Genomic DNA, 115,343 nt, shown 5'->3' with positions numbered 1-115,343 from the left:
TACCTTACGCATATATCTGGTATCTACTTTATGACGCTCCAGTTTGCGGATCACATCATCCCCCATAGCGTCGTCATCTACCAGACTGACAAAGGTTGGTTTCAATTCTATATTGGCAATATCTTCCACTACATTTCTTCCTACGCCGCCGTGGATCTGCTGGATCACACCGGCATTTCTTCCTCCAGAAATAAATGGTGCTGTGGAATACCCTTTCACATCGATAAAAACATCACCGATTACAACAATTCCCATATTATTACTTTTCTCCTTTGTTACGTGATACCTTTTGGTTTGCGCTGCCTCTTATGGAACCCGCACTTCCTCGCGGCTACATACCGGCTATGATTTCTGTCACCAGCTTCTTAAAGGATTTCGCCACTCTGTCTGCTGTCTCCTGAACCTCTTTGTGGTTCAGCTCCTGTTTCGAAATACCAGCTGCCATGTTGGTGATACAGGAAATTCCGCACACTTCAATTCCCATATGACGGGCTGCCATTGCCTCACATGCAGTGCTCATTCCAACTGCGTCACCGCCCCATATAGCCGCCATTCTCACTTCAGCCGGAGTTTCATAGGCAGGGCCTGTAAACTGCACGTATACGCCCTCCTGGAGACCTATACCACATTTTTCCGCACTGGCGCGGATCACCTCTCTCAGACGTCTGCTGTATACCTCACTCATATCCGGAAATCTGCATCCCAGCTCCTCAATGTTCGGTCCGATCAGCGGACTTGGAATTCCTGTGGTAATGTGATCGGTGATCATCATAAAATCGCCTGGTTTAAAATTCGGGTTCACTCCACCGGCTGCATTTGTAAGAAACAGCTTCTTCGCCCCCATCATGCCCATCAACCTTGTGGGAAGAACTACATCCGTCATTGGATAGCCTTCATAGTAATGCACTCTTCCCTGCATGATCACAACCGGCACATTTTTCACATATCCAAATACAAATCTGCCTTTGTGGCCTGCAACTGTGGATGTTGGAAAACCTTCAATCTCTGTATAGTCAATGGTGGTTTCGATCTGGATCTCATCTGCATAATCTCCAAGGCCGGATCCCAGGATCAGCGCCACTTCCGGTTTAAAATCTGTCCTTTTTCTGACACTTGCAAGGCAAGTCTCTAATTTCTGATATAAATCGCTCATGTACACCTTCTCCTTTATCTGCAGCTATCCGGCTTATTGCCAGGACAGCTTATAACATTATTTTCATATAAACAGAAAGCCTTCAATACCATGCGTTTTGCTATAGTCTTGTGTTCCGTTTATACGTTGCCGATTTTCTCATCCACAGTCTGCTTTAGCCTTTCGTACTGCTCCCTATCGATACAGATCTGATTGCCTTTTTTCACGATCAGCTGGTCTGCCTGAAACTTCTTGATGGCGCGGCTGATGCTTTTCAGGCAAAGGCCTGTCTCATCTGCCAGATTCTGCCGGCTTTCGCCGATGCATAAAATGTCATTTTTGTTATATTTTTCGAACCATTCCGAGAAGAGTACAGCTAATCTGTCAGCCCCTTCCAAAAACAGGTACAGACGGTTCCGCCGCTCTTCCTCCAACAGGGAAGCACAGGTAAGCTTTGCCTCCATGCGAAAAGCTTCCGTATCTGAATAAATCCATTTCTCATACTGCGCTCTTGGAAGCTTGGTAACAATACACTCTGTCTCTGTCTGCAGGGTGGTCTGGTAGGTATCCTGTCCCAGGATCACCTCCATACCACCAAGCGCAATGAGATTCATAGGCTTCATAAAATCATAGGCAATGCCGGAAATCCGGTAATCAGTGGCTTTTACCCTTCCTCTGGCAACAAAGAAAATCGTATCTGCCGGTTCATTTTCCCTGATAAAAGTAGTTCCGGCTTCCATTATCTCACTCTGAAACAGGTCCATAAGCCATAATGGCGCAGTACGGAAATACGCCTCAAATTGTTTCTGTTTCTCACGTTCCAGTTCACGAAGGAATGGAAGTACATCGTGTAAATAGGTGTGTTTCATATGATTTCCTCATCTTCTGCCATGTGCTGCAAATCATTTGTTTCTATCCGGCTTCTGCCGCAAAAGCAGACAATCCACCGGATGAACAACCGCTATCCAACAGCTACTTTTCTATTTTAGCATAATTTCTCAAGAATGGAATGTCCGATAGTTCCTTCCGGCATTTTCACGTCAAAATTATCTGCTACTGATGCGCCAATAACGGAAAAAGTATCCTCGTTTTCAAGGGGGCCACCCTCTTTCATAGTCTTGGAATAAGCCAGGAAGGGAACATACTCTCTGGTATGGTCAGTGCCGCTATAGGTGGGATCATTCCCGTGGTCCGCGGTAAGAATAAGAAGGTCATCCTCCCGAAGCTCTTCCAAAAGAATGCCCAGATTCCTGTCAAACTTCTCGATTTCCTTGCCATAGCCTTCCACGTTTCGTCTGTGTCCCCACAGGGCATCGAAATCAACCAGATTCACAAAGCAAAGTCCCCTGAAATCCTCTTTGCAGATCTGGATGGTCTGCTCCATGCCGTGTACGGAGCTGTCAGAATGATAGGTCTTTGTGATTCCTTCGCCGCAGAAAATATCGTTGATCTTCCCTACACCGATCACATCCAGCCCATTATCCTTTAACGCATTTAATGCAGTCAGACCTGTTGGCTTCAAAGCATAGTCATGCCGATTACTTGTTCGCCTGAACTCACCTTTCTTTTTGCCAACGTATGGTCTGGCGATGACACGGCCTACACGCCATTCATCCTTCCGTGTAATTTCTCTTGCGATCTCGCAGCAGCGATACAAATTCTGAAGATCAAAGGTTTCCTCATTTCCGCAGATCTGAAGAACAGAGTCGGCTGAAGTATACACGATCATGGCACCTGTATGGATTTCTTCCTCCCCAAGCTCTTCAATGATCTCCGTTCCGCTGGCGCTCTTGTTTCCAATCACGCGCTTGCCGCAGCGCTTCTCCAGCTCCGCGATCAGCTCCGGCGGAAAGCCGGTGGCTGTGAAAGTCTTAAACGGCTTCTCTGTCTTAATTCCCATCATTTCCCAATGACCAGTCATTGTATCCTTGCCATTGCTGGCTTCGCCTACGCGCATGTAACGTCCAATCGGCTTCTCCACACCTTGCATATTTCCTGCCGGATGAAGATTTAACATTCCAAGCTTCTTAAGGTTTGGTATTTCCAGGGAGCCCATTTTATCCAGAATATGTCCGAATGTATCCACTCCCACATCCCCGAATTTCTCTGAATCCGGCATGGCACCGATTCCCAGAGAATCCAGAACGATCACGAAAATCCTTTCATATTTTTTCAAAATAAAATCCCTCGTTTCCAATATTTTATCCTTTTATTCCCAGTTCAGAATACAATCTCGCTTTCACCTCATCAGTGGCAAATGCCGTATCCACTGCATTCTTCATCATCAGCCGTATCTCTTCCTCCTGAATGCCATACGTGTCCTGAATGAACTGAAGCTCTTTGGTAAGGCTTGTGTTGCTCACTGTACGGTTGTCCGTATTTACGGAAACCTTCAATCCTGTGTTCAGAAATTCCCGGATGGGATATTCTGACGGACTGTTTACTGCTTTTGTCTGAAGATTGCTGATGGGACACATTTCAATTCCAATGCCTCTGTCAGCCAGCTCTTTTTGAATATTATAATGGCCTCGCATGGCGATTCCATGTCCGATCCTGCCAGCTCCCGCTTTTACAGAATCCACAATGTTCTGTACGCTTCCACACTCTCCTGCATGAAGGGTAAAGGGCATCTCCAGCTTACGGGTATTCTGAAAAAGTTCCATAAACTGTGCCATGGGATATGCTGCTTCCGCACCTGCCAGATCCGCTGCACATACACCATATCCCAGATATTCACGGGCTGTTTTTATCATCCGGCTGTTGTCCTCCTGGCTGTGATGACGCATGGCACAGGTAATCACACCAAACTCCGTTCCAAAGTCTGCTCTGCCCCGCTCAAGACCTTTTAATACCGCCTCGATCACAGCACGGCAGTTCATTCCGGAGGTCTCTGAAAGAAGAGGTGCAAAACGGATTTCTGCGTAGCGTACATTTTCCTGGCTCATGGTGCGAAGTACATCGTATCCAGCTGCCTCAAGCCCCTTTTCATCCATAATGCACTGACCCGGAAGCGAAAATTTCTCCAGGTATTCTGCAAGGCTTGTGCAGTCATCGGACACGCTAAGCTCTTCCTGCTGTACCCTTCTTCCCAGCTGACGCTCCATAAACTCCCGGCTTAAAGACCCATCCAGATGACAGTGAAGTTCTGCCTTTGGTAGTGCTTTTAATTGTTCGATTGTCATAATTTTTTCTCCTGCAATTCTTTATGCTGCCTTATAACCACCGGATTCAATGCCAGATCACTCTGTTTTTGGCATTTTCCGGCATACTTCATAATACTATTCTCCAGTCAGCAGCTTTCATGCCAGATTAGAAGGTCCGAATCCTAACGGCAGGAGTTGTTTTAGTGTATACACATCATAATGCTCTTTGTCCACCGCCAGAATGACCTGGAAGGTTTCCGGGTTGCAAAACTCCATCATGACCTGTCGGCACACGCCGCAGGGAGCTGCATATTCTGTGAGCACGCCAGCCTTACCGCCAACGACACAGATTGCCTGAAATTCTTTCACGCCTTCGCTTACTGCCTTAAAAAAAGCGGTACGCTCCGCACAGTTTGTGGCTGTATACCCGGCGTTTTCAATGTTGCAGCCTGTGTAAACCTGCCCGTTTTTTGCAAGGAGGGCTGCGCCTACTTTAAAATTGGAATATGGTGTATAGGAATATTTCAGCTGGTGGATTGCTGTATCAATCAGCTGGTTAATCATCTCTTTTTCCATTTTCACACCTCTCTTATCATTCACATTTTCTGATTGTCTCTGACAACATAATGCTCTTCTCGATGAACGTCGTTATAATCTGATCAATTCCGGAGACAGCATCTGTTCGCCTTTACAATCAATGACCAGATCAATATCCTGTGGCTTTCTCATTTTTTACAATTTTTATAATTCGGCTGGTTCCCAGTCGGTCTGCACCAAGTGCAAGGAACTTCTCTGCATCCTCCAGGGAAGAAATTCCGCCTGCTGCTTTCATCTTTACATTTGGTCCGATATGTCTGGAGAAAAGCTCAATGTCTGCAAAGGTTGCACCTGCACCGCCAAAACCGGTAGAGGTCTTAATATAATCTGCGCCTGCTTCTGTTACAATCTGGCACATTTTAATTTTTTCCTCATCTGTGAGGAAGCAGGTTTCAATGATAACTTTCAGGATTTTGTCACCGCATGCAGCTTTTAAGGTGCGGATCTCGTTCTCAATCAGGTCATATTTCTGATCTTTCAGCCAGCCGATATTGATTACCATATCGATTTCGGAAGCACCATTTGCAAGAGCATCTTTTGTTTCAAATTCCTTGGCTGCTGTTGTCATGTAGCCATTTGGGAAACCGATAACCGTGCACACTGCCATTTTTCCATTCATGTATTCTGCTGCCTGTTTTACATAGCTTGGCGGAATGCATACGGATGCAGTTCCGTATTCCATCGCATCGTCACAAATCTGTTTGATTTCTTCCCAGGTAGATGGCTGGAGAAGAAGGGTATGATCCACATGTTTTAAAATCTCTTTTACGTCCATTTATTTTCCTCATTTCTGTTGTCTCTTTATATTGCCCGAAATTACTGTATCGCAATTTACTGGCAGGATTCATATCTGTTCTTTATTTGATTGTCTAGTACATCGAATATTAAGTAACTGCAAGATGTTCGTCACAATTTGTGGGAGATTTCGCCCGAATGAGGGCGCCGTAATGGGCTACGGCAACCGAATTCAGGCAAAATGTAACGCAAAGTGGGGCGTGCAGATTGCGATGTCACGGTCTTAATTCGACGAATCCTCCCGGATCAGCTTTCTCACAGCTTCAACAGCCACCTGGATTGCCATATCTGTATCATGCACAACCGGATTATCCAGTCCCAGCTTCTCTCTTTCCTGATTTGCAAGCACAAGGAAACAGGAGCCAGCTCTGGCACGAAGCTTGCCAGCTGCGATAAAAAGCGCTGCAGATTCCATTTCGGAAGCAAGACAGCCCATTTTCTTCCAGGCCTCCCATTTGTTGAGCAGCTCATAACCAACTGGCATTGCTTCAGGCTCATGCTGTCCGTAAAAAGCGTCTTTGCACTGGACAACACCTGTATGACAGGAAAGTCCTTTTTCTTTCGCAGCTGCCACAAGGGCGTTTGTCACGTCCAGATTAGCTACTGCCGGATACTCTATGGGGGCATATTCCCGGCTGGTTCCCTCCATACGGATGGCACCTGTGGCAATTACGATATCTCCGCTTTTTACCTCAGGCTGCATACCGCCGCAGGTTCCAATGCGGACAAAAGTATCTGCGCCGCACCGGGAAAGCTCTTCCATGGCAATGGAGGCAGACGGTCCGCCGATTCCGGTGGATGTCACGCTGACTTTCACGCCGTCCAGGGTTCCTGTATATGTGATATATTCTCTGTTGTCTGCAATGAGAACCGGGTTGTCAAAATACTGGGCAATTTTCACACACCTTTTCGGGTCTCCCGGCATGATCACATACCGGCCAACTTCCCCCTTTGCAACCTGGATATGATACTGCCTGCTAGCATCTTCAGAATAGTTTTTCATAGTGTCACCTCTGTCCTTTATCGTACGGAATACCTTCCGCCTTCGGCGCTCTGGAATTCTTGGATACAAACACCAGAACGATCAGGGAAATAATATATGGGAACATGTTGTATAATGTGCTGGGAAGCTTCAAGGCTACCAGCGCATCAAATCCTGTGTATACGTTTGACAGCGCACGGAAAAGGCCGAACAGAAGAGCTGCCAGTCCGATGTTTACCGGCTTCCACTGTCCGAAGATCATAACAGCAAGGGCAAGGAAACCAAAGCCGGCAACTCCGTTCTCAAATTTCCACTCACTTACACCGGCAGTGATATAAACCAGTCCCCCAAGACCGCCAAGTGCACCGGAGATCAAAACGCCAGCGTAACGCATTTTAAAAACATTGATACCTACTGAATCGGCTGCCTGTGGATGCTCACCACATGCCATCAGACGAAGTCCGAATCTGGTCTTATAAAGTACCACATAAGAAGCAATGAGGATCAGCAGTGCAAAAAGCATGAACCAGCTGAATTCAAATTTTCCAATTCTTATCAGGAACGCTTTCTTGGCCACCTTGTAAGCAACTGTGGAAGAAACGTTGTCCGGATTTTCTGCCATGTTGATGGCTCTTACGATAACAACGGCTGCTGCCGGTCCAAGAAGATTCAGGGCCGTACCAACCAGTGTCTGGTCTGCATTGAAATGAATGGCAGCCACACCAAGGAGCAGGGAAAATATCATTCCCACAAGCACACTGGCCAGAACCACCAGAAGGATCACAACTGGTGCCGGAGCGGAATCCGGAAGATATTTCATCATCAGGGCACCGCCAAGTGCACCCATAACCATAATTCCCTCAAGCCCGATGTTGATGACACCGCTGTGCTCAGAAAAACAGCCGCCAAGTGCTACGAGAATCAATACAGAAGCAAATATTAATGTATACTGAATCAATAATAACATTATTTTTCTCCTCCTTTTGCAGCTTTTTTCTCATCTCTCCTGTCGAGATAACGGTTTAACCAGAGTTTGAAGAAGAATACAAATCCACACAGATAAATGATAAACGCGGAGATCAGATCAGAGATCTGTGCACAATACATGGTCTTATCCACATAACTTCCACCACTTGTAATGTGCTGGATAAAATAAGAGGAAAAAATTGCTCCGATGGGATGAAGGCCGCCAAGGAAGGCTGCTGCGATTCCATTAAAGCCCATGCCCGGAACGGTTGTCTGCTGAACCATCCAGGTCTCAATTCCGCTGAGATAGAAAACAGCTGCGCCAAGTCCTGCAAGGCCGCCAGCGATCATCATGGTTACAATGGTATTTCTCTTCTCTTTCATGCCGCAGTATTTTGCAGCATTTTTGTTCATACCTGTTGCGCGAAGCTCAAAACCGAATTTTGTTTTTTCCAGAAGTACCCACACTACGATTGCCATTACCACAGAAATAATAAGACCGATGGATACGAATTTGTTTCCGGAAAAGATCTCGTCCAGTCCACAGTTGGGAAGAAGAGCACTCTTATTGCCGCTGGAAAGATCTACAGTGTATGGAGTAGACTCGGATTTCACCTGGGTAAGAAGCATATTCACCACATACAGGGAAATCCAGTTCAGCATGATACAGGAAATAACCTCGTTTACATTGAAGTAAGCCTTCAGTGCACCGGAGATGCCGCCTACCAGGGCTGCGATCACGATTGCTGCGATCATGCATGCATACCAGGGCATGCCAAGTTTCAACGCAAAATACAGAGAAGCTCCGGCTCCAACTACATACTGTCCTGCTGCTCCAATGTTAAAAAGTCCAACCTTGTAAGCAAACAGAACGGACAGGGAACACATCAGAAGTGCGGAAGCCTTTACCAGTGTGGTTCCCATATACTTCATCATAGCCTTCTGGCTTGGATAGTAAAAATAATTCTTGATAATTGCAGTAATCGCACCCGCAGCTCCTGCAGGATTGATAATAAGAAGTACCAGATAACCGATGAGAAGACCGATCACAATGCATAAAAGAGAGGCAATGATGGTCTGAACCGCATTGTTTCTCAGAATGCTTTCTTTCTTTTTGGATTCATTATTCATTGCTCTTCGTCTCCTTTCTCTTCGATCCTGCCATGTAAAGGCCAAGTTCCTCTATGGTTACTTTCTTCGGATCAAATTCTCCTACGATTTCTCCTTCGTACATTACAAGAATCCGGTCTGATACATTCATAACCTCATCCAGCTCCAGGCTGATCAGAAGAACGCCTTTGCCTGCATCTCTTGCCTGTACCAGCTGTTTGTGAACATGCTCGATTGCTCCAACATCCAGACCACGGGTAGGCTGAACTGCAATCAAAAGCTCCGGATTCTTGTCAATCTCACGGGCAATGATTGCTTTCTGCTGGTTTCCACCAGACATGGATCTCGCCTTGGTGATGGCACCCTGACCGGAACGGATATCGTACTGTTCGATCAGGCGGTTGGCATATCTGCGAATCTCTTTGCGTTTCAAAAAGCCAAATTTATTGGTGAACTGTGGTTCGAAATATCTCTGAAGGACGATGTTGTCTTCCAGGGAATAATCAAGTACCAGGCCGTGTTTGTGACGGTCTTCCGGGATATGGCTCATGCCGGAGGTAAGGCGCTCACGGATTGGCATGTGAGTAATGTCTTTTCCATTCATAGTAATGGTGCCGCTCTTCAGTGGCTCCAGACCGGAAAGTCCGTAAACAAATTCGGTCTGGCCATTTCCGTCGATTCCGGCGATACATACGATCTCACCTCTGTGGACCTGAAGAGAAACGCCGTTGACTGCGTTATTCTTATGATGCTTGGAAGCAACCACCATATCCTTGATATCCAGAACAACTTCACCGGGCTTTGCTTCTTCTTTCTCTACAACAAAGTTTACGTCTCGTCCAACCATCATGGCGGAAAGCTTCTCCTGGTTGGTATCCCTGATGTCTACGGTTCCGATGCATTTTCCCTTACGAAGAACGGTACAGCGGTCTGCAACCTGCATGATCTCACCAAGCTTGTGGGTAATGAATAGAATGCTTTTGCCCTCGGCTGCCAGATTTTTCATGATCTGCATAAGCTCCTGGATTTCCTGCGGAGTAAGTACTGCGGTAGGCTCATCAAAGATCAGGATCTCGTTGTCACGGTAAAGCATTTTCAGGATCTCGGTTCTCTGCTGCATACCTACTGTGGTATCCTCGATAATGGCATCCGGATCTACAGAAAGACCATATTTTTCGGAAAGGGCCATAACCTTTTTACGCGCGCCCTCTTTCTGAAGGAAACCGTTTTTTGTGGTCTCAACGCCAAGGATAATATTATCCAGAACGCTGAAGCATTCTACCAATTTGAAATGCTGATGTACCATTCCAATGCCCAGGTCATTTGCATCGTTTGGATCTTTGATCTCAACTTTCTTTCCATCTTTGTGGATCTCGCCCTCTTCCGGCTGATACAGGCCGAACAGAACACTCATCAGAGTGGATTTACCTGCTCCATTTTCGCCAAGCAGAGCGTGGATTTCACCTTTTTTCAACTGAAGTGTGATATTATCATTTGCGATGATTCCGGGAAAACGCTTGGTTATTCCCAGCATTTCAATTGCATATTCACTCATCTTCGCTTTCTCCTTTTTTCATGGCAGATTCACAAACAGAACGCACAAGTGATAAAACGGTTACTGATCACTTCATTCACAAACCCCTCTCGAGCGAACAGTAATATAAGTCTTGTTATGACGGCACTTACGCAAAAAAGGGAAGTGGCCACTGCTCACTCCCCTTTTTATCACTGCATGGCCATTCTTCATGTTAAGACCAGTCTGCTTTCCTGTCGGAACCCTACCCGTGATTTATAATTGCATTTACTATGCGGAGTAGTTGGTTGTCTTATTTGATGCTGCCGTAATCATTTACTGTTATCTCAGTCTCTGGCATTGCTGTGATGTCGCTGCTTACTTCAATCTCGCCATTGTATAATTTCTTTACAAGATCTTTGTAATCATCTACAGTGAAATTGTCATCCCACTGGGTTGTCTCCATTGGGAGCTGTACATAGTTGTCTTCCGGGTTCTCAGATACAAGACCAAGATTGTCGATCTTTCCAGCGTAATCAGATTCCCAATTGCCATCCTTGATCGCATCAAGTGCAGTCTTTACTGTCGGTGCAAGACCCTTCATAGCGGAGGTAACAGTGATGTCCTCACCGATGATTCCGGACTGGTCAGAGTCAACACCGATTACCTTGCCGTCAACCTTCGCTGCTGCTTCTGCTGCAGATGTGTAGATTCCACCGCCGCATGCGAATACAACTTCAACGCCCTTGCTTCCGTACCAGGTATCCATGTAAGCTGTGATGTCTGCATCGCCGTAGAACTGTCCGCCGCATACATACTCAAGCTCAACGTCACTTGTGATTCCAAGCTCTTTGGCTGCTTCGTCTACGCCCTGAACATATCCATATCCAAAACGGGTAACAGCCGGTACAGACATACCGCCGAGGAATCCAAGATGCTTGTATCCAAGCTTCACAGCTGCATATCCAGCCATGTATCCGGAGATCTCTTCCTGATAGGTACAGCAGTAAACATTGTCTGCATTGTAGTAATCGGTCACTTCATAATCATCCGGATTGTAGGTGTATCCTTCGCCAACACCCTTCTCACAGATATCGCCTGCACTTACGTCTGGTGCAATAAACTTCACGTCCGGATACATCTCAGACTGCTCTACGATAGTAGCTGCGAACATATATCCCGGAAGTACGATCACGTTAGCTCCATCTGCTACAGCCTGGTCAACACTTGCGTTACGTGCCTCGTCAGAGTCGCTCTCTGGTTTATAATAGTTGAACTCAGAACCATTCTCTTCGGACCACGCCTTACATGCCTCGTAAGTGGTCTGGTTAAAGCTCTGGTCTGTAATATCACCAGAGTCAGTTACCATGGCGATCTTCATATCTCCAGCCTCAGCCTTCACCTCTGTCACTCCGTAAGCTGGTGCAAGGGAAAGTGCCATTGCACCTGCAAGAACCATAGCTGCAATTCTTTTCTTCATATTATTTTTCCTCCTTTTTTGAAATTGGCTTTGTTATCTCTACAATGACATATGTCTCACTTTTAAAACAGGACACATGTCCCTTTTTCTATATTTATTTTCATTTTCGTACAAAAAGGAGATTTTTTCAAGTGTTTTTTAGTATATTTTTTTATATTTGATTTTTTGTTAAAAGACATATGTCTCTTTTTTTATTTTCCGTATCATATATTTTGCCTTAATGATATTTATGCATCCGCACATTATAGCTGACGCATAAGATCACAGTAGCTCCGCTCCATGCTGCAATCTCTGCAAAGAAAATACCGTCCTGCCCGATAAAATGGGGAAGAATCAGCGCAGCACTGATACGCATGACAAATTCAGCCATACCACTTACCATAGGCATTAACGTATCTCCCAGTCCCTGCAGCGCAGATCTGTACACATACAGGAAGTACAACACCCAGAGCATGGCAGCCATAATAGAAAGGTATTTAAAAGCAATTGCAAGTACCTCCTGTGTCTGCTGCGGTTCACCTGAGATGAAAAGTGAGAGGATATTTTTTCCAAATAAAAACATGGCAGCAGAAATGATCAGTGAGGTAAGCAGGGAAAGCAGCATACTGCTGCGGACACCTTTCCTGATCCTGTCGATCCTTCTGGCTCCCAGATTCTGGCCCACATAAGTAACGATGGCATATCCATAAGAAATCGCTGCCATTTCCAACAGACCATAAAGCTTGTTTGTAGCTGTAAATCCTGCCACAAAAAGAAAGCCATAGCCATTGATCACATACTGGACTACCAGACCGCCTACACCGATAATGATATTCTGAAATACAACAGGAATACCAAGCTTCATCAGACGGGCATTCATTCCTGTGGCAGTCATAAAATCTGCTCTGGACAGATGAACAATATCAATTCTGCGTAAAATCAGAAAACAGTACACGGCAGAAAAACTCTGCGCAATCACAGTAGCGATTGCTGCCCCTGCCACACCCCATCCGAAGCCTGCCACAAAAAGGATATCCAATGAAATATTTAGTACAGATGCGATGATCATTGCCGTTAATGGTGTTTTACTGTTTCCCATAGCCCTTAAAGCAGCGGCAAACATATTATAAGCTGCAGTAGCCGGAATTCCGCAGAAAATAATACGCAGATATAATAATGACATTCCGATAATATTGGAAGGTGTATGCAGCCCTGTTAATACCAGTGCAGCAAAGGACTGGCTGAGAATGAATACTCCCACTGCGATGAATGCGGTCAGCCGATAACTGTGTGCCAGAGATTTTCGCAGATTTTCGAAATCCTTTGCACCATAATACTGCGCAAGCTGAATGGAAAATCCCTGAGTGAGACCAGTGGATATTCCTGTGACAACCCACAGCAGAAAGTCAACCGCACCCAGTGCAGCAAGGGCCTCCACACCTGCAATCTGGCCAACGACCATAGTATCCACCATTGTATAAAGCTGTTGACAGATATTCCCCAGCATCAAGGGAATTGCAAAAAGAATGATCAATCTCCCCGGCGAACCGGAGGTCATATCCTGAATCTTGGTTTTCATTAGTATAAAATTTCCTTTCTGGAGTATATTCCTGAAACAAAAAACCTTGAAGAACCGTATTTCTACAATTCTCCAAGGTTATTCTTATGCTTGGACACATATCATACTGAAGTATGACTTAAATATATATTCAGAATGAATTATTTATTCTTCTGAGCGATAGCTGCCTGAGCTGCTGCCAGACGAGCAACCGGTACACGGAATGGTGAGCAGGATACATAGTCAAGACCGATCTTGTTGCAGAACTCTACAGAAGATGGATCTCCACCGTGCTCTCCACAGATTCCGATGTGAAGGTTCGGGTTAACTGGCTTACCAAGTTTGATAGCCATATCCATAAGCTTACCAACGCCAACCTGATCCAGTTTTGCAAATGGATCGTTCTCGAAGATCTTAGCGTCATAGTATGCGTTAAGGAATTTACCAGCGTCATCACGGGAGAAGCCGTATGTCATCTGAGTTAAGTCGTTGGTACCGAAGCAGAAGAAGTCAGCCTCAGAAGCGATCTGGTCAGCTGTAAGAGCTGCACGTGGGATCTCGATCATTGTACCTACTTCATATTTCAGATCTACGCCTGCTGCTGCGATCTCAGCGTCAGCTGTCTCAACAACAAACTTCTTAACATATTTAAGCTCTTTGATATCACCTACTAACGGGATCATGATCTCTGGGCAGATGTTCCAGTCAGCGTGAGCTTTCTTTACATTGATAGCTGCACGGATAACTGCTGTTGTCTGCATCTTAGCGATCTCTGGGTAAGTAACTGCCAGACGGCATCCACGATGTCCCATCATTGGGTTGAACTCATGAAGAGAATTGATGATAGTCTTAATCTCTTCTACAGTCTTGCCCTGAGCGTCAGCAAGCTTCTTGATGTCTTCCTCTTCTGAAGGAACGAACTCATGAAGCGGCGGATCCAGGAAACGGATTGTTACAGGGTTGCCCTCGAGAGCCTCGAACAGACCTTCGAAGTCTTCCTGCTGATATGGAAGAACTTTTGCAAGTGCTGCTTCTCTCTCCTCAACTGTTGTGGAGCAGATCATCTCACGGAATGCATCGATACGTCCCTCACCGAAGAACATATGCTCTGTACGGCAAAGACCGATACCTTCAGCACCAAGCTCAACTGCTTTCTTAGCGTCAGCAGGAGTATCAGCGTTTGTACGAACCTTCATTGTTCTGTACTTGTCAGCCCATGCCATGATACGTCCGAACTCACCAGCGATTGTAGCGTCTACTGTCGGGATGATTCCGTCGTAGATGTTACCTGTTGTACCATCGATGGAAAGGAAATCTCCCTCGTGGAACTCTTTGCCAGCAAGTGTAAATTTCTTATTAGCTTCGTCCATAGCGATATCACCGCATCCGGATACACAGCACTCACCCATACCACGGGCAACTACTGCTGCATGAGATGTCATACCACCACGAACTGTCAGGATACCTTCAGCAGATTTCATACCTGTGATATCCTCTGGGGATGTCTCAAGACGAACAAGGATAACCTTCTCGCCTCTCTCAGCCCACTCTACAGCGTCATCAGCTGTGAATACGATCTTACCACAAGCAGCTCCTGGAGAAGCTCCAAGACCTTTGCCCATTGGTGTAGCAGCTTTCAGAGCCTTAGCGTCGAACTGCGGATGAAGAAGAGTATCAAGGTTACGAGGATCGATCATAGCTACTGCTTCTTCCTCTGTTCTCATTCCCTCATCAACAAGGTCACAAGCGATCTTCAGAGCAGCCTGAGCGGTTCTCTTACCATTACGTGTCTGCAGCATGTATAACTGGCCATGCTCAACAGTGAACTCCATATCCTGCATATCTCTGTAGTGTGTCTCCAGAGTATGGCAAACTTCTGTAAATTTCTTGAATGCTTCCGGGAACTTCTGCTCCATCTCAGCGATGTGCATAGGTGTACGAACACCAGCAACAACGTCCTCGCCCTGTGCATTGGTAAGGAACTCACCGAACAGACCTTTGTTTCCTGTAGCTGGGTCTCTTGTAAATGCAACACCAGTACCACAGTCATCACCCATGTTACCGAATGCCATCATCTGTACGTTAACAGCTGTACCCCAGGAATATGGGATATCGTTGTCACGACGATATACGTTGGCACGTGGGTTGTCCCAGGAACGGAATACGGCTTTGATTGCACCAACTAACTGCTCTTTCGGGTCAGCCGGGAAATCGGAACCGATTTTTTCTTTATATTCAGCCTTGAACTGCATAGCAAGTTCTTTAAGGTCGTCAGCTGTAAGCTCAACGTCAAGTTTAACGCCTCTTTCAGCTTTCATTTTGTCGATAAGCTCTTCGAAATATTTCTTACCAACTTCCATAACTACGTCAGAGTACATCTGGATAAATCTTCTGTAGCAGTCCCAAGCCCAACGTGGGTTGCCGGATTTCTCAGATAATACAGCTACAACGTCTTCATTTAAACCAAGGTTCAGGATAGTATCCATCATACCTGGCATAGAAGCTCTTGCGCCTGAACGAACGGAAACAAGCAGAGGATTCTCGATGTCACCGAATTTCTTTCCGGTAACTCCTTCCATCTTGGTGATTGCTTCCATGATCTGACCCATGATCTCGTCGTTGATCTGTCTTCCATCCTCATAGTACTGAGTACAAGCTTCAGTAGTGATTGTAAATCCCTGAGGTACAGGAAGTCCAAGGTTTGTCATCTCAGCAAGGTTAGCACCTTTACCACCCAGAAGGTTTCTCATATCAGCGTTACCTTCTGTAAACATGTAAACCCATTTTGCCATTTTACATTTTCCTCCTAAAAATTTGTTCATTGGTAACTGTTCAGTATCTTCACAGTTACTTTCATAAACATAAACTATGTTTTATACGCACATAGTTATTTTATAGGCTTATTCGTCATTCGTCAAGGTAATTCTGGCAAAAAACAGTCAATTTTTTATCATTTTCTCAATTTTTCTTTTTTCTTCCAGTATTCAGCACCAGATGACGGGGAACACCATTTACCATGATTGGCTGATAATCGCCCTGGATCAGTGGTTTAATATAGTCGATAAAGTCTTTGGTCACATTATTTGCATCCTTGTTCATCCAGTTTCTCGGAACCAGCTTCTCTTCATTGGCGATTCGGTGTACATCGTAAATTCCGGTAGCTGCCATATAGGGATCGTCAGATACACGGTCGATGACTACCATCTTGCCGGTGTCTCCTTCATCTGCTGCCTTTACGGCTGCACCTCCAACCATCATAGCCTCATCAATATCCACGCGGGATGCCATATGGGAAGCACTTCTCTGAAGTGTGGAAAGCTCTACGGCACGAGTCTTGCAGCCGCACTCTGCTGCCAGGAAATTCGCCAGATAGGTAGCAGTTCCCTGCAGCTGCTTGTGTCCAAATGCGTCCACATAATCTCCTACGCTTCCCAACTCGCAGACATAGCGTCCGTCAGCCAGCTTGATTCCTTCGGATACAGCAATGACAACGGAGGATTTCTTTTTCAGAAGGTCTTTCACTTTTGCGAGGAATTTCTCAATGTCAAAGGGAACCTCCGGAAGGTAAATAAGGTCTGGGCCTTCGCAGTCTTCTGATTTGGAAAGTGCAGTGGCGCCTGTAAGCCAGCCCGCATTTCTTCCCATGATCTCCATAATGGTGATCATATTTTTCTTATAGGTGAGGCCTTCTGCGTCACGGATCACCTCCTTGGTGGAAGCTGCAATATACTTAGCTGCGCTTCCGAAGCCTGGTGTATGATCGGTAAGTGCAAGGTCATTGTCAATGGTCTTCGGAACACCAAGGAATTTCTGGGTCTGTCCGGTAATGATAGCATAATCAGACAGCTTCTTGATGGTATCCATGGAATCATTTCCGCCGATGTAGATAAATGCATAGATTTCCAGTTTGTTCAGAATATCAAAGATTTTCTCATAGATAGCTCTGTCTTCGTGGATTTCCGGAAGCTTATAACGGCAGGAACCAAGAAATGCAGACGGGGTCCTTTTCAGAAGCTCAATGTCAAGCTCGGAATGAATCTGGGTAGAAAGGTCGATATACTGCTCGTCAAGCAGACCCTGGATTCCGTGAAGCATTCCATATACCTTGTCAAAGCCACGCTCTACTGCATTCTTATATACACCTGCAAGACTAGAATTAATTACAGATGTTGGGCCTCCGGACTGTCCTACAATAATATTTCTTTTCTTTGCCATTATGGTGTTCCTCCTCTATTCTGGATAATTTGGGGCGGCGGATACTTTTTCGCCCTATAATTGTATAGTTTACCAAACGTCTATAGCAAAGTCAATGTGATATTGTGTATTGTGTATATTTTTTCGTTGTCTTTTTGTTCTTTTATATATACTTTTGCTTTCTTTTTTGTAGGTGCGAGTGCGTCTCGTTAGTCATTTTGTGCATATTGTATGGCATTTTCTCTTTTCCAATTATCAAAGCACCTTCTGGAGCGTGTTTATACTTTTCCAGGAAATCTCAGCCAAGCAGCTCTTCATAGGAATAACTGCCGCTTCCTTCTGTAACCTTTCGTCCTGATGGAAGTATGATTTCGCATCTGGTTCCGGCAGGAACTTCTATTTCCAGCTTAAAACGGTCGTTCTCTATGGTCCATGAAACCCGGATCCGGCCATATGGAGTATTTACATTTCCTTTTGCCCAGGAAAGGCCGCCGCCAGGCTGCGGTGCAATGCGAAATGTCTTATATCCTCCCTCTGTGGCTTCAATCCCCAGAATACGTCTGTAAAAGAAATCCCCCACTGCACCATTTGCATAATGGTTGAAGGATACCATTCCACCGCTTCCGTTGTCCTCCCCCAGATTGCAGCTGCCATCCTCCCGGAGGGCATCCCAGCGCTCCCACATGGTCGTCGCACCAGCTTTTACCTCATAGAGCCAGGAAGGGCAGGTATCTGCGAGAAGCATTTTGTACGCATCCTCCAGATAACCGTTATCTGCCAGGGCGAAAAGCACATATGGCGTTCCCGGAAATCCTGTTTTTATATTGTAATTGTTATCACGAATCAAATTTACCAGATTTGCAGCCGTTTTCTTTTTGTCATTTCCAGACAGCATATTGTAATACAGGGGCAAAACAAACGCGGTCTGAAAATCTCCACCTTTAATATGGCAGTTTTCATCCATCAGAATATTGCGGTAAGCCCGGGCTGTTTCCTGGCTTAGTTTCATATATTCCTCTGCTTCTTCTGTTTCTCCCAGAACTCCGGCAATTTCCGAAACAATTCCAGATGAATGTGCAAGACAGGCAGTTCCGGTCCATTTTCCACGCTTCATCCAGTCTTTGTAGCCCATATCCGGCGCACACCAGTCACCATAATGAAACAAAAGCTTCCAGATCCGTTTGTTTTTGGGAGCAGAGAAAAGTCCCGCCCAGAATTTACATGCTTTTATATATTTTTTCATGGAAGGGTACATTTTTCGAAGAAGTTCTATGTCACCTCTTGCCTTATATTCTGCCCATGGAACAAGAATACAGGCATCTCCCCAGTGATCTGCGGCCAATGGGAACATCATCTCAAATTGCCCCGGAATCTTTACCATGGGAACGATCATGGGAATCCCTCCACCTTGGTTCTGCTCTGCCCGCATGTCCTTCAGCCATTTGTCAAAAAAGCGGCTCATATCAAAATTATAGGCAGCTGTAGGCGCAAAAAGCGCAATATCTCCTGTCCAGCCCAGACGTTCATCCCTCTGTGGACAATCCGTAGGGATATCTACGAAATTGGATTTGGCACTCCATTCAATGCAGGATTGAAGCTTATCCAGCATAGGCTCTGAACAGGAAAATTCTCCATTTTCTGGAAGATCTGAATACAGCGCAACCGCCTTTAATTTTATTCTATCCACAGGGATTCCGCTTACCCCAACATACCGAAATCCCATATAGGTCATCCTTGGCGAATACTTCTGTTCGCCTTCTTTGCAGATATAAACAGCCTGCTGCCTGGCACTTCGCAATGGTTTTGTATATAATTCTCCGTCCAGAAGGACTTCCGCATGATGAAAAACAATTCTTTCTCCGGCTCTTCCCTGTATGTCTGCCTGTATCACACCTGCCATATTCTGGCCGAAATCATAGATCAGCATACCCGACGGAGATATCTGGCAGGATATTGGTTCAAACTGTTCATGTGCTTTTACCAGGCTTCCATACTGGGCCAGCAGCTGGGGCCTAATTTTCACCTTTTCAATACTGGCATTGTGAAAAGAAGCTTTTTCCAGATTCACAGTCGCATCATAGACTTCACCATCATAAAATTCCGCCTCCCGGAAATTTCCATTTTCCGTCACCTGCCAGGTTTCATCTGTGCTTATGATTTCCTGTGTACCATCCTTATAGAGTATGTGGATTTCTCCAAGAAATGCCTGGCGTTTTGCATAGATCCGGTTCATTCTTTTGTAGGTATAGGAGCCTGCTGCCCAGCCTCCGCCCACAACTGCCACAAGCTGATTCTGTTTCCTTAATTCTTCTGTAATATCGTACATCTGATACTGAAGCTGATGTTTATAGGAGGTGTAGCCTGGAGCAAAATAATCATTTCCCATCTTTTTGCCATTCAGTTCAAGCTCATAGATTCCAAAAGCTGTAGAATAAATTCTTGCCTGTCTGATTTCCCCTTTTATGAAAAAATCCTTCTTAAATGTCATTGGTCTAGGGGATTTTTTGCGCTCTTTAAACTGATAAGCATCGTCTGTTATCCAGGAAGCGTTCCATTCTTTTCCCACAAAACCAGTTTCAAACTCCAGGGAAGTGCTTGCCGTTTCCCCATAATTATCTGTAATTTCCAGAGTTGCCAGATATCTGGTAAAAGGAGTCAATTTAGGTCCATTATACACAATTCCTGTCTGCTGTCTGAATTCCTCCATCCAGTTATTCACAGACAACACTGCTTTTTTCAGCAGAACATTTTTCTCTGAACTTATCATGGAAAAAGAAAATACAGGTGCCGGATTGTCTGTAACACAACCGGAGGACAGATTTTCGACTTTAAATTCGTTAATGCGTAACATAAGCTAAACTCCTTCAACTATTTTATTTCTGTATATCCATAACGGATGCTGTTAATACGTTTTTTATAGCACATCTCGCATCTCTGTGAGAGATTTTTTTCCAAATGGTGCTTTTTCTGTCCTAAATGGTAGCCCCAAAGCTCCTAATTCCAAATTAAGATACACAATTGCCACCCGCCGTAGTATAATATACCCAACATCACACACGGAGGTTTTTCATCATGAAACGAATTATCGAAAATGATTTTCTGAAAGTGACCATCGACGACCATGGCGCTGAGCTTGTAAGTATCTATGATAAAGAAAAAGACAGGGAAGTGATCTGGCAGGGAGATCCCAAATTCTGGGGACGTCATGCGCCGGTTCTATTCCCTAATGTAGGAAAGCATTACAACAACCATTATCGCATTCACGGACAGGAATATGCTTCCAAGCAGCACGGATTTGCCAGGGATACGGATTTCACCTGCATTGATTCCACACCGGATTCCGTGACCCATCAGATCCGTTCTACCGAAGACACCCGTAAGGTTTATCCTTTTGACTTCGTGCTGCGCATCCGCCACATTCTGAAGGGCCGCACTCTTACCGTCAGCTGGAAGGTGGCAAACAACAGCGAAGGGGACATGTATTTCGCCATCGGCGGACATCCGGCGTTTAATGTCCCGGTTCTGCCAGACACCAAGAGAAGCGATTACCGCCTGACCTTTGACGGACAGGACAGCCTTACCTACCTTCTTCTGGATCCTGAGGCCGGCACAGCCAAGGCAGATGAAGAAGCCACTCTCAAACTGGAGAATGGTACCTGTCAGATTGATGACCATATGTTTGACCATGATGCGCTGGTATTTGACAACCAGATCACCAAGGCTGGAATTGCACTTCCGGACGGCACTCCTTATCTGGAAATGCGCTGCGTGGGCTTCCCGAACTTCGGCATCTGGTCCGCTTCCCAGGACGCACCCTTTGTATGCCTGGAGCCATGGATGGGCCGCTGTGATGACTGTGGATTTACAGGGGATCTTTCTGAAAAACCATTTATCAACCATCTGAAAATGGACGAGATGTTTGAGACTGCGTATACCATTGAGGTGTTCTAAAACCCGTTTTAAAAAGGCCTTCTGCACACAAACTGCAAATACTGTTGTTCAAAGCAGCCTGCAAACAATATAAAAATACAAAATATCCTGACAAGTGCACTGCCCATTACACAGATTTTATCACTTGTTCAGGATATTTTTATTGTCTACTTACAGGAATGTTTTTTCAAACACGCTCCAGTACAGCATTCCCTACTTTAACAGTAGAATTCTCCCTCAATTTTCTCTTCGCAGCTCCATAAGCCGCCACCAATACCACGGTAGCCGCAAAAACAAACATCATCCCATACTGTCTGTATCCTCTTGCCAGCATAGTATGCCTGCCTTTAAAGCACTTTGATAGCGCCTGCAGCACCGCATAATGCAAAACATAGATCAGCATAGAATAATCTTTCCCGATTTTTGCCATTATCCGGGTTACCACATTTTCCTTATAAAAATTCTGCCATCCTATAAAAAGAAGGAAGATACAGACTGCCAGAAAAATGGTTCCACCATACTCTTCTTCTGTTCCAAGAGCATTCATTTTCGTAAGCCATCTTTGCTCCATAAGTGCCATGTTCCAGAAAACCAGAATACCGCCCAAAAGCAATGTCATTTTCTTTTTGTCGAGACAGCCCTCCAAAGCTTCTTTTCTCTCTCCAAACAGGCAGCCCAGCCAGAAAAAGGGCAGGCCACAATACAGAAAATTTCTCGCATAATAAACATGGCAATAATCTTTTCCCAGAAGGAGCAGAGAATAATTTCCCTTTATCAGGTTTCCTGCCAACAGTACCGGAATTGCCAGATATGCAAGCTTCCTTAAGCCTAAATGTTCTACAATAAATGCGATCACCAGCACATACACAAGCGCCTGTAAATACCACAAATGTGGGGACAGTGGGGAAAAATTCCATAAAATGAAATCTTCTGGCATTCTTTCTTCAAACCTGGCCAGCAGTGCATCTTTTATATTATTTTCAGCTACCAGAGCCAACAGAACCTTCCAGATCAAGTAAAACAGATTAGCTCCTATGGTAATCGTAAGGATTTTTCCAATCTGCTTAAGCTCCCGCCTGTGTGCCACTGTTTCTGAGTAAAAGAAACCAGTGATCATAAAGAAAACCGGCACTGCAAACCGACACAGAATCAAAAGTTCCGCTCCGCTTTGCACCTTCAGTGGCTTATGAATCTCCACAACAGCAAGAGCAGCAAGACATTTCAAAATATCAATACACGTCCAACGTTGTTTCTTCATTTCCTCATAACTCCCAAAATCCAAAGAACTTAACTGCCCCGCGGGCAGCACCATAAATAGTATCCCCTAACAATCCATCCATGGTATTTCTTAACAGTTGAAAGGGACTAACTTCCCATACAGATAGAAAGTCAGCCCCCTTTTATTCACTTTATTCGCTCTATTATTTCCAAAAACACCAGTCGCATAACTTACCTAAATGCGTTCCCACATCTTAGAAAGTAAATTTATCAGCAAAATAAGCATCCAGCTCGTCAATCTTAATACGAACCTGCTCCATGGAATCACGGTCACGAACAGTTACCATACCATCTGTCTCGGAATCGAAATCGTAGGTTACGCAGAACGGAGTACCGATTTCGTCCTGTCTTCTGTAACGTTTACCGATATTTCCACGATCATCAAATTCGCAGTTGTATTTCTTGGATAACTGAGCGTAGATTTTCTCAGCGCCCTCGTTCAGCTTCTTGGAAAGCGGAAGCACACCGATCTTAACCGGTGCAAGTGCCGGATGGAAGTGAAGAACTGTACGAACGTCGTTCTTCTCAGCATCCAGAACCTCCTCATCATATGCACTGCAAAGGAATGCAAGAACCACACGGTCAGCACCAAGTGACGGCTCGATTACATATGGGATATATTTCTGCTTCTTCTCATCATCGAAGTAAGTAAGATCCTGTCCGGATACATTCTGGTGCTGAGTAAGGTCGTAGTCTGTTCTGTCTGCGATTCCCCAAAGCTCGCCCCATCCAAATGGGAAAAGGAACTCAACGTCTGTAGTAGCCTTGCTGTAGAAGCTCAGCTCTTCCTTGTCATGGTCACGGTAACGTACTTCCTCATCCTTCAGTCCAAGAGAATGCAGCCAGTTCAGGCAGAAGCTCTTCCAATATGCAAACCACTCAAGGTCTGTGTCAGGCTCGCAGAAGAACTCAAGCTCCATCTGCTCGAACTCACGGGTACGGAATGTGAAGTTACCAGGTGTGATCTCGTTACGGAAGGATTTACCGATCTGACCGATACCAAATGGAATCTTCTTACGGGATGTTCTCTGTACGTTCTTGAAGTTTACGAAAATACCCTGTGCTGTCTCAGGTCTTAAATATACAGTATTCTTAGCATCCTCAGTTACGCCCTGGAAGGTCTTGAACATCAGGTTGAACTGACGGATGTCTGTGAAATTGTGTTTGCCGCAGGAAGGACATGGAACATTATGCTCTTCGATGAAATTCTTCATCTCTTCCTGAGACCATCCGTCTACAGAACTCTCAAGCTCAATGCCGTGCTCCTGGCTGTAGTCCTCGATGATCTTGTCTGCGCGGAAACGCTCATGGCACTCTTTACAATCCATAAGCGGATCAGAGAAGCTTCCCAGATGTCCGGATGCAATCCAGGTCTGCGGGTTCATCAGGATGGCACAGTCAACACCTACGTTGTACGGAGACTCCTGAATGAATTTCTGCCACCATGCGCGCTTTACGTTATTCTTAAGCTCTACGCCAAGGTTGCCGTAATCCCATGTATTCGCAAGACCTCCATAGATCTCAGAACCCGGGTAAACAAATCCTCTTGCTTTTGCCAGAGCAATAATCTTGTCCATTGTTTTTTCCATGATATCTCTCCTCATTGTTTGATAGATGATTTTCTAATATTATACTCGCAACTTTTCTTTTTGTAAAGTTATACCGCGTACTCAATTCCGTACATTCTGCCGCAAAAACACAATTTCCGCACTTTTAGGCAGCAAATCATGTGCTGCTATCGAAGTATAGAGCAAAGCACGTTAATCAACTTTCCTGTTATGTGCAACATCCAATCCACTTACATCATAACTTCTAATATCTGCAAACTCTTAAATTTCTTATCCGTATTCCCTGCCACATAAGGCTGAATATGCCGTTCCAGCTCCCACAGCACCTCTTCGGTCACTGTAAAGCTATATAGCTTCGTCATGGGCGAGCTTACAATGTACTGCATGGTATAAAGTGCCGCCGGGGAAATCCGGCGGGCAGTTCTGGCTTCTCCTGGGCTTGCTTTCTTCAGGCAGTCCCCGTCCAGGATTCCATGTGCCTCCTGGGAAAAGAACAGATTCTCTTTTCCGGCGATCTCCTCCCCACAGTTCACACACCGGAAAAGCTCTGGCATCAGCCCCTGCTCTGTCATAGTTCGCAGTTCAAAAATGCACCTTACCAGCCGGTCATCAATTTCCGGATTCAGGAGAGCCTTCACGGTGAGATAAAGAAGATTCATCATATTCTTCTCATCTGTGCCCTCTCTTCCGAAATAATCTGCCAGCTCCAGAAAATAATAGCCATAATAAACTCCTGGCTGTCTGGCGGCCAGCTCCACAAAATGATGGGTCACGGTCACCTGGTTCAGATTGTAGCTGCTGCGCCCTTCATACAGGGTGAAATTCCCGAACACAAAAGGATTGGCAGCTGCCATAAACGGGCTGTTCTGCCGTCTGGCGCCCTTGGCGAAAGCGGAAATCTTCCCCCTCTCCCTGGTAAGAAGCACGATTCGCTTGTCATACTCTCCCACAGGCTGCGCAGAAAGTACAATTCCCTGTACCGTGATCAGATCACTCATTTTCAGATTTCCTTCTTATCATATCCAAAGTTTTTGATCATAAAATCACTGTCACGCCAGTCTTTTTTCACCTTTACCCAAAGCTTCAGGTTTACCTTGGAGTCCAGCATACGTTCCAGCTCAAATCTGGCGTTGCTGCCGATCTTCTTCAGCATGGCGCCGCCTTTTCCAATGATAATGCCCTTGTGGGAATCCCTCTCGCAAATAATGGTCGCCTCAATATCCACCATAGGATTTTTGCCAGGACGCTCCTTCATTTTGTCAATTGCCACTGCGATTCCATGTGGGATTTCCGCATCCAGTGCGTGGAGCGCCTTCTCACGGATCACCTCTGCCACGATCTGGCGCTGAGGCTGGTCTGTTACGGTATCCTCATCATAGAACATGGGTCCATAAGGCAGATATTTCAAAATACTGTCAATAATATCCTCTGTATTCTGTCCGCGGAGGGCAGAGCAAGGGATAATCTCGGCAAAATCACAGATCTTGCGGTACGTATCGATTGCCGGAAGGATTTCCTCTTTTTTCACTGTATCGATCTTATTAATGATCAAAATGACCGGCACGCCAACGCCCTGGAGCTGCTCTGCAATGTGGCGCTCACCGGCTCCGATAAAGGTAGACGGCTCAACCAGCCACATAATTGCGTCCACCTCTTTCAGGGTACGCTCTGCAACGGCTACCATATACTCTCCAAGCTTATTCTTCGCCTTATGGATACCAGGCGTATCCAGGAAAACGATCTGTCCCTTCTCACAGGTATAGACCGTCTGGATGCGGTTTCTGGTGGTCTGGGGCTTCTTGGATGTGATCGCGATCTTCTGGCCGATCAGATGGTTCATCAGGGTAGATTTCCCAACATTCGGACGGCCAATAATTGCAACAAATCCGGATTTAAAATCTGGTGTCATTAAAATATTTCCTCTTCTTTCTTAATCAGTTCTATATTATCAGCAGCTTACCAGCGGCTTTGTCTCCATAAATACATCCTTCGCCTTCTCGATAGCACTCTCACTTCCAACTACACAAAGCTGGTCATCAGAAAGAACTGCCTGGATCAGCGGAGCAAGTGCATGGATATCCTCTACCGTAGCATTCAGGATCTGGTCACGCTCTTTTTGCAGCATCTCCACAGTGAGACCGCGGAAATAAGCCATTCTGCCAAGTGCCCCCTGTGTCTGTGGTGTTCTTGGAACATCCTTTCCACTGATGGTTCCGATAATATATTTCGTCATCTCACGCTCATCCGCTGCGAAGGTGCGCACATATTCCGGCACGCCCTCATATACCTCAAGGGTGCGGCGAAGATGGGGATCTCTGTAGGATACAAAGAAGCTCTCTCCACTTCTCTTAAATCCGCTCATACAGCCATATGCGCCGCCCTTTACGCGAAGATTGATCCACAGATAATCATAGCTTAAAGCCACCTTAAGGATTTCCAGCGCTCCTGTATATGTGAATCCCTTTTTCACAAAGTTGCCTGTTCTTGCCACATACTGAACCTGTCCTGAGGTCTTGAATCCCTCGTTCTTTTTCTCGCAGGTAATGGCAACCTCCGGAACCTGACAGCTGCTCTCCTTCAGGCTCTTCTTCAGAGAGCCACTTAAAGCCTTCAGCTGTTCCACAGACTCTCTCTCACCTGTGTAGCTTACCATAAAAGAATCCCGGCGAATGATTTCCGCCATAGCATTCTCAAGTCCTGCCACGATTTCGGCTTTTTTGTCCTGGAAATTCTTCTCCAGATCCTCTATAAATTTATAATAGCCAACACCAGCCATCTCATCCTGGAATCTCGCCATCGGAGAACCATAGGAAGCGCCGCGAAGCACTGCTGTCTGATGTCCTGAGCCTATCAGGGAAGCCTGTCCCCTGGACTTGATCTCTGCAATAATTTCATAGAGACGCTTGGTATCTGTGATCTTAGAAGTATTCAGAATCTCTTCCATCATCTGGAAAAGGAAATCCATCTGAGGATAAAGTGCCTTTCCGCGAATGGTAAACATAGCACGGAATGCTTCCGGATCATCTGCCTTATCAAAAACATCCACACCACACTGAATACCGCCTGTTCTGGCATTAGTCTCGTTAAACAGCTGACCGTATGTGTAATTCTCTGTATCCACATAACCAAGAACAGATTTCAAAAGTCCCAGATAATGGACTTTCTCTACAGCCATATCCTTGATCTCAAACATAACGTTCACATAACCGATTCCGTTGGTGCACACATCCTGATACAGGAACAGACTGTTATCTACCTGAAGCTCTTCATTGGAAAAACCGTTAACCTCTTTACGGATATCAGAGCGTTTCAGCATCGGAATACACTGAAGATCCTCCGGTCTCTCCTCTGATTCCTGGTAAGCTTCAAGAGCTTTGGTCTTCTCGACCATTTCCTCCAGCTGCCCATCGGAAAGACTGCTTCTGTAAGCCTCCAGCTTGTCCGCCAGTTCCTTCTCGCGCTGAGCGGCAAGCCCACGCTTCGGCACAAGTGTAAGGATCAGACCATGTGTATTATCAAGAAGCCATTTCTGGATCAGTTTCTCGAAATAGCCCTCATTTACAGCCTCCTTTAATCTGTCATAAATAGACAAAAGCTGTACCTGGGAAAAAGCATTCTCGTCATCATAGAGCCAGCTTCCCATAATATCCAGTCCATACATCAGCCCCTTGGGGAACTGTCCGAAATCGGCCTCCCGATAGCGGAACTCCATATAATTAATACCCGCAAGAATAGCCTTTTTGTCAATTCCATTTCGCACAATATCCTGAAGGCAATTACGGATAACAGAAACAAATTTCTCCTTCTGGGATGTCTTCGCACCTTTCGCCACAATAGAGAAGAACGGCTGCAGAACACCGTCACTATAATCGCCATAAATTTCCTTACCGATGCCGGCATCCAGAAGAGCCTGCTTCAGTGGTGCTCCGGGTGCGCTGAGAAGCGCATAATCCAGCACATCAAAAGCCACGCCAAGGGTGCTGTCCATAGCATTTCCCACAACCATATTGTAAGAAAGATACGTATTATCCTCTTCCTCCTCACTTTCAGAAACCGGATACTCGATCTGCAGCTCCTTCACCTGGGAAAAGGCAGCCTGCTCTTTAATCGCAGAATCCACATCCAGCGCATCAAAGGCAGACAGATATTTCTCATCAATAAAACGAAGCTTCTCCTCCATATCCATATTTCCATAGAGGTAAATATAGCTGTTAGAGGGATGATAATAGGTGCGGTGGAAATCCAGGAACTCCTCATAAGAAAGCTCCGGAATATTCTCAGGATTACCGCCGGATTCCACGCCATAGGTATTATCCGGGAAAAGATTATTCATGATCTCTCTGTCCAACACCTCGTCAGGGGAAGAAAATGCCCCCTTCATCTCATTATATACAACACCATTATAGGTAAGAGGACCTTCCTTCTGCTCCAGATGGTAATTCCAGCCCTCCTGGCGGAAAATCTCCTCCTTCTGGTAAATGTTCGGGTAAAAAACCGCATCCAAATAAACGTGCATCAGATTCTGGAAATCCTGGTCATTACAGCTGGCTACCGGATAACAGGTCTTATCCGGGTAGGTCATGGCATTCAGGAAGGTATTCAGTGAGCCTTTTACCAGCTCTACGAAAGGATCCTTCAGCGGAAATTCACGGGATCCGCACAAAACACTGTGCTCCAGAATGTGGGGAACACCAGTGCTGTTCTTCGGTGTGGTACGAAAGGCAATGGAAAATACCTTATTCTCATCATCATTCTCGATCAGAACCAGTCTGGCTCCTGTTTTCTTATGGCGAACCAGATATCCGGTGGAATGGATATCGGTCAATTTCTCCTGTTTCACAATCTCATATGCAGGAATATTCTCTTTTTTCATTTTTTCCTCCAAATAGTGCCCAATCAGTTTGTTTAAACAGCCGATATTGGGATGTATTTAATTCATTTCTTCAATTATGCCGAATTACACTGCACTTAAAAGCTTTATACAATGCAGCTGATAATTCTGGAGCATCTTCATCAGTTACAATAGGCGGTCTCTTAGAGCGTGTTTGAAAAATCATTCCCGCAATCTGCACGCCCCACTTTGCGGGAGATTTCACCCGAATTCGGTTGCCGTAGCCCGCTACGGCGCCCTCATCCGAGCGAAATCTCCCACAAACTGTGACGCACATCTTGCAGAAAGCCTTTTTCAAACACGCTCTAGCCTCTTCAACTTCTTGCATTAGTATAACACACAAAAAAGTATCTTACTACAACAAAATTCTTTTAAAAAGAACCGCCCCTGCGGGCGAATCTGGTAGGATTCTTCCTGCAGGGGCGGTTCTGATTATTTAATTGTGATTTGTTAATCCTGTTCTTTTTTGCGGCGTCTTCTGGTTGTTTCTTCGATTGCGAGAGCTGCAACAAAGAGCAATGCCATATAGAAGCCGATTGGTGTGTCATCACCTGTCTTAACACCTGTGGAGGTGCCTGGGGTTGGTGTAGGAGTTATTGTCTCCTCAGGAGTTACAGTAGGTGTTGCTTCCGGCTGTTCCTGGTTGATGATGGTTACCTCTGCATTGAGATTATTTTCATTAAACAGTACATTTCCATTTTCAACAGTTACTGCGTATCTGAATCCGTCTGTACCACCTACCAGATTTCCTTCTGCATCTGTCTCTGCAACATAAAGCGTAAAGGATTCATCCGGTATTACAACTGCCTGTGTACTCTCAGATACTGTGGAGCCGCCTGCAAGATCAAGTGTCAGGATGTTCTTCTCTGTTCTTGTGGAAAGAGTTGTGCACTCTTTGTCATCAAAGATACCTGCATAGAAAATCTCATCACTTTCCAGGGCATTTCCATCTGCACCAAGAAGCTTCTTGGTTACATTCAGAGTCGCGATCTTGTAGAATCCATCCGGCCATTCGCTGAACTGGTTCTCGAATGTGATGCTGCTCTTTGCGCCATCCTCAGTTACGGTGATTGCCTGTCCCTGTGGATAAACCGGTACATAAACCTTTTCATCCGGCGTCATGCCTGAATCAATTGCTTTTCCGGTTACATCTGTCTCACTTACATAGTAGGTTCTTCCAAGATCCAGATTGGTAAAGGTAACTGTGGAAGAAGATGCATTCTTAAACTCAAGTGCTTTTACATCAGAAGCAGGAATTGTGCATTCTGCATCTGCGAAAAGTACTGCGTAGAAGGTCATGTCCTTAGCGCCTGCAAGTGCATCGTTCAGCTTCAGTTCCTTGGTGATCTCAATTGCAGCGGTCTTGCTCTTTGTCATGGCATCCTTCATCTCAACTGCATTTTTTGTGTCATCTGCATCAACAGTGAAGGTGATCGGCTCTGCGATCTCATATCCTGATGGTGCTTCTGCCTCAACCAGTTTGTAGGTCTTGCCAAGAACAAGTTTCGCTGTGATCACATGTGGTGTACCATCTGAGGTCCACTCTTCCACAACCTTATCCTGGTCATCTACTACCTGAAGTTTTGCTCCTGCAAGAGCTTTCAGGGTGGTGTCGTCTACCTTGGAAATGGTAACCTTGGTAGTATCGTTGACAAATTTCATGGCTGTCTCGGTGTAATCTTCTCCATTTACCTTAGTGGTAAGCTTCAGAGTTCCGTCACGGTTGTCTTCTACATTTACAGTTACTGTATAAACAGTCTTATCGTATACGTAGGTATCTGCCTCTGATGGGAGCTTTTCGTTTACGGTGTAGGTAAAGGTCTTGCCAGCATCTTTCTCTGTATAGGAAAGCTTGCTGAAGCTGATCGCACCTTTTTCGTCGTTCTTGACTGTCTCAATTACCTTGCCATCTGCATCTTTCAGTTCGAATTCGAAGGTTCCAAGCTGTTCAGCTTCTACCTTCATGGACTTCTGGGCTTTCAGTTCAAGGTCAGCGGAAGCACTGTAGGTGTTAGTGAAGGTAACTGCTCCAGTGAGGTCTTCACTCTTTACAGGTTCGCCGTTCTTTGTGACAGAAGTAACTTTCGCTGTTAACTTGCCTGCATTGTCGTCTGTTACGTCTACTTTTACAACGTATTTGCTTTCATCATACTGGTATGCCGGTTTCTCATCTTTTACTTCGGTAATCTGGTAATAATGGGTTCCGGATTCCTTATATGTGATGATTGGGAATGTGATGGCGCCGCCATCAGCATTCTTCACAGTTTCGCTGTAACCATTTTCTACAGCCTTTCCATCTGCATCCATTTCTGTTGCCTGGAAGCTGAACTGCTCTGCTTCCAGTGTCTGACCTTCCAGAGTCTTGGTTGCACCAAGAGCGATCTGACCAGATGTTGTGTAGGTGTTGGTAAATTCCATGCCTGTTACAGTGGCATCCTCGGAGGTTGCCTTGGAGGAATGGATGACTGGGGTTACGGTTAAGGTACCGTTGCCTGCGTCTGTTACGGTTACGTTGATGATGTAGATGGTGTCGTCGTAAGTGTAACCTGCTGCATCACCTTTCACCTCATTTACAGTGTACTGGTACTCGCCGATATCATCTACTTTCTTATCCGTGTTATCTTTGTAAGCTGCATCTTTTACAAGGCTGTACTTAATTTCGTCAAAGATTACGTTTCCGTCAGCATCGTTGGTCTTGGTCTGAAGCACCTTGCCCTCTTTGTCGCGAAGCTCGAATGTAAACTGATCTTTTGCAAGAGGTGTCTCTGTGGTTGTCAGAGTCTTCTTAGCTGTCAGGTTCAGGCTTCCGGATGCGGAGTAGGTGTTCTTCATTTCAACCTTGTTGTCGGTGTCGTTCTCACTTACCGTAAACTCGACAGGATCTGCCAGGGTATAACCAGCTGGAGCGGATTTCTCGACTAACTTGTAGGTTTCGCCGAGGATCAGCGCGCCGGTGATTACGTGTGGTGTTCCATCTGTGGTCCAGGAATCAACCACCTCATTATTCTTGTCGCGAACTTCAAGTTCAACACCAGAAAGCTGATTTCCTAAAGCATCTACTTTTGTAATCGTTGCTTTAGTAGTATCGTTGACAAACTTCATTTCCGGATCTGTGTAATCCTTCTCTCCAATTTTGACTGTCTTAGTAAGTTTCAGAGTTCCGTCACCGTTGTCTTCTACTTTGACTTTTACAGTATAAACAGTGGTATCGTATACATATTTAATACCATCAGTTTCATACTGAGCCTCGGTAGATGGAGCTTTCTCTCTTACTGTGTACGTATAAGTATTGCCAACATCTGAGAGATTATAATGAATCGGAGCAAATGTGATTGCACCAGCTTCATTGTTTGTAACAGTCTGCGTTTCGATGTTGTCACCGCTAAGTTCGAATTCGAAGGTTCCGAGCTGCTCAGATTCTACCTTCATGGACTTCTGGGCTTTCAGTTCAAGGTCAGCGGAAGCACTGTAGGTATTATTAAAGGTGACTGTCTTATTTTCTACAAGCTTACCGTCTTTTGTGACTGATATAATTGCTGCTGTTAATTTACCTGCCATATTATCTGTTACATTTACAGCTACAACATATTTGCTTCCATCATACTTGTATGCCGGTTTCTTACCATTTATTTCTGTAATTTGATAATAATAGATTCCGGTTTTCTCATATTTAATGGTTGGGAATACAATGGAACCGTCTTCCGCATTTTTAGCAATCTTTTTGTAACCATTTTCTACTGCGTTTCCATCTTCACCAATTTCTGTTACCTGGAAACTAAACTGCTCTGCTTCCAGTGGCTGACCTTCCAGAGTCTTGTTTGCGCTAAGGACGATCTGACCAGATGTCGTATAATTATTGATAATTACTGGTGTCTCTACTGCTGTCGTGCAGTTTTCATCACTGTAATAACTTACCTTTGTCTTATACTCATTTCCTTCTTTTCTTACACTTACCTTTGCGTAAAGCACGTCACCTGAAACAGTCCATTCCGGATGCTCTCCGATAATTCCTTTCTCACTGATCTTATAGATATAATCCTTTACTTCCTTGTAGCCGGTGATCTTTCCAAAGCTTACGTCAGATCCATTGTTTGTCACTGCCGTTGTTCCAGGCATCGGCGCTCCCTCAGTCAGTGCTTCCAGCTTAAACTGGAAGTAATTCGGGATCGCTCCTGTCCAGCTCTCAGTTGCGGCTTTCTGGATCTCAAGCTCTGCGCTTCCCTCAGTCGGTGCGGTATAAGTATTGGTGATCACTGGTGTCTCTACTGCTGTCGTGCAGTTTTCATCACTGTAATAGCTTACCGCTGTCTTATACTCGTTTCTTTCTTTTCTTACACTTACCTTTGCGTAAAGCACGTCACCTGAAACAGTCCATTCCGGATGCTCTCCGATAATTCCCGTCTCACTGATCTTATAGATATAATCCTTTGCTTCCTTGTAGCCGGTGATTTTTTCAAATGTTACCTTTGACCCGGTATTGGCTGCCTCTTTGTTGGACAGCTCTGGTGCTCCAGGAGTCAGCGCTTCCAGCTTGAATTTGAAGTAATTCGGGATTTCCCCGCTCCAGTTCCCTGTTGCTGCCTTCTGGATCTCCAGTTCTGCGCTTCCCTCTACATCTTCAGCTTTCTTATTATTAATTTCAATTGTTCCAACCACAGTTGAATTACTGAAAACAGCAATTGCGTCCTGAAGCCCCATTTTTACTAACTCATCTGCTGATTTACTATAGTCAGTAAAATAAAATTCAATAGGATTTCCTGTTTTATAACCACTAGGTGCGGTAGTCTCTACTAATTTATATTTTACATATAAATCAAATACAGTTTTATCTAACTGTTTAGATAATTGAATTTCATCTGTTTCACCATTAGCTTTTGTTTTAATACCACTTTTTAAAACCTTTCCATTTGAATCCTGCAATTCAAATATCGCATTAGGTAATCCCTTTGATGCATTTTCTTCATCATATTTGTACAATAAAAGTTTGAGACTGCTGACTTCAACATTTCCACTTGAATTTTGCTTCTTTTCTACATTATTACTAACTTTACTGTAATACTCATCCCTTCCATTTATATAGGCCGTATTACCGTAGTCAATTTTACTGCCAATACTTCCAGTTACTGTCGCTTTATATTCAATTACATATGTAGCATCCTCTACAGGATTTAAAATCAGAATCTTCATTCCAATTGACGTTGGTGCCACAATATAATCTGCATTAGCTGTAAGTAACCTTTCTCCTTGTTTTACACTAAATGTACTATAATCAATTTTAAGATTTGTACAGTTATCATCAATTTCTAAGTGTCCATCTGAATTTTTATAATTATCTGTATATTTTACAGTTATTTTAAAACCAGCCTGATAGCCATTTGATACACTAGGATTTGAATTTTCCTCTTTAGTAAATAAAGGTTTTTTATAAGTATAATCGCAACTAGCTTCTCCTGCTGCATCCTCACCATTAGCCTTTACTGATACACTATTGCTCAATACTTGTCCATCGCTAGATGTTACTAATGACTCATCTACTGCCATTTGATAATACAACTTGTAAACACAATTTTTACCTTCATATGTTCTTGTTAATTTTCCAAGATTAAGTTTTAGAACAGTCTTACCATTTTCTTCTATCGTAGGATCTGCCATCCAACCTGCAGCCTCATCAGAACCACTAGCATTACTATCACCCTTATACTCATTTTGTGCCCACATGAGTTTTGCACTACCCAAAACATATGACAACGAAGAGCTATGTGTATCAGTTATAATAACATCTTCGGTGCCTAAGCCAATACGCTTCTTGTCAATTGTGATACAATAACATATCTTGTTTCCTTCTGTGCTCCATTTTTTATCGTCTGCACCATATCCTGTAAAATAGGAACTTACATTTTCCTTTGCAACCTGCAATTTTCCCGGAACATATCCATCTGCAAAGACTTCCCAGCCATTTCCAGATGCCGTATTTCTTACTAAAACACCAGGTTTATAAGCCACATCCCCAGTAGCATTCTGATATTTGTTGAAGGTTTCATATTCTAATATAATATCTCTCGCTTCTCCGATTCCCTCAATTTCCGAATATGTTTTATTAGTTTCCACATCACTTCCAGAAGAATCCTTTGATAAAAAGAATAAATAATTACATAATTTTCCACCTTCTACATTTTGTCCATATTTTACATTATCTTTACTAATCTTTTTTCCTGGATCAGTGACAGTTATTGATGATGTATCAATCCACCCCCATTTATTCCAACCATCAGCATCCTCATTATCTGACCCTTGTCTTACAGTATCCTTAATAAAAAATTTCATACCACCTGCCGGAACATGAATAGTAACTCTCCATTTCATTTTATCTTGTGTTCCAGAAAGAAATGTCTTTTCGGGATTAGGAACTTTACCTGTTAATGGACCTGATCCAGATGCTCCCGGATGATTACGGTTGCCATCATCAACATCATTTTTTACGCTAACTGAACCAATAAGACTATCTAATTTTGCCTCATCAACCAGAGTCTTATATGAAAAAGTATATTTGTAAATCAAACTATCGTCAGTATAATTATCTCCTGAATTTTTTCCGATCGTATATGACCATGTATTTCCATCTGCTGGTACAGTAATATCAAACTCAACACCATCAGATCGTTTAACATGAATCACATCTCCCTTCTTAAATTTCGTATACTCGTTATCCTGTAAAGTATCTGTTACCGTGTTTCCTTTAACAGGTTGTTTTCCATCAACATTGTATACGAAAGACCACTCTAAGTATGTCTTACCACCTTCTGTAACTAATTTAGCATTATCCTTCTTAAACCACTGATTATTTTTGAAATTATTTCCAATATCAACTGATGGCTCATTGCTGATGATATCTTTGCTGCCATTTTTACCTTTTACAACTACGCCATTATTAGTAGAATAACTTTCCCCATTTCTTATCTTCTCTAATACACCATCTTTAAATCTTGCCTTATAAACTAACGTAGCTGTTTTATCTTTAAGCAATTCACCTACTGTTACTTCATAACCATTTCCTGTTACAGCAAACTTTCCCGGCGTTGGTGTTCCGCCATCAACGGTAAGTGTATACTCATTTCCTTGTGAATCTTTCACAAGCTCCAAGTCACTTCCCAGCTTATCAATAATTTTAACGTCAGTTGCATTTCCATTTTCTGCTTTAGTTATAATTGTATATGTTATTTCTCCAGTTTTTTCATCATATGATGCACTTTTTTCTGTATAAAGGTTTACATCTCTATTAACATGAATCTCTTTTTCAATTGTGGTTCCTGGTACAGTTATTTTTACTACTTCGTCCGTAACCGTATTTTTTATTTCTGCTGAAAACGTGAAATTCCCCTTTACAAGGCCTTTATCAGCCTGCTGCATAAACTCATCTGTAAAAACAACTGAAACATCTCCCGCATCATTAATAGTATAATCTCCAACAACAGTCTTATTATCATCCGCATATAATTTTCCACTTTCCGGCCAATTTGTCAAATTGTTAGGCATAGAAAAAGTCATATTTTTCTGAATGTGTTTTCCCTGATTAACAAGCTCTGAAGTTTCGGCAAATGAAATAGTAAAGTCATATCTCGCAGAAGGACTGATTTTATCATTTGATGAAATTTCTTTTCCATCGACTTTAATTGTCATTCCTGTTATAAAATCGGACAATTTACTACTTCCAGTTTGTACCGCCACATTTTGTACTGTCGTCACGCCACCCACAATTGAAAAACTATCCTGCGTAAAACCCATAGAGGTGATCTCTCCGTCTGCGTTTGTGTTTACGTACTCGGTTACAACCTCTGCCTGACCTTCATTGTCCAGATGTACAACATCTTTATTTACGACGTCACCGTCAACGGTGCTTTTCTGAATCTCTTTGAAGCTCATATCTACTTTTACATTTCCGCTTTCCGGCTCGATTCGGCTTCCGTCGGCGGTCAGAAAATATACATCGTAAAGTACGTACTCAGCTTCCGTATTCTCAGCGTCCAGTCCCAACTGGCTGCTCAGCTGGCTGTTGAATGCTGCTACTGCCGCATTGTAGCGATCAGTGCCAGGTGCAATATAGTCAGCTTTGATTTCTGCATCCTGTGGAAGGTTTGCATCTTCCGGAGCTGTTGCTGTAATCACTACACGACTGTCTTCATATCTGAAAGAAGTCTTCGGTGTTTCTGTCGGAGCCGGAGTCGGTGTCTCACTTGGGGACGCGCTGACTTCTGGTGTAGGGGTTGCAGTTGCCTCGGCAGCTGGTGTTGCTGTAGCTTCCGGTGCTGCAGGAGCTTCCGTCACTTCTGCTGCTGGTGCCGCTGTGGGCTCTGTTGCAGGTGCTTCTGTCGGAGCTGCTGCAGGCGCCTCTGTTGGCTGCTCTACAGGTGCTTCCGTTGGCTGCTCTGCTGGCGCTTCTGTTGGCTGCTCGGCAGGTACTTCCGTTGGCTCCTGAGCTTGTTCCGCAGCAGGAGTTTCCTGCACTTGCTGAGGTTCTTCCTGTTTCTCAGCAACCGGTTCCGCTCCCTCTTCTGTTGCGTATGCTTCTGCTTCGCTTTCAGACGGAGTCGGCGTTGCCGTCGCGTCCTCAACGTAGATATCGTCTGTTGCCAGGACAGTCAGACTAGACTGCTGGAATATCATAGATACCGCCAGAAGTATGGCAAAAAACGATTTCAGCCTTGAATTCTTTTTCATGTTACAACCTCCTTTTTAAGATCGGGTTTTCCTTTTTTCAGTGTGGTTTTGCAGGCAGAAGTAGCCCAAAATCCATTTTCATCATCATATCACACTGATTTTAAAGGAGCAATAATTTATGATTACCTGAAAAATCCCTGTTTTCTGCTGTTTCACTAAGAAACCCGGCACGAATCGGTCTTCATTTTCGTATTTTTACAGTGTGTACTTTAGTGTACTGTCGTTATTTTCGACTTTTCATTGAAAAAAGCACATAAATTCTTATTTTTTCTGCTTTCACAGGGCAAAAAAGCTACATGTTTACTCCATTTTCCCCTGTCTGAATTTCAGCATTTTGCACAATTTCACTTCCTGTTTTCTAAACTATATTCGCTCCAATTTTCGTATTTACTCATGGTGTATCTTGATGTACGCTCTTTCGTGTGCTATAATAAATGCAAGAAAACCAATGCACTTATACAATTGACAAACAAGGAATACGCACCATCTTCATTTTCAAATGATAAAGCATACAGGAGGACCCCCTATGTTTCTCAAAAAGACCCCTAAGGCAAAGGGAACTTACCTTGCCATCACCGAATCCTACTACGATAAAGAGAAGAAAGCCACTCGTCAGAAAACCATTATGGGGTTGGGATATCTGGAAGATTTAAAGAAGGATTACCCGGATCCCATCAGCCATTTCGAGAAGGTTGTGGCTGATATGAACCAGGAGCGAGAAGCCAAAAAGAACTCTGTGGTATATGTTGACCTTACTACTGCTCTCTCACCGGGAGAGCACTCTCTGAAAAATGTAGGCTACGGCATTCTGAAATACCTTTATAAGGAGCTTCAGCTTGACATTTTCTGGCGTACCAGGACCTGGAATCTATCTCTCCCCTATAATATAGAAGAACTTTTCCGATATATGGTCATTTCCCGTGCGCTTTACCCAAATTGCACCTGGAATGAAGCTATTGAAAAAGGAATCTACTTCGAAGAATCCGAAAGCATCTCAGACGAAGACCTGGATTCTGCCTTTCATGTTATTGTGAAACTGCAAAAAGATCTGCAGAAGTGGATTTATGAGCATTCCGGCAGTATCCTTTCCAGAGATACTACTTCTGCATTTTTGGATCACACCAGCTATAATTTTTCCATTCCTGGAAGCATGCCCTCTGACACGCAGCCCAATGCCAGACGTACAGATTCCACCCTTCACCTGGATCTTCTCACGGACAGAAATGGACTCCCCATTGCATATGACCTGTCTACCAGTGGTACTGTGTTGAACCAGTCTGTTTTTAATGCCGTAAAGCAATTAAAGAGAGAGAATCCCAGAACCCGTTTTTATAATACTGCCCCTGCGCGTCCGGAGGAGGAGCCTTTTATTTGCAATGGAGTACCGGCAGACGGATATATTTATGGTCTGCCGGTACATACTGCGAATGCAGAATTTAAGGATTGGGTACTGAAGGATGGTTATCAGGAAATGAAAATTCTGAATGAAAAGCATCAGACTATCCCTCTTCTTTATAAAGAGCGGATTTTTGAGGATAGGGAAAAACAATTTGTATATTACCATGAGCTTCAGGCCAGACAGCAGCGCCTTGCCAGGGAGTCTTCCGGAAAGCGTACCGGATTGAAGCTGGACGGATACACTGCCATTGCTACTGATAATCTGGAGGCGGATAACCTTTCCCCTTATCGTCTTTTCAGCGGACTTCGTCATATGGAGAAAATTTTCCTTGATTCCAAAAGCCAGTATGACTCCTCTGCTACCTTCATCTGGACACCGGATAAGATCAATGCCCATTTTGTGATTGGGTTTGTGTCCTTTACCTTAATGCGTATGCTGCAGGCGAAGCTTGATTTCCAGTTTTCCATGGAACAGATCGGGACTTCTTTGCAGCGGTATAATTGTGTACAGATTGCAGGAAATATTTATCAGTTTACCTATTATGATGTGATTCTGGATGCATGTGAGAAGGCACTGGGGCTGGAGCTGCATAATAAATACCGCAGCCAGCTCCAGATTCGGAGATTGCTGCGGTACTAAGAACTTTATAATTTTATATCTTTTATACATGTCAGGCTTTTTTTGCCTGGCATGTTATCTGTCTGCTCCCAGGCTTCCCTCTCCTGGAAAATGCAGTTCGTACATTTCCCGGGCGGCGCGGGTGACGATTCCAAGCTCTTCTTCCATCTTCAATGTCTGCGGAAGCACCACGGCAGTATCATAAATATCCGCTTTCAGCTTGTCCTTGGCGCGCTCACTACTCATTTTCATAATCCCAAACAGTGTGCTGTTATAAGCCTTATCCGACTCACTAAGCTCCATATAAGTCTTCACCATATGACAGCACTCTCTGTAAAGAAGCTCTTCATAATCCTTACCCTTGGCGCAGATTTCCTGGAATTTCATTTTATTCAGCTGTTTCATGATCTCCTTACGTCCGCCGCGGACTCCCATAAAGCGCTTGCCGCTGTCTTTATTAAACTCCATCAGCATCCACAGTGCGATCAAACCGTCAGCACGAGTATCACCGCCAAGCTCAGACGGATCCTGATAACGGATGTCCCAAAGCTCTCTGCGGATCTGATTCAGCTCTGGCTCCTCTCCTGCCTCAATGGACATATTCAAAAGTGCCAGACGTCTGGCCGGGTCCGATTCTCTGTAGTATTGTGTAATAGTCGGGGTATCCATAGTATTCTCCTTTATACTTCTTCGTAGGTCAGCTCGGTCTCAGCCATATTAAGAGCTTCCTCAATTACCTTGTCCATATCCATATAGCGGTACATGCCCAGTCGTCCGCCAAAGAGTACATTCTTCTCTTCTAATGCACGGCGCTCGTACTTGTCAAAGAGCTCGTCATTCTTCGGATCATTAATGGGATAATATGGCTCTTTTCCCTTCTCCCATGCTGCCGGATATTCTCTTGTGATAACAGTCTTCGGCTGTGTCCCAAACTCGAAGTGCTTATGCTCAATAATACGGGTATATGGCACCTCATAATCGGTATAGTTCACAACCGCATTTCCCTGATAGTTCCCCATATCAAGCACTTCTGTCTCAAAACGCAGGGAACGGTACTCCAGCTCACCATAGCAGTAATCATAAAATTCATCGATCATACCGGTAAAAAGGATCTTATCTGCCTGTGCAGTGAGCTCTTCTCTGTTTGCAAAGAAATCCGTCTTCAGGCAAACCTGGACACCCTCCAGAAGCTTCTTGATAATACGGGTATAGCCGCCCTTCGGAATACCCTGATAGGGATCCTTAAAATAGTTATTATCATAGGTATAACGAAGAGGAAGTCTCTTGATAATAAAGGACGGAAGTTCCTTACACTCTCTTCCCCACTGCTTGCGGGTATAGCCCTCTACCAGCTTCTCGTACACATCCTGTCCCACCAGCGCCAGTGCCTGCTCTTCCAGGTTCTTCGGGTGTGTGATGTGCATGCGGCTGATCTGCTCCTGAATCTTCGCCTTCGCCTCTGCCGGAGTCCGAACTCCCCAGAGCTGATGGAATGTATTCATATTAAACGGAAGGTTATACAGTTCATCCTTATACACCGCAATAGGTGAATTTACAAAGTGGTTAAACTCTGTAAACTGGTTCACATAATCCCAGATTTCCTTCTTAGAGGTATGGAAAATATGTGCGCCATACTTGTGGACCTGGATGCCTTCTACTTCCTCTGTGTAAATATTACCGCCGATATGATCACGCTTGTCGATCACCAGGCAGGTCTTGCCCTTCTTAGTAGCTTCGTGAGCAAATACAGCTCCAAAAAGTCCGGCTCCTACAATTAAATAATCATATTTTTTCATCTTGTGTTGCCCCTTTCTGTTATGGGAATGCAGATTTATTACGTCCGTTTTCTGCCAGACACTGATATACAATGTCTTTCGTTCCCAGATAAAGATGTTATTATTATAACAAATTTTCAGAAAAAAAGGTAGCCCTTTCCATATAAGGACTACCTTTTTTATAAAACTTTCTTAATGGTCGCATCGTAACCTGTAACACGCTTCACGATGGACAACGATCATGCAACCGCATTATTTCGCAGCAACTTTGTCAAACTCATCTGTGATTTCTTTGGATGGAGCCTTCGTAACAAGGCTGACGATCACAATCATCACCAGACTGAGCAGGAAACCAACTGCCAGGGAATAAAGTCCTGTATAGGTTCCCAGTGTCTGTCCTCCAACTAACGGAATATAGTCCCAGATAATAACAGTAAGTCCGCCAGTCACCATACCTGCAATGGCACCTGGAAGATTGGTTCTTCTCCAGAACAGGGACATTACCACGATCGGTCCAAATGCGGAACCAAGTCCTGCCCATGCATTGGAAACCAGTCCCATAATACTGCTGTCCGGATTCCATGCAATGGCAAATGCAATCACTGCGATCGCAATAACCGTGATACGGCTTACTTTCAGAATTTCCTCTGTGTCAGCATCCTTCTTGATAAAGCTGTGATACAGATCCTCAGATACTGCAGAAGCAGTTACCAGAAGCTGGGAATCCGCTGTGGACATGATCGCTGCAAGGATTCCGCAAAGGAACAGCCCGCCGATAAAGGGAAGCGCAAGCTCTGAGGTAAACACCTTGCGGATCATCTCAATAAATACGCTCTCAGAAGAAGCAGCTCCGTTCTCCCCAAGAATAACAGGAAGCAGATAAGCTCTTCCGATCACCGCAATCGCAAATGCAGCTGTCAGGGAAAGAAGATCCCATACAATGGCAATCGCCCAGGATTTCTTCAGTTCCTTCTCATTCTTAACTGCCATAAATCTTACCAGTACGTGGGGCATTCCACAGTATCCAAAGCCCCATGCCAGCTGGGAAAAGATCTCTATAAAGGTATATGGTCTGTCTCCGTTCATAAACGGGTTCAGATAAGCGCCTGCACCGCCAGTCACGCTGCTCTGGGAGATCAGATCTGTAAGATTGCCTGGAAGCAGGAAATACGCCACCAGCGGAACTACAAGAAGTCCGATAAGCATCAGGGTTCCCTGCACAAAGTCTGTTACACAGACCGCCATAAAGCCGCCCATGAAGGTGTAGCAAAGAATAACCGCTGCTCCGATAGCCAGAGCTACATGATAATCAAGTCCAAATACGGTATTGAACAGCTTACCGCCTGCTGCCAGCGCAGAAGCTGTATACACCAGGAAAAAGATTACAATTACCACTGACGAAATCAGAAGCAGGATCTTTTTCTTATCACGGTAGCGGTTCTCGAAAAATGCCGGGATGGTCATGGAATTGTTTGCTGCGATGGTGTATTTACGAAGTCTTCCGGAAATACATACCCAGTTGAGGACAGTTCCGATAAAAAGTCCCACTGCGATCCAGATCTGTCCGGATCCAAAAGAATAAATGGCTCCGGGAAGACCCATCAGAAGCCATCCGCTCATATCAGAAGCCTGTGCAGAAAGTGCTGCCACCCATCCGTTCAGTCCTCGTCCTCCAAGGAAATAATCCTCTGAGCTGGAGGTCTTTTTCATGTAAACCGCGCCGATGACGATCATCATGGCAAGGTAAAACACAAAAGCAATCAGAATTATCACTGTTGTACCACTCAATTTTTTCTCCTCCTCTGTTATAAAATCTGCTGTCCCCAAATCATCCGGACAGCAAAATAACATATTTCATACTTTACCACAGAAGAGTATGAAAGTGCAAGTGATATTGTATATTTTTTGAAAGTCTGCGGTTGATAAACACGGAATATGAAACTACTTATCCTTCCCTTTCAGATAAACATGCTTAATATACCACAAAGCCTTTTCTTCCCCCTTGTCATTGAGGATCCGAAGCAGCCCCTCTAACTCTTTTTTCGTCTGGGGATGTACAAACCACAGCTTCGGCTTGCTTTTCAGAAAATATTCCAGCGGCTTGTGATTGTCGTATGCGTCCCCAAGATACGTCCTGGAGGCACTGATCCTGTCCATCACCATCTCTGCCACATATCTGCGGGGCATTTTCGCCCCCATGATCACATGCTCCGGATCATTTATGGAATAATCCACCCAATGCTCATAATGATGCTTATTGCGCCCTTTATGATGGAGCCAGGCGGTAGACACGCCCGTATCCTCACGTTCTGCGTTATTTGGGCTTCTGTTTCCCTGATAATATTTGCAGCCCACAAGAAATTCCGACGGGGTATATTTGGAAAGGTCATGGAGAAGCCCCTGCTTGTAAAGTCCGATTCGGAAGCAATAGTGCATAACCATCAGCTTATGCTTTGTGATTGTTTTAAAGTGAAGCCATGGATGCATTGTCGCCGGACCTCCTTTCCTTATTCTCAGCTTCTGTCACAGTATTGTCTGAAGCTGCAGTTTTCTTCGCTTCTGCGCCTGGCAGTTTTTCATTCTTTTTTCCTTTGCCAGTATGCTTTCTTTCAGGCTCCGGTTTCTTCACACCCTGAAGTACAACCACTGTACGCGGTCCCACCTCCACAGCTCTTTCATAGACCTGGCCATTTTCCCCATAAAATCCGTCACAGGTCAGATCTCCGGTATCCATCACTTTCTTCCACTCCATCCCCTCTGGCAGATTGGGAAGAGCAATATTCCTGGTTTCCCAGTGAAAATTATAGCCTGTATAAAGGAAATCATCCTCACTTCCGTCCGGCAGCTTTGCATACGCCCCGCACAGCATCACGCCGATCATGCGGCTGGTATTTTCCATGTTGCAGAACCATGCACGTTCCCCATGAAAAGACATATCCGGGAATCCCTTGCCAAGGTAATCTGCCTCTTTCATGCTCTCACTCATATGAAGAACAGGATGAGCCTTCCGAAGTGCAACTGCCTTTTTTACAAAGGCAAGCATACTGGCATTTCTTCGCAGTCCCCGCCAGTCAATCCAGCCAATGGAATTGTCCTGGCAGTAAGCATTATTGTTTCCCTCCTGGGAATTGCCGATCTCATCACCGCCATAGATCATGGGCACTCCCTGGGAAAACAGCATCATGGCAAAAGCAGCACGCATCTGGCGCTCCCTCATCTGACGGATCCACTGCTTCCGGCTTGGTCCTTCAATGCCGCAATTCCAGGAATAATTATAGCTGCAGCCGTCGTTATTGCCTTCCCCATTTGCCTCATTGTGCTTATAATTATAGGAAACAAGGTCATTTAAAGTAAAACCGTCCTGGCAGGTAATATAATTGATCACTCCATGGTCATCTGGATTATGACGGATGCGGTACTGCACAGCCGGAACCATATCCTCATCGCTTTTCAGGAATCTGCGCATATCCTGCAAAAATCCCAGATTATATTCCGCAAAGCATCGCTTTCCTGGTCTGCGGTTCTTATAAAGAGCAGCCGTATCCATTCCTTCTGCCATGATCTTCGTTCCTGCAAGCAGGCCGTCCTTCATGATCAGGTCAAGAGGTGCCCCTTCTCCCAGAATATGAAAGCCGTCCACATGATAATTCTGTTTCCAGAATTGCACTGCACGAAGTGCCATTAAAGGATTAACCTCCGCCGGAAAATACATTTCCATGATACAGCCAATCCCTGCTTTGTGAAAAGCCCTGATCATGTCACAAAATTCCCTGTGGGGATCCCGGGTAGCGCAATAAGCACTCTTTGGCGCAAAATAAAGACCATTTCCATATCCCCAGTAATTTACCTCGTCTTTTTTCCCCTTCTGGGAAACAAGACCGTCTGGCTCCTTTGGCGGAACCACCTCCATAAATTCATAGGCCGGCATAAGCTCTACTGTATTAATGCCAAGCTCCTGCCAGTATGGGATCATCTGTACCAGACCGGAAAAAGTTCCCCGGAGACCTGTCGGCAGCTTGGCCTGCCTGGTGTATCCCCGGACATGTACTTTATAGAGGATCATATCTTCAAAGTCTGTTTCCGGTGCTTTCTCATCCCCCCAGTCATAACCATTTCCGGACCAGAAGCCGCAGCGCACCTTGTGTGGATCTTCCTCCCACGCTGCCCCAAAATGCTCTCTTCCGCTGATCCTGCTGGCACAGGGATCCAGATAGATTTCCCCGTTTATCTTAAAATTGTACTCCAGATTGGTTACATTTAATTTTTTCATAAAGACAGAAAAAATCCGTCCTGTACGATATTTTTCATCCAGAAGAAGCTCATAAAAGGGCTCTCTTCCCCTCTTCCTGTAAAGGAGCAGGTAAACCTCAGAATCCTCTTCCGCTTCCACTGCAAAATTATATCCATCTGCCATCTGGGTTACCCCAAGTAAAAGAGGATAACCGTATGTCACAACCACGCTCTTATTTCCCGGTATTGGCACTTTATAAGCCCTCCTGTCTTTGTCTGCTGTCTCGTCTGTAGCCATTTTTGTACACAGAGCACGTTTCCCAAAGGGAATCTGCACAATGCAATCTTTCTCATGAAATAAAATCATCCGATGATATCTGTTTATCCCCAGATCCTGCCATACAGGACTCCCTATGGTCTAAAATTTCAGATCCAGTTCTACAGGACAATGGTCGGACCCCATTATCTCGCTGTGAATCTTCGCATCCTCCAGATTCTCTTTCAAGGACGGAGAGGTGATGAAATAATCAATTCTCCATCCGGCATTCTTCTCTCTTGCCTTAAATCGGTAAGACCACCAGGAGTAGGCGCCCTCAAGCTCCGGATAAAAGTAACGAAATGTATCAATAAATCCAGCTTCCAAAGTTCTGGTAAAGCAGGCTCTCTCTTCATCTGTGAAGCCTGCGTTCATCCGGTTGGTCTTAGGATTCTTCAGGTCAATTTCCTGATGTGCCACATTCATGTCTCCACAGCAGATCACAGGCTTTTTCTCCTGAAGCTTCAGAAGATAAGCCAGAAAATCTCTCTCCCATTCCATGCGGTATTCCAGTCTTCGAAGCTCTGACTGGGAATTGGGCGTATATACGGTAACCAGATAAAAATCGTCCATCTCTGCAGTGATCACACGTCCTTCTTTATCGTGTTCCTCTATTCCAAGTCCGTAGATCACGGACAACGGTTCTTTTTTTGTAAAAACAGCTGTTCCGGAATATCCCTTGCGGTTCGCATAATTCCAATATTGATAATAACCTGGAAGCTCCAGCTTCACCTGGTTCTCCTGACATTTGGTCTCCTGAAGGCAGAAAATGTCTGCATCCAACTTCGCAAAGCTTTCTTCAAAGCCCTTGGTGATACAGGCACGGATTCCATTTACGTTCCATGATACAAGCTTCATGTTGTTCTCCAATCTGTAAAAATTTATATGATGCACAAAAATCCTTCTGTACATGATTTTGCCCATTTTTTCAAAGTTTCCAGTGAACTTCATTCACCCAAAACCTCTCATAGGATATTGCCTGTGAATATTCAATATATTCTAACACTTTCTTCATTATAACACAGATTTTCCTATTCACAAAACCCTATTTTTCTGGTACAATCTAAATATTGTCCGGGCATACCGTTACCAGTGAAAACGAAGCTAAAGAAGTCCCGGTGTTACCTTGTTTTACAGCATGAACATGTTTTTTCACAGGTAACATATAAATACAAATTTTTTATAAAGTGAGGTATTTTTAATGAGTGATTCAGATATGACAAACTCCTGCAGCAGCTGTGGAAGCAGCTCATCCTGCGGCGGTTCCGACTGTTCCACATGCGGTGGATGCAGCACTGACGCAAACCAGCACAGCACCATTACTCTTACCATGGAGGATGATACTGAGGTAGAATGCGCCATCCTTACCATTTTCCCGGTAGATGCAAAGGAATATATTGCGCTTCTTCCTCTTGACGAAGAGGGCCAGAATCATGACGGCGAAGTTTATCTGTATTCCTTCACCCGCACTGCAGAGGGTGCTCCCATGCTTTCCAATATTGAAAGCGACGAAGAGTACAATAAGGCTGCTATCGCATTTGACACTGTTTTACAGAATGCGCGGGAAGCAGAAGCTGCCGGAACACCTTTAGAGTAATCTCTCCGGTGATCTTTAAAGAAATTTCCTGCGGGAGCATCAAAGTAATCTTCCCGGTGGTCTTTAAAGAGATTTCCTGCGGGAGCCTGTTTGAAAAAGGCTTTCTGCAAAATTTGAAAAAAGCTTAAGAACAATAAAAGCAGGTATCTGTGATTGATAAATTCATCACATTTACCTGCTTTTGTATTTCCCATAAAACTGCGAGGGTGCCGCAGCGGGTTACTTCGTCGTACTTCCAAACCCGCCATTTCTCACATCTGTCACATCATCATCTACGGTAATCCCATACTCAACGAAGATTCCCTGCATAAAGCCTGTATCTGCCTTCAATTCTACCACTTTGTTCTCATTGGTGTCATTTGTCAGCTTGGCAAAAATATGACCTTCATTGTCAGAATAAAAATAATCGCTGTCAATAATCCCCACCGTATTATTCAGCTGCAGACGGAATTTAAATCCCAGGCCGCTTCTTGGATAGCATTTCAGCACCCACTCCTGATCCATCTCCACACGGATCCCGGTCGGAATCTTGATGGTCTCTCCTGGCTTAATGGTAAAATCAGCCGGGGAAAAGAAATCATAGCCTGCGCTTCCGGCAGTAGCTCGTCTTGGAAGACGGATTCCCTCATAAATCTTCTCTGCCTCATCAGCAGACACGCCCTCAAAAGTATCCATCCAGTCTGCCACAAAGCGCTCTTTACTTACTTTATGAAATTTTGCAATTCTTTTCATGTTTCCTCCTGTTTGTCCCGTGCAGACGCCTTTTCCAAAGCTCCGACTCTGCAGCGGATATAAAGAATGCCGGGCACATCTGTCCGGCATCCCCCAAGCTATCACTGTGCTTTTCATACACAGTGGCCTTGCATTTTATTCTTATTTTGCCTCTGCCGGAACATCCTTGATGCTGAAGCTCATTCTTCCCATCTTGTCTTTTCCAAGGCATACAACAGTTACCTTATCTCCAAGTGTAAGAACATCCTCTACGCGGTTGATTCTCTCCTTGCAAATCTTGGAAATGTGAACCATTCCCTCTTTGCCAGGTGCGAACTCAACAAATGCGCCAAACTCCTTGATGCTTACAACCTGTCCGGTAAGGATCTGTCCCTGCTCGAAGTCAGAAGCAATGATCTCAACCATGCGCTTTGCTTCCTGCATGTTCTTGTCATCTACGCCGCAGATAGATACAGCACCCTCATCTGTGATATCGATTTTAACGCCTGTGCGCTCGATGATGGTGTTGATGGTCTTACCTCTCTGGCCAACAACATCACCGATCTTCTGAGGATCGATCTGGATCTGGATGATCTTCGGAGCATATTTTCCAACAGTTGTACGAGGTGCAGGGATACATTTCTCAATAACTTCATTAAGGATGTACTCTCTTGCTTCCTTAGTACGTCTGATTGCTTCTTCTACGATCTGTCTTGTAAGACCGTGGATCTTAATATCCATCTGAATCGCTGTGATACCGTCATGAGTTCCGGCTACCTTGAAGTCCATGTCGCCAAAGAAGTCCTCAAGTCCCTGGATATCAGTAAGAACGATATAGTCATCATCTGTGTCACCTGTTACAAGACCACAGGAAATACCTGCAACCGGCTTCTTAATCGGTACACCGGCAGCCTCAAGAGACATGGTGGATGCACAGATACTTGCCTGGGAGGTAGATCCGTTTGACTCAAAGGTCTCAGATACAGTACGGATTGCATATGGGAATTCTTCTACGCTTGGAAGCACCGGTACAAGTGCTCTCTCAGCAAGTGCTCCATGACCGATCTCACGGCGTCCCGGTCCTCTGGATGGCTTTGTCTCACCTACAGAATAGGACGGGAAATTGTAGTGATGCATATATCTCTTGCTTGTCTCAAACTCGTCAAGTCCGTCAATTCTCTGTGCCTCTGCAAGAGGTGCCAGAGTAGTAATCGTACAGATCTGAGTCTGTCCACGGGTGAACATAGCGGAGCCATGTACTCTCGGGATGATATCAACCTCTGCTGCCAGAGGACGGATCTGTGTGATCGCACGGCCGTCCGGACGTTTGTGATCTTTCAGGATCATCTTACGAACGGTCTTCTTCTGATACTGGTAAACAGCCTCACCAAGAACAGCAAGCCACTCCTCTTTCTCTGCGAAAGCTTCTTTCAGCTTGTCTGTGATCTCTGCAATGTTGTTCTCTCTTGTCTGCTTGTCATCAGAGAATACGGCAACTTCCATTTCTTCCGGAGGAACGATCTCCTTGATGGCATCAAACAGCTCCTGCGGAACTGCACAGGACTCATAGCTGTGTTTCTCTTTACCGCACTCAGCGATGATCTGATCGAAGAATCTGATGATCTCCTGGTTTACTTCATGTGCTTTATAAATAGCCTCGATCATCTGATCCTCCGGAACCTCGTTGGCACCAGCCTCGATCATGATAACCTTATCTCTTGTGGAAGCTACTGTCAGCTGAAGGTCAGAAATATCCTTCTGAGCCAGTGTAGGGTTCACAACATACTCTCCATTGATCAGACCAATCTGTGTCGTTGCACATGGACCATCAAATGGAATATCAGAAATACAGGTAGCAAGGGAAGAACCAAGCATAGCCGGGATTTCCGGGTTGCACTCCGGATCTACAGACATAACCATGTCTACCAGTGTTACGTCATTTCTGTAGTCCTTCGGGAACAGAGGACGCATAGGTCTGTCGATAACACGGGAGGTAAGGATTGCGTGCTCGCTTGCCTTTCCCTCTCTCTTATTGAAACCGCCCGGGATCTTTCCTACGGCGTACATTTTCTCTTCATATTCAACGCTTAACGGGAAAAAGTCGATTCCCTCTCTTGGCTCCTTGGATGCAGTTGCTGTAGCAAGTACAGTGGTATCACCATAATGCATAAGTGCTGCGCCATTGGCCTGTTTCGCAACACGTCCGATATCTACGGTAAGTGTTCTTCCAGCTAATTCCATGGAATAACTTTTGTACATGTCTTCTCTCCTTTTTTCATATAAAATATTGATCTGAAGCCACCTTACACTTCTGCAGAAACTGTGAAAACCAGTTCTGACCGACATATAATGCAGCTCTCTTTGCCTCTGTCACAACAGAAGTCCGAAACGACTGAAAAACACGTTTGATATTGCTGTGAGCAGTTTACTTCAAATGTCCTTTTCAGAAGTCTCGGAAATCTTTATCTGTCAGGTTACCCTTACAGACAATAGTGCCTCTATTGTAACACTTGTCACTATCCACAAAAGCTCCGGTGCGGAACTTGTCTGTGAACAATCATAGCTTTCCTTACATCTTAAAATAGGGCGGATGGATATCCGCCCCTTCCGCATACTAATTATTTTCTTAAACCTAATTTCTCAATCAGTGCACGGTATCTTTCGATGTCTGTTTTCTTTAAGTAAGCTAACAGTCCACGTCTCTGACCTACCATTTTCAGCAGACCACGTCTGGAATGATGATCCTTGTGGTTGTTCTGTAAATGCTCAGTAAGCTCCTGGATTCTTGCAGTAAGAACAGCTACCTGTACCTCTGGTGAACCAGTATCTCCCTCACATCTTGCATACTCTTTCATAATTGCTGTTTTCTTTTCTTTTGAAATCATCTTGATTTCCTCCTTATTATTCTTAATGGTCTCCCATGCAGGTATTCCTGTGGGGACGTAATCGCCGCATATTAAGAGACGGTCGGAGTGTCCAACCCCTGAATATGGGCTGTCTGATATGTGAACGCAAGGACTAAACCTGCTCACACCTTGCCTAGTATAGCATACCCGCCAAATTCTGTAAACTGTTTTTTTCGTTTTTCTTCCCGATATTATTTCTCAGTTTTCTCAAAATATCTCCGGCCATCCTCTGCATCCGCCAGAAGTCTGCTCTTCAGCGCCTCAAGAGAGGGAAATTTCCGTTCCGGCCTCAAAAACTTTTTGAAATCCACCCGGCATTCCTCTCCGTAGAGATCTTCCTTACAGTCAAAAAGATAGGTTTCCACCCCTATAAAGCTCTCACCAACCGTAGGCTTACAGCCAATGTTGGTAATTCCGTGGTATATCTTATCCCCGAAATAAGAGCTTGTCACATACACACCGTTTGGCGGCAGGATCTTGGTCCTGGGAGGCACGAGATTGGTAGTGGGAAGCAGAACCTTATGTCCCATTCCCCTGCCATGTACCACCTGGCCTTCCACAAAATAATCCCTTCCCATAAGGGAAGTGACTTTCTCCATATTTCCTTTTTTCAGTTCTTCTCTGATATAGGTACTGCTGATCTTCCTGTGCCCATCCATTTCTTTGGAAAGGATTTCCACATCAAAGCCATACTTTTCTCCAAATTCCATAAGAAGCCGGGGCGTACCCTTCCGCTCGAAGCCAAACCGGTTGTCCTCTCCCACTACTACGTAGGATGCCCCAAGATCTCCCATAAGAATCTCTTTTATAAAATTCTCAGCCTTCATATGCCGGATCCTGTCATTTAACTGGCATTCTACCAGCACATCCACGCCAAGCTTTTCAAGAAGGGAAGCCCGTTCCTGGCTGGTAAGGATCATATTGCTGGAAGCATCAATGGCAAAAAGGACAGCCTGTTCTCCAAGTGTCTTCCGCTCCCTGATCTTCTCAACCAGTTTCCTGTGGCCACGGTGGATCCCGTCAAATTTTCCCATTGTTACTGCACAGTTGGCAAGTTTTGGAAACTCACCCTCTATCTTCAGGTATTCCATAATCTCTCCTGTCAAACCAGTTTATGCCTGATTGGTAACTGTTCAGCACCTGCTGAATCGTCACTTTATTATTCAGAACATTTTCACCGGATAATATTTCTTCTTCCCTGCATCCCACTGAAAAATACCTGTAAAAGTTCCGTCACTGGCGTACATGCGCACCCAACCCTCTTTGTGCTGGGGACGAACCAGATTGTCGGACAGCGGATTTCCATTTGCCAGAAGCCTGTCCCCGTAAGAATCCGCATAAAGAGCGGGGTACTCAGCCAGAACTGCTTCCACCGGGTCGATCATATCCTGGACGGTTCCATCTGCCACAGCAGCTTCCACCTGGGCGAGCGTATGGCTCTCAAAGAGAGAATACCGACCAACCCTTGACCGGAGCAGTTCTTCCATACAGCCGCCACAGCCAAGCTTCTCGCCAATATCATGGCACAAGGTGCGGATATAGGTTCCCTTACTGCAGGTCACTCTTATTTTCACCAGCGGAAGATGAAATTCCAGAGGCTCTATCTCGTAGAAACACACTGGCCTGGCTTTTCGCTCAACCGTTTTGCCCTCTCTAGCCAGCTCATAAAGTTTTTTTCCATTTACCTTCAGAGCAGAATACATAGGCGGAACCTGAAGCTGCTCCCCTACAAAGCTTTTCAGTACCTTTCGCACTTCCTCCTCGGTCACATTCACCGGCTTCTCTTCCAGAACTGTTCCAGACATATCCTGGGTATCCGTGTCGATTCCAAGATGAAGCACTGCCTCATACGTTTTTTCCTTATCTGTAAGAAGATCCACCAGCTTGGTGCCTTTTCCAAGAGCTACCGGCAAAACACCGGTAGCATCCGGGTCAAGAGTCCCTGTATGTCCTATTTTTTTCATATGGAGAATTCCCCGAAGCTTGGCTACCACATCATGGGAGGTAAAGCCTTTTTCCTTGTGAATTACAATGATTCCCTGAAAATCTGCCATTACTTATCCTGTCCTAAAAGCTGTTTTTCGATCTGCTCTGAAATATTATTGATAACGTCGTACATGGAACCGGCCAGATCGCAGCCTGCTGCTTTCACATGTCCGCCTCCTCCGAAATAGGAAGCGATCTTGCTTACATCTACAGAACCGTTGGAACGGAGTGATACCTTGAATACCTGGCTTTCATGCTCGTAAATAAACATTGCCACTTCCACACCTTTCGTAAGACGGAGCTGGCTTACGATTCCATCCAGGTCTGACGGCTTTACCCCGTAGAAATCCATGTCCCTCAGCTTCATGTAGCCAACGATACATTTGCCATCCAGAAGCATAATGCTCTCTGCCAGAACACGTCCCATGACCTGATTCTGAATGTAGCTTTTCTGATAGAAGGATTCGTCAATAATATTGGAAAAATCAACACCCTTTTCCATCAGGTCACCGGCAATACGCATGGTGTCCGGAGATGTGGAGGAATACTGGAATACACCTGTATCGTGGATCATTCCGGTATAAATAGCAGTTGCAATATCCAGATTGATTTTTTCTTTGTCAAGAAGCTTATACAGAACCTCGCTGGCAGAGCTGATCTCACCATGTACGTGGTTCACATCTGCAAATCCCGGATTGCTCACATGATGGTCAATGCAGACGGTCTTTTTCGCAGAAGCGAAATAATCAGACGCTACTGCCAGACGGTCAGGAGCGCTTACATCACAGGTTACAAAAAGATCATACTCTCTGGGCTCGCCTGCTTCATAATGCACCTCGTCCATGCATGCAATATGTCCGAATACCGGTTTCGGCTTCTCCAGATAGATATCTGCCTTGATTTCAGGATACCATTTCTTTATATACAGATAAAGTGCCATGCAGGAACCTACACAGTCACCATCCGGGCGAACATGTCCCCCAATTCCCATGGTCTTTACGCCATCCAGAATTTCTTCGATTCTCTCCATTCCCTTCACCTCGATTTTTACTCTTCGTCTTCAGTTTCTACTGTATCCTGTTTTTCCCCGTCCTCACTCTCAGTGCCCTTCGAATGGTCGTGTTCGATCACGTCATCAATGAGTCTGGACATATTTACGCCATATTCAATGGACTCATCCAGAATGAAGCGGATTTCCGGCGTATTGCGAAGATTCAGGTTCTTCGCAAGCTGACGGCGGATATAGCCTTCTGCACTTTTCAGCCCTTTAATTGTGGACTGCTTGGATTCCTCGCTGCCAAGGACACTGATAAATGCCTTGCAGGTCTTAAGATCCGGTGCAACCTCCACAGCCATGACAGATGTCATGGGATGGATGCGGGGATCCTTGATCTCACCGCGGATAATGTTGCTCAGTTCTTTCTGAACTTCTGCATTGATCCTTGTATTTTTAATGCTGTTTTTTCTCATTTTTTGGTCTCCTATATGAGTGCAGGCTCTGGACAACGGAAAATTGGGGGCAATGAGCTTGCCCCCAACTGACACCTGCGATTACTACGCTCTAGCGCGGCACCTCAACCATAATATATGCTTCAACTTTATCTTCTTCTTTAACGTCATTGAAATCCTGGAATACAAGACCACACTCATAGCCTGCACGAACTTCTTTGACATCATCTTTAAATCTCTTAAGGGAAGCCAGCTCACCTTCGTAGATCTGCTCCTCGTCTCTGGTGATGCGTACCTTGCATCCTCTCTGGAAGGTACCGTCAAGCACATAGCTTCCTGCGATAGTACCGATACCGGAAGCCTTGAACAGCTGACGAACCTCTGCATGACCGATTACCTTCTCCTCAAATACCGGATCCAGCATACCCTTCATGGCAGCTTCCACGTCCTCAATTGCCTGGTAGATAACACGGTACAGACGAAGGTCAACGCCTTCCTGCTCTGCCAGCTGTTTCGCTGTGGTATCAGGACGAACGTTAAATCCGATGATGATCGCATTTGATGTAGCAGCAAGGCTGACATCAGACTCATTGACAGCACCAACGCCGCCATGGATCACTCTTACAACAACCTCATCATTGGAAAGTTTTACAAGACTCTGTTTTACAGCCTCTACAGAACCCTGCACATCGGCTTTGACAATAATCGGGAGCTCCTTAAGGTCGCTTGCCTGAATCTGGTCAAACAGATTATCCAGGGAAAGTTTACCCTTAGTTTCCTCAAGAAGACGGTTCTTATTCTCGGAAACAAATGCTGCTGCAAAATTCTTAGCCTCTTTATCATTCTCAAAGGACATAAGAACCTCTCCGGCATTCGGAACATCGCCAAGACCAAGGATCTCTACAGGAGTAGACGGACCAGCCTGTTTTACACGGCGTCCCTTATCATCCATCATGGCACGTACTTTACCATTGCATGCTCCGGCTGCGATAAAATCTCCAACATGAAGAGTACCCTTCTGTACAAGGATCGTAGCAACCGGTCCTTTGCCTTTATCCAGCTGAGCCTCGATCACAAGACCTCTTGCTGCACGGTTCGGGTTTGCCTTCAGCTCAGAAACCTCTGCGGTTAAAAGGATCATTTCAAGAAGATCATCAATGCCCTCTCCTGTCTTGGCAGATACCGGAACGAACGGAGTTGTACCGCCCCAGTCCTCAGGAATCAGCTCATACTCGGAAAGCTCCTGTTTTACACGTTCAATGTTTGCACTTGGCTTATCGATCTTGTTGATGGCAACGATGATCTCAACGCCAGCAGCCTTTGCATGGCTGATAGCTTCTACTGTCTGCGGCATAACACCATCGTCAGCTGCAACTACAAGAACAGCGATATCTGTGGAGTTTGCTCCACGCATACGCATGGCAGTGAATGCCTCATGTCCCGGTGTATCAAGGAAGGTGATCTTCTGTCCGTTGATATCAACTACATAAGCACCGATATGCTGTGTGATTCCACCAGCCTCGCCTCTTGTTACGTTTGTCTTACGGATTGCATCCAGAAGAGAAGTTTTACCATGGTCAACGTGTCCCATTACACAGACTACCGGTGGTCTTGAAACCATTGTGGATTCGTCTTCCTCTTCCTCTTTCAAAAGTTCCTCAATTACATCTACTTTTTCTTCTTTTTCTGCAATAATGTCAAATCCAAGAGCAATCTCTTCTGCCTGCTCGAAATCGATCTCGTGGTTTACCGTTACCATCTGACCTTCCATGAACAGCTTCTTAACAATTGCAGATGGCTGCATCTTCATCGCTTCTGCAAGCTCGCGGATGGTAAGCTTCTCTGGAATTGTAATTTCTTTGATCTCCGGTTTCTTCTCTTCCTGTTTCTGCTGCGGAGCAGGCTTCTGAAGTGCTTTCGGGATTCTGGACATCTGGTTTCTGCCGCCCTGGTTTGGTCTGTGTCCGCCACCTGATGTCTTATCAAAATCTTTCTTCTTATTCTTGTTCTCTCTGTCACGCTCACGCTTGCTGTCCTTGGATGTCTTGGTCAGCTCTGGTGTAAAGATTGCGTCAGATCCGCCGCCGCTTCTTCTTGCACCGCCGGAGCGCTGTCCACCCTGGTGGTTCTGTCCGCCAAAGCGTCCTTCACTACGGTTATCTCCGTCTTTTCCTCCGAAACGTCCCTGGCCGCCCTGTGGTCTTCCCTGGCCAAATCTGCTGCCATTTCCGTTTCCATTTCTATTATCTCTGTTGTCACCGCCCTGACGGAATCCACGTCCGTTTCCATCACCCTGGCGCGGTCCTCTGTTCTGGGAGTCTCCCTGTCTTACAGGTCTTCCCTGACCATCATTATTTCTGTTTCCGCGGAATCCGCCCTGGCCGCCCTGTGGTCTTCCCTGGCCAAATCTGCCTCCGTTTCCATTTCTGTCCCCGCGATTATTGTCGCGACCTTCGCCCTGACGGAAATTACGGTTGCCCTGGCCATTTCCCTGACGCTGCTGGCCGTCGTTTCTGTTCTGCTGTGCAGCTGGTCTCTGGGATTCTGTCCTTGGAGCTTCTGCTTTCGGTGCAGCCTGAACCGGTTTTGCAGGCTCTGTCTTCGGTGCACTTACCGGTGCGCTCTTTGGTGCTGTCTCAGCTTTTGGTGCTTCTGCCTTTGGTGCTTCTGTCTTAGGAGCTTCAGCCTTCGGTGCACTTACCGGCTTCGGTGCTTCTGTCTTAGGAGCTTCTGGCTTCGGTGCTGCCTTTACAGGTGCCTCTGCTTTCGCTGCCGGCTGTGCCTGTGCTGCAGGACGTGTGCCCTGTGGACGTGGCTTTCTCTCTCCAGCTGGTTTCTTTCTGTTCTTCCCGCCGTCACTTGCATTCTGTGCATGATATACGCGGATAATATTTTTTTTCTTCTTCGGTGCCTCTGCACCGTCGCCTTCTTTCTTTACTGACACTTTCTGCTCTTCTGTCTTAGGAGTCTCCAATGTTATTCCTTTCTCCTTTCCCGTATCTATAACTTTTTTCACTCTGTTTTTATTCTCTCTGTTTTGCTTATTTCTGTCTTTGGCAGGCTCATGTGAATTTATCACCATATGCCATTCTCCCTTCACCAGTACGAGTCAGGATACGCTTTCACAAGTTCTCCGCAGCTCGTATTATCAAAAATCATTTCCCGGGAACATTTAAAAGCATTCCCTGGAACGCTTTTTTCTCTTTGGTTCAGGTCGTTTTCTCAGACAACAGTGGTATGCTCTAGAGCTCCTTCCCCTCATCCTGCAGCACCTTCCTGATAGCTTCTGCAAAATTCCAGTCCTGTACAGCCAGGCTGGCACGGAATTCCTTGCCCATGGCATGCCCTAACGTTTCTTTATCTGAAAGGATATACAAGGGCACTTCGTAAAATTCACACATGTTCCGGAATTTCTTCTTGGTGTTATCCGAAGAATCTCCGGCTACGATTGCCAGATATCCTTTGCCGGTCTTAATGGATTTCTCAGTGGAAAACTCTCCGCTGACTGTCTTTCCGGCCTTTGTTGCAAGTCCGATCAGGGACAGCGCTTTATTATTCTTCAATACTATCAAACTCCTTCTCAAGGCTATCATAAACCTCATCCGGGATAGCTGCTTTCAAAGAACGCTCCAGTCCATGATTTTTTCTGGCTTTCTCCAGGCACTCACGGCTCTTGCAGATGTAAGCTCCGCGACCGTTTTTCCTGCCTGTAGCATCCAGAATGATCTCATCCTCTGCGGTTTTCAACACCCTGATCATTTCTTTTTTATTTTTCATTTCTCTGCAGCCAGTACACTGGCGCATGGGAATTTTATTCTTCGTCTTCATTCTCTACCGCATCCTCAGTCTCTTCAGACTCTTCACCGGCAGCTGTTTCTTCGCTATCCTGAGAAATTTCTTCTGTAGCGGACTCCTCAGACTCTTCGTACTCGTCATCCTCATAGTACTCGTCGTCATCCTCGTCATAATCATAGAAGTCGCCGGACTCTCTTGCCTGGGTTTCACTCTTGATATCAATCTTAAATCCAGTCAGACGTGCTGCAAGGCGCGCATTCTGTCCTTCTTTACCGATTGCAAGGGAAAGCTGGTAATCCGGAACCACAACAAGTGCAGTCTTCTCATCCGGATCTGCCATAACAGCGATTACCTTCGCCGGACTTAATGCATTCTCGATCAGGATTGCAGGATTCTCATCCCAGTTGATGATATCAATCTTCTCACCGCGAAGCTCATTTACAATCGCACTTACACGGGCACCATTTACACCAACACATGCTCCAACCGGATCTACATCAGGATCGTTGCTCCACACTGCCAGCTTGGTACGGGAACCTGCCTCACGGGCAATGCTCTTGATTTCAACAGTTCCGTCCTTCACCTCAGCAACCTCAGACTCAAAGAGGCGTTTTACAAGGCCAGGATGTGTTCTGGAAACAAGGATACGAGGTCCCTTCGGTGTATCCTTTACCTCAAGAATATACACTTTGATTCTCTCAGTAGGCTTGAAGGTCTCACCCTTCACCTGCTCATTCTCAGCAAGGATTGCATCTGCCTTGCCAAGATTTACGCTTACATTATGTCCTACCACACGCTGTACAATGCCGGTAACAACCTCTTTCTCATTGCCGTGATACTGGTCAAACAGAACTTTACGCTCTTCCTCACGGATTTTCTGAAGGATTACGTTCTTTGCATTCTGTGTTGCAATACGGCCAAATTTGTCAGAGTGAACCGGTACCTTCAGGATATCGCCAACCTCTGCATTGGTGTTCTGCTTCTGTGCTTCTACAAGAGAAACCTCTTCAGCAGGATCTTCTACGAATTCTACAACCTTGCGGTCTGCATATACACTGAAATCGCCTGTTTCTCTGTTAATGGTAACATGTACATTGTCAGCTTTTCCAAAATGATTCTTGTATGCCTGGATCAGGGACTGCTCAATGGCATCCAGCAAAGTTTCCTTGCTGATATTTTTCTCGCGTTCCAGTTCGTCCAGAGCACCCATTAACTCCTTGTTCATTTTTCTTATTTCCTCCTTTTTGCTTTCCAGCATAATCGCTTATTTCTTAAATCGGACATGTCGCCTACTGGCAGCATCTTCCTATATGAAAGTCAGCTGTTCCGCGCCTGTGGTACTCCCACAGCTGCCAGCCCGGACTTTCATGGTAACTTAAAAATCAATTGCCAGACGCACCAGTGCGATATCTTTCTTATCGAAAGTGCGTGGAGTTCCCTCCTCATCAATGGTCACACTGTTATTATCATATGCTGTCAGTTCACCACAAAATTCTTTCTGTTTCTCGATTGTCCGGTAGGTTCTGATTTCTACCAGTTTGCCAATGCTTCTGGCAAAATCTTTTTCTTTCTTCAGAGGTCTGTCAAGTCCCGGAGAGCTGATCTCCATGATGTAGCTGTCCTCGATGAAATCATCTTCGTCAAGCCTGTCGCTGAAAGCCCTGCTTACTGTCTCGCAGTCATTCACTGTGATTCCACCTGGTTTGTCAATGTAGCCGCGAAGATACCAGTTTCCTGCTTCCTTGACATATTCCACATCTACCAGTTCGAATCCATTGCTTTCTACGATCGGAGATAACAATGCTTCTGCTTTCTGTTCATACTCTTCTTTTCTGCTCATTTTTCCCACCTGCCTCTCTAGAGCCTTTTTCAAACACGCTCTAATCCGGTATTCGCGGTTATCACCTGCGAATGCCGCTCTGGTCCTTATCATCAAAAAGAGTGGGCTCACGCCCACTCCTTTGTCAACAAGTTCTGATTTCTTGTATTATTCTAACACCTTTAAATCCAAATTGCAAGGGCTTTTTCTTATAAATGCCCATTTTACAAGGTTTTAACCCATTTTGACAGTATTGTTAAGCTTGTTTCACCAGCAACAGCTTTTACTCTCAGCTCTTTTGAGCTTCTGCTGCACAACCTGTATAACAGCCTTTTCTTCATAATCTGCTGCTTAGATTCTGGGCTTCATACCCTTGGTATCACGTTTGGCCAGCTTTACCTTGTTCAATGCATACGGCTTGTCGTGATACTGAATGGTGTACTCCTGTCTCGGTTCCACCAGATAGGCATGCTCAAGAACATCCCCGTCCCCCAGCTTCATTCCTCTTACACCAACAGAGGTCTTCTTCATAGTAGAAACATCCGTTTTCAGGATACGGAGAAAATAGCCATTCTGACTCTGGAACACCACCTGTTCCATTTCATCTGCAGGACCTACAAATATCAGCTGATCCTCTTCTCCCAGCTTGGTAGATGCAATCGTTCTCTTTGCCACATCGAATTCCTCACCTGCGACAAGCTTGCACATGGAGGTCTTAGTCACGAACAACAGGGTGGATAATTTCACCTGTCCTACAGGTGCCACATAAAGGATCTGCTCTTGGCTGCTGTCGTAGTTACTCAGGTTATCAGCCGGAGTTCCCTTGTCACGGAAGCGCACCAGCGGAATGTCTGCCACTTTGATGGAATGCATGCGTCCCATATCTGTGAAAATGCAGATCTTGTCTGTATTCATACAGGTAAAAATAAATTTATTCTCTGCATGGGCAGCCTCTTTGTTTCTCTCATAAGCATTCTTATCAATAAGGCGCATATAGCCGAAGCGGTCCATAAGGAAGCAGACCTCTGTCTCTTCCATCTTCTTTTCTTCGTAAACTGCCTCTTCTGCGTTCTCGATCACAGTTCTTCTCTTGGTGCTGTATTCTTTTTTGATTCCGTCAAGTTCTTCAATAATTACTTCACACATGGAATCATAGTTGTTCAGAATATCTTCATAAGAAGCAATATTTTTCATAGTCTGGTCATACTCTGCCTGAAGTGCCTCAATTTCCAGTCCGATCAGACGATACAGACGCATTTCCAGAATGGCTGTAGCCTGATTCTCCGTAAATTTCAGATTCTTTGCAGCTTTCTCACTGGCTTTTGACTTGAATCTGATTCCCTCTGTGATACCCTCTACCAGACACTTTTTAACCTGGTCACGGCTCTTGCTGCCTCGAAGGATCTCAATGATCAGATCGATTACATCACAGGCTTTGATAAGGCCTTCCTGAATTTCCTTTTTCTCAAGCTCTTTTCCCAGAAGAGTCTTGTACTTGCGGGTAGTTACTTCGAACACAAAATCCACATGGTGCTCAATCACCTGCTTCAGGCTTAAGGTTTCCGGACGTCCGTCTGCAACAGCCAGCATATTGACTCCGAAGGTGTCTTCCAGTCTGGTTTTCTTGTAGAGCATGTTGGTGAGATTCTCTACATCTGCATCCTTTTTCAGTTCCAGTACAATACGGATTCCTTCCTTGGAGGACTGGTTGGAAATATCCACAATATCTGTGGTTTTCTTGGTTTCTACAAGGGAGGCTACGTCGTTAAGGAATTTTCCAATATTGGCACCGATCATGGTGTACGGAATCTCGGTGATCACCAGCTGCTGGCGACCGCCTTTTACTTTTTCCACTTCCACTTTACCGCGGAGACGGAGCTTGCCGCTTCCGGTCTCATAAATATTCAGAAGATCATCTTTATTTACAACCAGACCGCCTGTAGGGAAATCCGGTCCTTTCAGATAACGCATCAGGCCTTTCACACTGATGTCGTTGTTCTTTATATAAGCCTTCACTGCATCCACAACCTCCCCAAGGTTATGAGGCGGAATGCTGGTGGCCATACCTACGGCGATACCATCTGCACCGTTTACCAGAAGGTTGGGAATCTTCACCGGAAGCACCTGAGGCTCCTTCTCTGTCTCGTCGAAGTTTGGCATAAAGTCCACTACATTTTTGTCAAGGTCTGCCAGAAAAACCTCCTGGGTCAGTTTCTCCAGTCTTGCCTCTGTATATCGCATGGCAGCGGCACCGTCTCCCTCAATGGAGCCGAAGTTTCCATGACCGTCTACCAGGATTTTGCCCTTCTTGAAATCCTGCGCCATTACAACCAGTGCTTCATAAATAGAGCTGTCCCCGTGAGGGTGATATTTACCCATGGTATCTCCAACGATACGGGCGCACTTACGATATGGACGGTCGTAACGGATCCCAAGCTCGTACATATCATACAGGGTTCTTCGCTGTACCGGCTTCAGACCATCGCGGACATCCGGAAGTGCCCTGGAAATGATAACGCTCATGGCATAATCTATATAGGATTTTTGCATCACGTCCGCATAGTCCGTGGCAATTACATTCTCCTGCTTTGTTTCCATAATCTGTTTTCCTTTCAAACACACTCTGGAGCCTGTTTAAAAAATCATTCCTGCAATCTCCCACAAATTGTGACGCACATCTTGCAGAAAGCATTTTTCAAACACACTCCAAGCTAAAATCTGAGGTTCTCCTCTTGCAAAATACTCTTCTATATTACGTTCAGACCATATTCTGCTTTTTCGTCCGAAAAATTCTGCTCTTTCGGATTTCAGCCTTCTTAAATATCCAGTTCTGCATCAGTTGCATGCTCGTAAATAAATGCCTTTCTTGGCGGCACATCGCTTCCCATCAGGATTTCCGTCACGCTGGAAGCCATACGGGCATCCTCAATTTCCACCCGTTTCATTCTCCGGGTTTCCGGATTTAAGGTTGTCTCCCAAAGCTGCTGGGCATCCATCTCTCCAAGACCTTTGTATCTCTGGAGGGTAAAGCTTCCCGGCTTGTGACTGCGGCGGTATTTTTCCAGTGCCTTATCATCATACAGGTACTCTTCGGCACCCTTCTTCGGCATTACTTTGTAAAGAGGGGGCATGGCAATATAAACATGTCCCTCATAGATCAGTTCCGGCATAAAACGATAGAATAAAGTAAGTAAAAGTGTGGAAATATGAGCACCATCCACATCCGCATCGGCCATAATCACGATCTTGTCATAACGAAGTTTGGTGATATCAAAGTCGTTTCCATAGCCTTCGGAAAATCCGCATCCAAATGCATTGATCATAGTCTTGATTTCTGCGTTTGCAAGCACCTTGTCAATGGTGGCTTTCTCCACATTCAGGATCTTACCGCGGATCGGAAGGATTGCCTGATAATTACGATCTCTGGCAGTCTTTGCAGAGCCGCCAGCAGAATCTCCCTCTACGATAAAGATTTCACAAAGTGAAGGATCTTTTTTCTCGCAGTTGGCAAGCTTTCCATTGGAATCGAAGGAATATTTCTGCTTGGTGAGAAGGTTTGTCTTGGCACGCTCCTCTGTCTTACGGATTTTGGCAGCTTTTTCCGCACAGGACAAAATGGTCTTCAAGGTTTCCAGGTTTCGGTCAAAATAGAGTACCAGCTGCTCAGACATTACTTTTCCCGTGGCACGGGCTGCATCCTGATTGTCCAGCTTGGTCTTGGTCTGCCCCTCAAAGCGTGGCTCCGGGTGCTTGATGGAAACAACTGCTGTCATTCCATTACGGATATCTGCTCCTGTGAAATTAGCATCTTTTTCCTTCAGAATACCGATCTCACGAGCGTAAGTATTCATCACCGTTGTAAAGGTTGTTTTAAATCCGGTAAGATGAGTGCCGCCTTCTGCATTGTAAATATTATTGCAGAAGCCAAGTACGTTCTCACGAAATTCGTTGGTGTACTGAAATGCTGCTTCTACCTGGATTCCATCGGCTTCTCCTTTCAGATAAATCGGTTCGTGGAGAGCTTCGGAATTGTGATTCAGGTCTTTGATGTATCCCACGATTCCATCTGGCTCATGATAAGTGATATCTTCAGGAGTATCGCCACGAAGATCCATGAAATGAATGGTAAGGTTGGGATTCAGGTATGCAGTCTCATGGAGACGGCTCTTTACTTCTGTGGATGAAAATCTTGTTTTCTCAAAAATCTCCGGGTCCGGAAGAAAATTGACGCAGGTTCCGGTCTGTCTGGTCTTGCCAAGTCTGGGGAGAAGTCCCTCTTCCAGTTCAATCGTGGGAATACCTCTCTCATAATGATCGTGATGTACAAATCCATCACGGCTGATCTTAATATCCAGATATGTGGACAGGGCATTTACAACGGAAGAACCAACGCCATGAAGTCCACCGCTTGTCTTATAAGCAGAGTTGTCAAATTTACCGCCTGCATGGAGGGTGGTAAATACAAGACGCTCTGCAGATACCCCTTTCGCATGCATATCTACCGGAATACCGCGTCCATTATCAGTGACCGTACAGGAGCCGTCTTTCTCCAATGTTACTTCAATTTCAGAACAGTAACCGGCCAGATGCTCATCTACCGCATTGTCCACGATCTCATAGATCAGGTGGTTCAGACCTTTTCTGGATACGCTTCCGATGTACATTCCCGGACGTTTCCGAACAGCTTCTAATCCTTCCAGGACAGAAATACTACCCGCGTCGTAAGTGTCTTTCTTTGCCATGGTGTTAATTCCTTTCTTACTATCATTCAGACTGTTACCAGTGAACAGTAACTTCAGGCTCTGCTGTCCCATATTCTTCTTTTATGCATCCAGTGTACCGACAGGATTGTTCGAGGAATCAACTTGTAAGTGCACGAAACAACTGCTCATTTCATTTACAGCTCTACATTTCATGATGCACTGTCTGGGCTTCAGCATTTATTCCAATGGTTGTGAAAAGCGGACAATACGTCCGCTTCTTTTCCATTCTTATCTTCTGTTCAAACATTCGTTCTATATCATACCCCAGTTTATGGTATTTTTGCAAGTAAAATTTGGTTTTTCTATTTTGTTCAAAATTTTTTTGACACCGCGAACCCGCTTATTTCCTGGCTTTTTTCGGAGTTTTTCAATTTTTCGCAAAAAAAATAAAAAAAGTGCTTGCATTCTCCTGCAAAGTAAGATATACTAAGCGAGTCGGTTGACAAGGCCAGTTGGTCAAGGGGTTAAGACGTCGCCCTCTCACGGCGAAAACACGAGTTCGATTCTCGTACTGGCTGCTTTATTTTCCACAAATTGAATACATATGTTAAGCGAACCGCTTACATGGCCAGTTGGTCAAGGGGTTAAGACGTCGCCCTCTCACGGCGAAAACACGAGTTCGATTCTCGTACTGGCTGCTCTCTTTTCTACAAATTGAATATATATGTTAAGCATACCACTTACATGGCCAGTTGGTCAAGGGGTTAAGACGTCGCCCTCTCACGGCGAAAACACGAGTTCGATTCTCGTACTGGCTGCTAGAAACTTCCGAAGTGATTCGGAAGTTTTTTTGTTGTTTGAATATATTCCTGCCTGGGTTATGCCTTCTCTTTTTGTGCAAAAAGACGCCGCAAAGCGACTTTTTTCGTCAACCTTGCGGCGTCTGGATTCAGACTTTAGAAGTCAGAATCTTAATTCTTTTTACTGAAAATCTTCGAAAGCAAGTGCATCGGCATCAACTTCTGCATTTCTCCATACTGCAATCTCACATTACAATACAGCGGCTTTCCTTATTTTTCCTAATTCACTTTCTTACACTTCCACATCCTCAGCCGGTTCTGCCGGGATGAAGACTCTGGAATTTTCATGTTTCTCTTTTTTCTTTAACACTTCTGCTTTCTCAGTGGCTTCCCTGCAGAACTCCATCTGGGAATTAATCAGAAGCTTGCCTCTCTTATCCTGCTTCTCATAGGTTCCATCAGGCTGAAGAATATGAGCTTTCACATTATCACGGAACTCCAGATCCAGAACATGCTTGATCTCATTCTTGATCTGCTCGTCCTCAACCGGGAAAACGATCTCCACGCGGCGGTCCAGGTTACGTGGCATCCAGTCCGCACTTCCCATATAAATCTCGTCGCTGCCATTATTGTGGAAATAAAAGATACGGCTGTGCTCCAGGAAGTTTCCTACGATAGAACGCACATGGATATTCTCGCTCACACCCGGGATTCCCACTCTCAGACAGCAGATGCCTCGGATCAGCAGGTAAATCTGCACGCCACAGGAAGATGCATGATAAAGAGCTGCAATGATCTTCGGATCACAAAGAGAGTTCATCTTCGCTACGATCATAGCCGGCATTCCCTTCTTCGCGTGCTCTGCCTCTCTCTCGATCAGCTTCAGGAAACGATCCTTCATCCAGATTGGTGCCACGATCAGACGATTCCAGTTCTTCGGCTCAGAATATCCGGAAAGCATGTTAAACACTGCAGTTGCATCCTCGCCGAAGCGCTCATCACAGGTAAAAATGCCGCAGTCCGTATAAAGCTTTGCAGTAGAGTCGTTATAGTTACCAGTTGCCAGATGGACATAACGGCGGATTCCGGTATCCTCACGGCGAACCACCAAAGTAATCTTACTGTGTGTTTTCAGGCCAACAAGACCATAAATAACATGACAGCCTGCTTTTTCCAGCATTTTCGCCCACACAATATTATGTTCCTCATCAAAACGTGCTTTCAGCTCTACCAGAACCGAAACCTGTTTGCCATTCTCCGCTGCCTGGGCAAGTGCTGCAATGATCGGGGAATTTCCGCTGACACGGTACAACGTCTGCTTAATCGCAAGTACATCCGGATCCTTTGCCGCCTGGCGCACAAAATTTACCACCGGATCAAAGCTCATGTATGGATGGTGTAAGAACACATCACCCTCACGGATCACCTGGAAAATATCCTTGCTGGTATCTGCAAATGCAGGCACTACAGCAGGGGTATATTTCGGCTCTTTGTACTGATCAAAGCCATCCTGTCCATAAACCTTCATCAGCATGGTAAGGTCCAGTGGTCCGTTAATATAGAAAATATCCTCTTCTTTAATGTCAAATTCCTTTTTCAGAATGCCAAGAAGTCTGGAGTCCGTCTTATCCTCCACTTCCAAGCGGATCACCTCACCCCACTGGCGCTTCTTCAGCTGCTTCTGGATTTCCACCAGAAGATCCTCCGCCCCGTCCTCATCGATGGAAAGATCCGCATTTCTCATAATACGGTAAGGATGTGCACAAACCACATCATATCCAAGGAAAAGCTTGTCAATATTGCGCTCGATAATCTCCTCCAGAAGGATCACAGTAGTGTCCTCTTTATCCCCGGATGGAATAACAACCACACGCGGCAGTACAGACGGCACCTGGACAGTAGCAAATACCAGTACATCCTTGCCCTTTTTCTTATCCTTCTTGGAGATCAAGGCGCCAATATTCAATGTCTTATTTCGAATCAATGGGAAAGGTCTGGAAGAATCCATTGCCATAGGGGTAAGAACCGGATAAACATTATCCTCGAAATAACGGTCCACATACTCCTGCTGTTCTTCGTTTAATTTCTCGTGCTCCATCACCAGATGAAGCCCCACCTTCTCAAGTGCCGGAAGAAGGGAACGGTTCAGAGTGCTGTACTGGGAACGGACGAGTTCATGTGTCTGGACACTGATCTCCTTCAGCTGCTCTTTTGGTCCCATTCCTGCAATATCTGTTTTCTCATAACCAGCATGAACCTGGTCTTTCAGGGAAGCCACACGAACCATGTAAAACTCATCCAGATTGGAAGATACAATGCTGGTAAATTTCAGTCTTTCAAACAATGGCAGACTTTTATCTCTTGCTTCTGAGAGAACACGGTCGTCAAACTTCAGCCAGCTCAACTCCCTGTTCACAAAATACTCCGGTTTTTCAAAATTTTTCAGATCCATTGTGCCCCTCCTCACACTTTTCTCTTACGTCTGAATACCAGACGGATACCAAATACCTCTTCAAAAAATTCAACTTTATCCATAAGAAGTCCAAGCTCCAGGGAGATATCCTGCTCAGAATCAACTGTAAGAAGCAGAGTTCTGTCCTTCAGCATAGCCTTCATATTCTTTACCTTCTGATAATGGCTGCGATCCATAGCATTTGCAATACGAAGGATTGCAGTCAGCTTGGCGATCAGAAGATATACGGAACGATCCATTCCGACCTCTCCTGCGATCTCGCTGTAATAAACAAATTCTGCGGTATTGTAGCGCACCGCATTTGCTATGATCTGACGTTCTTCTGTGGAAAGTCCAATGATCTCCGTAGCCATAATGATCTGATAGGAGCACTCTGCCACATCTCCCATACTGATATATTTGCCACAGTCATGAAGCTGCACTGCGATCTGAAGAAGCAGGCGCTCTCTGTCTCCCATTCCGTGCACTTTCTTCATGTTGTCAAAAATCGCCAGGGCAAGGTCGGTAGTGCCCTTAATATGATCCTTTCCAGTAGAATAACGTTTGGCAATGTTTCTGGCTGCCACCAGAATATCATTTTCAAAATTGTGTGCACTCTTAATAAAATTCTTCTTTTCCCCGAAATCATAGGCAATACCATCAAGAAGAGATACACCTGGCATCCAAAGCGCTTCTGCATTGAAAAGATCCATAAAATCTTTACAGATAACCATAGTTGGCACAATCAAAGCGGCATACTCCGGATCAATATCCATTTCCTCTGACAGTGAAGTCTCGGTCTTATAAACCGTATTCTCATACCGCTTCTCGAACTCAGCCCGTGTAATAATGTTGTCCTGTCTCTCCTCACGGAAAATAGTCTCAGTAAGAAAATCCCCCATAAGGATCAAATTCTTTATCTCTCGGTCTTTCAGATAAAGACGCTTAAACCCGGTCAGGTCATTACGGATAAACTCCTCCACCAGCTGTGCATAATTCGTATTGGTTTTCTCCAGCTCTTTCAGTCGCTGACGGATACGCACGCTTCCCATTTTCAGGCTCTGGGTGGTTACAAGCGCATCTTTGTCAAACAGGGAAATCTGCAGGTTTCCACCACCCACATCCAGAATAGCGGTTCCTTTCTGGATCATTTTCTTAAAACCATTCTCAATGGCCGCAATAGATTTATAGCCCAGAAAATGCTGCTCGGCATTGCTTAAAACCTCCACATGAATTCCGGTTCTTCTGAAAATCTGTTCAATGATAATCAGCGGATTCTTCATCTCACGGAAAACACTTGTGGTACAGGCGCGGTATTCTTTCACACCGTACTCTGCCATGATTCTCTTAAAGTCGTTAAGTACTTCACAAATAGTATCTACCTTATCCACTTCCATGGTTCCGCCGGAATATACCCCTACTCCAAGATTCAGACGATACCGGATATCGTCCACAGTCCGGAAACCACCCTTTTTGGAAAATTCAAAAATTTTCATGGTGATCTCATAGGAACTGATATCAATTGCCGCAAATGTGGTCACTGCCATACGTTTTTCCCTCCTGCCAAGGATTATTTCTTCTATCTGTGCCTGTAAGTCAGACACAAGCAAAAGCTTTTTCTATTGTACTGCCCGCTTTCGCCAAAACCTAGAGCCTGTTTAAAAAATCATTCCCGCAATCTGCACGCCCCACTTTGCGGGAGATTTCACCCGAATTCGGTTGCACAGGTATAAATTTCAGATAATCTCTGGTATTCTTTTACTGTTCCTCACTTGTTCCCAGAACATGATCAATAAACTGCTGCGCCGTTCTTCCAGTGAGACCGCCGTGAGAAAGCTCCCAGGCGTTTGCCTTCATCAGAAGCTCCTCTGCAGGCATTGTAACACCATAGCGCTCTGCAAGTGTAGTAACAATATTCTGGAATTCCTTCTTATTCGGTGCACCAAAATAAATACGCACGCCAAAACGGTAAACCAGAGAAAGCTTCTCCTGCACAGTATCGGAGGAATGCAGATCTTCATCGTCTGCCACCTCCAGCTTATCCCCGGATTTCTCCCGAACAAGATGACGTCTGTTGCTGGTTGCATAGATCAGGATGTTGTCCGGCTTTTTCTCAAGACCGCCCTCGATCACTGCTTTCAGATATTTATATTCGATTTCAAATTCCTCAAAGGAAAGATCATCCATATAAAGAATAAATTTGTAATTACGGTTTTTGATCTGTGCGATCACATCATTCAGATCCTGGAACTGGTGCTTGTACACCTCGATAATACGAAGTCCTTCGTCATAATAACGGTTCAGGATACCTTTGATACTGGAAGATTTACCAGTTCCTGCATCACCAAAAAGCAGGCAGTTGTTGGCCTTTCTTCCTCTTACAAAAGCCTCCGTGTTCTCGATCAGTTTCTGCTTGGGGATTTCATATCCAACCAGATCATCCAGATTCACATGGGCGATTCTGGTAATCGGTGTGATCACCGGCTTGCCATCCTTGCCATGCTCAATACGAAATGCCTTGTTCAATCCCAGCTTACCTACGCCGAAATCTTTGTAGAACTGCACCATATCTGCCATAAACTCTTCCACTGTAGAAGCCTCTGCCAGTGTTTTGCTCATATCACAGATTCTGTCGCAGATACGCTGGTTGTATACCTTGCTGTTACATCCTGTATTCACATAATTACAGAGAAAATCAGCACAGTCTGTTCCAAACGCACTGTCAAAAACAGCAAGATCAAAGTCATAAAGTTCTTTGAAAATCCCAAAATCATGGAGAGCCAGATGGTTAATGCTTCCCTCCACTACCCCTCTGATCTCGGAAGCGGTACTGAATGCATTCTCGTGATTGACAAGAAGCTGTGTCAGATAAGTGTGCCACAGATTCCCGGAAAACCCATACATTCCTGCCATTTCCACCAGGCTTCCTGCCATATGGAAAAATTCCTCTTTCCGATTCTCAAAGCCTTCTTCACCAGCCTCATAGCTGTTCATCAGTGATGTCATTATGTCCAGTACCTCACCGTTGTCGAAATTGCGGTAAAGGATACATTCTTCTGTTCTTGCCATTTTTGTTTCCTCTCAATTCCATGACGCATTTACGTGTCTCTTCTCCCTTTTGCTGCCCGCACAATTCATGGCAGCATACTTTCGGATATACAGGCTCACGCATTTGCACCGTTTTTCATTTTACTTTTCTTATATTAAAAACAGATAAAATTTTCTTAAATTCTTTGGTTAATTTTAACAATAAATGAAATTGCTGCCACTCTCTGCCTTCGCAGCTATAACCGGCTCTAGAGCGTGTTTGAAAAATCATTCCCGCACGCCCCACTTTGCGGGAGATTTTGCAGAAAGCCTTTTTCAAACACACTCTAATAATTGCCCAGAATTTTCAAATAGCTGGTCTCTGCTTCCATGCCCCGCAGTGCATTCTTTACCGCGCTGTCCCGCAGGTTTCCCTCGAAGTCCACGAAGAAACGGTATTCCCAGGTTTTTCCCGGAATAGGCCGGGACTCGATCTTGGTCATATTCAGACCATTATAGATCATATGGGAAAGTACATTGTAAAGAGTTCCGCTTGCATGACGTGCCTCGAAGCATACACTAATCCTGGAGCTGTTGTTCTCATAAACCGGTTTCTTTGCCAGAATAATAAATCTGGTCACATTGCTGTCATTTTTGCAGATATTCTCTGCCAGAACCTTCAGATTATAAATCTCTCCGGCAGCCCTGCTGGCAATTGCGGCGTGAGTCTTATCCTGATCTGCGCTGACCTTTTTGGCCGCTGCGGCGGTGTTGGTTACGGCTGTGGTTTTCCAATCTCTATGCTCTTCCAGATATTCCTTACACTGGGCGAGCCCCTGAGGATGGGAATATACCCCGGCAATATCGGAAAGCTCAGCCTCCTGCAGGCCAAGCAGTACATGCTCAACCTTCAGGATCTGCTCTCCCACGATAAACAGATTATATTCTGTCAAAAGGTCATAAATATCTGCCACAATCCCAGCTGTGGAATTTTCAATAGGAAGGACTGCGTAATCTGCTCTTCCTGCTGCAACTTCTTCCATGGCATCCCGGAACAGCTTCACATGATAGCTCTCAATGTCTTCCTGAAAGTAGGCGCGCATGGCTCCATAGCTGTAGGCGCCCTCTACCCCCTGGAAAACAACAGTCACATTATTTCTGGGAAGCTGCTCCACCATTTGGAAGTCTTCCTTTTCTTTCGGACCATATTCGGTGAGAAGCTGATACTGACGCTTTCTGCTGATGGCCATGATCTGCTGAAAAAGCTCCTGGGCTCCAAGTTCGTTGAACTCACCGTGCGCTTTTTTCCTGATCTCTTCCAGTTTGGCATGCTCTCTCTCCGGATCCAGCACTTTCTTTCCGGTATGGATCTTATACTCTGCAACCTCCTCGCAGACCTTCATCCGCTTCTCAAAAAGTTCCACCATCTGATTGTCAATTTCATCTATTTTTCGTCTGCATTCCTGCAAATCTGTCATATTGTTTTCTCTCCAGTTTTTGTATTTAATCATGCAAATTCAGCTGCTGCACACTTCAATTTCCACAATGTACTGCCATTACTGTTCACTCCGTGACCAGTAACACGCTGCCATTTCAGTACCTGACACTTATCCGACATATTCTTCCACCGCATTTGTAAGCGCTCCAATAAAGGAAAGTGAACCAAATGCCAGAATCACACTGTTCTCGTCATCTCCTGCACAGGAAAATGCCTTTTCTACAGCATCTTTTATACTTTTTGTACTCTCGGCACTGGAATTATATACCCTTGCCGCCTTCGCCAGTTCCTCTGCCGGCAGTGCACGGGGATTATCCGGTGTCTCTATGGTATAGATTTTTTCTGCAAAATGGGCTGTTTTTTCAAGGACAATCTTATATTCCTTGTCTGCAAAAACCCCCATAATATAGATCAGTTTTTTCCCATTAAAATAGTGCCGGACAGATTCTGCCATCTTGTCGGCTGCTCCGGCATTGTGAGCGCCGTCTACAATAAAAAGAGGCTTTTTATTGATAACCGTAAATCTTCCCTTCCAGCTTGTGTGGAGAAGACCGTCCTTCCGCTGTTCCATGGTAGTAGTCCAGCCAAGTCTGTCCAGTTCTTCAAGGGCGTTTAATGCCAGCACTGCATTTTCTTTCTGGTAAACACCGGCAAGGGAAATTGCAAATTTCTCTCCTTTATAAGAAAAGGTCTGACCGAATACGCTCTCTTTTTCCAAAACAGCCTCATCAGGGTCAGATACCACACAGGGTACATGAAGCTTGTTGCAGGTATCTGCAATCACCTGTGCCGCTTCCGGCTTCTGCTTTGTGGTCACAACCAGGCAGCCAGGTTTGATAATTCCCGCCTTCTTCTCTGCGATTTCTCCAAGGGTATTTCCAAGAAATGACATATGATCCATGCTGATAGAAACCAGCACAGCCAGTTTGGTATTCTTCACAATATTGGTGGCATCCAGATTACCGCCCATTCCGGTCTCCAGAAGGACCAGATCACAATTTTCTTCCTTAAAATATAAAAACGCTGCTGCGGTCTCAATCTCAAAAGGGGTGGGATGATTCATGCCAACCGCTGTCATCTGATCAATTGACCTGGAAATTTCTGTCACATACTTTGCAAAATCTTCCTGTGAGATCTTCTCACCGGCAATCTCAAGACGTTCTCTGTAAGAATAAAGAGTTGGAGATATGTATCTGCCCACTTTATAGCCTGCCCGGGTAAGAGTGGTGTATAAATAAGCAATCACGGAACCCTTTCCATTGGTTCCGGCTACGTGAACATAAGGGACTGCATCCTGTGGATTTCCAAGCCTGTCCAGCATTTCACGCATATTATCAAGTCCCAGCACAGAACCGTATTTCGCCGAATCATCGATGTATGCACGGCATTCCTGATAGTTCATAATAAAAGCTCCTCGTTTATCAAATATCTTTTTCTCTCCATTATAACCTTGCAGCATAAATTTAGCAAGAATGGGAATGTTATTTTTATCATTTTACCCAAGGAGACCAAGCATATGAAAAAATACCCTTTTCTCTTCTGTGGTTTTACTGGCCTGTGTCTGGAGATTCTCTGGACCGGGCTCCATTCCCTGCTCCGGGGAGATGCTTCCATGAAAGGCACTACCTCTCTTCTTATGTTCCCCATTTATGGCTGTGCATCCCTGATTCTGCCTGTATACAAAAAGCTGAAAAGCCTTCCGGCACTTCTGCGCGGCTCCCTTTATACTGCCGGATTTTACCTGGCAGAATTTACCAGCGGTTCTATCCTGCAGGCTTTTCACATGTGCCCCTGGGACTATTCCGGAGTGCCCCATCAGTACAAAGGAATCATCCGTCTGGACTATCTCCCGGTCTGGTTTCTCACTGGACTGTTTTTCGAAAAAATACTTACAAAATCTTCTTGAAAAATCATTCCAAGTAGTATATGATAGGTCGAAGAGATTTTGCGTTACCACTCACAGAAGATCCTTTTTGAAAGAGTTTTCGTGAACCGTAACACTCTACCCCAAAACCACACACTCATAACGGAGGTATATCATGAGACACTTAATGAGTCCGCTGGACCTTAGTGTTCCGGAGCTTGAGAAGCTTCTGGATCTTGCCAGCGATATTGAGAAAAACCCCAAAAAATACGCACATACCTGTGACGACAAACGGCTTGCCACACTTTTCTATGAGCCAAGTACCCGTACCCGTCTCAGTTTTGAAGCTGCTATGATGAACCTTGGCGGTAAGGTTCTTGGTTTCTCATCTGCAGATTCCAGTTCCGCAGCGAAAGGGGAAACTGTTGCCGATACCATTCGTGTTGTTTCCTGCTATGCAGATATCTGTGCTATGCGTCATCCCAAAGAAGGTGCTCCGCTGGTAGCTTCTATGGTTTCTAATATTCCTGTTATCAATGCCGGTGACGGTGGTCATCAGCATCCAACCCAGACTCTTACAGACTTACTTACCATCCGTTCCTTAAAGGGACGTCTTGACAACATTACCATCGGTCTGTGCGGAGATCTGAAATTCGGACGTACCGTTCACTCTCTGATCGAGGCGCTGGTTCGCTACAACAATGTTAAATTCGTACTGATTTCTCCGGAAGAGCTTCGTATTCCCAGCTATATCCGTGAAGACGTACTGAAGAAGAACAACATCGAGTTCATAGAAGTAGAACGTCTGGAGGATGCAATTCCGGAGCTTGACATTCTTTACATGACACGTGTTCAGAAAGAGCGTTTCTTCAATGAGGAAGACTATGTTCGTATGAAGGATTTCTACATACTGGACAAGCAGAAGCTTTCCCTTGCAAAGGATGACATGTACATTCTTCATCCGCTTCCTCGTGTTAACGAAATTTCTGTTGAAGTGGACAGCGATCCGAGAGCTGCATACTTTAAACAGGCCCAGTACGGTGTATATGTTCGTATGGCCCTGATTCTTACATTATTGGAGGTGGAACTGCCATGTTAAATGTTGGAGCACTTCGTGAAGGTTTCGTATTAGACCATATCAAAGCCGGCAAGGCTATGACTATTTATCATGACCTGAAGCTTGACAAGCTTGATTGTACCGTTGCGATCATCAAGAACGCAAAGAGTAATAAGATGGGCAAAAAGGACATCATCAAGGTTGAGTGCCCGATTGAAGATCTGGATCTGGATATCCTTGGTTTCATTGATCACAATATCACCGTAAATATTATTAAAGATGAGAAGATTGTTGAGAAAAAAGACCTTCGTCTTCCGAAGCAGGTTGTAAACGTAATCAGATGTAAGAATCCCCGCTGCATCACTTCCATTGAGCAGGGACTGGATCAGGTGTTTGTTCTGGCAGATGAGGAGAATGAGGTTTACAGATGTAAATATTGTGAGGAGAAATACTCCGGTCACAGAAATAAGTAAGTTGTCTCTGTAAATTATTGGTTTTTATAACAATATTGATATTTTATTGTGGAAGCTGAATACAGCTTCCACTTTTTTGTAACAGAAAATTCCGGTGAAATTTCCTGTCCATCTGGTCGCATCCTCGCGGAGCGTTTTTTGCTTTATCGGAACATTACGGAGTAATTTCCTATAAAGCAAAAAACCTGAGAAAATCCAGCAGAACTGAATCTTCCCAGGTTAAATATCATATTGTATGATACAATCCGATTCTTAAATACGCAAGCAGACCGATAAGCCGGGTTATGTCGTTGAGTGATCATCTGTCTAGGCCTTCCGTTGCCGAAAGGCTCAAGCGACCTACCTGAAAGCACGACGGGCCGCCGTATCGCTTTCTGCTCGGTCTTGCTTCGAATGGAGTTTACATGTGCCCGGCCTGTTACCAGGACGGCGGTAGTCTCTTACACTGCCTTTCCACCCTTACCATGGCAAGCCATGGCGGTTTATTTCTGTTGCACTGGTCTGGGAGTCGCCTCCACCGGACGTTATCCGGCATCCTGCCCTGTGAAGCCCGGACTTTCCTCGTCTGAACCCTTTCGTCTGTCCAGCCGCGATCACCTGGCCTGCTTGCGCAAGTGCTATTTTAACATTATTGCTTTAAGATGTAAAGCACTATTTCTCATTTCTTCCTGCCGTATAACCTGTTAAGGTTGCGGTAAACGGAGTAAACAGTAACCCTCAATTTCTTACAAGCACATCTGCATCATCAGGTGTTAAAACAGCTTCCCCCTATAAATTCTCTTAACAGGGAATTATTAGGCACTTCCTCGCTTGGCACAGCTACAAAATAATCAAAAAATTTCAGCAGCCTGTTTGCCTCCAGATATTCCGGCTCCTCTTTGGAAATTCCGAAGAGAAGAGGCTCTGCGTATACCTTCAGACATGCCAGTTCATAGATCAGTGCCGAGTTAAACATAACATCCGCTTCTTCCTGGTATGGAAAAATATTTTTCTCCTCGCCGCGTCTTACAGAGGGCCATCTTGCAATGGTCTCGCTGGCTGAGGTTCCTCTGGTTCTTGCATCCCGGACGATTCTGCGGATCAATCTGCCGTCCGTGGTAGGAATCCGGTTGTGTTCATCAATGTTCAGCTGGGTGAGGGCACTGATATAGATTTTGAACTTACTCTCCTTCGGAAGCGCGTAGCTTAATTTGTCGTTCAGGCCGTGGATTCCCTCAATAACAAGGATGTCTTCCTTCCCTAGCTGGAGAAAATCGCCTTTATATTCTCTCTGCCCGGTCTTGAAGTTGAACACCGGAAGTTCTATTCTCTCTCCATTAAGAAGTGCCAGCATATCTTTGTTGAACTGCTCCACATCAATGGCTTCCAGACACTCGTAATCCTTTTCCCCGAATTCATCCAGCGGGGTATGCTCTCTGTTTACAAAATAATTGTCAACAGCAATGGGATGTGGCTTCATTCCATGTGCCGCCAGCTGAATGGAAAGCCTGTGGGAAAAGGTAGTCTTGCCAGAGGAGGACGGACCGGCGATCATAACGAACTTCTTGTTTCCAGCCTCCACGATCTGCTCTGCAATTCTGGCAATTCCAGACTCCTGGATGGCCTCCTGCATAAGAAGGATCTTCTGTATCCCCTGGGAAACGATCTGGTCATTCAGCTCACCTACTGTGGAGATTTCCAGCTTTCTGCCCCACTCTTCAGAATCCTTCTGCACCTGGAAGATTTTCTCCTGGGGCTGGAATTCCGGAAGCACATCCGGAGTCTTAGCCTCCGGCAGAATCAGCACAAAGCCTTCATCATACAGCTTCAGGTCAAAATATGGCACATAGCCGGTATCGTAAGCCATTGCCCCATAATAATAGTCCTCAAAATTCTCTATGCTGTAAATATTCACCCTGGAAACCCTGCGATAGCGGAACAGCTTCTCTTTATCATACATTCTGTGATGATGAAAAAGTGCAATCGCTTCATCCGTTCCTACACTTCGTTTCTTCACCGGGATTTTCTGCTCCACCAGCTCTGTCATCCGCTTCTTTACCTGGTCAAGAAATGCCTGATCCAGCTTCTGTTCTCCTTCCATGGTAAAGTAAAAACCGCTTCCTACAGAATAATGAAGCACCACTTTATCTACTTTTTCTTTGCCTGCAAGATCGTAAATTGCCTTTAAAAGCACCAGACATGCAGTTCGCTTATAGGTTTTATTTCCAATGCTGTCTTTTGTGGTGACCAGCCGGACTTCACCGTCCCGTTCTGCTTTTTTATGAAGCTCACAGATCTTGCCTCCTGCAATTACAAGAATAACAGGGGCCGGGCTGGTCTTTTCGTACGCTTTTACAACTTCTTTATAGGTAATTCCCATGGGAAACTCTCTGGTTTCCCCATTGATTGTAAGTTTCACTGCATGATCCATAAAATCTCCTTTTCTGATCCGAAAGACCAATTAGGCTAAACATAAATCACATTTACCAAAACCAAACAACATTATTCTGACAACTCATTTTATCTCCGGGCGGACATCATCTCGCCCATCCACAACAAGTCTCCCCTTTATAATATAGTATACGGGCTTCTCACCTTTGCGCAGCTGACTGTAAGCTCCGGAAACGCTTTTGCCAGTCTTTCCTTCATATCTTCCATAAAAATATATTCCGTACCGTAATGACCTGCGTCAATGATTGCAAGCCCCTGGGCTACGGTGTCAATTCCGGTATGGTGGTCAATATCACCTGTCACATATACATCCGCCCCGGCTGCAAGCACATCCTGGATCATGCTTTTACCAGAGCCGGTACATACGGCAGCCGTTTTCACAGTCTGTTCCAGATTTCCGTACACTTTCACATCTGAAAGCTTCAGGTTCTTTTTTACAAGAAGGGCGTACTCCTTTAAAGTCATCTCACAAGGCAGATTTCCCACACGTCCAAAGCCAATGGGCTCCCCGTCTTTTTCCCCGGTAGCACAAAGTACCTTCGTATCTGACAGTTCCAGATATCCAGCACTTAAATCTGCCATTCCCAGAATATCATAGTTGGTGTGCATTGCATAATAAGATATTCCATGGCGCACCAGACTGATAATCTTCCGTCCTGTAAAGCTATGATTGTTAATCTTCTTAATACCGGAAAAGATCATAGGATGATGGGTAACGATCATGTCAGCGCCAGCCTGGATAGCCTCGTCTAACACCGCTTCGATAAGATCAAGGGCAAGAAAGACATGTTTTACCTCACTCTCGTCATCTCCTGTAAGAAGTCCCACATTATCCCAGTCCTCTGCAACTGCTGCCGGAAAATTTCCTCCCAGCCATTCTGTCAGTTCTTTAACCTTCATATTCTGCCAGCGCAGCAGCGATCAGCTGCGCCTCCTCCTTTACTTCCAAAATGCGGGCAGTAACTGCCTCTGCCTTCGGTGCCGTTTCCAATTGGTCCAGAATCTGGGAGCGGATCCGGGATTCCCGCTGAAGATAATGGTAAAGCACCTGGTTCTTTTCCTGAAGAAGATATTTGCCAAAGGCTTCCTCCAAGGTGTAAGCAGCTGGATTTTCCGGCATTTCTGCCCATTCATCAGCATGTAGGTTCTCAGAAGAAGCTTTCACAGACGTATTTTTTTGGAAAGAATCCACGTTAAGTTTCAAACTGCTGTGAACATTTTCCCCAGGCACCACCCGCATCATGGGATAAAATTTCCCATCCTCTTCCACCATTTTCTCTTCTGTGATCTCCCAGCCTTCAGACTGGATAAATCTGCGAAAATGGGGAATGTCGGACTGTGGCTGTAAAATCAGCTCAGAGAAAGAATTTCTCACAGACCTGCCATCTGTGAGAATCCTTTCCATAAGGGGACCGCCCATACCTGCGATCACAAGGGTGTCACCCTCTCCGGCTTTCAAGCCTTCAAGGCCGTCTGAGAGCCGGGTCTGTATGTATTCCTCCAGTCCATACTGCCGGATATGTTCCTGTGCCCTGGAAAGGGGTCCTTTTCGCACATCCATTGCAATGGCGGATGGAATTTTTTTCTGCTGTATCAGGTATACCGGCAGATATCCATGATCGCATCCCACATCTACCAGCCGGTTTCCTTCTGTCACCAGGTCTGCGATTGCAGACAGTCGTAAGGATAACTGCATAGTCCACTCCTTAATCCAGATAATCCTTCAGCTTGCGGCTGCGGCTTGGATGACGGAGCTTACGAAGAGCCTTTGCCTCAATCTGACGGATACGCTCTCTGGTAACGTTAAACTCCTTACCAACTTCCTCAAGCGTTCTTGCACGTCCATCATCAAGTCCGAAACGAAGACGGAGAACCTTCTGTTCTCTCTCAGTAAGAGTTCCAAGAACCTCTACCAGCTGCTCCTTCAAAAGAGTAAATGCTGCAGCATCAGCCGGAACCGGAACATTGTCATCCTGGATGAAATCTCCAAGATGGCTGTCCTCCTCTTCACCAATAGGGGTCTCCAGAGAAACCGGCTCCTGGGAAATCTTCAGGATCTCACGTACACGGTCAACCGGCATGTCCATCTCTTCCGCGATTTCCTCCGGAGTAGGTTCACGTCCAAGCTCCTGGAGTAACTGTCTGGAAACGCGGATCAGCTTGTTGATCGTCTCAACCATATGAACCGGAATACGAATGGTACGCGCCTGGTCTGCAATGGCTCTTGTGATAGCCTGACGGATCCACCAGGTAGCATAGGTACTGAACTTGTAACCCTTTCGGTAATCAAATTTTTCGACAGCCTTGATAAGACCAAGGTTACCTTCCTGAATCAGATCCAGAAAAAGCATTCCACGTCCTACATAACGCTTTGCAATGCTGACAACAAGACGAAGGTTGGCTTCTGCCAGACGCTTCTTGGCATTTTCGTCGCCCTGTTCCATTTTCTTTGCAAGCTCGATTTCTTCTTCTGCTGAAAGAAGCGGAACTTTACCAATTTCTTTCAGATACATACGAACCGGATCCTCAATGCTCACACCTTCCGGAACAGAAAGATCGATCTTGTCCAGCTCTACTTCTTCCTCATCGTCCAGACCATCAATATCCATGTCATCGTCCAGCATAAGGTCATCTGCACTGTTCTCTGTGATACGCAGCACATCTACCCCACTTGCCTCAAGGAAATCGAAGATCTTGTCCATCTGTTCCGCATCCAGTGGCTGGTCTTTGAAATAATCACTAATTTCCTGATATTCCAGTACGTTTTTCTTCTTTTTTGCAAGCTCCAGAAGTCCCACCAGTTTCTCACTGAATTTGCCCATATTCATTTCCATAGGTACTCTAACCTCCATATAGTGTTAATATTTTATCCTTATTCAAAAGAAATATGCAATTGCTGCCTTTTTCTTCCAAGCTCCTCCAGATCCTTCTTGGCCTTTACAAGCTCCTGTAAAGCCCCCATATCTGCAGGATCCCAGTTTTTATTTTTCTCCGCCAGACTCTCCTGTTTAATGCGGATCAAAGCATCGGAAAATGCTCTCTGCTGTTCCTCCTTTGTCTCAAGGTGGATCGTGGCATTAAAGAGAGAGGCCACCTCTTTCTGCTCTTCACTGTCTGTAAAAGCATTCAGAAGTCTGGCCGGATTCACATCTCCCTCTTCGTGCTGCTTCCAGAGCATTTCTGCCACCTCTTTATAAAGAGGAACTACAAAATCTGAAGGGGAAAGATATTTCTCCACAGTATCAAAAATTGCCGGATAGGTAACCAGCCAGGTAAGCATCAGCTTCTGGGATTTATCTGCCGCGCTCTCCTTTTTTCTCATTGGAGAGCCGCCGGATTTTGGCTGGATACGCTTCTCTGCAGGCGTACCCTTCAGAGCAAGGGTGTTTACACGCTTCCGAAGGTCTTCCACACTGATTCCATATCTGCGGTATTCTTTTACAATTGCTTCAATATACAGATTCCGCTCCAGTTCATCAGAAAGTTCCAGAAGATACTGGGCACACCGCTCAAAAAACCGGTTCTGTCCCTGTGGCTCATCCATAGGAAAATCACCGGAAGCAATACTTACCCGGAACATAAAGCTGTCCGTAGCTGCCTCCAGCCTTTTCTCAAAGGCCTCTGCACCTTCTGCTTTGATAAATTCATCAGGGTCCTTGTGAGGCCGTAAATTCACCACTCTGGAATTCACGCCGGCTTCCCGTAGAATGGGAATGGCTCGCAAGGCGGCTTTTACACCAGCTTCATCACTATCGTAAAGAAGAAGCACTTCCTGTGTATACCTCTTCACCAAACTGGCATGTCCGGATGTAAGCGCCGTTCCCAGAGAAGCCACTGCATTGGTAAATCCCGCCTGGTGCATGGAGATTACATCCATGTAGCCCTCGCACAGGATCAGGTAATTTTTCCTGGTGGTTCTGGCTATATTCAATCCGTACAGATTACGGCTCTTGTCAAAAATACGGGTCTCTGGCGAATTCAGGTACTTGGGCTTGCCGTCTCCCATCACTCGCCCGCCAAATCCAATCACCCTGTTATTGACATCCATGATTGGAAAAATAACACGATTCCAGAATTTGTCATACATGCCCTGGCGTTCATCCACATTGAAAAGGCCGGATTCCCGAAGAAGTTCATCACTGTAATTCTGGGATTTCAGATATTTATACAGGTCATCACTGTACTTGTCTGAATACCCCAGACCGAATTTCCTGATCGTCTCTTCGCTGAGACCTCTGCCTGTAAGATAATCGTGGGCATTTTTTCCACCTTCACGGCGCAGCTGGTAATAAAAATACTGAGCCGCTTTCTTATTGATTTCAAGCAAGGTTGCGCGCTTCTCCGCTTTTGCCCTTGCCTCCTTGGAATATTCGATCTTGGGAAGTTCCACGCCGGCACGCTCTGCCAGATGGGAAAGTGCTTCTCCAAATGAATAATTCTCATATTGCATTACAAAATTGTATACATTTCCTCCAGCTCCGCAGCCGAAGCAGTAATACATCTGCTTGGACGGCGTTACGGAAAAGGAAGGGGTCTTCTCATTATGAAAAGGACACAGACCAAAATAGGAGCTTCCTCTTCTGGTCAGTCTTACATACTGGGATATCACGTCTACAATATCATTTTTCATTCGCACTTCTTCAATGATATCGTCGGAATAGCGCATGCTTATCCTCCTTTGATTTGATATGCCGCATATCCAAGAAAATGCGACATCTTTCGCGTAAATAAATATTATATCTCATTGCAAGAGTTTTGTCCACGTTCTAATAAACCTCCCAGGCTCTTGGTATGAAAATCTCCTTGAATTTCTTCATGGAATACTGATCCGTCATTCCTGACAGCCAGTCACATACCGCCCGGTCTTTGGGAACTCCCTTTTTCTCAATAAGAGCAACGTACTCCCTGGACATTGCTTCCGGGTGATCTATGTAATAGGCGTATAATTCTGTCAGCATTTTGATTGCCTTGGATTCCTCACGCTTCGCAATGGGATTCAGATATACTTTCTGGAACATCTCTGATCGAAGATCCATGAGTGCCTGCTCTACAGGAGCAGACATCTGAATGGAAGGCTGGTCAATGCTGTGCTCAATCACATCATGTACAAAGGTATTCAGCCTTTCTCTTGTGGTCTGTCCAAGAAACTCCCTGAGACTGGCAGAAATATCATTCTCTGTAATGATCCCAGCTCTCTGGGCATCGTCCATATCATGATGAACATAGGCAATCTTATCAGAAAAGCGGACTACCTGTCCCTCCAAAGTGGACGGATGACCGCTGGTACGGTGATTCAGGATTCCGTCTCTTGTCTCCCAGGTAAGATTCAGTCCGTCTCCATTCTTCTCCAGTACTTCCACCACGCGGACGCTCTGACGGTAGTGGGCAAAGCCCTCAGGATGAACGGTATTAAGTGCGGTCTCTCCTGAATGTCCGAAAGGCGTGTGACCAAGGTCATGTCCCAGTGCAATTGCTTCCACAAGATCCTCATTCAGGCGAAGTGCCTTGGCTATAGTACGTGCGATCTGGGATACCTCCAGAGTGTGCGTCAGCCGATTCCTGTAATGATCTCCTTCCGGAGCCAGAAAAACCTGAGTCTTATCTTTCATCCTGCGAAAAGCCTTGCTGTGCAGGATCCTGTCCCGGTCTCTCTGGTAAACCGTCCGGACGTCACACTCTTCTTCCTCCCGGTCTCTTCCTCTGGAACGTCCACTGTATGCGGCATAAGGACTCAGCAGTTCCAGTTCTCTTTCTTCCATGCTTTCTCTGATATTCATATATCTTCTATCCTCCAAAGACTGACAGGTACGCCGATAATCTTCCTCCTATTAATTATATTCTACACAAAATTTCAAATTCCTCTTTTTTTCAAAAAAAACTTGAAAATTTTTAATTTTTTTTTTAAAATGTGTTGACAATCATATACCCCTTTGTTATACTAATATCCGTCGCAGCGAGAAAGAAATCTTTCTCCGAGAAACGCGATATGCGGAAGTGTCGGAACTGGCAGACGAGCAAGACTAAGGATCTTGTGAGCATTGCGCTCGTGTGGGTTCAAGTCCCATCTTCCGCATGACTATTTAATAGTCACAATTTCATATTTTATCGCGCAGAGGTTTTTCCTCTATGAATGCGATATGCGGAAGTGTCGGAACTGGCAGACGAGCAAGACTAAGGATCTTGTAAGCATTGCGCTTGTGTGGGTTCAAGTCCCATCTTCCGCATGTACTACGTAAGTAGTTACAATTTAATATCTGATCGCGTAGAGATTTTTATCTCTGTGAAATGCGATATGCGGAAGTGTCGGAACTGGCAGACGAGCAAGACTAAGGATCTTGTAAGCATTGCGCTTGTGTGGGTTCAAGTCCCATCTTCCGCATTTTTTATTGCTTAAGAAACATTAAAGACCTGCAAACCATCCGTTTTGCAGGCCTTTTTATTACCGGTGTACTTTTATCATTCTATTTCGGAAGTTCTGTCACTGTCTCCAGCTTAAATCCTTCCCACATATCAGCAGAAATATTCCATTCTCTTAAATCTGTAACGATCTTATGATAGAACGCCTGTCCCCCACGCACAATATCATAGGTGCGGGCATCGCCTCTTGCCTCAAGGTGACGGCCAAAGCTACAGTTGGTTACATCCTCCGGACCATAGTCGTCCACATCTCCGCCCGGCCAGAAAATATAAAGCCTTGGGATATCATCAATCTGGCGAATATCAATTCCTGCAAGTTTCAGAAATTTCTTTCCAACAGACTCATGCGCCGTAAATACATGAGAATATCGCCATACAGTCCTTGTAAAATCAGATACACGGAACTGGCCCAGCCAATCCTCATCCATCATTCCGTCTGCAGTTTCTCTTGAGACGATCACAACAACAGGGAATAAACGTCCTGAATCTTTCAACGCTGCAATAAGATTCCCAAACATATCCTCTCGCAAAATACGTCTTCTGTTAGAACATTCGATTCCATTTACAATTCCGATATTGTCAACAATCGTCTTATAATATCCAGGATAACTGAAGAAAGTTACTCCCGGGTCCTGGATGGTGTGTTCTCTCTCCGGCTGTGCATATCCATTGCAAACCTTCAGAATCACTTCATCCTGACGCGACACTTCAAGTCCGGCTTCTGAATACCAGATTCTGCCGCCCACTTCCATATCCATATGTCTTACATGCATATTCAGCCGATGATTGTCCGGATCATAATTCACAGCTACATGATAAGCCAGAATGTCAGCATGATAAGTACTGGTCTTCTGTGGCATTTCCTTAAACAGACCGCCATATTTTCCCACGATCCAGCCATATATCGCATCTGCTGCCTGCTGGAAAATCTCTGCAGCAGATGCCGGTTTCTCTTCCTTCAGACGGCTTCCATCCACCTGTGTGCACATCTGGAACACGTTGTGGCGGATAAGAGGCTTCATCTCATAATGCCAGGATTCTCCGAGGCTCTCCTCGCGACCATCATTATAAACATCACGTTCCTTAAAAATAGCTGTCAGACGACTGTCGTGGAACTGACTGTCGTTTAACAGGGCAATGATCGTATTTACATTGATCGGTACCTTGCGGCTGCGGTGAAGCAGCTGGTCTACCAGTGTCTGCTTGCTGGTCTTATAAATACGCTTGGCCAGGTTCTCCACCTGCTGGTCACAATCCTCATCCAGAAGCTTCGCCACCTCAGGATAAAGCTGTCCCTCTCCCAGTTTCAGGCGGAAATGGCTCTTGATCATATCACTCCATCTGCCTGATTTATAAAGGGAATGTCCCAGATCCTCAAACAGGGTAACCATGGATTTATCACAAAGCTCCAAAGTTGCCAGAATACTGTTAAAGTATCTGGAAAAGCCCTTGTAATTCTTCCACAGTTCCTCTCCTTTATAGCGCATATCGTGCTCGATCTCATGCCAGCCCTCGAAAAACATGGTCTTAATCTGAATCTCGAAGGTATCATCAATATACATATCCCAGGTCTCTGTTGAAATTTCTGATCGCAAATATTCCGGAAGACGGCACACGCCGTTTAATTTCGTAGGTTTGAACTCCTCCTCGCTTCTTTCCGAAGTGGACCAGCCAATCACATCAAAGGTATTTTCCACAATATTCTGGCAGATTTCTACATCATCATCAAAATACAGGTTAATACGGACACCTACCAGGTCCTGCAGTTTCTTATTCTCCGCGCCATAATCTTTCAGAGCAAATTTATGAGCCATAGAAGAAGCTGTCTTGATTCTGGAAAAGCATCTGTAATACAGACCGCATTGTTCCAGGCGATCACTGATAATGCGCTTCAGATCCTGCTCCACGATAGCCGGAACCTTTACCTTCGCAGCCAGTTCCTCCTTTGTATAAATTACTCTTTTCTGTTCACTCACTAATTTTACACCACCAATTTATTTATAACTGCCGGAGCCCTCACGGATTACGGTCCGAAAACTACACAGTTATTATATTTTATATTCCGTACGTTCTACTAAGCATACACTTTAGAGCCTGTTTGAAAAATCATTCCCGCAATCTGCACGCCCCACTTTGCGGGAGATTTTGCCCGAATTCGGTTGCCGTAGCCCGCTACGGCGCCCTCATTCGGGCAAAATCTCCCACAAATTGTGACGCACATCTTGCAGAAAGCCTTTTTCAAACACGCTCTAGTATACCAGAATTTCCCCAAATAAAAAAGGGATATTCCGAAATATAATGGAAAATTTCGGTTAAATATATATAATCAAAAGCACTTCTTACAAGCTTCATATCCTTGAGCCTCAGCCTGTGAGACTGGCTCCTGATATGCCTTATCCGGATTCATATTTCCACAGTCAGGAATACTGTGATATTTACTTCCTGTAGCAGATATCCATACCATTTCCTCCTGACTGTCATCTGCTGCAGCAATCTGTTCTGACTTTTCTGATGCTGCAGCTGCATCAGTTCCGCTATTATCTTCAGCTGTAAATCCATTCTCCCCTTCACTTTGCCCAGCTGTTTCTCCATCACCTGAAGTATAATCATTGCAAGGATCTGCACTCCAGGTAATAGCACTTCCATCCGAAGAAGCTACAATGGTTCCCTGTTCATCAGAGCGATATACCTGAATTCCCATATCTGACAGTTTTTCCATGGTATCCGCATGCGGATGACCATACATATTTCCTGCGCCGCAGCTGATCACTGCAAATTCCGGAACTGCAGCCTGAAGAAAATCCCAGCTTGTGGATGTAGCAGATCCATGATGGCCCACACTTAACACGTCGCAGCTCAGATCAAGCCCGGAATTCACCATATCTGCCTCACAGTTAAAATCTGCATCCCCGGTAAAAACGAAACTGTTTTCTCCATTCGTCAGCTTAATTGCCACTGAATTAGCATTACTCTCTTTGCTGATTTCCTTTGGAGAAAGAATTGTAAATTCTCCCGAGCCAAATGTATACTCCGCCCCCACTGCCGGATGCTGTACTTCAAGCCCATGTGCTGCCACTGCATCCATAAAAGAGCCATAAAGGGAAGAATCATGGATATAATCTGCTCCAATCACATTGTCCACCTGAAATGCATTCAGACAGCCAATCAGTCCGCTCACATGATCCTCATCGTAATGGGATGAAATCAGATAATCAATTTCTGACACATTCTGCTCCTGCAAATAGGACACCACATAGCTGGACGCGCTTCTTGGACCACCATCATACAGCAGATTCTGTCCCTCTGACTGCACCAGAATGGATAATCCCTGTCCCACATCCAGGAAATGCACAGTCATGCTGCCGCCAGATGCCAGAACCTTTTCCCCGCTTCCAGGGAATACGAATCCTGCCATAAGCAGAATAAGCGTTAAAAGATAGCCTGCAATTTGTTTTCTTAAGTGTTTCATTTTATTCCTTCTTTCGTTTTTTTCACCGTAGGCACCGCTGTCCTGCTGCCTCTTTACTATTATAATATATTCTCATCCCCACAAACATCCCTGAATTATGTTTTCACAATTGCATTTTTAGCATATAATACCTGGAAGAGCATTTTATGAGGTCGTCCATGTATTACAGAAAAACCTTATGTGCACAGCAGGAAAATGTAGACCAGGGTACCTTACAGATAACGGTCCATTCAAAAACAGACAACCGCCCTGTGGAAAATGCACTGGTCCGTATTTCTTATACAGGTGATCCAAACAGTGTCATTGAAGAAGTCCGCACGGATTCTTCCGGCAACACCCCTGTCCTTCAATTAAAAACGCCTCCTCTGGAATACAGCCTGAATGCTTCCGAGGAGGCGCAGCCTTATGCAGAATATTCCATGCAGATCAAAGCCGAGGATTTTCACCAGGAGGAAATCGCAGGCACAGAAGTCTTGCCTGCGGTTCTGGCCAAACAGCCTGTCCTTCTGAATCCCAGGCAAGACACTGTTTCGGAAAACAGAATTGTCATTCCTCCCCATACACTTTTCTATGAATATCCACCAAAAATACAGGAATCTGAAATTAAACCAGTACACGAAACTGGCGAAATTGTTCTAAGCAAGGTCGTAATTCCGGAATACATTGTAGTGCACGATGGGCCTGTAGGTGATAACTCCGCCTCTAATTATTATGTCCGCTACCGCGACTATATCAAAAATGTAGCAAGCAGCGAAATCTATGCCACCTGGCCTGACGACACTATCCGCGCCAACATCCTGGCAATTATGTCCTTTACCCTAAACCGGGTATACACGGAGTGGTACCGCAATAAAGGGAAAGACTACACCATCACCTCCTCCACCGCCTACGACCACAAATGGATCCGCGGACGAAACATCTTTGACTCCATCGACCGCATTGTAGACGAACTTTTCGAGAATTATCTATCCCGTCCTAACGTCCGTCAGCCAATTCTTACCCAGTACTGCGACGGAGAGCGGGTGCAGTGCCGGGACAGAGGATGGATGACACAGTGGGGAAGCAAGCGACTTGGGGATCAGGGATATTCTGCCATTGAAATCCTGCGGTATTTCTACGGAAACGATATGTATATCAATGTGGCAGAAGAAATCTCCGGAATTCCTTCCTCCTGGCCAGGATATGACCTGGATATCGGTGCTTCCGGCAGCAAAGTACTCCAGCTTCAGGAACAGCTAAATGCCATCAGCCAGGCCTACCCTGCTCTTCCAAAAGTAAATCCGGACGGAATCTATGGTGCCCAGACTCAGGCCTCTGTCCGCAAATTCCAGAATATTTTCGGTCTCCCGGAAACCGGAATCGTAGATTATGCCACCTGGTACAAAATTCAGGAAATTTACGTAGGCGTCACCCGGATTGCAGAATTACAATAAACATAATATGGCGGGATTTTCTCTCCCGCCATAAAATTCTAATCTAAACCTTATAATCTAAACGGACATGCCGTTTGTCAGCAACATCACCATATAGGAACCGGCTAACCATCAGCCTTCTGCCAATTCCCGCATCAATTCATGCACTGAAGTAATTTTGTCAATCCTTCCAACATTTGCCCCACAGAACATCAATCCATTCTCTACATCTCCCTCCACCGCATCGATCAATGCCTTGGTAATGCAGTACGGAACCTGTCCTGGATTACATTTTTCCAGGCAGTTATAGCACTTCTTTACTGGAATCCGTCCATTCTCTACCAGTTTCATAAAAGGATTACAAAGCGCCCTTCCAGGCATTCCTACAGGGCTCTGGATAATCTGCATATCCTCTTTCTTTGCATTTACATACGCCTGTTTATACCTTTCATCGGCATCGCATTCCTTGGTCGCCACAAACCGGCTTGCGATCTGCACACCATCTGCCCCAAGCGCCATAACATGATCAATATCTTTCCGGTCAAAAATTCCGCCAGCAACTACCACTGGAATTTCCCGGCCAAACTTTTCCTCATATTCCTTTTTACATGCAATAATATCCCGGATTTCCTGGTCGAAATCCATCTCATCCCTGTGAGCCAGCTGATCCCTGGAAAATCCCAGGTGCCCTCCTGCCTCCGGTCCTTCCACTACGATCAGGTCTGCAGTCCGGTTATATCGATGTGCCCACATTTTCAGAATCAGGTTTGCTGCCCTTTTTGAAGAAACAATAGGCGCAATCTTTGTTCTGCAAAATTCCGGTACCAACTCTGGTAGATTCATAGGAAGTCCTGCGCCACTGATGATTACATCTGCACCACATTCCACAGCTTCCTTTACATGCTCTTTATAATGTTTCAGCGCTACCATAATATTAACACCGACCAGCCCTTTTCCCTTGGCAATCTCCCTTGCCTTCCATATATGCTTTCTTATTGCCTTCAGATTGCACCCCGCCTGGTCTTTCTCAAAGCCAGCCTCATCATATCCGATCTGAGCTGTGGAAATAACTCCCACTCCTCCTTCTGCTGCCACTGCGCCAGCCAGGGAGCTACGGCTCACTCCCACGCCCATTCCCCCTTGAATAATAGGAAGTTCTGCCACCTTATCTCCAATTTTCAAACATCTCAAACTGCTTTTGTATTCTCTATCCAAAACAATATCCTCCATGCTTTAATTTAGTTTGATTTTAAAACTATTTTAGTATAAAGCATTATTGTTTTTATGTCAAGTTTTACTTTTATTCGACACTTTATTATGTAGTTTTTATTACTACATATTCGGAAGTTTTCCCTATAAAAAGGAATCCCCTTGCAGGATTTGCCGCCTGCAGCAGACCATCCCCCTCATCTGCATTTCCGTTATTTCCTCTCACTGCCTGGAAAAGCTTTTTTTGGGGGTAATAGGAATTTGCTGCAGAATCGTCTGCTGCATCAAAAAAGGCTATGCATATCCGTTTGATACACATAGCCTTCTCTTTCATTTTTTACAGCTTTTTCATTTCAAAAAGATTAAAAAATCTTCAAAATATCATTATACATAACTACAACCATCAAAAGCATCAACACCATCAAACCTGCGAAATGAACCATGCCCTCAATCTGTCTGTTCACCGGTTTTCTCCGGATAGCCTCGATAATCAGAAATACAAGCCGGCCGCCATCCAGTGCAGGAAGCGGAAGCAGGTTCATAACACCAAGGTTTGCAGATAAAAGTGCTGCCATATACAGCATATTTACCCAGATTGTCAGCATGCCCTCACTCTTACTTGCCTCATAGGTACTGCCAATTGCATCAGCTATGCCAACCGGACCGCTTAAATCCTTTACGCCCAGCCCACCGGTAAGAAGCTCTTTCAGGCTGAGTAAGGTAGAACGGATCATATATTTTACTTCCAGTGTTCCATACTTCAGCACTTCAAATCCATGTGTCTTCGTGTACGCCAGATTATAAGAAAAATCAAGCACTGCTGTGCGGGACTCTGATGGAGTTACCTCAGCGTTGTATTCCAGGCCATCACGCACATAAGTAATGGTCACAGGCTCACTTGTGAGAGGATGCTCTGCAAGATATGCAGTATAATCGTCCGAACTCTCCAGTCTGGTGCCATTAATGGAAGTGATCACGTCCCCAGGCTCCACACCAGTTTCAGATAAACCCATTCCCGGGATCAGGGATGCCACCTCAAGGGAATCGGTACTCTTTCTGTTAAAGCCAAGAAGGTATCTCACCTGTACGTCTGGTTTGAAGGCCAGCTCCACATCTTTGCCATCCCTCTCCACAGTCATATGAATGGTCTCATCCTCCTGCGGATTATTCAGATACATATACAGATAAAGATCTCTTGCCAGATCAATATGATACCCCTGATATTCTTTGATAATATCCCCTTCCTGAAGACCGGCTTCAGCCACAGTAGAACCACTCTCCACCTGCGTAACCTCTGCCGGGTCATAGCCCACCAGCGTAACAATGAGCACTGCAAACACAAAGGCCAGAATAAAGTTAAACACCGGTCCTGCTGCAACTGTAGCGATTCTTCCCCAAACCGGTGCACCATTGAAAGTTCCCTTGGACTCATCTTCCATATCTTCTCCCAGCATGGCACAGGAACCGCCAAGGGGCAAAAGCTTCAGAGAATACCTTGTTCCATTCTTCTCTGTGCTAAGCAGCCTTGGTCCCATTCCAAGGGAAAACTCCGTTACTACGATCTTATTTTTCTTTGCAAGAAGGAAATGCCCCAGCTCATGAAAAAGAATGATCGCACTGAAAATCAATAATGCCAGAATAATCTTCAACCTACCACCTGCTTTCAATCCATTTATAAGTCTCGTCTTCTACTGCCAGTATCTCCTCCAGCTCAGGATTCCGGATCACTGTATGTCTTTCCATAGACTGTGCAATAATGTCGTAAATATCCAGAAAACCGATTTTTTCCTGTAAAAACTTCTTTACAGCCAGCTCATTTGCTGCGTTAAACACAGTAGGCATACTGCCGCCTTTTCTTGCAGCATCCATAGCCATTGGAAGCCCCAGGAATGTATCCATATCCGGATCTTCAAAAGCAATCTCTTTCAATTTATGGAAGTCCAGTCTCTCTCCATCCAGATATCTGCGTTCCGGATAATAGAGTGCGTACTGGATTGGAAGCCGCATATCCGGAGTTCCAAGCTGCGCCATAACTGCACCATCTTTAAACTCTACCATCGAATGGATAATGCTCTTTGGCTGGACAACAACCTGAATATGATCCAGATCCACATCAAACAGCCATCTGGCTTCCATAACCTCCAGACCTTTATTGACCAGGGTTGCAGAATCTACTGTGATCTTCTGTCCCATTACCCAGTTCGGATGCTTCAGGGTATCCGCAAGCGTCACATGTTCCAGTTCTTCTCTTTTTCTCCCACGGAAGGGGCCACCGGAAGCTGTGATCAGAAGCTTCTCAACCTGCGCCCGCTTTTCCCCATGAAGGGCCTGGAAAATAGCACTGTGCTCACTGTCTACCGGAAGGATCTGAACCCCATGCTCTTTTGCCATGGGAATGATCAGATGACCTGCTGTTACCAATGTTTCTTTGTTTGCAAGAGCAATGTCCTTGCCCGCCTTGATTCCCTCCATTGTAGGACGGATTCCAATCATTCCTACAACAGCGGTAACCAGAATGTCTGTCTGGGGCATACGTGCAAGCTCCAGAAGTCCCTCCATACCAGACACAATTTTTACATCCATATCCGCAAGACGGACTTCCAGATCCTTTGCCGCATTTTCATCCCACACTGCAATCAGCTGAGGATGAAACTCTCTTGCCTGTTCTTCCAGCATTTTCACATTTCTTCCTGCACTGATTCCCAGCACCTCTATATCACCGTTAGCTCTCACTACATCCAGAGTCTGTGTACCGATAGAGCCGGTTGAACCTAAAATTGCAATTTTCTTCATTTCAAATTCCTCTCAGTCCATTTCCGGGACAAATCATATCTTATCATTTCCACACTTTTTATTCCTTTATGCTTCTCGCTGCCAATCCTGAATCAGATTCCCAACACAAGCTTCGCCAGGAAATAAATAGCCGGAGCTGTAAAGATCACACTGTCAAATCTGTCCAGGATTCCACCGTGTCCCGGGATCAGTTTGCCATAGTCCTTGATTCCCTGATTTCTCTTAATAGCAGAAGCAGCCAGATCTCCCACCATGGAGATCAGCGCTCCGACTGCACAGATCAGTGCATACTCTGCAATCCTGCCGCCAGTTGCAGCTGCATAAATCGCGCCCAGAAGCGCAGCACCTGCCACGCCGCCTACTCCACCTTCTACTGATTTCTTCGGGCTGAGGATTGGTGCCATTTTGTGCCTGCCGATCAGCATTCCCACACAATATGCGCAGGTATCGCATCCCCAGGAGCATAAAAAGATCAGCCATACCAGGAATTTTCCATCCGGAAGGTTCCTGGTAAGATAAATAAAGGAGAGCATTACAGCCACATATACCACCCCAAAGAACGCCGGCATCACCTGTTCTGCTTTGAACTTGGGATAAGTAAATACGTAAACGAACATAAACATCATGAACGAAATGATCACGCCCATCATTCCATATTTTTCAAAATCCAGCGACATCAGCACATAGTAGATCACAGCTCCAAGATAGCCTGCAATTTCCAGGGCATTAAAATGGTCTTCCCGAACCTTCATAACCTTATAAAGCTCCTGCATTCCGATCAGAGAGATCCCAAGTAGTGTAAAAAACAGCACATAATCTCCACTGATAATAGTCAGAAGCGCAACTGCGACCAACACAATACCGCTTAAAAGACGTGTTTTAAACATCTTACTCCTCCTTCACACCGCCATATCTTCTGTCTCTTTGATTATATTTCTCAATAGCCTGTACTAATTCTGCTTTATGGAAATCCGGCCATGCCACGTCTGTAAAATAGAATTCCGTATAAGCCAGCTGCCACATAAGGAAATTGGAAAGTCTCTGTTCTCCGCTGGTGCGTATCAGAAGATCCGGATCCGGCACTCCTGCAGTATCCAGGTAGCTTCCAATCGTATCCTCTGTGATCTGATCCGGAGAAACTTTTCCATCCGCCACATCCTGTGCCATCTTTCGCATTCCTCTTGTAATCTCATCGCGGCTTCCATAATTCATGGCGATCTGGAAGTACAGCTCATCATAATCCTTGGAAAACTCCTCCAGTTTACGGATGCTTTCCTGAATATCCGGTGCAAAAGCAGAGATATCGCCGATAATTTTGATTTTCATCTTATTATCCCGGGATATTTTGATACATTTCTTAAGATAACTGCGAAACAGCTTCATAAGCCCGTCCACTTCTTCTCTGGAGCGTTTCCAGTTCTCCGTGGAAAAAGCATATACTGTCAGATATTTCACGCCCAGATCTTTAATATCATAGCAGACCTGCTCCAGATTGGCGCAGCCCTTAACATGTCCATAGCCACGAGGCAGTCCCTTTGCCTTTGCCCAGCGGCCATTGCCGTCCAGAATAATGGCAATATGATTGGGTACGTTCATATTTTTCTCCTTGTATTTTGTTTTTCTTTTTTCGTTATAAGCGTTCAGATTATTCGTACAATTTCATACACAAGGGCAGAAAAGAGCTCTTTTTAAAGAGCTCTTTTTGCGGTTTCTTTATAAAAGGATCCTGTTTTGCAGATTTTTAGTCCAAACAGCTCTGCGCTTCAGGTAATATGCCCTTATACAGTCATAATCTCCTTACCTTTTGCTTCTACTGCAGCATCTACATCCTTGATGTATTTGTCTGTAAGCTTCTGAACTTTGTCCTCTAACTCTTTGATCTCGTCCTCAGATACATCCTCTTCTTTTTTCAGCTTCTTGTATGCATCGTTGGCATCACGGCGGATGTTGCGGACAGCAACCTTAGCTGCCTCACCTTTTTTCTTAACATCTTTAACCAGATCTTTACGGCGTTCCTCGGTAAGCTCCGGGAAAACAAGACGGATCACTTTTCCATCGTTATTCGGGTTCAGGCCAAGATCAGAAGTAAGGATTGCTTTCTCAATTCCCTTGATCAGGCTGGATTCCCATGGCTGGATCTGGATCATACGAGCTTCCGGAACCGTGATATTTGCCACCTGCTGAATCGGTGTAGGGCTTCCGTAGTAATCTACTGTCAGCTTGTCAAGGATATGCGGATTGGCACGTCCTGCACGGATAGTAGTCAGCTCTGCTTCTAAGCTGCCCAATGTCTTTTTCATTTTCTCTTCATACTTCTGAATTCTTTCATCCATAAAATTAATCTCCCTCTTTATGATTTTCTGCCGGTAAGCAGTATTATCCTATTTTCTGCGCAACGCGCTTATACAGTAACCTTTGTTCCGGAAAATTTTCCGTGAACAGTGTTGATAATGCTGTTCTCCTCATCAAGAGCAAATACCATCATCGGCATTTTCTGCTCCAGACACATAATAGAAGCTGTAAGATCCATGGCTGCAAGCTTCTTGTCAACAACCTCCTGAATAGAGATCTCATCATACTTCACAGCGTCAGGATTTACCTTCGGATCGCTGTCATAAATACCATCAACTGCCTTCGCCAGAAGAATCGCATCGGCCTCGATCTCAACTGCACGAAGAACCGTAGCTGTATCAGTAGAGAAGTACGGATGTCCTGTACCGCCTGCAAAGAATACCAGCTTGCCCTGTGCAAAGCTCTCTTCTACGCTGTCCTTGGAATACAGTTTGGTAAATGCACCACATGCAAATGGTGTATAAATCTCAGTCTTCATACCTGTATATCTGCAAAGGTCAGATACATAAATACAGTTCATAATGGTAGCAAGCATACCGATCTGGTCTGCCTTGTTGCGGTCTATCGTCTCACTGGTACGTCCTCTCCAGAAGTTTCCACCGCCGATCACAATGCCGATCTGTACTCCTTCATCAGAAATTGCCTTGATCTGCTTCGCTACTGCAAGAACAGTCGCCTCGTCAAATCCTGTTTTCTTCGGTCCGGCAAGAGCCTCACCGCTTAATTTTAATAAAACTCTTTTCATTTCCATGCTTTTATCCTGCCTTATTTTTTATTCTTTAATTTTACCATACTCCGGCAACAATCTCATTTCCGCTGTCATCAACAGTAGTAGAAACTGTGAAAGAGTCATAATAATGATATCCTGTCTCTCCGGTCTCCGGCTCGTTCTCATAATCACTTCCGTTAGCCTCTCCCAGTGCTGCAACCAGACTGGAAAGCGGCTGTCCGATATATTGTTTCGCCTTATCTGCATTGGAATCATCCGGTGCAGTATTACTGCCGCCATTATTATCCGGGGTACTTGTAGGCTGCGGTGCAGATGTAGGTGCAGCAGTGGAATCTGACTGCTGCGGCGCAGATGTAGGCGTTGGTGCTGTATCCGTTTCCTGAGAATCATCCTCAGAACTGTCTTCGCTGTCATCAAGACCAAGACGCGCCATCACTTCACTCAGGGTAGAAGTTTCTGTCTTACTCGTTCCTGTCAGATAAGTAGCATAAGGAATTCCATCCTCAGCAGTTCCATCCATATGAAGAGTGATCTTTGAAATTGTCTTCAGCGGAAGCTTACGGAAATAACAATCTGTATAATCCTCGTCCTCATACGTGATCCGGATGTCATAGCTTGTCACCGCATTTCCATCTGCATCCTTCTCGTCCGGCTCATAATAGTAAAGAGCCTTGTCGCCATCATTCAAAGTAAACAATCCATTGATCAGCTCTGTGCCCCAGTCATCATCGTCATCCGTAGTCGGACGAATGTAAAGTCCCTTCACAGCAGCTCCGGTACCGTTCACAAGAATCAGCTTGGAAGCTGTGGAAGTCTTATCACCAATCACATTCTTGATATCTGCATCGTCAGATTTCTGCATCTCTACCAGGGAACTGTCATCGCTTGAAGCTGTATCTGTATTCTCAGCCGGAGCCACGGTTACCTGGCCATCCTTACCTGTATCTTCAGTCTGTTTCTTACCACATCCGGCTGCTGCCAAAGCAGTGACCAAAAGTGCTGCAAGAATCACATAACGTTTTTTCATAATCTATATTCCTCCCACAAAATGGAATTAAACTCCTCTAATATCCACTTTTTGTTCTCCATTATTATTACAGAGTATGACAGACTTGTCAACCGAACGCGGGATGATTTCATACAATTTTTAAACTTTTCGTTACTGTTCACTCCATTCACAGTAACACGCTTCGCGATGCACAGAAATCATGCTTTGCACGATTTCGCGCCGCAACTCTCGGGTTTCTTTTCCCCATTCTCTCTGGTGCCTTCACCGGGAAGGAAGATCCTGCGTACTTCTTCTGTGAACAAAAAGAGCCAGGGACAGTTTTCTCTATCTCTGACTCAAATAGTTTTTGACAACATGTCTCAATGTTTAAAACCCGGCGTCTCTTCGCTCTTTACGCATATCCCTGCGGAGCAGAGCTGCCTCATGGCGTCCTTTCTCAGCTTCTGTGTGGATAATAAGGCCGGGGATTCGGGTAGGACGCTCATCCTTATCCACAGCTACCATCACAGAAAAAGCACGGTTAACCAGGTAACGCATTCCATCCCCGCGCTCCACATAGGAATCAATTTCCACTTCCATGGAGGTATTTCCCACATAGGTCACATAGCCGATCATCACAAGGATCTCGCCCTCGTAAACGGGCTCCTTAAACTGCAGATTGTCCACAGCTGCAGTTGTGACACGGTAAGTTCCGCAATGACGCATGGCAACCACGCCGGACACCTCATCCACCCACTGCATCAGCATTCCTCCGAACAGCCTGCCGCCGGCATTTAAGTGCTGGTGCATGATCAGATGAACCTGCTCCGTTCTGGAATCCTCTACGGTTTTCATCGGACGGTTTTCTTTTATTGTTTCCTTTGCTTCCTGTGTTTTCTCTTTTATTTTCTCTTCCATAGCCAACCTCTTTTTACTGTTTTCATGCTGCCTGTACAGCGAATATTAAATAAATACCATATTGACCTGTCTGACTTTTTATATGCTGCATCTTTACAGCTGATCCCCTATAAATGTTTAACAGAAATTTACGAAAGCCGGGAATTTTTCATCATAAAAATCCCCAGCTCCCATTGTTTTTAATATAAATTCTTCACCTTGAAATCACGCTCTGCTTCTCGTCTCTGATCTTTCTTAGCGATATCCTGACGTTTGTCATACAATTTCTTACCTCTTGCCATACCAATTTCCACCTTCACAAGGCTGTCCTTGAAATAGACCTTGATTGGCACAAGGGTAAGACCTTTTTCCTTCAGTTTGGCTTCCATCTTGTTGATCTCACTGCGGTGAAGGAGAAGTTTACGGATACGAAGGGGATCTTTATTGAAAATATTGCCTTTTTCGTATGGGCTGATGTTCATTCCATAGATATAAACCTCCCCATTCTGAATCCGCACAAAAGATTCCTTGACGCTGCATTTTCCCATACGCAGGGATTTTACTTCTGTTCCTGCCAGGGCAATTCCTGCCTCATACGTGTCTTCTATAAAATAATCGTGAAATGCCTTTTTATTATTTGCAATCAGTTTGATTCCTGGTTTCTTTGCCATAAGTTCCTCCCTATATGGATTTCCGCCTGCAGGCGGGCGCTCAAAACAAAGGGTTGCTGTTCTAGAGCGTAGTTTCTATGCATCGCAAAGCGTGTTTTTGATCGCAGAATGAACAGTAACTTCTAATTACCACTCTTGCTCCTCTGCCAGAACAAAATCCACAGTCTTCAGCATGGTATCTGCGTCCGCAACTCTCACACGCACCTTCTGTCCCAGTGCAAACACCTTGTGTGTCACATCGCCGATCAACTCGTAAGCATCCTGATCAAAGGTGTAGTAATCATCCCTCAGTGTATTTACATGAACCAGTCCCTCTACCGTATTTGGAAGTTCCACATAGAAGCCCCAGCCAGTAACACCGGAAATGATTCCTTCAAATTCTTCCCCAATATGGTAAGACATATATTCTGCTTTTTTCAGCTTGTCAGATTCTCTCTCTGCTTCGTCCGCCCGGCGCTCACACACACTGGACTGGCGTGCCACATCTTCCAGAATCTCTTTATAATGCTCTGTTTTTCCCTCTCTTTCCAGACGTCCCCGAAGCTTATCCTTAATGATCCTGTGAATCTGAAGATCCGGATAACGACGGATTGGAGAAGTAAAATGGCAGTAATATTTCGCTGCAAGTCCAAAATGGCCGCTGCATTCTGTAGTATACTTCGCCTGTTTCATGGTTCGAAGAGTAAGGCGGCTGATCTGTGGCTCGTTTGGAAGTCCCTCAATGCTCTCCAGAATAGTCTGGATCTCCTTCGGGGTAATCTCCTGTCCATTCTTCTGCACCGGCACTCCTTGATTATGAAGAAGTGTGAGAAGGCTCTCCACTTTCTCGGGATCCGGAGTCTCATGGGTACGGTAAACAAACGGCATATCATCCCTGCAGCACTCCTCTGCCACAGTCTCATTTGCCATAAGCATGAAATCCTCAATGATCCTTGTTGCCACATTTGCCTCATATGGCTTAATGTCAATGGCTCTTCCTGCTGCATTTAAGATAATCTTGCTCTCCGGAAAATCAAAATCAATGGAGCCTCTGTGATGGCGGTTTCCACGAAGGATTTCAGAAAGCTCTTTCATCAGGAAAAACATGGGAACAAGTTTTTCATAGCGTTTCTTTGCCTCTTCGTCAGTATCCTCCAGAATGTTTTTCACATCTGTATAATTCATTCTCTCATCTACACAGATCACAGTCTCTGCAATCTTATGGGAAATCATATTTCCTTTTTTATCAATATCCATAAGACAGCTTAAAGTAAGACGATCCTGCCCCTGGTTCAGAGAACAGATTCCGTTGGAAAGCCGTACCGGGAGCATGGGAATTACACGGTCTGCCAGATATACACTGGTTCCCCGCTTCAACGCCTCACGGTCAAGGGCACTTCCTCCCTGTACATAATTGCTTACATCTGCAATGTGAACACCAAGATGATAGATGCCATTCTCCTTTGTCAAAGTAACTGCATCATCCAGATCCTTGGCGTCTTCTCCGTCAATGGTGACGGTCTGAAGATGGCGAAGATCCAGTCGGCCATCCCTGTCAGCATCCAGAACATGATCTGGTACACGGTCAGCCTGACGGATTACTTTATCCGGAAATTCGCTTGGAATGCCAAAGCTTTTTACAATGGCAAGGATATCTGTTCCAGGTGCACGGCAGCTTCCCAGATTCTCTACGATCTTCCCTTCCGGATTGCGGTTCTTGCTTCCGTAGCTGGTGATTTCCACCACTACCTTATCCCCATCCTTGATTCCCTGGGAATCTTTTCTCGGAATAAATACGTCCCTGGAAAATTTAGGATTGTCGCTTACCACAAAACCAAAGTCACGGCTGTTCTCGTAGGTTCCCACGATCTGGGTCATACCTCTTTCCAGAACTTTTACTACAATTCCCTCACGGCGTTTGCCTTCCTGCGGCTCTTTTGTGATTATAACACGAACCTTATCCTGGTGCATAGCCGTTCCGGTACAATCTTCCGGAATAAATACGTCGTTGTCTTCCCCCTCGATTTCCACGAAGCCAAAGCCCTTGGGATGACCGATGAAGGTGCCTTCCACAGATGGACTGTCCGGATATTCATTGTACTTATCTTTTCCCCTGCCGTAACGATCGTCGGGCTTGCGGTGATCATACTTTCCCGCCTGCTTATCATTATATTTCTTATCGGAATGTTTCTCATCTTTTTTCCCGGTACGTCTCTCGGAGCTTTCTTCTGCATATTTCCCGGAACGTTTACCCGAAAACTTCTCGTCACGTTCTTCTCTTTTTCCACGCTGCTTCTCTTTCCCGCGCTTTCTTCCAGTTACTTTGGAATAACGTCCCTTGGAATCCAGGTCAGCCTTTCCCTCTGCTACCAGATCATCCAGAACACGGTACAGATCTTTCTTCTCGTCCTTTGAAAGGCGCAGAAGACCTGCAATTTCCCGGAAACGCATAGGCTGGTACACTGGATCTCCAAGAAGCTCCATCATAAATTTTTTTCGTTTGTCAAATTCTCTGTCTTTACTCAATTTGTCTCCTTCTTAATACCTGCACACGCAAGCTGCTCTATTAAAATCGCACGCACAGACTGTAATTATCACGAAACTTTTCTACCATCTTTCCATAATTTCCTATTATCAGGAAAGAATCCTGCAAAGCAGGATTTTCCGCTTACATAAAAAACACTCTTGCGATCAGATCAACAAGAGTGTTTCCCAGTTTATTCTTAGAAATTCAAGTTCAATACAACTGCCAGTACAAAGAACAAAACTCCCATAACTGTAGTTGCCTTAACAAGACCGCCCTCCATGGAACGTCCTTTGTTCTTACCCCAGTATGTGTCTGCAGCTCCGGCGATCGCACCAAGCCCCTGTGACTTACCTTCCTGCATAAGGACTACTACGGTAAGGGCAATACAATCTATAACAAAAAGAATTGTTAAAATCGTTCTTAAAATCTGCACGTGGTTACACCTCCTAATCAACTAGGAGATATTGTACCATAGCCAGCATTTGATTTCAACTCTTTTTTATCTTGAATTTGGACAAATTACGCTATCGTTTTTTTCAGGATCAGGCAAACGGATTCTCATACATCGACAGTCTGCCAAGCTGCTCATGGATTCTCAGAAGCTGATTATACTTGGCATTTCTATCTGAACGACATGGTGCACCAGTCTTGATCTGCCCCGCACCAGTTGCCACTGCAAGATCTGCAATAAAGGAATCCTCCGTTTCACCGGAGCGGTGGGAAATAACAGAGCGATAACCCGCCCGTGCAGCCAGTTCTACTGCCTCCAGAGACTCTGTCAGGGTTCCGATCTGATTTACCTTGATCAGGATTGCATTTGCTGTTCCGAGCTTTATTCCACAGGCCAGCCGTTTGATATTTGTCACAAAAAGATCATCCCCAACCAGCTGTACACGGCTTCCAAGCCGCTCCGTCATAGCCTTCCAGCCCTCCCAGTCATCCTCCTGCAGTCCGTCCTCAATGGAAACAACAGGAAATTCATCTAACAGATTTTCGTAATAACGGATCATTTCATTGGAATCCCGGATCACCTCTTTTCCAGTCATCTTACTCTCCCCTGGAAAATAGTAGCCATCTTTTTCTCCGTCATATAATTCACTGGCTGCCGCATCAATGGCAATGCCAATATCTTTTCCCGGCTCATATCCGGCGTTCTTCACAGCCTCAAGGATCAATTCCAGAATCTCCCTGGAATCCTTCAGATCCGGTGCAAAACCACCCTCATCGCCCACTGCTGTAGACAGATTTTTCTTTTTTAAAAGAATCCTCAGTGACTGATAAATCTCCACACACATGCGGATTCCCTCTGAAAAACAGGAAGCCCCAACTGGCATGATCATAAACTCCTGAAGATCCACTGTATTGTCCGCATGCCGCCCGCCATTCAAAATATTCATCATTGGTACTGGCATCCTGTTCGCATGACAGCCTCCGATATACTGATAAAGCGGAATCCGAAGTGCCATAGCGGCTGCCCTCGCCACCGCCATAGAAACACCAAGAGTGGCATTTGCCCCAAGATTGCTTTTATTGTCCGTACCATCTGTCTGGATCAGAAGAGAATCAATATAGGTCTGATCCAGTGCATTTTCTCCCAGAATTGCCTCCGCGATTTTTGTGTTTACATTATCCACTGCTTTTTGTACACTAAGGCCTTTATAATTTCCTTTATCGCCGTCTCTTAGCTCCAGTGCTTCGAATTTTCCTGTGGACGCGCCGGATGGAACCGCTGCACGGCCTGTATATCCATTGATTCCAATAACGCCTTCTCCAACTGTCACTTCTACCTCCACAGTAGGATTGCCTCTGGAATCCAGAATTTGTCTTGCGTGAATCTTCCGAATAGGCAAATACCGTAACATTTCCTTACCTCCTAAAGATTGATAACGGTAGTTTTTCCAACTATTCAGAGTTCTATGCAGGATTTCAGATTCTGTTTCTGTCAGAAGTGCTCAATGAACCTCAGAAATGGAATTAAATCCCTTATTTCTCAGACATGCCTCCACCTCACTGATATCCGGTACGTGGAGAACCATGATCGGAAGTCCGGTAGCACGGTTGAAAGACAGATACAGATAATCAATATTGATGTTGCTCTCCTGGAGACTGAGAAGCAGTTTGTTCAGATTACCAACCTCATCCTTTACCTCGATTCCAAGAACATCACTAAGCTTACAGATAAAACCAGCCTTTGTCAGCGCTTCTAACGCCTGCTCAGGTTTGGAAACAACCATACGTATAATTCCATATTCAGCACTGTCATTGGTAACAGAACCAAGGATATTAATATCCTCCTCCAGGAGGATTCCAGTCACCTTCTGCATTTTCCCTTTGATATTTTCCGCAAAAATTGATAATTGTTTCAGCATTTTCTTATTCCTTTCCATATTTTAATAACAATATTAACATTTTAATCATAAAAGAAACTCAGATGCCGCCCGGGCAGATAATTTTCTTTCACAAAACAGACATTTCGCCTGTCGGCGACATCACTATCTATTCACTATATATATCAGCTCTTTATTTCTCAACGGGAACCTCAATCAGTTCCTTAGGAGAATGTGCCAGATTGCGGCAGCCATCCTCCGTTACCACTACCATATCCTCAATACGAACCCCTCCGAAACCAGGTACATAAATACCCGGCTCAACAGTCTCGATCATATTGGCTTTCAGAATGGTATCGTCAGAGGGAGACAGGCGCGGACTTTCATGGATGAAAAGACCTACACTGTGACCAAGTCCGTGGCCAAAACAGTCACCGTAACCAGCCTCTGTAATAATATCTCTCGCAACCTTATCCACACTCGCTCCGCTTACACCAGCCTTTACTGCTGCAAGACCGGCCAGCTGTGCTTTTAATACAACATTGTAAATTTCTTTCTGTTTATCGCTTGCTTTTCCGAGAACAAAGGTACGTGTCATATCGGAGCAGTATCCCTTGTATTTACAGCCAAAATCACAGGTAACAAAATCCCCTTCCTCCAGCTTCTTATCTCCTGGGATTGCATGAGGCATGGAAGAATTCAGACCGGAAGCGATGATCGTGTTAAAGCTTAAATCCTCTGCTCCCTCTTTTTTCATCAGATATTCCAGCTCTGCCGCAGCTTCCAGCTCTGTCATTCCTGGTTTCACGATTTTCAAAAATTCTGCAAATGCTTTGTCCCCGATTTCTTCAGCTCTTGCCAGGTACTCCAGTTCTTCCTCAGTCTTAATCTGGCGAAGATCATCGATTCTGCTGCCAAGAGGTGTCCATGTCTGAACCGGCAGTTCCTTTCTGAGCTTATCAAAATCACAGCAAAGCATGGACTGATCCTCATATCCCATATGGAAATCGCCATTTACATTCTCCTTCTCCATACACTCCTTCAGGATCGTCTGACGGTTATGCCCACGGCACTCTTCGATTACTGTGAAATCGCTCTCTTTACCGGCCTGCTCCGTATAACGGGAATCTGTGATCAGCACCTTCTGGGCTGCTGAAATATATAAAGCGCCCTCGCCGCCGCGAAAACCGCTTACATGTCGCATGTTATACGGATCTGTGATCACAAGGGCATTCAGTTTCAATTCATCAAGAATTGCATTTAACATCTTTGCTTCCTCCTCATCTTCTGTCATACAGCTTCCCAGCACTTTATCACGTTGAAAAGCCATATTCTTTATAGTTTCATCATACCACATTATACGCGGAAATATTGTCTGAATTTTCAATTCTTTTCGCATATATAAACTTTTTATTTTATATAAAATAATATTTTTTCAAATTATTTGTTGACAAACGAGAAGTAATCTGTTATAGTAAGCTCATAAAACAAAAGGAACTTAAAAATAAAAACAAAAAGGAGTGAGACCACCGAAAACATAAGTTCATTACTTATAATCTAAGAAAGAGAGGTACGGACCACCAGAAGCATAACGAAACATCTTAATTTTTAACACTTTAAGAAAAGCGAGGTACAGTCCACCAAGAACGTAAGCCTTAATTCCAATTGTTTTAAACGCATAATATATTCGGAAAGAGAGGTACATTCCATTGGATATGGATCAGATTTAAGCCACCAGTAAACGTCGATGCTGGTGGCTTAATTAATGTCTGGATTTTCCTTTCATTTTCAAGCAGCTGCCTTGCCCTTATTCGCATGATTTTTCAAACACGCTCTGGCATAAACCTTTTATTTTCTCATATATCTGTAAAAAAATACCCGTGAGGTTTTCTCTTCATGAAATTTCCCATTTTTTCTTTTCCAGCACTGAAGGAAAAATTCTCTTCGCATATTTCCTCTTTTTGCTCGAAAAAGCGCCCTGCGATCAAAGACTTTCTCCACTACGCCGGCGTTCCTCTCCTCTTCGCCCTGTCCTTTCTGGCCGGTTCTGCCGCCCGGGTGATCGTTCACCATTTTTCACCCCCGGAAGCAGTCGCTACTTCATCAGACTGCGCAAGCTGGGGACTCAGCTTCCAGGAGGAAGGAAAACGTCCTGTAGGAAATGCTTCCATTCAAGAGCTTGCTTCCTATAACGCCTACTTTGCAAAGGATACCCAGGAGAAAATACTCTACCTTACTTTTGACTGTGGCTATGAAAATGGCAATACACCGCTGCTTCTTAATGCATTGAAAAAACACAATGTAAAAGCAACTTTTTTCGTTGTTGGAAATTTCATAAGAGATAATGGAGATCTGATAAAAGAAATGGTTCAGGAAGGGCACATTGTAGGAAATCATACTCTCACTCACCCGGATATGTCCGGGATTTCTTCCCTGAATGATTTCAGGAAACAGCTGGAGGGCGTGGAAAATCTGTATAAAGAAACGACCGGAGAATCCATGACGAAATTCTACCGGCCGCCTCAGGGAATTTACAGTACAGCAAATCTGTCCATGGCAAAGGAACTGGGGTATAAAACCTTCTTCTGGAGTCTTGCCTACGTAGACTGGTATCAGGATAAACAGCCAACCAGAGAGGAAGCCTTCGATAAGCTTCTCACACGGATCCACCCAGGGGCAATTGTCCTGCTGCACAATACTTCTTCCACAAATGGACAGATTCTGGATGAACTGCTGACCAAATGGGAAGAAATGGGATATACATTTGGAATGCTCAATGATTTCTGAATTTTTGCTATCCTGGAGCGTGTCTGAAAAAAGGCTTTCGTTATCTGTTATTTCCAAAATAAATAACCGCCTGTACTCCAGGACCAGTATGAATTCCAATAATCGGGCTCATTGGCATAATAATAACCTGAGCCTGTGGTACAGCTTCCAGGATAGCAGCCTTCTCTTTCTCAGCCTGCTCAGCAGCATCACCGTGACAGATAAATACATAAGGGTGCTCCTCATTTAATCCGGAACCGATATACTTGGAAACGATCGTATTCATAGCAGCCTTGGAGCCGCGTACCTTCTCCGGGATTGCCAGAGTTCCATCCTCCACAATACGAAGAATCGGTTTAATCTTCAGCTTACCGCCGATCCAGGCGATTGTGGGGGAAATACGTCCGCCTCGTTTCAGAAAATCAAGATCATCTACTGTAAACCAATGGCAGATATGGAGACGATTCTCCTCCAGCCATGACGTATTCTCCTCCAGGGACATTCCTTTATTCTGGTTTTCTGCTGCCAGGATTACCAGGATTCCCTGTCCTCCTGTGGCTGCAAGAGAATCCACGCAGGAAATATTACGCTCCGGGTATTCTTCCATCAAATCAGCCGCTGCAATGCGAGAGCTCTGCCATGTGGAAGTCAGTCCTCCGGAAAGGGAAATATAAAGAATATCCTTGCCCTCTTTCAGAAACGGTTCAAAAAAATCGGTATATGTAGCCGGGGAAATCTGGGAAGTACTTCCGGTTCCACCTGCACGAAGCTTGTCATAAAAAGCCCTGCTGTCCCAGTTTCCCGGATTCCTGTGCGGGCACTCCTCTCCGTTTAACTGGTATACCATAGGAATCAGATGAATCTGACCCTTATCTAAAATGTCTGCCGGAATATCTGCAGATGTATCTGTTATGATCACATAATCACTCATACTTGGTTCTCCTCATTTAATTGGCAATTCCTTATACCGTAATCGGTTAAGTGCTCCCATTATAGCATACTTCTTTTATGACGTGTGTGTTTTTTACATTTTTGGTACTTTTGTAACGTTTTCCACAGAGCATGTTGGAAAAGCATTCCCGCGATCTGCACGCCCCACTTTGCGATATATTTCGTCCGAATTCGGTTGCCGTAGCCCGCTACGGCGCCCTCATCCTGGCAAAATTTCCCACAAATTGTGACGCACATCTTGCAGAAAGCCTTTTTCAGATACGCTCTAACGGGCTACAATTATTTTTTGCAGCGTCTTTTTTACTGCCGTATACTTTTTTTCCGGAACAGGAAGTTCCCGTCCTCCTGTTACAGTCATTTTAAATCTGCGGATAGAATGGACATGCGCCGGGTTTACCATGTAACTCTCGTGGCACTTCAGAAACAGGTTCCCATAACGTTTTTCCAGAGTTTTCAGGCTTTCTGTAGACTCAAACTCCTGATCCAGAGTATGGATCACCGTATGATTGCCGAGACTTTCCACATAGATCACGCGAGACCAGTTCAGATAAAGAATGGACTTATCAATCCCTTTCACATAAATCCGCTCTGATCTGGTCTCTCCTGTAAGGACAAACTTACGATAATTCTCATCATAATGTACCGGATAAATGCCATCCCTCTCATCATACTGAATTGCATTTGAAATAAAGATCACACGTATCTTCGGCACACCTTTTTGCTCCACCCAGGTAAACTGCATACGCTGATTTACCCGGCTTGCACTGTTATCCGGCCAGATCGTATCTACCAGCATAAAAGTCATGATTTCTGCCACCGTACTGCTTGTAGTGGCAAGCGGCAGCACCGTCAGATTATTCAGGGAAAACTTCAGTTCGTGTTTCTCAGCGTGAAAAGCATCTACCAGATTTTTTCTTCCGCGGATCACCTGCTTGTCTGCAGGGCCTATCCAAAGAACATCCTCATGACAAGAGTTCAAAAAAGGCTCTATCTCATTGTTATAATATAAATTCAAAAGCTCTGCTGTCCGGTCTCCAATTTTCTGTATGTTCATCTTCTGTCGCTCCTATTTATGCTGGTAATAAAAAACTGCCACCTGTGTACGGTCACGCAGCTGCAGTTTTTCCAGGATCATGCTCAGATAATTCCGCACGGTTCCTTCACTCAGGAAAAGCTCTGCCGCAATCTCCTTATTGCTGTATCCATTTGCGATCAGCTCTATCATCTCAAATTCTCTCTCATTAATGTCATATTTTCCATAATCAAACTTCTTTTCTCCCTGTAAAAGGTCTGGAATCCTGGAAACTATTTCTGTTCCAAATACTGTCTGCCCACAGTAAACCGCCCGAAGTGCAGGCAGAATACTGCCGTAATCCTGCTTCAGAAGATATCCCTTTGCACCAAGACGCAGGGCTTTTACTATGTATTCGTCATCGGAAAAAGTGGTAAGAAGCAGAATATTTGCCTTTGGATACCTGGACAAAATACTCCGGGATGCTTCCAGACCGTCCATTTTCTCCATTCGAATATCCATAAGGAGCACATCCGGCTCATACCTTTCATAAAGCTCACAGGCCTCTTTTCCGTCTGCTCCAGTCGCTAACACTTCCACATCCTCATTCACTTCCAGAATGGTTTTCAAAGCACCCGCCACCAGGCAGTCATCGTCTACAATTATTATTTTCATTTCTTACTCCTGCTTTTCTTTCATTTCCGGAATACATTCAAAAAATATTTTTCATAATCTGTATGCCCGCTTTACTGTATCTTTATCGGAATCCACCTCAACCACATTTGGGTATTGTAATAAAAATCCGGAATCCCTTATCCGTAAAAATCTGTATGGTTCCACCCAGGGCATTTACCCTTTCTTTCATATTTACAATTCCAATACCGGATTTTTCCGGATCATAAAAAGTATTTGTCCCATTATCCTCTATACAAAGCTGGTACAGTCCCGGATGCTCCCGAAGGATCAGCTGCACCTTCGTGGCGTTGCTGTGCTTCATAATATTTGCGAAGGCCTCTTTGGTAATACTGATAAAACAGTATTTCACCTCCCTTGGAACCTCTCTTGTCATATCATAAACCATCTGCACCGAACAAAATGTAAACTCATGAACCAGGCTCTTTTCCACTTCTTCTAAATTTACTGCTTCATCGTGAAGGTCATGGACACTATTTCTGATGCTGTTCATAGCATGGTTCAGGGAATCCTCCAGATTTTTCAGTATGGCGGTCATCCCGGGATCTTTATTTATGGTCTTTGCAGCCCCTACCATAAGGATTGAACGTGAAAGTACATGTCCCACATTATCGTGGATTTCCCTGGCGATCCGGTTTCGTTCCTTTAAGGTAGCATTATAGATCTCATAATCCTGTTTTTCCTGCAAAGCTTTATTTTTCTGAGACAAAAGCAGGTTTCGCTCCTTGGAATCATCCTGGATCCTTCGCAGCTTCTCTTCCAGAATCTGACTCTTTGCGGTATTTCTCTCCATAAAAAACGCCAGTAAAAATCCAAATACACCGGTCATTGCAAAAAGGCCCATGTTTTCCCTGCTTTCAGGTATTTTCCAGAGAAAAAACATCACTGTTACTGCTGCCAGCCCCCTCATTTTTTCATGAAAAAGCAGATAAAAAAGACATGGATAAAAGATAAAGGTCTCTGGAATAGCCAGTCCCAGAAATCCGAACAAAATGCAAAGGATTAACCGCAATGCCTTCTTTCTCACCGTATATCCACAACAGATCACACTTACACAGCTCAAAAAAGCAATCAGAAAGCCTGCCACTGGCGGCAGAAAAAAAAGTGACAGAAAGCTATAAAATACCAGCAATCCACAGTCCCAAAAGTATCCCACTCTGTCACCTTCTTTCTCATTTTTCCCAACTACTGCTGTTCACTCCGTAACCGGTAATTTTCAAATATTTAACCTGTTTTTTTACATATATGCCTTACAGACATTTCCCTTATTATAGTATAACTGACCTTGCGCTGTAAAGAAGGTTCTGCGCTTTATAACATTACGGTTTACTGATAATGTTCCGCGAGATGTTTTTGTGAATGGAACGAACTGTAATTTTATGACATTTGTCATGTGAAGACCGTGACATCTGACACTTGGCGCTTTTCCCTCATTCCTTTATACTAGAGTGTACTTGAAAAAGCATTCCTGCAATCTGCATGCTTCACTTTGCCGGTATATTTCGCCCAAATTCAGTTGCCGTAGCCCGCTACGGCGTCCTCATCCGGGCAAAATCTCCCACAAATTGTGACGTACATCTTGCCGAAAGCCTTTTTCAAACACGCTCCAAATTTATGATACAGCTACTATACGGGGAAAATCCGAAGGAGGAAAATCGTGTCCACAAATATTGTTCAAATAGAAAATCTGGTAAAAAGATATGGGGACCTGGTGGCACTTGACCACCTAAACCTGAGTATTTCGGAAGGAGAGGTTTTTGGTCTTCTTGGCCCCAACGGCTCCGGAAAGACTACAGCTATCAATTGTATGCTTTCTCTTCTTAAATACAACAAAGGCAGCATTCATATTTTCGGAGAGGAAATGCGTCCCGACAATTACAAAGTAAAACAGCAGATTGGAATCGTGCTGCAGAATGTGGCTGTTTTTGACGAACTGACTGTCTATGAAAACATTGATTATTTCTGCGGACTTTATGTCCCGGATAAGAGAAAAAGAAAAGAACTGGTGGAAGAAGCCATTACCTTTACCGATCTTAACGATTACCGCAAAATGCGTCCAAAGAAGCTCTCAGGCGGTCTTCTCCGCCGACTGAATATTGCCTGTGGAATTGCTCATAAGCCTCGCCTGATCATTATGGATGAGCCAACGGTAGCCGTTGATCCCCAGAGCCGGAACAAAATCCTGGAAGGCATTCAGAAGCTGAATGAACAGGGTTCCACCATCATTTACACTTCCCATTATATGGAAGAAGTGGAGCAGATCTGTACACGGATCGCAATTATGGATCACGGTCATGTGATTGCCTCCGGCACCAAAGAGGATTTGAAAAAAATGATCAAAACCGGCGAGACCATTACTATTGAGGCCATTCCTCTTACCTCGGAGAATCTGGCTGACATCCGGGCTCTTCCACACGTATTTGACCTGCATTACGAGGAACAGATTCTCACTGTACGGTGCACAGGTGCCCGTCACAACCTGATCCGGCTTCTCAATTACCTGCAGAGCCAGGATATTTCCTTTGGTCAGGTTTCCTCTGAGCTGCCTACTTTAAATGACGTATTTCTGGAAATCACAGGGAAACAGCTGCGAGATTAAGGAGGACTACCATGCTGCATTTGATCAAATATAACCTTCTGGTAAAGCTGAAAAACTTTGCAACCACTTTCTGGCCTCTTATTTTTCCAATTCTTCTTGGAACTATGTTCTATTTTGCTTTTGGAAATATTGATGATGCTGATTTCGAGACTGTACAGGTTGGAATTGTAAAAGAGGACGGCGCTGACACGTTGTTTCTTATGTTTCTGGATCAAATTGAAAACAACGGAAATCATCTGATTGCTGCTCAGGAATTATCTGAATCTGCTGCACTTACCAAACTGGAAAATGAAGAAATTTCCGGTATTTATCAGGTGGGAAGCTCCCCTTCCCTTACAGTAGCTTCCAACGGAATCCCCCAGAGCATCCTTCAGTCCATTTTGTCCGGCTACGAAACCGGAAAAAGTACCATCCGCAATATAGTCCGCACACATCCATCCGGTCTGTGGGGCGGAATCCAGCAGATGTTAAATCAGCAGGAAACACTTACTGAAGTTTCACTTGGCGGACAGACTATTAACGGAAGTGCACAGTTTTTCTATGCATTGATTGCAATGACCTGCCTCTATGGCTGTTTTATCGGATTTGGCTCTGCCATAACTCTTCAAGCCAATCTCACAGCACTTGCCGCACGACGCTGCGTCACTCCAACGCATAAACTGAAGCTGATTCTTTCAGAGCAGATTGCTTCTTTTTTGCTTGGCTATTTCGATGTAATCGTGTTGCTGATCTATCTTCGCTATATTTTAAAGCTGGATTTTCAGGGAAAAATCGGACCCATGCTGCTTATTTCTTTTTTCGGATCCCTGATCGGGGTTTCTATTGGAATTTTTGTAGGTAGTCTTGGAAAAATGAAAGAAGGGGGAAAGATTGGTATTATTCTTGGTTTTTCCATGGTCTGCAGCTTTTTATCAGGACTTATGGACAATACCATGAAGGATCTGATAGAAAAAAATATGCCTGTTATTAACCGGATCAATCCAGCAGCACTTATTTCTGATGCTTTTTACTGCATCAATGTGTATGACGATATGAGCCGCTATTACCGCAACCTGTTCACTCTTGCAGTGATGAGCATAACATTAGTGACTGCTTCATTTTTACTGATCCGGAGGGAAAGCTATGATAGTATTTAAATGTTACATGAAAATTTTAAGACAGAATGTGACGCTGGTCATTATATATCTTGGTATTTTCTTTTCTGTGGCTCTTGTCATGCAGATGGCCGCTGGAAAAAGTGAAGACAGCCTTTATGCAAATACCAGCATTGATATTGGAGTGGTAAAGGAAGATCAAGGCGTTCTGGCTCAGGGATTTGTGGATTATCTTAACACGATTCACAATGTAATTCCTATGAAAAATAATCCGGAAGTACTTCAGGAAAATCTCTTTTACCGTAATGTGGAATATATTGTGCAGATTCCAGCTGACTTTTACGAGGCTTGCATTCAAGGAAATCAGCCACTGAAGGTCACCAAGGTTCCAGGATCCTACAGCTCCTATTATGTTGACCAGCAGATCAGCAGTTATATCAGTACCATCCGGACTTATGTTGCTGCCGGTTTTTCCCAGGAGGAAGCCGTTCAGGCAGTAAAAACCGAAGTTCATAAACCGGTCACCAAGATTTCCTCTGATTCTGCAAGCAGTGATCTGGTTCCTTACACTTATTATTTTCGTTATATTCCTTATCTTTTTCTGGGAGCTCTTTGCTATACCATGGGATATATTCTTATGGCTTTCAAAAAGGGAGATATTCAGAAACGGATGGAAGCTTCCGCTATTTCAGTGAGACGTCAGTCCCTGGAGGGATTGCTGGCAATGGGGGTAATTGGTGCTTTCTTGTGGCTTCTTGGTATCCTGGGGGTAGTGCTGATGTATGGAAATACCTTTTGGGATTCTGAACTTCGTGGCTATTATATTGCAAATACATTGCTTATGTTAGTAGTTTCACTGTCACTCTCTTACCTGATTGGAATGTTTATTCCAAACAGCAATATTTTAAGCGGCGTAGCCAATATTGTTTCTCTTTCCATGTGCTTCCTCTGTGGCGTCTTCGTCCCTATGGATGTGATGGACAAATCGGTTCTGAAAGTCGCCCAGTTTCTGCCAGTATACTGGTATGAACAGGTAAATGAAATTCTAAGCCGACATCATTCCCTGACACCGGAGCTTCTTGGAAAGGTACGGATTGATATGGGGATTGAGGTGTTGTTTGCCGCCATGTTTATGTGTTTGATTCTGGTAGTTTCAAGGTATCGAAAAGAGGGGTAATGCCCCTCTTTTCTGCACATGATTCTACTATTTTAGCAATAAATCAATAGAAATGAATTAAAAACAAATCAAACAGGTCATATCTTTTTAGAAACTAGGAATCATTCCTAGTTGACATCATAGGTGACATCGTTAGAAAATCCCACAAAATGAAAAACGCCGGAAACCCAGTAAAATCAAGGCTTCCGACGCTTAAGAAAACAGGGGATGAGAGAATCGAACTCCCACCAAAGGTTTTGGAGACCCCTATCATACCATTTGACCAATCCCCTATTTTATGAAGAAAAAGTGACTATTACTAGTCACGTCTCTTTGAAAGGTTTTGTACCTTCAAAACTACATACATGTTACATCCTAATGGAATCATTTTACCTCTGCGTGAGTCTGGCAGCCACTTTATAACTGCCTTTCTCATTTCTTGGTCAAGCCCTCACCCTATTAGTAACAGTCAGCTCCATGTGTTGCCACACTTCCACCCCTGCCCTATCTACCTCGTCGTCTTCAAGGGGGTTTACTTCTTTCGAATGGGACATCTCATCTTGAG

At 44.9% G+C, this 115,343-nt stretch carries 94 protein-coding genes, 7 tRNA genes, 1 rRNA gene, 1 other RNA gene and 2 pseudogenes (1 of these 105 running past the window's edge); 22 read left to right on the top strand and 83 right to left on the bottom strand.

Translation table 11 applies throughout. The features are described 5' to 3' along the window. The 8 genes from ABHC48_RS11690 to ABHC48_RS11655 all read right to left on the bottom strand — a co-directional run. Positions 1 to 255 carry the 5' end (the start) of a PfkB family carbohydrate kinase gene (locus ABHC48_RS11690; RefSeq protein ID WP_187565609.1) on the bottom strand. Its footprint begins 666 nt before the window's first position, so 255 of the gene's 921 nt are visible here — the first part of the coding sequence; its start codon is at positions 253 to 255; the stop codon falls past the left edge of the window. 76 nt (positions 256 to 331) lie between these two features. Continuing rightward, the gene (locus ABHC48_RS11685; RefSeq protein WP_148462301.1) at positions 332 to 1,153 is read right to left on the bottom strand and encodes a purine-nucleoside phosphorylase; all 822 of its coding nucleotides are present in this window, start codon (positions 1,151 to 1,153) and stop codon (positions 332 to 334) included. Between the two features lie 119 nt (positions 1,154 to 1,272). Continuing rightward, a complete protein-coding gene (locus ABHC48_RS11680; protein ID WP_195699694.1) occupies positions 1,273 to 2,001 on the bottom strand; it encodes a Crp/Fnr family transcriptional regulator in 729 nt (242 codons plus the stop codon). 116 nt (positions 2,002 to 2,117) lie between these two features. Next, positions 2,118 to 3,308: a phosphopentomutase gene (locus ABHC48_RS11675; protein ID WP_187565611.1), complete on the bottom strand. Its 1,191-nt coding sequence runs from the start codon at positions 3,306 to 3,308 to the stop codon at positions 2,118 to 2,120. Positions 3,309 to 3,333: 25 nt separating this feature from the next. Continuing rightward, positions 3,334 to 4,314 carry an adenosine deaminase gene (gene add / locus ABHC48_RS11670; RefSeq protein ID WP_187565612.1) on the bottom strand — a complete coding sequence of 327 codons (981 nt, stop codon included), beginning with the start codon at positions 4,312 to 4,314 and terminating at the stop codon, positions 3,334 to 3,336. A 117-nt stretch (positions 4,315 to 4,431) separates the two neighbouring features. Then, positions 4,432 to 4,851: a cytidine deaminase gene (locus ABHC48_RS11665; RefSeq protein ID WP_187565613.1), complete on the bottom strand. Its 420-nt coding sequence runs from the start codon at positions 4,849 to 4,851 to the stop codon at positions 4,432 to 4,434. Positions 4,852 to 4,981: 130 nt separating this feature from the next. Beyond that, positions 4,982 to 5,647 (bottom strand): deoxyribose-phosphate aldolase, encoded by a 666-nt coding sequence (gene deoC / locus ABHC48_RS11660; RefSeq protein ID WP_173719034.1) that lies wholly within the window; start codon positions 5,645 to 5,647, stop codon positions 4,982 to 4,984. A gap of 109 nt (positions 5,648 to 5,756) precedes the next feature. Beyond that, positions 5,757 to 5,843, bottom strand: a complete 87-nt coding sequence (locus tag ABHC48_RS11655; protein WP_306797096.1) for a DUF6783 domain-containing protein — start codon at positions 5,841 to 5,843, stop codon at positions 5,757 to 5,759. On the opposite strand from ABHC48_RS11655, the gene ABHC48_RS11650 reads away from it, so the two are divergent. Beyond that, positions 5,820 to 5,894: a DUF6783 domain-containing protein gene (locus ABHC48_RS11650; RefSeq protein WP_334284868.1), complete on the top strand. Its 75-nt coding sequence runs from the start codon at positions 5,820 to 5,822 to the stop codon at positions 5,892 to 5,894. The genes ABHC48_RS11655 and ABHC48_RS11650 overlap by 24 nt on opposite strands. On the opposite strand, the gene udp is transcribed toward ABHC48_RS11650, so the two are convergent. The 9 genes from udp to ABHC48_RS11605 all read right to left on the bottom strand — a co-directional run bounded on the left by udp (position 5,891) and on the right by ABHC48_RS11605 (position 20,300). Then, a complete protein-coding gene (gene udp, locus ABHC48_RS11645; RefSeq protein ID WP_118578624.1) occupies positions 5,891 to 6,670 on the bottom strand; it encodes a uridine phosphorylase in 780 nt (259 codons plus the stop codon). The genes ABHC48_RS11650 and udp overlap by 4 nt on opposite strands. A gap of 4 nt (positions 6,671 to 6,674) precedes the next feature. Continuing rightward, entirely contained in the window at positions 6,675 to 7,616 is a 942-nt protein-coding gene (locus ABHC48_RS11640) for an ABC transporter permease (RefSeq protein ID WP_173719035.1), read from the bottom strand. Then, positions 7,616 to 8,746: an ABC transporter permease gene (locus tag ABHC48_RS11635; RefSeq protein ID WP_195699693.1), complete on the bottom strand. Its 1,131-nt coding sequence runs from the start codon at positions 8,744 to 8,746 to the stop codon at positions 7,616 to 7,618. The genes ABHC48_RS11640 and ABHC48_RS11635 overlap by 1 nt, the downstream gene beginning before the upstream one ends. Further along, positions 8,739 to 10,280, bottom strand: a complete 1,542-nt coding sequence (locus tag ABHC48_RS11630; protein WP_195699692.1) for an ABC transporter ATP-binding protein — start codon at positions 10,278 to 10,280, stop codon at positions 8,739 to 8,741. The genes ABHC48_RS11635 and ABHC48_RS11630 overlap by 8 nt, the downstream gene beginning before the upstream one ends. Positions 10,281 to 10,551: 271 nt before the next feature. Continuing rightward, complete coding sequence (locus ABHC48_RS11625; RefSeq protein ID WP_118578632.1) at positions 10,552 to 11,718, bottom strand: BMP family ABC transporter substrate-binding protein; 1,167 nt, start codon at positions 11,716 to 11,718, stop codon at positions 10,552 to 10,554. Positions 11,719 to 11,935: 217 nt separating this feature from the next. Continuing rightward, entirely contained in the window at positions 11,936 to 13,276 is a 1,341-nt protein-coding gene (locus tag ABHC48_RS11620; RefSeq protein WP_195699691.1) for an MATE family efflux transporter, read from the bottom strand. 140 nt (positions 13,277 to 13,416) lie between these two features. Beyond that, positions 13,417 to 16,047: a pyruvate, phosphate dikinase gene (gene ppdK / locus ABHC48_RS11615; protein ID WP_118578636.1), complete on the bottom strand. Its 2,631-nt coding sequence runs from the start codon at positions 16,045 to 16,047 to the stop codon at positions 13,417 to 13,419. A 166-nt stretch (positions 16,048 to 16,213) separates the two neighbouring features. After that, a complete protein-coding gene (locus ABHC48_RS11610; RefSeq protein ID WP_148462325.1) occupies positions 16,214 to 17,470 on the bottom strand; it encodes a 6-phosphofructokinase in 1,257 nt (418 codons plus the stop codon). Between the two features lie 277 nt (positions 17,471 to 17,747). Beyond that, positions 17,748 to 20,300 carry a family 78 glycoside hydrolase catalytic domain gene (locus tag ABHC48_RS11605; RefSeq protein ID WP_195699690.1) on the bottom strand — a complete coding sequence of 851 codons (2,553 nt, stop codon included), beginning with the start codon at positions 20,298 to 20,300 and terminating at the stop codon, positions 17,748 to 17,750. A gap of 221 nt (positions 20,301 to 20,521) precedes the next feature. On the opposite strand from ABHC48_RS11605, the gene ABHC48_RS11600 reads away from it, so the two are divergent. Next, positions 20,522 to 21,400 carry an aldose 1-epimerase family protein gene (locus tag ABHC48_RS11600; protein ID WP_195699689.1) on the top strand — a complete coding sequence of 293 codons (879 nt, stop codon included), beginning with the start codon at positions 20,522 to 20,524 and terminating at the stop codon, positions 21,398 to 21,400. A gap of 166 nt (positions 21,401 to 21,566) precedes the next feature. Here ABHC48_RS11600 and ABHC48_RS11595 read toward each other — a convergent pair whose 3' ends face one another. The 6 genes and pseudogenes from ABHC48_RS11595 to ABHC48_RS11570 form a co-directional block, all read right to left on the bottom strand. After that, positions 21,567 to 22,637 carry an acyltransferase gene (locus tag ABHC48_RS11595; RefSeq protein ID WP_195699688.1) on the bottom strand — a complete coding sequence of 357 codons (1,071 nt, stop codon included), beginning with the start codon at positions 22,635 to 22,637 and terminating at the stop codon, positions 21,567 to 21,569. A gap of 214 nt (positions 22,638 to 22,851) precedes the next feature. Continuing rightward, positions 22,852 to 24,246: a glycine--tRNA ligase gene (locus ABHC48_RS11590; protein WP_118578644.1), complete on the bottom strand. Its 1,395-nt coding sequence runs from the start codon at positions 24,244 to 24,246 to the stop codon at positions 22,852 to 22,854. Between the two features lie 209 nt (positions 24,247 to 24,455). Next, entirely contained in the window at positions 24,456 to 25,223 is a 768-nt protein-coding gene (gene recO, locus ABHC48_RS11585) for a DNA repair protein RecO (RefSeq protein WP_195699687.1), read from the bottom strand. 2 nt (positions 25,224 to 25,225) lie between these two features. Then, positions 25,226 to 26,134, bottom strand: coding sequence for a GTPase Era (gene era / locus ABHC48_RS11580; RefSeq protein WP_118578648.1), 909 nt, complete (start codon positions 26,132 to 26,134; stop codon positions 25,226 to 25,228). Positions 26,135 to 26,173: 39 nt separating this feature from the next. Next, the gene (locus ABHC48_RS11575) at positions 26,174 to 29,098 is read right to left on the bottom strand and encodes an insulinase family protein (protein ID WP_187565621.1); all 2,925 of its coding nucleotides are present in this window, start codon (positions 29,096 to 29,098) and stop codon (positions 26,174 to 26,176) included. Between the two features lie 70 nt (positions 29,099 to 29,168). Continuing rightward, a pseudogene (locus ABHC48_RS11570) lies at positions 29,169 to 29,354 on the bottom strand (DUF6783 domain-containing protein); the annotation flags it as partial. Here ABHC48_RS11570 and ABHC48_RS11565 point away from each other — a divergent pair. After that, positions 29,271 to 29,447 carry a DUF6783 domain-containing protein gene (locus tag ABHC48_RS11565; protein WP_334285442.1) on the top strand — a complete coding sequence of 59 codons (177 nt, stop codon included), beginning with the start codon at positions 29,271 to 29,273 and terminating at the stop codon, positions 29,445 to 29,447. The pseudogene ABHC48_RS11570 and the gene ABHC48_RS11565 sit on opposite strands and share 84 nt — an antisense overlap. 119 nt (positions 29,448 to 29,566) lie before the next feature. Here ABHC48_RS11565 and ABHC48_RS11560 read toward each other — a convergent pair whose 3' ends face one another. Next, positions 29,567 to 37,831: an FctA domain-containing protein gene (locus ABHC48_RS11560; RefSeq protein ID WP_347505545.1), complete on the bottom strand. Its 8,265-nt coding sequence runs from the start codon at positions 37,829 to 37,831 to the stop codon at positions 29,567 to 29,569. Between the two features lie 526 nt (positions 37,832 to 38,357). On the opposite strand from ABHC48_RS11560, the gene ABHC48_RS11555 reads away from it, so the two are divergent. Further along, positions 38,358 to 39,869: a hypothetical protein gene (locus ABHC48_RS11555; RefSeq protein ID WP_195699685.1), complete on the top strand. Its 1,512-nt coding sequence runs from the start codon at positions 38,358 to 38,360 to the stop codon at positions 39,867 to 39,869. A 54-nt stretch (positions 39,870 to 39,923) separates the two neighbouring features. Here ABHC48_RS11555 and ABHC48_RS11550 read toward each other — a convergent pair whose 3' ends face one another. From ABHC48_RS11550 to ABHC48_RS11525, 6 genes are all read right to left on the bottom strand, one after another. Continuing rightward, entirely contained in the window at positions 39,924 to 40,517 is a 594-nt protein-coding gene (locus tag ABHC48_RS11550) for a DUF6553 family protein (RefSeq protein ID WP_118578660.1), read from the bottom strand. 11 nt (positions 40,518 to 40,528) lie between these two features. After that, positions 40,529 to 41,644 carry a UDP-galactopyranose mutase gene (gene glf, locus ABHC48_RS11545; RefSeq protein WP_118578662.1) on the bottom strand — a complete coding sequence of 372 codons (1,116 nt, stop codon included), beginning with the start codon at positions 41,642 to 41,644 and terminating at the stop codon, positions 40,529 to 40,531. A 231-nt stretch (positions 41,645 to 41,875) separates the two neighbouring features. Continuing rightward, a complete protein-coding gene (putP, locus tag ABHC48_RS11540) occupies positions 41,876 to 43,411 on the bottom strand; it encodes a sodium/proline symporter PutP (RefSeq protein ID WP_195699684.1) in 1,536 nt (511 codons plus the stop codon). Between the two features lie 153 nt (positions 43,412 to 43,564). Further along, positions 43,565 to 44,110 (bottom strand): DUF5662 family protein, encoded by a 546-nt coding sequence (locus ABHC48_RS11535; protein ID WP_173716340.1) that lies wholly within the window; start codon positions 44,108 to 44,110, stop codon positions 43,565 to 43,567. Continuing rightward, positions 44,088 to 46,220 (bottom strand): Type II secretory pathway, pullulanase PulA and related glycosidase, encoded by a 2,133-nt coding sequence (locus ABHC48_RS11530; RefSeq protein WP_195699683.1) that lies wholly within the window; start codon positions 46,218 to 46,220, stop codon positions 44,088 to 44,090. The genes ABHC48_RS11535 and ABHC48_RS11530 overlap by 23 nt, the downstream gene beginning before the upstream one ends. A gap of 51 nt (positions 46,221 to 46,271) precedes the next feature. Continuing rightward, positions 46,272 to 47,027: an exodeoxyribonuclease III gene (locus ABHC48_RS11525; protein WP_173716342.1), complete on the bottom strand. Its 756-nt coding sequence runs from the start codon at positions 47,025 to 47,027 to the stop codon at positions 46,272 to 46,274. Positions 47,028 to 47,370: 343 nt separating this feature from the next. On the opposite strand from ABHC48_RS11525, the gene ABHC48_RS11520 reads away from it, so the two are divergent. Then, positions 47,371 to 47,766 (top strand): DUF1292 domain-containing protein, encoded by a 396-nt coding sequence (locus tag ABHC48_RS11520; RefSeq protein ID WP_118578668.1) that lies wholly within the window; start codon positions 47,371 to 47,373, stop codon positions 47,764 to 47,766. A gap of 219 nt (positions 47,767 to 47,985) precedes the next feature. Here ABHC48_RS11520 and ABHC48_RS11515 read toward each other — a convergent pair whose 3' ends face one another. The 14 genes from ABHC48_RS11515 to ABHC48_RS11450 all read right to left on the bottom strand — a co-directional run bounded on the left by ABHC48_RS11515 (position 47,986) and on the right by ABHC48_RS11450 (position 65,174). Then, positions 47,986 to 48,498, bottom strand: a complete 513-nt coding sequence (locus tag ABHC48_RS11515) for a deoxyuridine 5'-triphosphate nucleotidohydrolase (protein WP_118578670.1) — start codon at positions 48,496 to 48,498, stop codon at positions 47,986 to 47,988. Between the two features lie 141 nt (positions 48,499 to 48,639). Further along, entirely contained in the window at positions 48,640 to 50,736 is a 2,097-nt protein-coding gene (locus ABHC48_RS11510) for a polyribonucleotide nucleotidyltransferase (protein ID WP_148462345.1), read from the bottom strand. Positions 50,737 to 51,095: 359 nt separating this feature from the next. Then, on the bottom strand, positions 51,096 to 51,362 hold the full coding sequence (rpsO, locus tag ABHC48_RS11505; protein ID WP_148462347.1) for a 30S ribosomal protein S15: 267 nt from the start codon (positions 51,360 to 51,362) through the stop codon (positions 51,096 to 51,098). Positions 51,363 to 51,574: 212 nt separating this feature from the next. Then, positions 51,575 to 52,474 carry a bifunctional riboflavin kinase/FAD synthetase gene (locus tag ABHC48_RS11500; protein ID WP_173771820.1) on the bottom strand — a complete coding sequence of 300 codons (900 nt, stop codon included), beginning with the start codon at positions 52,472 to 52,474 and terminating at the stop codon, positions 51,575 to 51,577. 72 nt (positions 52,475 to 52,546) lie between these two features. Beyond that, on the bottom strand, positions 52,547 to 53,437 hold the full coding sequence (gene truB, locus ABHC48_RS11495) for a tRNA pseudouridine(55) synthase TruB (protein ID WP_173769369.1): 891 nt from the start codon (positions 53,435 to 53,437) through the stop codon (positions 52,547 to 52,549). Further along, the gene (locus ABHC48_RS11490; protein ID WP_195699682.1) at positions 53,437 to 54,399 is read right to left on the bottom strand and encodes a bifunctional oligoribonuclease/PAP phosphatase NrnA; all 963 of its coding nucleotides are present in this window, start codon (positions 54,397 to 54,399) and stop codon (positions 53,437 to 53,439) included. The genes truB and ABHC48_RS11490 overlap by 1 nt, the downstream gene beginning before the upstream one ends. A gap of 17 nt (positions 54,400 to 54,416) precedes the next feature. Beyond that, positions 54,417 to 54,839, bottom strand: a complete 423-nt coding sequence (rbfA, locus tag ABHC48_RS11485) for a 30S ribosome-binding factor RbfA (protein WP_195408961.1) — start codon at positions 54,837 to 54,839, stop codon at positions 54,417 to 54,419. Positions 54,840 to 54,930: 91 nt separating this feature from the next. Then, complete coding sequence (gene infB / locus ABHC48_RS11480) at positions 54,931 to 57,900, bottom strand: translation initiation factor IF-2 (protein WP_347505540.1); 2,970 nt, start codon at positions 57,898 to 57,900, stop codon at positions 54,931 to 54,933. A gap of 160 nt (positions 57,901 to 58,060) precedes the next feature. Then, positions 58,061 to 58,381, bottom strand: a complete 321-nt coding sequence (locus tag ABHC48_RS11475) for a ribosomal L7Ae/L30e/S12e/Gadd45 family protein (protein WP_118578684.1) — start codon at positions 58,379 to 58,381, stop codon at positions 58,061 to 58,063. Further along, positions 58,371 to 58,646, bottom strand: a complete 276-nt coding sequence (locus tag ABHC48_RS11470) for a YlxR family protein (protein ID WP_173716346.1) — start codon at positions 58,644 to 58,646, stop codon at positions 58,371 to 58,373. Before ABHC48_RS11470 ends, ABHC48_RS11475 begins: the two co-directional genes overlap by 11 nt. Continuing rightward, a complete protein-coding gene (gene nusA, locus ABHC48_RS11465) occupies positions 58,630 to 59,838 on the bottom strand; it encodes a transcription termination factor NusA (RefSeq protein WP_148462362.1) in 1,209 nt (402 codons plus the stop codon). The genes ABHC48_RS11470 and nusA overlap by 17 nt, the downstream gene beginning before the upstream one ends. Positions 59,839 to 59,988: 150 nt before the next feature. Beyond that, positions 59,989 to 60,453: a ribosome maturation factor RimP gene (gene rimP / locus ABHC48_RS11460; protein ID WP_173769371.1), complete on the bottom strand. Its 465-nt coding sequence runs from the start codon at positions 60,451 to 60,453 to the stop codon at positions 59,989 to 59,991. 330 nt (positions 60,454 to 60,783) lie between these two features. Continuing rightward, the gene (locus ABHC48_RS11455) at positions 60,784 to 63,030 is read right to left on the bottom strand and encodes a DNA topoisomerase (ATP-hydrolyzing) (protein WP_148462364.1); all 2,247 of its coding nucleotides are present in this window, start codon (positions 63,028 to 63,030) and stop codon (positions 60,784 to 60,786) included. Positions 63,031 to 63,248: 218 nt separating this feature from the next. Next, entirely contained in the window at positions 63,249 to 65,174 is a 1,926-nt protein-coding gene (locus tag ABHC48_RS11450) for a DNA gyrase subunit B (protein WP_148462366.1), read from the bottom strand. Between the two features lie 467 nt (positions 65,175 to 65,641). On the opposite strand from ABHC48_RS11450, the gene ABHC48_RS11445 reads away from it, so the two are divergent. The 3 genes from ABHC48_RS11445 to ABHC48_RS11435 all read left to right on the top strand — a co-directional run bounded on the left by ABHC48_RS11445 (position 65,642) and on the right by ABHC48_RS11435 (position 65,953). Next, positions 65,642 to 65,713: transfer RNA gene (locus ABHC48_RS11445), tRNA-Glu, on the top strand. Positions 65,714 to 65,761: 48 nt separating this feature from the next. Further along, a tRNA-Glu gene (locus tag ABHC48_RS11440) sits at positions 65,762 to 65,833 on the top strand. A 48-nt stretch (positions 65,834 to 65,881) separates the two neighbouring features. After that, positions 65,882 to 65,953: transfer RNA gene (locus ABHC48_RS11435), tRNA-Glu, on the top strand. 274 nt (positions 65,954 to 66,227) lie between these two features. On the opposite strand, the gene ABHC48_RS11430 is transcribed toward ABHC48_RS11435, so the two are convergent. From ABHC48_RS11430 to ABHC48_RS11410, 5 genes are all read right to left on the bottom strand, one after another. Beyond that, a complete protein-coding gene (locus ABHC48_RS11430; protein WP_347505537.1) occupies positions 66,228 to 68,387 on the bottom strand; it encodes an RNA degradosome polyphosphate kinase in 2,160 nt (719 codons plus the stop codon). An 11-nt stretch (positions 68,388 to 68,398) separates the two neighbouring features. Beyond that, complete coding sequence (locus ABHC48_RS11425; protein ID WP_195379399.1) at positions 68,399 to 69,934, bottom strand: HD domain-containing protein; 1,536 nt, start codon at positions 69,932 to 69,934, stop codon at positions 68,399 to 68,401. Between the two features lie 211 nt (positions 69,935 to 70,145). Continuing rightward, positions 70,146 to 71,456, bottom strand: a complete 1,311-nt coding sequence (locus ABHC48_RS11420) for an ATP-binding protein (RefSeq protein WP_195379400.1) — start codon at positions 71,454 to 71,456, stop codon at positions 70,146 to 70,148. Positions 71,457 to 71,761: 305 nt separating this feature from the next. Continuing rightward, complete coding sequence (gene pheA / locus ABHC48_RS11415) at positions 71,762 to 72,892, bottom strand: prephenate dehydratase (RefSeq protein ID WP_173771832.1); 1,131 nt, start codon at positions 72,890 to 72,892, stop codon at positions 71,762 to 71,764. Between the two features lie 129 nt (positions 72,893 to 73,021). Next, entirely contained in the window at positions 73,022 to 74,314 is a 1,293-nt protein-coding gene (locus tag ABHC48_RS11410; RefSeq protein WP_173735392.1) for a folylpolyglutamate synthase/dihydrofolate synthase family protein, read from the bottom strand. A 114-nt stretch (positions 74,315 to 74,428) separates the two neighbouring features. On the opposite strand from ABHC48_RS11410, the gene ABHC48_RS11405 reads away from it, so the two are divergent. The 3 genes from ABHC48_RS11405 (at position 74,429) to ABHC48_RS11395 (ending at position 76,306) form a co-directional block, all read left to right on the top strand. Beyond that, positions 74,429 to 74,818 carry a hypothetical protein gene (locus tag ABHC48_RS11405; RefSeq protein WP_118578700.1) on the top strand — a complete coding sequence of 130 codons (390 nt, stop codon included), beginning with the start codon at positions 74,429 to 74,431 and terminating at the stop codon, positions 74,816 to 74,818. Positions 74,819 to 74,951: 133 nt separating this feature from the next. Continuing rightward, entirely contained in the window at positions 74,952 to 75,875 is a 924-nt protein-coding gene (gene pyrB / locus ABHC48_RS11400; protein WP_195379401.1) for an aspartate carbamoyltransferase, read from the top strand. Then, positions 75,869 to 76,306, top strand: a complete 438-nt coding sequence (locus ABHC48_RS11395) for an aspartate carbamoyltransferase regulatory subunit (protein WP_118578704.1) — start codon at positions 75,869 to 75,871, stop codon at positions 76,304 to 76,306. The genes pyrB and ABHC48_RS11395 overlap by 7 nt, the downstream gene beginning before the upstream one ends. 257 nt (positions 76,307 to 76,563) lie before the next feature. Here ABHC48_RS11395 and rnpB read toward each other — a convergent pair. From rnpB to ABHC48_RS11360, 7 genes are all read right to left on the bottom strand, one after another. Then, positions 76,564 to 76,915: RNase P RNA component class A (gene rnpB, locus ABHC48_RS11390), an RNA gene on the bottom strand. 136 nt (positions 76,916 to 77,051) lie between these two features. Next, positions 77,052 to 78,716: a nucleoside kinase gene (locus ABHC48_RS11385; protein WP_347505533.1), complete on the bottom strand. Its 1,665-nt coding sequence runs from the start codon at positions 78,714 to 78,716 to the stop codon at positions 77,052 to 77,054. Between the two features lie 137 nt (positions 78,717 to 78,853). Continuing rightward, positions 78,854 to 79,636, bottom strand: coding sequence for a Nif3-like dinuclear metal center hexameric protein (locus ABHC48_RS11380; RefSeq protein ID WP_226855713.1), 783 nt, complete (start codon positions 79,634 to 79,636; stop codon positions 78,854 to 78,856). Continuing rightward, positions 79,626 to 80,432 (bottom strand): class I SAM-dependent methyltransferase, encoded by an 807-nt coding sequence (locus ABHC48_RS11375; RefSeq protein ID WP_226855714.1) that lies wholly within the window; start codon positions 80,430 to 80,432, stop codon positions 79,626 to 79,628. Before ABHC48_RS11375 ends, ABHC48_RS11380 begins: the two co-directional genes overlap by 11 nt. Positions 80,433 to 80,442: 10 nt before the next feature. Continuing rightward, positions 80,443 to 81,570, bottom strand: coding sequence for an RNA polymerase sigma factor RpoD (gene rpoD / locus ABHC48_RS11370; protein ID WP_118578714.1), 1,128 nt, complete (start codon positions 81,568 to 81,570; stop codon positions 80,443 to 80,445). A 38-nt stretch (positions 81,571 to 81,608) separates the two neighbouring features. Then, positions 81,609 to 83,402, bottom strand: coding sequence for a DNA primase (dnaG, locus tag ABHC48_RS11365; protein ID WP_195992357.1), 1,794 nt, complete (start codon positions 83,400 to 83,402; stop codon positions 81,609 to 81,611). A 100-nt stretch (positions 83,403 to 83,502) separates the two neighbouring features. Further along, positions 83,503 to 84,513: a deoxyguanosinetriphosphate triphosphohydrolase gene (locus ABHC48_RS11360; RefSeq protein WP_148462392.1), complete on the bottom strand. Its 1,011-nt coding sequence runs from the start codon at positions 84,511 to 84,513 to the stop codon at positions 83,503 to 83,505. Positions 84,514 to 84,724: 211 nt separating this feature from the next. On the opposite strand from ABHC48_RS11360, the gene ABHC48_RS11355 reads away from it, so the two are divergent. The 3 genes from ABHC48_RS11355 (at position 84,725) to ABHC48_RS11345 (ending at position 85,115) form a co-directional block, all read left to right on the top strand. Further along, positions 84,725 to 84,809: transfer RNA gene (locus ABHC48_RS11355), tRNA-Leu, on the top strand. A 66-nt stretch (positions 84,810 to 84,875) separates the two neighbouring features. Beyond that, positions 84,876 to 84,960 (top strand) — tRNA-Leu (locus tag ABHC48_RS11350). A gap of 70 nt (positions 84,961 to 85,030) precedes the next feature. Beyond that, positions 85,031 to 85,115: transfer RNA gene (locus tag ABHC48_RS11345), tRNA-Leu, on the top strand. A gap of 82 nt (positions 85,116 to 85,197) precedes the next feature. Here the strand turns inward: ABHC48_RS11345 and ABHC48_RS11340 are convergent. Further along, a complete protein-coding gene (locus tag ABHC48_RS11340; RefSeq protein WP_173772588.1) occupies positions 85,198 to 87,129 on the bottom strand; it encodes a hypothetical protein in 1,932 nt (643 codons plus the stop codon). A gap of 98 nt (positions 87,130 to 87,227) precedes the next feature. Then, entirely contained in the window at positions 87,228 to 87,374 is a 147-nt protein-coding gene (locus tag ABHC48_RS11335) for a DUF6783 domain-containing protein (RefSeq protein WP_334292318.1), read from the bottom strand. Between ABHC48_RS11335 and ABHC48_RS11330 the strand changes: the two are divergent. Next, positions 87,312 to 87,452 (top strand): annotated as a pseudogene (locus ABHC48_RS11330) (DUF6783 domain-containing protein); the annotation flags it as partial. The gene ABHC48_RS11335 and the pseudogene ABHC48_RS11330 overlap by 63 nt on opposite strands. Before the next feature lie 27 nt (positions 87,453 to 87,479). Here the strand turns inward: ABHC48_RS11330 and ABHC48_RS11325 are convergent. Further along, positions 87,480 to 88,622, bottom strand: coding sequence for a ComEC/Rec2 family competence protein (locus tag ABHC48_RS11325; protein WP_347505530.1), 1,143 nt, complete (start codon positions 88,620 to 88,622; stop codon positions 87,480 to 87,482). Positions 88,623 to 88,780: 158 nt separating this feature from the next. Between ABHC48_RS11325 and ABHC48_RS11320 the strand changes: the two genes are divergently transcribed. Next, on the top strand, positions 88,781 to 90,055 hold the full coding sequence (locus ABHC48_RS11320; protein ID WP_347505528.1) for a peptidoglycan-binding protein: 1,275 nt from the start codon (positions 88,781 to 88,783) through the stop codon (positions 90,053 to 90,055). Positions 90,056 to 90,166: 111 nt separating this feature from the next. On the opposite strand, the gene ABHC48_RS11315 is transcribed toward ABHC48_RS11320, so the two are convergent. The 16 genes from ABHC48_RS11315 to ABHC48_RS11240 all read right to left on the bottom strand — a co-directional run bounded on the left by ABHC48_RS11315 (position 90,167) and on the right by ABHC48_RS11240 (position 105,801). Then, entirely contained in the window at positions 90,167 to 91,249 is a 1,083-nt protein-coding gene (locus ABHC48_RS11315) for a nitronate monooxygenase family protein (RefSeq protein WP_330663623.1), read from the bottom strand. 100 nt (positions 91,250 to 91,349) lie between these two features. Further along, complete coding sequence (locus ABHC48_RS11310; protein WP_227201010.1) at positions 91,350 to 91,562, bottom strand: hypothetical protein; 213 nt, start codon at positions 91,560 to 91,562, stop codon at positions 91,350 to 91,352. A 43-nt stretch (positions 91,563 to 91,605) separates the two neighbouring features. Beyond that, on the bottom strand, positions 91,606 to 92,892 hold the full coding sequence (rseP, locus tag ABHC48_RS11305; protein WP_347505526.1) for an RIP metalloprotease RseP: 1,287 nt from the start codon (positions 92,890 to 92,892) through the stop codon (positions 91,606 to 91,608). A 1-nt stretch (position 92,893) separates the two neighbouring features. Continuing rightward, entirely contained in the window at positions 92,894 to 94,036 is a 1,143-nt protein-coding gene (dxr, locus tag ABHC48_RS11300) for a 1-deoxy-D-xylulose-5-phosphate reductoisomerase (RefSeq protein WP_347505524.1), read from the bottom strand. 92 nt (positions 94,037 to 94,128) lie between these two features. Then, complete coding sequence (locus ABHC48_RS11295) at positions 94,129 to 94,923, bottom strand: phosphatidate cytidylyltransferase (protein WP_347505522.1); 795 nt, start codon at positions 94,921 to 94,923, stop codon at positions 94,129 to 94,131. Position 94,924: 1 nt separating this feature from the next. Further along, positions 94,925 to 95,632 (bottom strand): isoprenyl transferase, encoded by a 708-nt coding sequence (locus tag ABHC48_RS11290; RefSeq protein ID WP_118578732.1) that lies wholly within the window; start codon positions 95,630 to 95,632, stop codon positions 94,925 to 94,927. Between the two features lie 182 nt (positions 95,633 to 95,814). Further along, positions 95,815 to 96,369, bottom strand: coding sequence for a ribosome recycling factor (gene frr / locus ABHC48_RS11285; RefSeq protein ID WP_118578734.1), 555 nt, complete (start codon positions 96,367 to 96,369; stop codon positions 95,815 to 95,817). A 68-nt stretch (positions 96,370 to 96,437) separates the two neighbouring features. Beyond that, complete coding sequence (gene pyrH / locus ABHC48_RS11280; protein WP_330590253.1) at positions 96,438 to 97,139, bottom strand: UMP kinase; 702 nt, start codon at positions 97,137 to 97,139, stop codon at positions 96,438 to 96,440. A gap of 34 nt (positions 97,140 to 97,173) precedes the next feature. Beyond that, on the bottom strand, positions 97,174 to 98,145 hold the full coding sequence (locus ABHC48_RS11275) for a hypothetical protein (protein WP_226855639.1): 972 nt from the start codon (positions 98,143 to 98,145) through the stop codon (positions 97,174 to 97,176). Between the two features lie 348 nt (positions 98,146 to 98,493). After that, positions 98,494 to 99,024, bottom strand: coding sequence for an acyl-CoA thioesterase (locus ABHC48_RS11270; protein WP_330637356.1), 531 nt, complete (start codon positions 99,022 to 99,024; stop codon positions 98,494 to 98,496). A gap of 179 nt (positions 99,025 to 99,203) precedes the next feature. Next, on the bottom strand, positions 99,204 to 99,674 hold the full coding sequence (gene smpB, locus ABHC48_RS11265; RefSeq protein WP_021926591.1) for an SsrA-binding protein SmpB: 471 nt from the start codon (positions 99,672 to 99,674) through the stop codon (positions 99,204 to 99,206). A 126-nt stretch (positions 99,675 to 99,800) separates the two neighbouring features. After that, complete coding sequence (gene rnr, locus ABHC48_RS11260; protein ID WP_347505520.1) at positions 99,801 to 102,179, bottom strand: ribonuclease R; 2,379 nt, start codon at positions 102,177 to 102,179, stop codon at positions 99,801 to 99,803. A 197-nt stretch (positions 102,180 to 102,376) separates the two neighbouring features. Further along, on the bottom strand, positions 102,377 to 102,613 hold the full coding sequence (gene secG / locus ABHC48_RS11255) for a preprotein translocase subunit SecG (RefSeq protein ID WP_118578738.1): 237 nt from the start codon (positions 102,611 to 102,613) through the stop codon (positions 102,377 to 102,379). 109 nt (positions 102,614 to 102,722) lie between these two features. Beyond that, complete coding sequence (eno, locus tag ABHC48_RS11250; protein WP_195982696.1) at positions 102,723 to 104,042, bottom strand: phosphopyruvate hydratase; 1,320 nt, start codon at positions 104,040 to 104,042, stop codon at positions 102,723 to 102,725. A 90-nt stretch (positions 104,043 to 104,132) separates the two neighbouring features. Further along, entirely contained in the window at positions 104,133 to 104,549 is a 417-nt protein-coding gene (locus ABHC48_RS11245) for an amino acid-binding protein (RefSeq protein ID WP_118578742.1), read from the bottom strand. Between the two features lie 151 nt (positions 104,550 to 104,700). Continuing rightward, entirely contained in the window at positions 104,701 to 105,801 is a 1,101-nt protein-coding gene (locus tag ABHC48_RS11240; RefSeq protein WP_244095581.1) for an aminopeptidase P family protein, read from the bottom strand. A 602-nt stretch (positions 105,802 to 106,403) separates the two neighbouring features. Between ABHC48_RS11240 and ABHC48_RS11235 the strand changes: the two genes are divergently transcribed. Next, a complete protein-coding gene (locus ABHC48_RS11235) occupies positions 106,404 to 107,294 on the top strand; it encodes a polysaccharide deacetylase family protein (protein WP_347505517.1) in 891 nt (296 codons plus the stop codon). A gap of 40 nt (positions 107,295 to 107,334) precedes the next feature. Here ABHC48_RS11235 and ABHC48_RS11230 read toward each other — a convergent pair whose 3' ends face one another. Together ABHC48_RS11230 and ABHC48_RS11225 are read right to left on the bottom strand one after the other, a co-directional pair. Further along, the gene (locus tag ABHC48_RS11230) at positions 107,335 to 108,204 is read right to left on the bottom strand and encodes a DegV family protein (RefSeq protein ID WP_173772601.1); all 870 of its coding nucleotides are present in this window, start codon (positions 108,202 to 108,204) and stop codon (positions 107,335 to 107,337) included. A 59-nt stretch (positions 108,205 to 108,263) separates the two neighbouring features. Continuing rightward, positions 108,264 to 108,461 carry a DUF6783 domain-containing protein gene (locus tag ABHC48_RS11225; protein ID WP_334292547.1) on the bottom strand — a complete coding sequence of 66 codons (198 nt, stop codon included), beginning with the start codon at positions 108,459 to 108,461 and terminating at the stop codon, positions 108,264 to 108,266. Here ABHC48_RS11225 and ABHC48_RS11220 point away from each other — a divergent pair. Then, positions 108,381 to 108,587, top strand: coding sequence for a DUF6783 domain-containing protein (locus ABHC48_RS11220; RefSeq protein WP_334292548.1), 207 nt, complete (start codon positions 108,381 to 108,383; stop codon positions 108,585 to 108,587). The genes ABHC48_RS11225 and ABHC48_RS11220 overlap by 81 nt on opposite strands. Here the strand turns inward: ABHC48_RS11220 and ABHC48_RS11215 are convergent. The 4 genes from ABHC48_RS11215 to ABHC48_RS11200 all read right to left on the bottom strand — a co-directional run bounded on the left by ABHC48_RS11215 (position 108,490) and on the right by ABHC48_RS11200 (position 111,495). Further along, on the bottom strand, positions 108,490 to 109,278 hold the full coding sequence (locus ABHC48_RS11215) for a LytTR family DNA-binding domain-containing protein (RefSeq protein ID WP_173769377.1): 789 nt from the start codon (positions 109,276 to 109,278) through the stop codon (positions 108,490 to 108,492). The genes ABHC48_RS11220 and ABHC48_RS11215 overlap by 98 nt on opposite strands. Positions 109,279 to 109,290: 12 nt before the next feature. Beyond that, positions 109,291 to 109,911: a response regulator transcription factor gene (locus tag ABHC48_RS11210; protein ID WP_173769378.1), complete on the bottom strand. Its 621-nt coding sequence runs from the start codon at positions 109,909 to 109,911 to the stop codon at positions 109,291 to 109,293. 97 nt (positions 109,912 to 110,008) lie between these two features. Then, the gene (locus ABHC48_RS11205; protein ID WP_347505514.1) at positions 110,009 to 111,085 is read right to left on the bottom strand and encodes a histidine kinase; all 1,077 of its coding nucleotides are present in this window, start codon (positions 111,083 to 111,085) and stop codon (positions 110,009 to 110,011) included. A gap of 356 nt (positions 111,086 to 111,441) precedes the next feature. Continuing rightward, positions 111,442 to 111,495 carry a DUF6783 domain-containing protein gene (locus ABHC48_RS11200; protein ID WP_334285446.1) on the bottom strand — a complete coding sequence of 18 codons (54 nt, stop codon included), beginning with the start codon at positions 111,493 to 111,495 and terminating at the stop codon, positions 111,442 to 111,444. On the opposite strand from ABHC48_RS11200, the gene ABHC48_RS11195 reads away from it, so the two are divergent. Genes ABHC48_RS11195 through ABHC48_RS11180 form a run of 4 tightly spaced genes read left to right on the top strand, consistent with a single transcriptional unit; the run spans position 111,472 to position 114,799 of the window. Then, positions 111,472 to 111,651, top strand: coding sequence for a DUF6783 domain-containing protein (locus tag ABHC48_RS11195; RefSeq protein WP_334285447.1), 180 nt, complete (start codon positions 111,472 to 111,474; stop codon positions 111,649 to 111,651). The two genes, ABHC48_RS11200 and ABHC48_RS11195, sit on opposite strands and share 24 nt — an antisense overlap. Next, the gene (locus ABHC48_RS11190; protein WP_334285432.1) at positions 111,587 to 112,528 is read left to right on the top strand and encodes an ABC transporter ATP-binding protein; all 942 of its coding nucleotides are present in this window, start codon (positions 111,587 to 111,589) and stop codon (positions 112,526 to 112,528) included. The genes ABHC48_RS11195 and ABHC48_RS11190 overlap by 65 nt, the downstream gene beginning before the upstream one ends. An 11-nt stretch (positions 112,529 to 112,539) precedes the next feature. Next, positions 112,540 to 113,664, top strand: coding sequence for an ABC transporter permease (locus ABHC48_RS11185; protein ID WP_195699661.1), 1,125 nt, complete (start codon positions 112,540 to 112,542; stop codon positions 113,662 to 113,664). Further along, positions 113,651 to 114,799 carry an ABC transporter permease gene (locus ABHC48_RS11180; protein ID WP_195699660.1) on the top strand — a complete coding sequence of 383 codons (1,149 nt, stop codon included), beginning with the start codon at positions 113,651 to 113,653 and terminating at the stop codon, positions 114,797 to 114,799. The genes ABHC48_RS11185 and ABHC48_RS11180 overlap by 14 nt, the downstream gene beginning before the upstream one ends. A 201-nt stretch (positions 114,800 to 115,000) precedes the next feature. Here ABHC48_RS11180 and ABHC48_RS11175 read toward each other — a convergent pair. Then, a tRNA-Trp gene (locus ABHC48_RS11175) sits at positions 115,001 to 115,071 on the bottom strand. Positions 115,072 to 115,217: 146 nt separating this feature from the next. Beyond that, positions 115,218 to 115,343 (bottom strand): 23S ribosomal RNA (locus ABHC48_RS11170); the annotation flags it as partial.

Source organism: Ruminococcus sp. 1001136sp1 (assembly GCF_039841815.1).
Taxonomy (GTDB): Bacteria; Bacillota; Clostridia; order Lachnospirales; family Lachnospiraceae; genus Blautia_A; species Blautia_A faecis.
The sequence above is the reverse complement of the archived record's forward strand: the minus strand, read 5'-3'. Positions and strand labels throughout refer to the sequence as shown.

Excerpts from the sequence above, each read along its gene's own strand:
- glf (WP_118578662.1), bottom strand. The coding sequence starts at position 41,644 with ATGAAAAAATATGATTATTTAATTGTAGGAGCCGGACTTTTTGGAGCT.
- rpsO (WP_148462347.1), bottom strand. The coding sequence starts at position 51,362 with ATGATTTCAAAAGAAAAGAAAACAGCAATTATGAAAGAGTATGCAAGA.
- ABHC48_RS11245 (WP_118578742.1), bottom strand. The coding sequence starts at position 104,549 with ATGCTGAAACAATTATCAATTTTTGCGGAAAATATCAAAGGGAAAATG.
- ABHC48_RS11420 (WP_195379400.1), bottom strand. The coding sequence starts at position 71,456 with ATGGCAAGAACAGAAGAATGTATCCTTTACCGCAATTTCGACAACGGT.
- ABHC48_RS11525 (WP_173716342.1), bottom strand. The coding sequence starts at position 47,027 with ATGAAGCTTGTATCATGGAACGTAAATGGAATCCGTGCCTGTATCACC.
- ABHC48_RS11500 (WP_173771820.1), bottom strand. The coding sequence starts at position 52,474 with ATGGAATACCTGAAGATAGAGGGTGAGTTTCCAAAACTTGCCAACTGT.
- era (WP_118578648.1), bottom strand. The coding sequence starts at position 26,134 with ATGACACCAGATTTTAAATCCGGATTTGTTGCAATTATTGGCCGTCCG.
- ABHC48_RS11685 (WP_148462301.1), bottom strand. The coding sequence starts at position 1,153 with ATGAGCGATTTATATCAGAAATTAGAGACTTGCCTTGCAAGTGTCAGA.
- pheA (WP_173771832.1), bottom strand. The coding sequence starts at position 72,892 with ATGACAGATTTGCAGGAATGCAGACGAAAAATAGATGAAATTGACAAT.
- ABHC48_RS11290 (WP_118578732.1), bottom strand. The coding sequence starts at position 95,632 with ATGAACGTACCCAATCATATTGCCATTATTCTGGACGGCAATGGCCGC.
- dnaG (WP_195992357.1), bottom strand. The coding sequence starts at position 83,402 with ATGCGCTATTCCGACGATATCATTGAAGAAGTGCGAATGAAAAATGAT.
- ABHC48_RS11235 (WP_347505517.1), top strand. The coding sequence starts at position 106,404 with ATGAAATTTCCCATTTTTTCTTTTCCAGCACTGAAGGAAAAATTCTCT.
- truB (WP_173769369.1), bottom strand. The coding sequence starts at position 53,437 with ATGGCAGATTTTCAGGGAATCATTGTAATTCACAAGGAAAAAGGCTTT.
- nusA (WP_148462362.1), bottom strand. The coding sequence starts at position 59,838 with ATGAACAAGGAGTTAATGGGTGCTCTGGACGAACTGGAACGCGAGAAA.
- ABHC48_RS11325 (WP_347505530.1), bottom strand. The coding sequence starts at position 88,622 with ATGAAACACTTAAGAAAACAAATTGCAGGCTATCTTTTAACGCTTATT.
- ABHC48_RS11215 (WP_173769377.1), bottom strand. The coding sequence starts at position 109,278 with ATGAACATACAGAAAATTGGAGACCGGACAGCAGAGCTTTTGAATTTA.
- smpB (WP_021926591.1), bottom strand. The coding sequence starts at position 99,674 with ATGGCAAAGAAACCAGGAATCAAACTGATTGCAAATAATAAAAAGGCA.
- ABHC48_RS11620 (WP_195699691.1), bottom strand. The coding sequence starts at position 13,276 with ATGAAAACCAAGATTCAGGATATGACCTCCGGTTCGCCGGGGAGATTG.
- ABHC48_RS11510 (WP_148462345.1), bottom strand. The coding sequence starts at position 50,736 with ATGTACAAAAGTTATTCCATGGAATTAGCTGGAAGAACACTTACCGTA.
- ABHC48_RS11530 (WP_195699683.1), bottom strand. The coding sequence starts at position 46,220 with ATGATTTTATTTCATGAGAAAGATTGCATTGTGCAGATTCCCTTTGGG.
- ABHC48_RS11335 (WP_334292318.1), bottom strand. The coding sequence starts at position 87,374 with ATGTGCGTCACAATTTGTGGGAGATTTTGCCCGAATGAGGGCGCCGTA.
- ABHC48_RS11490 (WP_195699682.1), bottom strand. The coding sequence starts at position 54,399 with ATGGAGAGAATCGAAGAAATTCTGGATGGCGTAAAGACCATGGGAATT.
- ABHC48_RS11240 (WP_244095581.1), bottom strand. The coding sequence starts at position 105,801 with ATGACAGAAGATGAGGAGGAAGCAAAGATGTTAAATGCAATTCTTGAT.
- ABHC48_RS11230 (WP_173772601.1), bottom strand. The coding sequence starts at position 108,204 with ATGAGTGATTATGTGATCATAACAGATACATCTGCAGATATTCCGGCA.
- ABHC48_RS11360 (WP_148462392.1), bottom strand. The coding sequence starts at position 84,513 with ATGAATATCAGAGAAAGCATGGAAGAAAGAGAACTGGAACTGCTGAGT.
- ABHC48_RS11590 (WP_118578644.1), bottom strand. The coding sequence starts at position 24,246 with ATGGAAAAAACAATGGACAAGATTATTGCTCTGGCAAAAGCAAGAGGA.
- ABHC48_RS11450 (WP_148462366.1), bottom strand. The coding sequence starts at position 65,174 with ATGGCAAAGAAAGACACTTACGACGCGGGTAGTATTTCTGTCCTGGAA.
- ABHC48_RS11600 (WP_195699689.1), top strand. The coding sequence starts at position 20,522 with ATGAAACGAATTATCGAAAATGATTTTCTGAAAGTGACCATCGACGAC.
- ABHC48_RS11310 (WP_227201010.1), bottom strand. The coding sequence starts at position 91,562 with ATGTGTATCAAACGGATATGCATAGCCTTTTTTGATGCAGCAGACGAT.
- ABHC48_RS11225 (WP_334292547.1), bottom strand. The coding sequence starts at position 108,461 with ATGTGCGTCACAATTTGTGGGAAATTTTGCCAGGATGAGGGCGCCGTA.
- ppdK (WP_118578636.1), bottom strand. The coding sequence starts at position 16,047 with ATGGCAAAATGGGTTTACATGTTTACAGAAGGTAACGCTGATATGAGA.
- ABHC48_RS11185 (WP_195699661.1), top strand. The coding sequence starts at position 112,540 with ATGCTGCATTTGATCAAATATAACCTTCTGGTAAAGCTGAAAAACTTT.
- udp (WP_118578624.1), bottom strand. The coding sequence starts at position 6,670 with ATGAAAAACTATTCTGAAGATGCTAGCAGGCAGTATCATATCCAGGTT.
- ABHC48_RS11375 (WP_226855714.1), bottom strand. The coding sequence starts at position 80,432 with ATGCAGTTATCCTTACGACTGTCTGCAATCGCAGACCTGGTGACAGAA.
- deoC (WP_173719034.1), bottom strand. The coding sequence starts at position 5,647 with ATGGACGTAAAAGAGATTTTAAAACATGTGGATCATACCCTTCTTCTC.
- ABHC48_RS11425 (WP_195379399.1), bottom strand. The coding sequence starts at position 69,934 with ATGGCAGTGACCACATTTGCGGCAATTGATATCAGTTCCTATGAGATC.
- ABHC48_RS11180 (WP_195699660.1), top strand. The coding sequence starts at position 113,651 with ATGATAGTATTTAAATGTTACATGAAAATTTTAAGACAGAATGTGACG.
- infB (WP_347505540.1), bottom strand. The coding sequence starts at position 57,900 with ATGGTGATAAATTCACATGAGCCTGCCAAAGACAGAAATAAGCAAAAC.
- ABHC48_RS11555 (WP_195699685.1), top strand. The coding sequence starts at position 38,358 with ATGTTTCTCAAAAAGACCCCTAAGGCAAAGGGAACTTACCTTGCCATC.
- ABHC48_RS11295 (WP_347505522.1), bottom strand. The coding sequence starts at position 94,923 with ATGTTTAAAACACGTCTTTTAAGCGGTATTGTGTTGGTCGCAGTTGCG.
- ABHC48_RS11455 (WP_148462364.1), bottom strand. The coding sequence starts at position 63,030 with ATGGAAACAAAGCAGGAGAATGTAATTGCCACGGACTATGCGGACGTG.
- rpoD (WP_118578714.1), bottom strand. The coding sequence starts at position 81,570 with ATGGAAATGAATATGGGCAAATTCAGTGAGAAACTGGTGGGACTTCTG.
- ABHC48_RS11550 (WP_118578660.1), bottom strand. The coding sequence starts at position 40,517 with ATGGATACCCCGACTATTACACAATACTACAGAGAATCGGACCCGGCC.
- add (WP_187565612.1), bottom strand. The coding sequence starts at position 4,314 with ATGACAATCGAACAATTAAAAGCACTACCAAAGGCAGAACTTCACTGT.
- ABHC48_RS11680 (WP_195699694.1), bottom strand. The coding sequence starts at position 2,001 with ATGAAACACACCTATTTACACGATGTACTTCCATTCCTTCGTGAACTG.
- ABHC48_RS11380 (WP_226855713.1), bottom strand. The coding sequence starts at position 79,636 with ATGAAGGTTAAAGAACTGACAGAATGGCTGGGAGGAAATTTTCCGGCA.
- ABHC48_RS11605 (WP_195699690.1), bottom strand. The coding sequence starts at position 20,300 with ATGTTACGCATTAACGAATTTAAAGTCGAAAATCTGTCCTCCGGTTGT.
- ABHC48_RS11515 (WP_118578670.1), bottom strand. The coding sequence starts at position 48,498 with ATGAAAAGAATTGCAAAATTTCATAAAGTAAGTAAAGAGCGCTTTGTG.
- ABHC48_RS11560 (WP_347505545.1), bottom strand. The coding sequence starts at position 37,831 with ATGAAAAAGAATTCAAGGCTGAAATCGTTTTTTGCCATACTTCTGGCG.
- ABHC48_RS11270 (WP_330637356.1), bottom strand. The coding sequence starts at position 99,024 with ATGGAAGAGAAAATAAAAGAGAAAACACAGGAAGCAAAGGAAACAATA.
- ABHC48_RS11595 (WP_195699688.1), bottom strand. The coding sequence starts at position 22,637 with ATGAAGAAACAACGTTGGACGTGTATTGATATTTTGAAATGTCTTGCT.
- rbfA (WP_195408961.1), bottom strand. The coding sequence starts at position 54,839 with ATGAGAAAAAACAGCATTAAAAATACAAGGATCAATGCAGAAGTTCAG.
- ABHC48_RS11405 (WP_118578700.1), top strand. The coding sequence starts at position 74,429 with ATGAAAAAATACCCTTTTCTCTTCTGTGGTTTTACTGGCCTGTGTCTG.
- ABHC48_RS11575 (WP_187565621.1), bottom strand. The coding sequence starts at position 29,098 with ATGAAAAAAGAGAATATTCCTGCATATGAGATTGTGAAACAGGAGAAA.
- ABHC48_RS11395 (WP_118578704.1), top strand. The coding sequence starts at position 75,869 with ATGTTAAATGTTGGAGCACTTCGTGAAGGTTTCGTATTAGACCATATC.
- ABHC48_RS11665 (WP_187565613.1), bottom strand. The coding sequence starts at position 4,851 with ATGGAAAAAGAGATGATTAACCAGCTGATTGATACAGCAATCCACCAG.
- ABHC48_RS11635 (WP_195699693.1), bottom strand. The coding sequence starts at position 8,746 with ATGAATAATGAATCCAAAAAGAAAGAAAGCATTCTGAGAAACAATGCG.
- pyrB (WP_195379401.1), top strand. The coding sequence starts at position 74,952 with ATGAGACACTTAATGAGTCCGCTGGACCTTAGTGTTCCGGAGCTTGAG.
- ABHC48_RS11385 (WP_347505533.1), bottom strand. The coding sequence starts at position 78,716 with ATGGATCATGCAGTGAAACTTACAATCAATGGGGAAACCAGAGAGTTT.
- eno (WP_195982696.1), bottom strand. The coding sequence starts at position 104,042 with ATGTTACGGTATTTGCCTATTCGGAAGATTCACGCAAGACAAATTCTG.
- ABHC48_RS11535 (WP_173716340.1), bottom strand. The coding sequence starts at position 44,110 with ATGCATCCATGGCTTCACTTTAAAACAATCACAAAGCATAAGCTGATG.
- ABHC48_RS11630 (WP_195699692.1), bottom strand. The coding sequence starts at position 10,280 with ATGAGTGAATATGCAATTGAAATGCTGGGAATAACCAAGCGTTTTCCC.
- ABHC48_RS11410 (WP_173735392.1), bottom strand. The coding sequence starts at position 74,314 with ATGAACTATCAGGAATGCCGTGCATACATCGATGATTCGGCGAAATAC.
- dxr (WP_347505524.1), bottom strand. The coding sequence starts at position 94,036 with ATGAAGAAAATTGCAATTTTAGGTTCAACCGGCTCTATCGGTACACAG.
- ABHC48_RS11470 (WP_173716346.1), bottom strand. The coding sequence starts at position 58,646 with ATGAAGACGAAGAATAAAATTCCCATGCGCCAGTGTACTGGCTGCAGA.
- ABHC48_RS11275 (WP_226855639.1), bottom strand. The coding sequence starts at position 98,145 with ATGAAAAAACGTTATGTGATTCTTGCAGCACTTTTGGTCACTGCTTTG.
- ABHC48_RS11210 (WP_173769378.1), bottom strand. The coding sequence starts at position 109,911 with ATGAAAATAATAATTGTAGACGATGACTGCCTGGTGGCGGGTGCTTTG.
- frr (WP_118578734.1), bottom strand. The coding sequence starts at position 96,369 with ATGGATGAAAGAATTCAGAAGTATGAAGAGAAAATGAAAAAGACATTG.
- ABHC48_RS11610 (WP_148462325.1), bottom strand. The coding sequence starts at position 17,470 with ATGGCAAAGAAAAGAAATATTATTGTAGGACAGTCCGGAGGCCCAACA.
- rimP (WP_173769371.1), bottom strand. The coding sequence starts at position 60,453 with ATGAGCAGAAAAGAAGAGTATGAACAGAAAGCAGAAGCATTGTTATCT.
- pyrH (WP_330590253.1), bottom strand. The coding sequence starts at position 97,139 with ATGGAAATGAAAAGAGTTTTATTAAAATTAAGCGGTGAGGCTCTTGCC.
- ABHC48_RS11320 (WP_347505528.1), top strand. The coding sequence starts at position 88,781 with ATGTATTACAGAAAAACCTTATGTGCACAGCAGGAAAATGTAGACCAG.
- ABHC48_RS11430 (WP_347505537.1), bottom strand. The coding sequence starts at position 68,387 with ATGGATCTGAAAAATTTTGAAAAACCGGAGTATTTTGTGAACAGGGAG.
- ABHC48_RS11640 (WP_173719035.1), bottom strand. The coding sequence starts at position 7,616 with ATGTTATTATTGATTCAGTATACATTAATATTTGCTTCTGTATTGATT.
- ABHC48_RS11520 (WP_118578668.1), top strand. The coding sequence starts at position 47,371 with ATGAGTGATTCAGATATGACAAACTCCTGCAGCAGCTGTGGAAGCAGC.
- recO (WP_195699687.1), bottom strand. The coding sequence starts at position 25,223 with ATGAGTGATCTGATCACGGTACAGGGAATTGTACTTTCTGCGCAGCCT.
- ABHC48_RS11625 (WP_118578632.1), bottom strand. The coding sequence starts at position 11,718 with ATGAAGAAAAGAATTGCAGCTATGGTTCTTGCAGGTGCAATGGCACTT.